Source organism: Rhodothermales bacterium, assembly GCA_039944855.1.
GTDB lineage: Bacteria > Bacteroidota > Rhodothermia > Rhodothermales > JANQRZ01 > JBBSMX01.
Genome location: JBDUXZ010000023.1, coordinates 1 through 115,343, shown reverse-complemented (window position 1 = coordinate 115,343; position 115,343 = coordinate 1). Strand labels below are relative to the sequence as shown.

Genomic DNA, 115,343 nt, shown 5'->3' with positions numbered 1-115,343 from the left:
GCGATAAGTACGGCGTGATCCCCGGCGAGAGCGACTACGACGTGGCTGAAACGCTCTTTAAGGAGGGCCGCGCCGCGAGCATCATCAACGGTCCGTGGGCATGGGCCGGATACGGCGACTCCGGCATCGACTACGGCATCGCGCCGATCCCGCGCGTGAGCGAGACCGGGCAGTGGTCCGGCCCGATGGTCGCCGCGAAGGGCTACTCCGTCAACGTCAACGTGCCCGACGACAAGCTGCCCGCCGTCCGCGCCGTGCTGATGGCGCTTACCGGCGCCGCCATCCAGCGCCAGATGGCCGCCGACCTCGCCACGATCCCCACGATGCGCACCGTCCGCGAGTCCGACGCCGTCCGAGACAACGCCGAGTTGCAAGCCTCGCTCGCGACCGTCGAGAAGGGCCGGATGATGCCGATCGCGCCGCAGATGCGGCAGGTGTGGGACGGGATGCGCGGCCCCTACCAGCTCATCATGAACGGCGCCGTCACGCCCGAAGAAGGCGCCCGCCTCATGCAGGAGAACGTCGAGAAGCTCATCGCCGACACGTTTTTATGACGAGTGATGCGTGATGCGTGACCGTGCCCACGGCAGAGCGACGGGGCAGGGCACCCTCACGCATCACCCATTACGCATCACACACCCCATGCTCGAAGCGAAAGACACCGTGGCGGGGCTCGAAGCCCGCGAGCGCTCGAAGGAAAAGATGGCCCGGCAGACGGACCCCGTCGCCCCCGCCTCCCGCCTGAGCGAGACGTGGCGGCACCGGATCTTCCTCTGGTCCCTCCTAGGGCCGACCGTCCTCATCGTGCTCTCCGTCGTGGCGTACCCGTTCTTCTACAACGTGGTGCTCTCGCTCTCGAACATGAACATCTACCACATCCGCGACTGGGATGTGATCGGGCTTCAGCAGTACGCCGCCGTCTTCACCGAGGCCGCATTCTGGAGCGTGTTTTTCAAGACCATCGTGTGGACGGTGGTCAACATCGTCTTCCACGTCGGGCTCGGCGTGTTCCTCGCCGTGATCCTGAACAAGACGTTCATCGTCGGGAAGCCGGCCTGGCGGGTGCTGCTGATCCTGCCGTGGGCGCTCCCGCAGTACATCACCGCGCTGACGTGGCGGGGCATGTTCAACTACGAGTACGGCGCCATCAACCTGTTCCTCTCGGGTGCCTTCGGGATGGACCCGATCGCGTGGCTGACGAGCCCGTTCGAGGCGTTCGTCGCCGTCATCCTCACGAACATCTGGCTCGGCTTCCCCTTCATGATGGTCGTCGCGCTCGGCGGCCTGCAGTCGATCCCCGGCGAGCTGTACGAGGCGGCGGACGTGGACGGCGCGAGCGAGTGGCGGAAGTTCTGGAGCATCACCGTGCCGCTCCTCAAGCCGGTGATGATCCCGGCCATCACACTCGGCGTGGTGTGGACGTTCAACAACATCAACGTCGTCTGGCTCGTCTCGAACGGCGGCGAGCCCAACGACCAGACGCACATCCTCGTGAGCTACGTCTACGAGGCGGCCTTCCAGATGTACCGCTTCGGTTGGGCCGCCGCGCTCTCGATGGTGATCTTCGCCGTGCTCTTCGTCTTCACCCAGGTCCTGCTCAAGCGGACGAACGCCACGGAGGCAGCGTATTAGTGTTGGAGGTTGGAAGTACGAGGCGGGAGGTCGAGAATCCTCCCGCTCAAAACCCCGGACCCCGAACTTGAAACACATGGCCCGACTCGACTCGAAATCCCTGCTCGGACGCATTGGCCCGTACGCCGTGCTCACGCTCTTCGCGTTCATCGCGGTCTACCCGATCACGCGGATCATCACCGTCAGCCTCCGCCCCGGCGACCAGCTCCTCTCGACCTCGCTCGCGTTCATCCCCGACGGCGCGACGCTCGACAACTACCGCGTGCTCCTCTTCGAGACGCCGTTCCTGCGGTGGATGATGAACTCGCTCATCGTCTCGTTCGTCGTCACCGTGACCGGCGTCGCGCTCGCCTCGACGGCGGGCTACGCCATCAGCCGGTACAAATTCATGGGCCGCGGCTCGATGCTCAGCGGCCTGCTCATCACGCAGATGTTTCCGGCGACGATGTTGCTGCTGCCGCTCTACGTCGTGCTCATCAACCTCCAGTTGCTGAACTCGTACCTCGGCATCATCGTGATCTATTCGGCGACGGCCCTGCCGTTCTGCGTGTGGCAGATGAAGGGGTACTACGACACGATCCCGATCGCGCTCGAAGAGGCGGCGCGCATCGACGGGTGCACGCCGTGGCAGGCGTTCCGCCGCGTGATCTTCCCGCTCGCCGCGCCCGCCCTCGTCATCACCGCGCTCTTCTCGTTCATGACGGCGTGGAATGAGTACGTCGTCGCGAACGTCGTCTTGCAAGACACGGACATGTTCACGCTCCCGCTCGGGCTCAAGATGTTTCAGGGCGACATGACGACGCAGTGGGGGCTCTACGCCGCCGGCGCGCTCCTCGTCTCGATCCCCGTCGTCGGCCTCTTCCTCGCGCTCAGCCGCTACCTTATCTCCGGCCTCACGCTCGGCGCCGTCAAGGGATGATGCTACGCACCGAGCAACGTGCCACCCGTACAGACGCAGCATGCTGCGTCTCTACTTTCTGATCAACCACCCCTGTCGAATCATGGCCCGCGTCGAACTCGAGCACGTTCGCAAAGTCTACCCCAACGGCTACGAGGCCGTCCACGGCGCTTCGTTCTCCGTCGAGGACGGGGAGTTCGTCGTGTTCGTCGGCCCCTCCGGCTGCGGGAAATCGACGCTGCTGCGGATGATCGCGGGGCTCGAAGAGATCACGAGCGGGGCGCTCACGATCGGCGACCGCGTCGTCGCCGACGGCGCGACCTCCCTCGCGCCGAAGGACCGCGACGTCGCGATGGTCTTCCAGAACTACGCGCTCTACCCCCACCTCACCGTCCGCGACAACATGGCGTTCGGGCTGAAGATCCGCAAGTTTCCCAAGGCCGAGATCGAAGAGCGCGTGGCCGAGGCCGCCCGCATCCTCGGGCTCGAAGCTGTGCTCGACCGGAAGCCGGGGCTCCTCTCGGGCGGGCAGCGGCAGCGCGTCGCCGTCGGCCGCGCCATCGTGCGGAAGCCCGCCGTCTTCCTCTTCGACGAGCCGCTCTCCAACCTCGACGCCAAACTCCGCGTCCAGATGCGGACGGAGATCTCGAAGCTCCACAGCGCCCTCGCGGCGACGATGATCTACGTCACGCACGACCAGGTCGAGGCGATGACGATGGGCGACCGGATCGTCGTGCTGAAGGACGGCGAGGTCCAGCAGATCGACACCCCGCTCGCGCTCTACGCCCACCCCGTGAACCGCTTCGTCGCCGGGTTCATCGGGAGCCCGGCGATGAACTTCATCGAGGGCCGGATCACGAGCGACGGCGGCGCGCTCGCCTTCGTCGCCGAGGCCGACGCGCTGCGGCTCCCGCTCACAGATCGCTACGTCGCCCGGCTCGCGGGCTATGCCGGACGCCCGGTCACGCTCGGCGTCCGACCCGAAGACGTGGATGTTGCTGCAGCCGACAGCGCTGCCGCGAGCCGGTGGACCGTCGATGTGCTGGAGCCGATGGGGAACGAGGTCGTGGTCTACGCCCACGCCGGGCCGCACACCGTCGTCGCGCGCGTGGCGCCGCAGGTGCTACCGGAACCGGGGAAGGCGCTCGACCTCGCGCTCGACGCGGGCAAGCTGCACTTCTTCGACGCCGAGACCGAGCAGGCGCTGACTGAGAGTACCGAAACGCAGGCCGTCTAGCGTTCGAGCGCGGCGCGGTCCCAGTCGGCGAGGTCGGCAGCGGCTTCGTACGTGCTCTGCAGAAACGCCAGCAACGCGGCGTCGGGGTCAGGCGCCGTCCGCACGGCCTCGTACGGCAGGACGAACTCGCCGAGGTCGGGGTAGAAGTACGCGGCGTCGGGCTCGACGGCGCGGTCGGCAAACCCGTCGGGCGTGGGGTATGCGTAGGCGTAGAACGCGGCCTCGCCGAGTCCCGACCCCGGCCAGAAGCCGGCACTCGCCACTTCGTGCGAATACGCCTCGTGCATCACCCGGTCGGCGATGTTGGGGTAGCCGCCGGGGTGCTGCGGCGCCGTCCGCCCCGAGAACCGTGTCACGGCGAGATCGAATGCGCCCCAGAAAAAGTGCGACGGGCTCGACTTGCCGACGAACCGCGCGCGGAAGTCGGTGAATACGCGGTCCGCTTGCACGAGCGCGCGCCAGAAAACGTGGACGGCATCGGCGTCGTAGCTCGCGTGCTCGGTGTCGTCTTCGAACGGGATCACCTCCGGCAGTTCGACGGGCACGGGCCAGATCTGGACCTCGACGCCGACCTCGCGGAGCGCGTCCATCGTCCGGCGATAGAACGCCGCCACCGACATCGGTTCGAGCGCGAACGACGCTCGCTTGCCCTCCGACGTCTCGACGCGAAGCGCGTGATCGACGAAGTCGAAGTCGATCTGCACGCTGCCCGTCGCGAACGGCATCGCCGAGGTCGTCAGCCCGCGCGGAGTGACGTAGAGCGCGACGCCCCAGCAGTGATTCAGGTCGGCCCCGAGTGCGAGCCGGACTTTGCCGACAACCTGCGTCCAGAGGTGGAGCGTCGAGCAGGTGTCCTGCCAGTCGGCGAGCGGCGGGAGCGTGGGCCACGGCGACGTGTTCATCTCGGGCGGGGTTTGGTGGATAGCGACGCACTTGAGGCCGGGACTACGCGGCCTCTTGCACACGAGCGAGGAGGCCGCGGACGAACCGGATCTCGTCGTCGTTGACGGTGTGGCCCATGCCGGGGTAGATCCGCAGCGTCACGTCGGCGCCCATCTTCTCCAGCGCCTCGGCGGAGTGCTCGACGCGGACGAGCGGGATGTGGGCGTCCACGTCGCTGCACCCGAGGAAAACGGGCGTGCCGGCGAGATCGCCCTCGTAATCCAGCACCTTGTCGGCGGGCGGGTCGACAGCTTGCAGCTGCTCGTTCCCGATCAGCCCGCCGCTGAGCGCGACGACCCCGCCGTAGCGCCGGGGATTCCGCGCCGCGAACTCGCTCGCGAGGCAGGCCCCCTGCGAGAAGCCCATCAGCACGGTCCGCTCCGGCGGGATGCCCGCCGCTTCGACCTCCTCCACCATCCGCCCGACGACCCGGAGCGCAGACGAGAGGTACGGCTCGTTGCGGGAGAGCGGCGCGAGGAACGAGTACGGATACCACTGCTGGTCCGCCGCCTGTGGCGCGACGTACGCCACGTCCGGCTGCGCGAACTCCTCGGCGAGCCCGAGAATCCCGTCGGCCGAGTCGCCGCGCCCGTGGAGGATGATCACGGCGGCGCGGGCGCGCTCGAACGGGGCTCCGACGGTGCGAACGAGGGGGTCGGCGTGCGGGTCGTTGGGGCTCATCGGGAAGTCGGAAGGGTGAGAGGGGGGAGCCGCTGCGCGATGGCGTCGCGGCGGGATTCGAGCCACGGCGGCAGCTTCAGCGCGGTGCCGAGGTCGGCGGCCGCCTCGTCGGTGGTGAAGCCTGGCCCGTCGGTGGCGATCTCGAAGAGGACGCCGCCGGGCTCGCGGCAATAGATGGAGCGAAAATACTGGCGGTCCTTCACCTCGGTCGGGTGCAGCCCGGCGGTGCGGAGTGCGTCGCGCCACGCGCGCTGCTCGTCGTCGTCGCGGGCGCGGAAGGCGACGTGGTGGACGGTCCCGGCGCCGGGCCGCCCGCGCTCATCCGTCTGCACGAGGTCGACGACGCTCGCCGGGCCGCCGTCGGGTGCGCGGAAGCGGAGCCGTCCGCCCTCCTCGCCCCCGTCGTCCCACCCGAATACGTCGGTCAGTACGCGTGCTGTCGGCGTCGGGTCGGCGAGCGCGAGCGTGACGCTGTGGAAGCCGCGGATCGCGTGCGCGTCCGGGATCGCATCGGGCGCCGCGTCGTGGGCGACGAGTTCGAGCGGCAACCCGTCGGGGTCGGCGAACGCGAGCACGGCCTCGCCGAAGCGCTCCGTCGGCGCGTCGAAGTCGAGCGCGCGGTCGGCGAAGCGACCCATCCAGAAATCGAGCGCATCGGCGGGGACGGAGAACGCCGTCGCGGCCGTCATCCCCGCGCCAGCGCGGCCGGGCACAGCGTTCGGCCACGGGAACGTCGTCATCGCCGTGCCGGGGCGACCGGTCGCATCGCCGTAGTAGAGGTGATACGCGCTGGGATCGTCGAAATTGACCGTCCGCTTGACGAGGCAGAGGCCGAGCACGCCGACGTAGAAATCGACGTTGGACTGCGGCGGGCCGGCGATCGCGCTGACGTGGTGAAGACCGGAGATGGGGAGAGGCATGGCATTGATGTTCGTTACAACAAACAACTACCTTCCGTGCGGTCGGTTTCCGACCACCCTGCACGCCACGCCGCCTTCCCTCCCCGCATGAGCGACCCCCGCACGACTCCCACGCAGATCGCCGTCGATCACGCCGACCAATCCCTCACAATCACGTGGGCTGACGGTCACACCTCCGTGTATTCGTACGAGGGTCTGCGCCGCGCGTGCCCGTGCGTGGAATGCCGCGGCGGCCACGGCAAGATGGCCGACCCCGTCGACCCCGTCGTGTGGGACCTCCCGAGCCTCCAGACCTACGAACTCAAGAGGGTCGTGCCAGCAGGCAACTACGCCGTGCAATTCGAGTGGGGCGACGGGCACGTCCACGGTATCTGGTCGTGGACGTACCTCCGCTCGCTCCGGTAAGTCGCCGGGGCGTCACGCGGACTACTCCGGCCGGCCGGTGTTGACGGCTACGTCGGTCACGACGATCTCCATCGCGAAGCCTTCGCCGCCGAGCATCTGCTCAAGCTTTTCGAGCTGGTCGCCCATCATCCGCTCCATCATCTGGCGCTGCGCGGGCGGCATCTGACCCATCTGCTGCCGTGCCTCTTCGAGCTGCCGCCGCGCGTCCTCGCGCTCCGCGTCCGACATCTGTCCTTCCACTCCCTGCATCGTCATGTCGGTGCGGAACGGGGTCGTGAAGCCGTCGACGGTGCGGAAGTCCGAGAACACCGTCTCGAACCGGACCGGCGACGTGCGGCCGTCGTTCGTCATCGTCCCCTCCATCGTCATCTTGCGGAGGCGGTAGTCGTCGGTGCCGAGGTAGAACGTGGCCTCGTCGATGTCGAACTCGCCGTCGGCCTGCGGGGGGATGGCGCCGGCTTCCCGGGCGATGTCGCCGAAGTCGTCCACGGCGAGGACGTGCGACCGGACCCCACCCACGTCCTCGGTGCCGACGTAGCGGGCCTCGTCCGCCACCCGGTCGAGCATGAGGAACGGATTGTTGGCGGCGGCGCGCTCCTCGCCCTCGCCGACGTCATAGAGGCCGCCGGGGGTCACGACGTAGTACGTGTACGCGAGCGGGCCGCCCCCCTCCGTCCGCTCGGCGTAGGTCGTGACCTCGTTCCCGATGACCTCTTGCGTGAGGGTGTAGTCGCGGATGCCGGCCATCTCGGATTCGTAGCGGGCGAGGGCCTCGCGCATCACCTCCTCGGCGGACTGTGCGAGCGCGGCGGGAACGAGGGCGAGGAGCAGCGGGAGCAGCAACAGGCGGCGCATGGGGTCGAAGCGTTGACGTGAATGGGACGGGGTTATAAGACGACGAGTTCGACGCGGCGGTTCGTCTGCCGGCCCTCCGGCGTGGCGTTGTCGGCGGCGGGCGCGGTCTGGCCGAGCCCGGCCGATTCGAGCCGGCTCGCGTCGATGCCTTCGCGCTGCACGAGGTAGTCGCGGACGGCGGCGGCGCGGCGCTCGGAGAGCTGCCGGTTGGCGTCGGCCGAGCCAGCATTGTCGGTGTGGCCCTCGATGCGGAGGCGGAGGTCGCCGTATTGCCGGAGCGTCTCGGCGATGTCGTCGAGCGTCGGGGTGGACTCCGGCTTGATCCGGTCGCTACCGGTGTCGAAGAGCACGCCGTGCGTCGCCACGCGGCCGTCGGCGATGAGCCGGTCGTAGAGGATCTCGCGGCCCCCGGCGGCGACGCGGAGGTTGCTGAAGTAGATGGGCTCCTCGCGCACGTCGGTGAGCGCGAACCGGATCCGGTCGCTGCGGCCGAGGTCGGCGTTGGGGATGTTCGCAACGCGCTCCTCGCCGACGTACACCTTCACGTACGACCCGTCGGCCGCGACGCGGATCGGGAGCATCTGTGTGTCGAGCCGCCGATCCTCCTGCACCGACGAGACCCCGCCGCGCTCGAACGACTCGATGCCGACGCCGCCGTAGGGGTCCACCTGCACGTAGTTGCGACCGAGCGGCTCGCCCGCGCCGTCCACGATCTGGATCTGGAAGTCGTTCGTGAAGTCGGAGGCGACGTAGTCGAACTCGAGTGTGAACCGCTCGGGCAGCGTCTCGGACAGGACGACATCGAAGGCGCCCGTCGTCTTGGCCCGGAGCGCGCGGCCGTTCTCCCACTCGACGACCTCCATCGACCCGTTGCGGAACTCCAGCCGGCGCGGAAAATCGCCGACGCGGTCGCGGGCGAAGTCGTCGTAGAAGAGGGTGCGGTCGCCGGGGACGAAGTCGTAGTTGGCCCACACGCCGTCGCCGGGTGCAGCAGCAGGACTCGCGGCAGGACTCGCGGCAGGTGCGGGCGAAGCGGGAGCGGCGGCGGGCTGCGCATCGGCCGGGAGCGGCTCGCCGTCACGGTCCACGACGACGACCTCGCGCCCCTCCTCCTGCGCCTGCCGGACGCAGGCGTCGTCGCCGACCACGCAGGCGACGGCGTCGTCGCCGGCTTCGAACACGTTCGTCACGGCGCGGTCCGCGCGCTCGGCGGTCTCGCGTTCGGCGGCGCGTTCGGCCCCGCGCTTGGCGGCGTCTTTGACTTTGTCCCAGAACTGCGCCTGCGCCGGCGAGGCACAGAGCAGCAGCGCGAGGGCGGCGAGGAGGAACGGAGAGAAGCGGATACGCATGGCGGTAAGCTCGTGAACGACAGAGAATAGCGGGGGCGATGTGCTCGCCCTCCTTCTCTGTCACGAGATGCGGAGCCCGCGTGGGTCAGCTTTTTCCAACGCCCCCGCTCATTTCAGCACGGCGCTCGCCGCCGCCGTTACGAGGCTGTAGGCGAGGGAGCCGAGGAGCGCCGCCACGGCCCCCTCGACGGCGAACCCGTCGACGAACGCTGCCACGGCCCAGAACAGCGCGGCGTTGATCACGAGCGAGAACAGCCCGAGCGTGAGGCACGTCAGCGGCAGCGTGAGCAGCTTCACGAGCGGGCGGATGAACGCATTGACGAGCCCGAGCACGAGGGCCGCCACGACGGCTGCCGGGAAGAAGTTCGCCACGGCGATGCCGGGCAGGAGGTAGGCGACGAGCAGGAGCGCGAGCGCGCCGACGAGCCAGCGGAGCAGCAGATTCATGACGACGGGGTGGGATCGAAGAGGGAGGACGGCGATTAAAGGGTTACGCGCGCGGAAAGTGCCCGCCTCCCCTCTCCCCTCCCCCTCCTGCATGAAGGCCCGCCTCATCCTCAACCCCAACGCGGGGAGCGCCGACGCCGCCGACGCCCTCCGCCTCGCCATCCACGCCGAATCCGACGTCGAGCTGTGCGACTGCGAGGCACCAGGCCACGGGCGCGAACTCGCCGCTGACGCCGTCGAGCAGGGCTACGACCTCGTCATCGCGGCCGGCGGTGACGGGACGGTGAACGAAGTCATCAACGGCCTAGCCCGCGACTTCGGCGCGGCTGCGTTCGGCGTCGTCCCGCTCGGGACGGGGAACGACCTCGCCCGCACGCTCGCCCTCCCCAACGATCCCGTCCTCGCGTTCCACCTCGCGCTCCGCGGCGAGCGCCGCGCCCTCGACCTCATCCGCGTCGAGAGCGGGGACGAGACGGTGTACGCCGCGAACGTCTGCGCCGGCGGCTTCACCGGCGACCTCGACGCGGCGATGACGGACGAACTGAAGGCGACGTGGGGCCCGCTCTCGTACCTCATCGGCACCGTGAAAGCCCTCCCCGACCTCTCCGAGTACGAAACGCTCGTCGCGTGGGACGGCACTGATCTGGAGGAGGTGGACGCCTTCAACGTCGTCGTCGCGAACGGGCGGACGGCGGGGGGCGGTCGGCCGGCCGCGCCGCGCGCGAATCCCGAGGACGGCCTGCTCGACGTGGTGATCGTGAAGGAGTGCACGGCGGTCGAGCTCGCGGGCCTCGCCGCCCGCGCCCTCGCCGGCGACTACCTCGACAGCGAGCACGTCGTCTACCGCCGCGCCCGCCGCCTCCGCGTCGAGTCCACGCCCGGCATGTGGTTCAACCTCGACGGCGAGATGCACACGAACGAGCCGATCACGTTCGAGGTCGTCCCCGGCGCGCTCCGTGTGGCGGTGGGGCCGAGCTATTCGCCGGAGCCGGAGGGCTAGGCTCGGTCAACTCCGTTGCGATTCGTTCGTACGATGAGACCTCGCCCGCTCTCCTGCCCTCCCTGCCATGACTGAGTCCGAAGCCAAAAAGCAAGTTCGCGACGAAAAGGAGTTCTACGGGCACCTCGCGTCGTACCTCGTCTTCAACACGCTCTTTATCGGGATGAGCCTGTTCTCGGGCGGCTACTGGTTCATCTTCCCCCTGCTCGGCTGGGGCATCGGGCTCGTCAGCCACGCCGCGCGCGTGTTCGGCCTGCCGGGGAAAGGCGGCGACTGGGAGCGGCGGCGCCTGCAGGAACTGCTCGGGCAGGAGGAGACGCAAGCGAGCCTCGACGCGCTCCGCACCCAACTGCGCGCGCTCGAACGCGGCGAGCAGGTCGGCACCACGGAGACGCCCGACGTCGCCCGGCTCCTCCGCCGGATCGAGAACCTCGAAGCCATCGTCACGAGCCGCGACTGGGATCTGCTCGACGACGAATACCGCGCCCCGAGCCTCAGCCTCGACGAACCCGCTGCGCTCGATGAGCCGGCGGACGGCGCGGCGCACACCGAGCGCATCGCCCGCCGCGTGCGCTAGCCCGCGGCTACGGCGCCAGCCGGCGGATCGTCCAGCCGTCGGGGCCGGGCGTGTATTCGAGCCGGTCGTGGAGCCGGCTCGCGCGGCCCTGCCAGAACTCGAAGAGCGTCGGTGTCAGCCGATAGCCGCCCCAGTGCGGCGGGCGCGGGACGGCATCGCCGGGGTACGCCGCTTCGACCTCGGCCAGCTTCTCCTCCAGCACCGCGCGGTCGGCGATGGGCCGGCTCTGGTCCGAAGCCCACGCCCCGAGCCGGCTGCCGCGCGGCCGGCTCGCGAAGTACGCGTCGGACTCCGCCGCGTCCACTCTTCCGACAGTCCCCTCGATGCGGACCTGCCGTTCCAGCGCTTCCCACCAGAACACGAGCGCGGCGCGGGGGTGCGCCTCCAGCTCGCGCGCCTTCCGGCTCTCGTAGTTGGTGTAGAACACGAACCCCTCCGCGTCCACCCCTTTGAGCAGGACGATCCGCGCCGCCGGCTGCCCATCCGCGCCGAGCGTCGCGAGCGTCATCGCGTTCGGCTCGCGGACCTCGGCGCTGACCGCCTCGTCGAACCACCGCTCGAAAAAGCGGAGCGGGTCGGCGTCGGCGCCCTGTTCGGAGAGGTCGGCGAGGGTGTAGGTGCGGCGGAGGTCGGCGACGTTGGCGGTGGGCATGGCGTGATTATCCCAGGTGTGATTGGATGTGGTCGGCGGCGGTGAGGCCGCTCTCGAGGGCGAGGTGGACGCGGCCCTGCCCGGCCGTGAAATCACCGGCGAAGAAGAGCCCGGCGTCGGTGCCGAGCGCGAGGGCGTCGGCGTCGGCCGCCGCGTCGGGGAGGGCGTAGCGCCACCGCTGGCTGCCGACCCACGCCGGCGGGCCGAGCGGGGTGTCAAGGAGATCGGCGAGGAGGAGGCGGACGGCGGCGGCGAGGACCTCGCGGTCGTCGAAATAGTGATCCCGCGTCCAGTCTGCGGCCATCTGCGCGATGAGCAGGCTGCCGCGCGGCACGTGGCCCGCCTTCTCCTCTTCGAACGCCAGCCACGACACCGGGTGCCCGCCGTCCGTGTTGACGAGCGCGTAGCAATCGCCGGGGCGCGGGACCGGCGTGTCGTAGGCGAGGACGACCGAGAAGATCTTCCGATACGTCGCCTTCCGCAGCCCGTCCACGAGGAGCGCCCGCAGGTCGGCGTCGAACGCGCTCGCGTGCAGGAGGTCGGCGGACTGCGGGGCCGGGGCCGTCAGCAGAACGGCGTCGAACGGGCCGAAGGCGCCGGCGTCGGCGTGCAGCTCCCACCCCGCCTCCGCCCGTTCGAGGCGATGGATGAGGGTCTCCGTCCGCACCGCCGCACCCGACGCCTCCGCGAGCAACTTGCCGAGTTGGCTGATGCCCGAGCGGTACGTCCATTTCCCGTCGGCGTTGTGCCCCGGGTCGCCCGGCGCCACCCGCCCGCCCGCGTCGAACGTCCACACGTCGCCGTCGATGGCAACGAGGTCATCGGTCGGTAGCGCCTCGCGGAGCAGGCCAAAGGCCGCGTGCCCCTCCGGGGTTTTGACGTATTGCGCGCCGTGGTCGTAGGTCCACGTCCCGCCCGCCCCCTCATGGCGGCGCGTGGCCGCGCGCCCGCCGAAGCCCCGGCTTTTCTCGAACACGGTGACGGCGAGCGGGGCGTCGCGGAGCGCCCACGCAGCGGCGAGGCCGGCGGCCCCAGCCCCGACGATGGCGAGGGTGGGGCGGGAGATGAGAGTCATGGTGGAGGCGTGGGTAAACGGCAGGCGGTGGTACAACCCTCCGCCCGAACGGTTCGGCCCGACCCCGCTTCTCGCCGCGCGCTCCGCCCGATCAGCCGCCGACCGCCGAACGCGCCGTGATCCCGTTCGGCGAAGCCGGGGCCGCGGCCCGCTCCGGCGCGTCGGTCCCGAGCGCCTTGCCGAGCGTAGCGAAGAGCTGCTGCCGCGTGAACGGCTTCCCGAGATAGTCGTCGAACCCGGCGCTGAGGAACCGCTCACGGTCGCCCGGCAGGGCGAACGCGGTGAACGCGACGATGGGAGTGTGCCGGTACGCGGGCAGGCTGCGGAACCGCTCCATGAGATCCACGCCCGACGACTCGTCCGAGAGGTGGATGTCCATCAAGACGAGGTCGTACCGGATCACGTGGGCCCGCTCGATCGCCTCCTCCACGCCGCCCACGACGTCGGCCTCGAAGGCATCGCGGAGCATCCGGGTCAGCAGAAACCGCGCGCCTTCGTTGTCGTCGACGACGAGGATGCGGGGGCAGCCCTGCGCCTTCGGTGTGGGCTCCTCCTGCGGGGGTTCGGGGGCCTTCGGTGTCGTCGCGTCGGCGCGGGGGAACGTGACGATGAACGTGCTCCCCTTCCCCTTCGCGCTCTCCACTTCGAGCGTGCCGTGCATGAGGTCGACGAGCCGCCGCGTGATCGTCAGGCCGAGCCCGCTGCCCTCGTGGCTGCGGCCCATGCCCGTGGACTCCTGCTTGAACTCCTCGAACAGGTGGGGCAGGAACGTCTCGTCGATCCCGACGCCGGTGTCCTCCACCCGGATCACGACGTGCTCGTCCGAGGCGCTGACGCGGGCCGTCACGCCGCCCGTCGCCGTGAACTTGATGGCGTTGCCGACGAGGTTGTTAAGGATCCGGTTGAGGCACCCGCTGTCGAGCGGGGCCTGAACGCCGGGGGCCTCGACGACGGTCTCGAGGTCGAGCCCCTTCTCTGACGCGAGGGGGACGAGGAGGCGTACGACCTCGTCGACGTGCTCGCCCACGTCGAGGCGGTCTACCTCGACCTCCATCTGGTCGGCTTCGAGCCGGGCGAGGTCGAGCACGGAGTTGAGCGTCTCCAGCAGGCGGCGCCCGCTCCGCTCGATGAGGTGGACGAACTCGCGGTGGTCCTCGTCGACCTCCTCGGCGAGCACGCCGGAGAAGCCGAGGATGCCGGTGAGCGGGGTGCGGATCTCGTGGCTCATATTCGCGAGGAACGCGCTCTTCATCCGCGCCACCTCCTCGGCCTGCTCCTTCGCCTGCACGAGCGCGATCTCGGCCCGCTTCCGCTCGGTCACGTCGCGCGAGTTGAGGACGATGCCGTTGACCCACGGGTTGCCCAGCATGTTCGACCCGACGGCCTCGACGTAGACGTAGTGGCCGTCGGCGTGGCAGCAGCGGAACTCGATGGCGCCGAACTCAGCGGGGTGCTCGAGGACCTGATCGAACAGTTTGGCGGCGCGCTCGCGGTCGTCGGGGTGGACGAGGTCGAGCATGTCCATCCCGAGCGTCTCCTCGGGGGTGTAGCCGAAGCTCTGGGTCACCGATGGGCTCTGGTACGTGATCACGCCGTCGGTATCGATCACCGTGATGACGTCGGTGGAGTGCTGGACGAGAGCGCGGAACCGCTCTTCGCTCGCGTGCAGGGCTTCCTTCGCCCGCCAGTGCTCGGTGACGTCCTCCACGGTTCCCTCGTAGAAGACCACGTCGCCGGCCTCGTCGAAGGTGGCGCGGGCGTTCTCGCGTACGTGAATCAAGCGGCCGTCGCGCCGCACGAGCACGTTCTCGAACTGGTTGACGACCCCCTCGCGGGCCACCTTCTCGTGGAAGCGGGCGCGGCCGTTCGGGTCCGGGTATACGTCCTCGAGATTCGCCGAGGCGAACTCCTCGCGGGAGGTGAAGCCGAGCATCGAGATCAGCGCGTGGTTCGTCATCAGCACCTGCCCGGTCGGCGTGCTGCGGTAGACCCCGACGGGGATGTTCTGGAAGAGCGTGCGGTAGCGGGCTTCGCTCTCTTCGAGCGCCCCCTGCAATCCCTTCAGCCGCGCGTTCATCCGACGCAGCCGCTTGAGCGTGTACCCCTCGTAGATCCAGCTCAGTGAGGCCGCGAGGAGCACGGAGAACACGAGGGCCAGCATCGTGAACCAGACCCGGTCGGCGACCGTCGAGAAGCGGGGGAACGGGTACCCGCTGGCCTCCAACGTGTAGAGCACGCCGATCTCCACCAATATCAGCCCCGCGCAGGCGACGGCGACGCGCGGCCCCACCATAAACGCCGCCATCAGCGGGATCAGCGGCATCCAGTACATCGAGGAGTCCGACAGCCCGGCATCGGTGACGGCGAGGAAGAACTGGAGCCCGATGAGGATGACGCAGAAGAGCGTCCCCGCCGGAACGTGCGAGCGGGAGACCTTCAGGAGGAACGGCAGCAGCAGCAGGAGCCCCGACGCAATCGTGACGGCTAGGCCTTGCGCGGCGAAGGGGCCGCCCGCCGCGAAGAGCTCGACGGCCGCGACCGAGAAGAACGGGACGACGAGCCCGATGCAGATGACGAGCAGCCGCGTGCGCCGCAGCGTGTCGGCGTCTTCCCTGACGACGGCCGGGATGAACCAGTCCACGATGGGCCACGACCGCGAAGTCGCCTCCACCGGCTCACTCGCGAGGGGCGGAATGATCGCGCTCGGCGGCGATGCAGGTGAATCGGGATGCTGGACTTCCACGGCGATGCCAGAGGGTGCGAAATACGTGTGCAGACTTTACTACCGGCGGCGTTTCACAACGAAACACGCCGCCAGACCGTAGCATGCGGGGAGGGTCTTAGGGGAGGCTGCGCGACCTGTTTGCAGATTCTGTTCCTTATTCGGACGTGCGCCGCTCAATCTCTGCCTTCCCGTTTCCCAATATGGGGAAAGAGATGGCCCGTCTGCTGTGTGGAGAATGTCAAGATACTACCGCTGCCGGAGAACCTAAGCCGAGCATCCTGTCGTTGACACGCCGCTTTCCCCAGCCTCCCTCCCGCCCCGCATGGCCGACGCCTCCCGCCACCTCCGTACCCGCCTCGCGCAGGCCGGATGCCACCCCGATCCGCAGACCGGCGCGCTCACCCCGCCGATCCACCTCGCCACGACGTTCGAGCGGCCCCCCAGTGGCGATTACGGCGACGGCTACGTGTACGCCCGATGGGGCAACCCCACCCGCGACCTCTTCGAAACCACGCTCGCCGACCTCGAAGCTGACGGCACCGAAGACGGCGCCGAGGCCGCCGCGTTCGCCTCGGGCATGGCCGCCGTCATGGTCGTCCTCCAGAGCCTCCGCCCCGGCGACCACGTACTCCTCCCCGACGATGTCTACCACGGCGTCCGCTCCCTCTTCCGCTCGACGTTCACGGACTGGGGCCTGATCTACTCCGAAGTCGACCAGACCGACCTCGACGCCGTCCGCGCGGCCCTCCGCCCCGAGACAAAGCTGGTCTGGGCCGAGACGCCGTCGAACCCACTCCTCAAAATCGTCGACCTCGAAGCGCTCGCCGGGATCGCGCACGACGCCGGGGCGCTCCTGCTCGTGGACGGGACGTGGACGACGCCGCTCCTCCAGCGCCCGCTCGCCGTCGGCGCCGACCTCGTGCTGCACTCGGCCACGAAGTACCTCGGCGGCCACTCCGACGTCCTCCTCGGCGCGCTCGTCGCACGGCGCGGGCTGGACTTCTTCGAGCGCGTCCGCGCCTTGCAAAAGGGAGCCGGGCCCGTCGCCGACCCGTTCGGGAGTTGGCTGGTGCTGCGCGGGATGCGGTCGCTCGGCGCGCGGATGTCGCTGCACGGGGCAAACGCGCAGCGGCTGGCCGAGGCGCTGCAGGCGCACCCCGCCGTCGAAGCCGTCCACTACCCCGGCCTGCCGGACCACCCCGGTCACGCCGTAGCGAAGCGGCAGATGGACGGATTCGGCGGGATGCTCTCGTTCCAGGTGCGCGGCGATGCCGACGCGGCGCTCGGCGTGGCGGCGCGGACGCGGCTCTTCAAGCGCGCCACGTCGCTCGGCGGGACCGAGAGCCTCATCGAGCACCGCGCCTCGATCGAGAGCCAGCCCACGCCGACGCCGCAGAACCTCCTCCGCGTCTCCGTTGGACTCGAACACGCCGACGACCTCGTCGCCGACCTCACCGATGCCCTCGACGGTTTGCCGGCGGCGCGCTAGATTGGGCACCGTCGTGTGCCCTCCTCCCCACGCCCCCTCTCCCACTCCATGAAGCTCCCGTTCTTCCTCGCCCGCCGGTTTGTCGCAGGCGAAACGCTCGCCGATGCGCTCCCCGCCGTCCGCGCCCTCCGCGCCGATGGCCTCCTCGTCACCCTCGACCTCCTCGGCGAGGACGTCAAAGACCGGAAGCGGGCCGAGCGGTACGCGCTCGAATACATCGACATCCTCCGCACGCTCGACCGCGAGGACAGCGAGCTGCCGCCTAACATCTCGATCAAGCTCTCGATGATCGGGCAGCGGATCGACCGCGACTTCTGCCTCGCGAACCTCCGCCGCGTGCTCGACGTGGCGCGCGAGCTCGGCGCGTTCGTCCGGCTCGACATGGAGGGCTCCGACCTCACGGCTTCGACGCTCGGCTTCTTCGAGGAGGTCTATCCCGACTACCCCGACAACGTCGGCGTCGTGCTCCAGGCCTACCTCCGACGGACCGAGGCCGATGTGGACCGGATGGCTGAACTCAACGCCCGCGTTCGCCTTTGCAAAGGCGCCTACAAAGAGCCGCCCGAGGTCGCTTACCAGGACATGCCGACGATCCGGGAGAACTTCGAGCGCCAGATGCAGCGGCTCATCACCGACGCCCGCTACCCCGGCATCGCCACGCACGACGACACGCTGATCGCGGCGACGAAGGCGTTCGTCGGGGCGCATGGCATTTCCCACGACGCGTTCGAATTCCAGATGCTCTACGGCATCCGCCCGGACACACAGCGGGAGATCGCGCGCGAGGGCTACAACCTCCGCATCTATGTGCCCTACGGCACGCAGTGGGGGCCGTACTTCACGCGCCGCCTCCGCGAGCGGAAGGAGAACGTGTGGTTCATCCTCAAAAACATGTTCCGACGCTAATGGACCTCCACCCCTCGGCCTTCGGGCGCGTGCTCGCGCTCGTCGCGCTCGGCCTCCTCGCCCTCGCCACGCTTGTGCGGACGGACGTCGCTGCACCCCGCGCCGGCGCGCAGCTCGCCGGCGCTGCCCACCGGGCCGTCATCGTACCGTCGGTCCCAATCCGCCGCGCGTCCGTACCGACGACGGCGCCCACCGACGAGCCCGCAGAGATCGTGCTGAAGGTGAAGCCCCTCGCCACGCCCGCCTCGCCGACGGCTACCCTGCCCCCGCTCGCACCGCCGCCCTACCCACTCATCATCCCCGTCGTAGGCATCGAGCCGGGCGATCTCGTCGACACGTTCGGCGACCCGCGCGACAGCACGCGCGTCCACCGCGCCATCGACATCCTCGCGCCGACGGGGACGCCGGTCGTGGCCGTCGCCGATGGGCACATCATCCGCAAGCACACGAGCGGGCTCGGCGGGCTCACGGTGTACCAGGTCGGCCCGGACAGCGCATGGGTGTTCTACTACGCCCACCTCGACCGCTACGCCGACGGGCTCCGCGCCGGGCAGGCCGTGGCGCAGGGCGACACCCTCGGCTACGTCGGCGAGACGGGGAACGCGCCGATCCCGCACCTCCACTTCGCCGTGTGGAAAGCGCGCCCCGGCAGCCAGCGGCTCTGGGGCGGCCGGGCCATCAATCCGTACACACTCCTCGCGCGCTAGCCAACTTAGCCGAACATCATCACGGCGACGATGAGCAGCACGGCGACGAGGGCGAGGGCGTAGACGAGGGCGGTGCCGGCCGGGGTCGTATTCGAAACGGGCCGTCGCCGGCGGACGGGCGGCGCGTCCGCTGGAGGCTCGGACGCCGAGGGCGGCTGGTTCCGCCGCTGCGTGAGGGCGAACACGGTCTCGCTGATGGCGAGGATGAACCGGCGCGACACCTCCGTCGGCTCTGCGAGTCGGGCAAAGGCGAACGGCGCTGCCGTGCCTCCGAACACGTCGCCCGCCGCCTCGTCGCCCCACGCCGATCCGTCCGGGCCGTCGTAGCCCGCCTCGTGCCGCTCCAGCACCACGCGCGCGAGCGGCGGCAGCCCGACGAAGGCGAACCCGGCAATCGACGTCCCGCGCGCCGCGAGCCGCAGCACCACGTCGTATTCCTCCTGCCAGCCTGCGCCCCCGACGCAGAGCACGACCGCGCACTCGTCGCCGCGTCGGAGGTGGTCGAGCCCGGCGTCCTCCAGCACAGGCAGCGTCAGGCTCATGCCCGCCGCCGAGAACTCCAGCGCGTCGTGCCGTACGTCGCCGGCGAGGATGCCGGCATAGAGCGGATAACGGAGAGGGGGCACGACGAGCGAGGCGGCGGGGGGAGGGGCGTCCGCCGCGCACGCCAGCGCTTTGACGCCGGTGCACGGGGCGGACTCAATGGCTACGCCATACCAAACGGCGTTCCGTTCCACCGCACGCCGCCTTTACCTCGCGATGGCGCCGCGCTCATTTTACGCGGAGCCGCTGTCCAATGCGGATCGTCGAGCCGCGCAGCCCGTTGAGCCGCTGCACCTCCCGGATCGAGACGCCGTAGCGCCGTGCGATCGCCCCAACGGTGTCGCCGCTTTTGACCGTGTGGAAGACCTTCTCGGGCTCGGGCTCCGGTTGCGCCTCGGCCGCCGCTCTCTCCGCCGCCGTGGGCGGGGGCGCCGGGGGCAAATCCGTCAGATCCGGCCCCGACGCATTCGCCACACGGACGGTGTTGACGACGGAGCGGACGCCCTCGATGCCTCTCACCAGCTCGCCCGCCCGCTCCTTCTGCGCCTGCGTCTCGACGGTCCCGGCGAGCGTCAGCACGTCGCCGCTCACGCTCGGCTGAAAGGTGAAGGACCGCAGCGCCGCGTCCTCCGCGAGCACGATCCGCGCCCGCGCCACGGTCCGCGCATGCTCCAGCTTGTCCTCCAGCGACTGCGCCCGCGTGGGGGCGGCGAACACGAGGAGGAGGAGCGCGCAGAGGATCGCTTTCATAACGGATGCGGAGGGTGAGACGGACCGAGGCGCGGCGTCGACATCGCGCGGGCACAACCTTGTCACAGAAACTAGAACGCGGGGAGGCTAGAGTTTCGCCTGCACCGCCTCGCCGTCGCTGCTGTCCTCGGCGGCGGCGGCGTGGTACTCGGTCTCGGTGCGGACGCCGGAGATCTCGCCCTGCTCGGCGAGCCAGCGCTCGGCGTCGATCGCGGCCATGCAGCCGGTGCCGGCGGCGGTGATGGCCTGCCGGTAGACGTGGTCCTGCGCATCGCCGCAGGCGAAGACGCCCTCGACGTTCGTATACGTCGAGTCGGGGAGGGTCTGGATGTAGCCCGTCTCGTCCATGTCAAGCCAGCCCTCGAAGAGGGCCGTGTTCGGCTGGTGGCCAATCGCGACGAAGAAGCCGGTGACGTCGAGCGTCCGCTCCTCGTCCGTCTCCGTGTCCTTCAGGCGGAGCCCCTCGACCGCATTCTCGCCGAGCACGTCGACGACGGCGGTGTTCCACATAAACTCGATCTTGTCGTTCGCGAAGGCCCGCTCCTGCATGATCTGCGAGGCGCGAAGCTCGTCGCGGCGGTGGACGACGGTGACCTTCTTGGCGAACCGCGTGAGGAAGAGGGCCTCCTCCATCGCCGTGTCGCCGCCTCCGACGATCGCGAGGTGCTCGTCGCGGAAGAACGCGCCGTCGCACGTCGCGCAGGCGGAGACCCCGCGCCCGAGCAGGCGCTTCTCGTTGTCGAGCCCGAGGTACTTCGCGCTCGCACCCGTCGAAATGATGACGGTGTCGGCGAGCACCGGCGTCTCCTCGTCCACGACGAGGCGGAACGGGCGCTCGGAGAAGTCGACGGCGGTGACGGAGCCGTGGCGGAGGTCGGCGCCGAAGCGGGCGGCCTGCTTCTCGAAGTCCGCCATCATCTCCGGCCCCAGGACGCCGTCGGGATAGCCGGGGTAGTTCTCGACGTCGGTCGTGGTGACGAGTTGGCCGCCGGGCTGGAGGCCCTGGAACACGAGCGGTTCGAGGTTCGCGCGGGCGGCGTAGAGCGCCGCCGTGAGCCCCGCCGGCCCGGTACCGATGATGACGACGGCGCGGCGCTCGGCAGCGTCAAAGTCGAAAGCGGAGAGGTCGGAGGTTCCGTTCGGGGAGGTCATGGCGATGGGTAAGACGAGAGCGAGGGAGCGTGAAACATAAAACGTAAGGGTACGTCGCGGCCATGTCGCTGCGAGCACCCTTACGTTTTAGGACCTATGTCGAGCGGCTACGCCGTTTCGGTAGCCAGCGTGTCCAGCTTCTCAGCGATGGCGCGCTTCGGGAGGACGCCGACGGCCTGGTCGACGACGCGGCCGCCCTTGAAGAACATCAGCGTGGGGATGCTGCGGATGCCGAACTGCATGGCGACCTGCGGGTTGTTGTCCACGTCGAGTTTAGCCACTTTCGCTTTGCCTTCGTACTCGGCAGCGAGTTCCTCGATCGTCGGCGCGATCGTGCGGCAAGGGCCGCACCACGTCGCCCAGAAGTCCACGAGGACGGGCTGGTCGCTGTTGAGGACTTCGTCCTGGAAGTTGGCGTCGGTCACGGTGACGTACTTGGCGTTGTCGGCCATGGGGGAATGCCTCTTGATGATTGCTGTCAGTTCGGGTGCAAGACTTCGATTTCGAGCGAGCGAAGATTGAACGGAACCGGCAGGCGGCTGTTTCCGCCGGGCAGGTTTTCCCCGGGGTTCAACGGACCCTCCTCCGAACCTCCACACGGCGTCATGCCGTCGCCGGGGCTGCTGACTTCAGCGGCTGCGGCTCGGGCCGGCCGAACACCTGCTCCCAGTCAAGCCGCCCCGTGAGCTGCATCGACCCGAAGAGCGTCGCGATGCAGAGCACCGTCACCATCAGCCCCGTCGCGCCGTCGAGGAAGAACGTGTACGCAAACCCGACGAGGTAGACGAGTTGCGCCCCGCCGACCTCGACGAGCGCGAACCGCGCCCCCGTCACGAGCCGCATGTACGACACGACGAGCCCAACCGAGACGACCGAACAGATCGCCACAGCGATGTGCACCGAGAGGTGATCCACGAGGTAGGCGAGGAGGAGGTGGAACGCGAAGAACGACGCGCCGAGGAAGAAGTAATGCATGGGGTGAAGGCGGACGCCGCGCATGAGGCTGAGCAGGAGGAGCATGAAGAAGAACAGGAAGAGGGAGACCGGCGCGAAGAACGTCACCCGGCTCACCCACGGGCCGGGGTTCAGCTTCTCGGGGAGGGCGAGGCCGAGCCCGGCGTCGGCGACGAGGTTCGTGTAGCGCCACGTGAGCGCCCACCCGTCGCCGCGGCGCACCTTCTCGGTTGCGGCGAGCGTGCCCGCCGGGAAGTCGATCTTGTCGAAGTCGGTCGCGAGCACGAGCCGGAAGTCGCGGACCTGCTGCGTGTGCTCGCCGAAGGCGTAGCGCCACGTCTCGACGCCCTGCGACCGGTACGCGACGCGGAACCCGACCGTCTCCCCCGGCCCGACTTCCACCTCCCGCATCGCCCCCCCGTCGCCCATCGCCGCATCGCCCGCCGGCTCGCCGTCAACGACGAAGTCGAACCCGTCGAGGACGGGCGCGCCTTCGGGGAAGCGGTAGCGGATTCGGTAGCGCGCGGCGGTGTCGCCGGAGTTATGGATCGCGTAGCGGCCGGCGAAATCGGCCTCGTACGTCGGATACCACAGGAGCCCTTTCTTGCGGTGTTCGAGCGCGAGCCCGACGCGGAGGTCGCTCGCCGCGAGCGGGTGCGGCTCGGTGCGGACGCGCTCGACGGTCTCCGTCGTGACCTGCCCGTCGACCACCTTTTGCACGGTCTCCTCGTACGGAACGAGCTGTTCGACGAGGGGTGCGCGCTGGACCTGCCGCCCACCCCAGAGTTGGCCGACGGCGCTGCGGAGCGAAGTGTCTTGTTCGTGGGTGCGGACGGTGACGGCGCCGCCGAGGACGAACCACGCGACCGACGTGCAGCCGAAGATGAAAGCGATAGCGATGATGCGTTTGAGCATGGCTTCGAAAAGGGTTAAAGGGTGAGAAGTACAGACGCAGCATGCTGCGTCTGTACAGGATGGCGAGCTATCGGGGAGCGCGGCGGAATCCGCCTCAGCCTGCGCCCACGGCATCCGTAGGGGCGCAACGTGCTGCGCCCGCGTGAGGCACCGCACCCCGTTCGGAAGCACCGCCGAGCCCGCCGAAGCGCCGCGTCCGGCGGCGGAAGTCGGCGACGGCGGCGGCGAGGTCGGCGGCGGTGAAGTCGGGCCAGAGCGTCGGGACGAACAGGAGTTCGGCGTAGGCGCACTCCCACAGCAGGAAGTCGCTCAGCCGCTGCTCGCCGCCGGTGCGAACGAGGAGGTCCACGTCGGGCGCGCTCGGGCTATGCATCGCCGCAGCGAGGGCGTCGGTGAAGTCGGCCCGCGTGGTGGCGTCGCCCACCGACGCGGCGGCCCGGCAGAGGGCGTCCCGCGCCGAGTAGTCCACGGCGATGCGGAGGTGCAGCCCGCTCCCGCGCCGCGTCTCCCACTCCGCCCGTGCGATCGCTGCCCGCACCGACGACGGCAGTCGGTCGCGCCGGCCGATCACGCTCAGCCGTACGTCGCCGCGTTTGAGCCGGGCGATCTCGGCCGTGAGGAACCGGCGGAGCAGCCCCATCAGCGCCGCCACTTCCACCGCCGGCCGCTTCCAGTTGTCCGACGAGAACGCGTAGAGCGAGAGCGTCCCCAGCCCGAGCCCCGGCGCGGCCTCGACGATGCGCCGCACGGTCTCGACGCCGGCGCGGTGGCCGTCGGTGCGGGGGCCGCCGCGCGCCTGCGCCCAGCGGCCGTTGCCGTCCATGATGAGGGCGACGTGGAGTTCGCTATGTGTATTCATAAATTACTTTGTGTTATAAAGTACAGAGAGTCAGAGAAAGCGAGAGGCTGTGCCGCCCCCCGCTTCGGCTACGGCGCTTCGGTCACCGCCGCGCTGTCTGGATGATCGCTTCCATCTGGTCGAGGTACGCCTCGAGCGCCGTCCGCCCCGCCGCCGTCAGCTCGTACTCCGTCCGCGGCGTGCGGTCGTCGAACGACTTGTGGCAGGCGATGTAGCCGGCGTCTTCGAGCTTGCGGGCGTGGACGCTGAGGTTGCCGTCGCTCGTGTCGAGCACGGACTTGAGATCGGTGAACGCCATCCGCCCGCCCGCCGCGAGCGCGCTCACGATCCCGAGCCGCATCCGCTCGTGGATCAGCTTGTCGAGTTGGGGCGCGGGCGTCGTCGCCGCTTTCCGTTTGGCCCGAGTGATCTTTGCCATGTCAGGGTGTGTCCGGTGATGCAGAACGAAGCCGAGCACGCCTTGCGGCGGGGGGCGTTGGGAACCGTGCGTAGGCCGTGATTGAGTTATCGGACACAGCCTATCCTCCGTGTCGGTAGGCGATGAGGAGCCCGAAGGCGAGGTGCAGCCCGCCGAACCCGGCCGCCATCCAGGCATCGCCCCACGCGGCGGGCGAGAGGAGCGCGAGCGTGCCGACGAGCATGAGCGCCGCTCCCAAGAGCGGGATGAGGCGGATCGAGAACATCCCCGCCGAGACGACGCCCGCGCCGTAGAGCAGTAGCCACAGCCCCGGCAGCAGCCGCAGGCTCAGCGACGGCTCCGCACCTGCGACGACGGCGTCGTACCGCGCCGCGTCGAGGTCGAAGCCGTAGACGGCGAGCGTGAGCACGAGGCCGGTGAAGATGGCGGGCGCGAGGCCGAGGAGGAACTTCCGCCCCTGCCCGCTGAGGAGCGGCGCGCCGTGCTGCTGCGCCTTCCGCGCCGTCGTCCACGCCCCGATCGCGAAGCCGACGAGCGCTTCGGCCGCCCACACCCGAAGCCAGCCGGAGACGTCGGGTTGCTGGGCCGCGAGCGCGGCGGCCCCGAGCGCCGTCACGCCCATCGCGACGCCGCCCCACCCGGAGACGGCGGTGAACTCGGCCGTCCGCGACATCGTGTCGCGGATGAACCGGAGGTGGGCTTCGGCGCGGTGGTCGGGCGGGAGCGCGGGCTCGTCGCGGCGGAGGGCGGGTCGGTCGTTCGGCATCATCAACTCGCAGTGAAGAACTTTATGATACAAAGTAACTATCCTGCCACGTCTGCGCAACCCCTCATAGAAAAAGAGCCGTGGCCTACCCCACGCGGGCGAAGCCGAGGCTCTTCGGCGCGGTGCGGGCGAAGTGCCGGCGCGTGTCGGTGTGCTCGGCCTGGCGGAGGTGGGCATCGCGGCCGGCGAGTTCGAAGGCGGCCTCGCGGGCGAGCTCGAGGAGGTCGGCGTCTTTGACGATGTCGGCGATTTTGAAGGCGGGGAGGCCGGACTGCCGCGTGCCGAAGAAGTCGCCCGCGCCGCGAAGCTTCAAGTCGATCTCGGAGATCTTGAACCCGTCGTCGGTGTCGAGCATCGCTTTGAGCCGCTCCTCGGATTCGGCGGAGCGCTTGTAGTCGGCCATCAGCATGCAATAGCTCTGGTCGGCGCCGCGGCCGACGCGGCCCCGGAGCTGGTGGAGCTGGCTCAGCCCGAACCGCTCGGCGTGTTCGATCACCATCACCGTCGCGTTCGGCACGTCGACGCCGACTTCGATCACGGTCGTGGCGACGAGGATGTCGGTCTCGCCAGCCTTGAACCGCTGCATCGCCTCGTCTTTCTCGTACGAGAAGAGCTGGCCGTGGACGAGATCGACGCGGTACGGGCGGAACAGCTCAGTGAGCTGCTCGAAGCCGGACTCGGCGTCTTTGATGTCGGCCAGGGTCTCGCTCTCGGACTCCCCGACGAGCGGGTAGACGACGTACGCCTGCCGCCCGGACCGGAGCTGCTCTTTGATGAATGCGTACGCCTCCTCGCGCCGCTTCTCGGTGTAGAGCCGCGTGTCGATGGGCTTCCGCCCGGCCGGCCGCTCGTTCATAATCGACACGTCGAGGTCGCCGTAGACCGTCATCGCGAGGGAGCGCGGGATCGGCGTCGCGGTCATCAGCAGCATGTGCGGCTTCGGGCCTTTGCGGAACATCCGCGCCCGCTGCATCACCCCGAACCGGTGCTGCTCGTCGACGATCGCGAGGCCGAGGTTCTGGAACTCCACGTTGTCCTCGATGAGCGCGTGCGTCCCGACGGCGACGGCAGCGCGACCCTCTTTCAGATCCGCCAGAATCTCTTCGCGCAGCAGCTTCCGCTGCCCGCCGATCAGCAACCGGACCTCGACGCCGAGCGGCTCGAAGTACTTCTGGAGGTTGGAAAAATGCTGCTCGGCGAGGATCTCGGTCGGCGCCATGAACGCGCTCTGGAAGCCGGAGTCGAGCGCCTGCATCATCGCCGCGACGGCGACGACGGTCTTGCCGCTGCCGACGTCGCCCTGGATGAGCCGGTTCATCTGCCGCCCCGTCATCGTGTCGTTCGCCACGTCCTCGATGGAACGGAGCTGTGCGCCCGTGAGCGTAAACGGGAGCACGTCGTTCACGAAGCGCCGGGCGTAGTCGCCGGGCGGGCCGAACGGCGGGCCGGCCACGTCCTGCCGCTTCTGGTGCGTGAGCGCGAGCAGGAGCTGGAGGAAGAACAGCTCTTCGAACTTCAGCCGCCGCCGCGCCCGCCCGAGCTCGCCCGCGTCTTTCGGGAAGTGGATAGCACGGAGGGCGACATTGCCGGGGATGAGGTCGTACCGCTCCCGCACCCAATCGGGCAGCACTTCGGGGATTTCGAGCCCGTGCTCCTTGATGAGCCCGTAGATCAGCCGCCGGAACGACCGGCTGGTGAGGCCGACTTTGTCGAGCGCCGCGCCGCCGGGGTAGAGCGGGATGATCCGGCCCGTGTCGAGCGCGGCGCTCTCGGCGTCGAGCTTGTCGAAGTCGGGGTGGGCCATCGAGAACGTGCGGCCGTACTGCTCGGCCTTGCCGTGGAAGGCTACGCGCTCCTCGGTCTCGAACAGGCGGTGGATGTAGTTCGCGCCGCGGAACCACACGCACTTCAGCGTGCCGCCGCTCTCGTCCTGCACGAGGAGCTCGAACCGCTTCTTCCCGCCGCGCCCCGGCACGAGGTTCTTCGCCTTCACGAAGCCGACAACGGTGACGGCCTCGCTGCCCGCCGCGAGCTGGCGGATCGGCGTCACCGTCGAGCGGTCGAGGTAGCGGCGGGGGTAGGTGCGGAGGAGGTCGCGGAACGTCTTCACGCCCGCCTTCCGCAGCGGCTCGGCCCGACGCTTCCCCACGCCGGGGAGCTCTTCGATGTCGTTGTCGAGTACGCTCACAGAATGGGGATGGAGAAACGGGTCAGCGCAGGACGCCCTGGGCGCGCTGGGCGCGCGCGTAGAAGTAAAGCCCAATCGCGACGAGCCAGATGGCGAGCGTGAATAGCCATTGGCCGAGCCCGCCGCCCATCACCTTGACGCCTTCGGAGAGCCCGAACGTGTAGAGACTGGAGACGAGCATGCTCAGCAGCGATACGGCGAAAAGCCCGACGGCCCAGCGCCGCCGCAGGAGGAGGGCGACGGAGCCGAAGACCGCGCTCCACACCGCCAGCGCCCACGCCGAGATGGCCCAGACGGGAAAGCTGTAGAAGTAGGCGCGCTGGGCCTCGGTGAAGCTGCTCATGTAGGCCTCGTTCTCGGTGACCGTCATGAGGTAGTCGACGGCGCCGAAGGCGTTCCAGAGAAGCGCCACGATGCCAATCACCCAGAGATGGGTCGGCGTGGTGCTCGCGCGTGAGGTGACAGCAGATAGCGTAGCCATGGCTGTGGGGGCTCGGATGAAGGTGGAATACGCATCCCAGTACGGGACCTATTCCCAATAAACACAGCGGCCATGTCATCCGCATGGCACAGTCTGTGCATTGCCCTCGCACGGCGCTAATGCCACTACGCATCCACATCAGAGACAAAAGCGAAGGAATCACAGAGGACGGTGCTGCCAGCAGGCGGGAATATAAAATCGGCCGACGTCATCGGGGGTGCCGCCTGCTACGCAGCTCTGCCCAGCGACCCCGTCTTCATCGCGCTGCGCTACCGGCTGAATCCGCTCATCGACTGGCTGCTCGCCCCCCACGCCGAGCCATCGCCACGCATGATGTCGACGTACGAGCCCGAAGCAGACCTGGCCTCAGACCCATCGCCCGAGGCAGGCCCTACTCCGCTACGGAGAACGGAACCGTAAAGGCGTCGTTGCCCCAGACGAGCCGGAGCGCGCCGCCGTCCGCCGTCTCCGCAACTTCTATCGTGAACGGCTCGACGGACTCGGCGCGTTCGGAGCGCGTCATCGGGACGCGGCCGAGGTCCCGGCTCGGGTCGTACGAGTTGCCGTTCTGCCCGGTCTCGCGGTTGACGATGAGCACGCCGCCATCGGGCTCGGGGATCGTGAAGAGGGTGTACTGCCCCGCGGGGACGGCGAGACCGCCGAGGACGAGATCCCGGTCCGTCGTGAGGTGGGTGGCGCGGTTGGCGCCGGTGCGCCAGAGCTCGCCCCACGGCACGAGCGCGCCGAAGAGATCACGGCCGCGCCGGGCAGGCTGCCCGTAGTCCACCGAGATCGTTGCGCCGCCGACCTGCGCGGTCGTCTCGCCACGGCCGGAGAGCGGGCCGAACGGCTGCCCGGCGGCATCGCGTGCGGCGAACCGATCGGTGAGCGCGTCGAGGTCTACGCCGTCCGTGCGCGTAACCGTGAGGGCGCGCGTGGTCGCGCCCGCGTCGAGCGATTGGAGACGGCCCTCGGCATCGGTCTCGACCGTCATCGTGCCGCGGAACGGGTGCGTCACCGTCCGCCGCCCGGCCGCGTCGGTGCCGACCTCGAAATCGAGCGTGCCGCGCTCGGTGAAGAGCGGCTGCGCGATGTCCCGCCCGGCCGCACGCGTGAGCATCAGCTCGAACGGCCAGTGGACCATGTCGATGAACGGCAGCGCGCCGGCGACGCGGACGACGCGGCGTGTGCCCATCTCCGCGCCCTCCGTGACGCGGACCACAAGGCTGTCGCCCTCGGGCTCGGCGACGACGCGGCGCGTCGGCTCGTCCTCGCCGGGCGTGCGCGTGACGGCCTCGTAGCGGGCGACATCGCCATCGGCGTCGAGGGTAAGTCGGTACTGCGTACGGGTGGTGCGCGGCGTGCGGAGGACGACGTCCGCCTCCACCCCGTCCTCCGTCTGCCAGAAGCGCTCGACGGCGAGCGTGTCCGCGCCGAGCGTGGTAACGAAGGCGGCGCGGTCCTGAGCCATGGCAGGACCGAAGAGCGGGAGGGCGAGGATCAGCAGGAGCAGGCGGCGCATGCGAAGGGAGGCTGACAGGGGAAGACAGACGAGGAGGAGAATATAGAATCGATCGGGCGTGCGGCCGTTCTCGGCCGGTCCAGCGAAGCCGCTTAACTCCACGTTTCGAGCGGCCGAGACTCAAGGCTCTGCCTCCCACGCCGTTCCACCCCGCTTCCGTCCGCCCCGATGAAAGACCACGCCAAGCACGACCCAACCTCGGCCGAGCCCAACGCGGGCGACGGCGCGCTCGTCGAGAGCAGCCTCGGCAAGATCGACGCGTCCGTCGTTCCGTTCGAGAACCTCGACGAGGTCCAAGAAGGCTTCTCGATGCTCGACCTCGAGGACCGCGTCGTCATCTCGCTCCTCTTCAACGAACTGATCGGCACCGACCACGTCGAGGCCGCGTGGTACCGGGCGCGAGACCAGCAGAAAATCGCCGAGCGAGGCGAGCCGGTGAAGCTGTGGCGCGCCCTCGCCGAGGACGCGACGCTGGACCGCGCCGTCATCTACAAGGAGGCGGCGAAGGTCTTCGCCTTCAAGGAGACGAAGGTCACCAAGTTCAGCGCGCTCGCCTGCCTCCGGCAAGCCCGCGACCTCTTCCCCGCGCCGCAGTGGGACCGGATGCGCGACCTCCACCTCATCCCCATCGCGATGGCGGACACGGGGGACGGGACCGCTCGCAAAGGCGCTAAGAAAGGCAAAGGGCACCGCGAGACGCAGGCCCCGGCCCGCCGGTGGGTCTTCGTCTCGCACGACCCGACGAACCGCGAGATCCAGCAGTTCCTCAAAACGCTCGCCCTCCCCTACTACGACCTCCAGTTCGCCCCCGAGGCCTTCATCGACGAGCTCATCTCCGAGACCACGAAGATGGTGCGGAACGAGTACCTCGAGCGGGTGCAGGAGACCGAAGGCGCGTTCGACCTCGGCGTCGACATCGAGCACGACGGGGACGACCTCCTCGAGGAGGAGGAGCTCGAAGCGGAGATCAACCGGAGCGCGCTCATCAACCTCTTCGAGGCCGCGCTCTTCGAGGCCGTCCGGCTCGGCGCGTCCGACATCCACATCTGCCCCGACGAGCACGGCAACATCAGCATCAACTTCCGCATCGACGGCGAGCTGACGTGCTGGTACGTCGAGGAGAAGGCGCCGCCGGAGGCGTTCCTCGCCGTCGCCAAAGACCGGACGCGCAACGTGGACCGCTTCGAGCGCGAGCGCGGGCAGGACGGCTACCTCCAGCGGACCATCGACGGCCTGCTCATCCGCTTCCGCGTTTCCATCCTCCCCATCACCCACTCGAACCAGCAGGCGCGCTACGAGAGCATCGTCATCCGCGTGCTCGACGACCGCAAGGTCATCGCCGACCTCTCGGTGCTCGGCCTGCCGGAGCGCGAGCTGCGGCTGTTCGAAGAGGCGATCCGGCAGCCGCAGGGCATGGTGATCCTCACCGGCCCGACGGGCTCGGGGAAGTCCACGACGCTCTACGCCGCGCTCCACCAGGTCCGCTCGGCCACGCGCAACATCCTCACCGCCGAGGACCCGGTGGAGTACGTGCTGCCCGGCGTCCGCCAGGTCAAGATCAGCCACAAGCTGCCGGTGAAAGAGGCCCTCCGCTTCATCCTCCGCCACGACCCCGACATCGTGATGGTCGGCGAGATGCGCGACCGCGACACGGCCGAGCTCGGCATCCAGCTCGCGAATACGGGCCACCTCACGTTCTCCACGCTCCACACGAACGACGCGCCGAGCGCGGTCTCGCGCCTGTACAAAATGGGGCTGGAGCCGTTCCTCATCGCCCACTCCGTCACGATCGTCGCGGCGCAGCGGCTGATCCGCACGCTCTGCCCCTCGTGCAAGGAGGTCGAGGAGGCGCCGGATCGGGACACGCTCGAGCGCGTCGGCTTCACCGCCGAGGAGATCGAAGCGGCGACGTTGTACCGCGTCGGCGCGAACCCGAACTGCAAGACCTGCAAGGGCAACGGCTACAAAGGCCGCCGCGCGATTGTCGAGGTCATGCCGATGTCGAAGGACCTCCGGCGGATGATCGTCACGGCCGAGGGCAACCTCGACGAAGACGCCCTCCGCGATCAGGCCGTGCTCGAGGGGATGACGCCGCTCACCGGGGCCGCCCGCGCCCTCGCCGCGGCCGGCGAGACCAGCGTCGAGGAGATGGTGCGCGTCGTCGGCGTGCTGCGCTGACCGCGACGCTCGGGCCAAAGCAACACGGGGGCGCGTCGGCATGACCGACGCGCCCCCGCACTGTTAATCAAGCTCGTCGAGCACGCGGACTACCAGCCGCAGGTCCGGCCCTCGTTCTGCTCGTCGAGCCAGGTCTGGAGCGGGGCGAAGTAGTCGAGGATCGCGGTGGCGTCCATCTCCGGGCTGCCGGTGAGGGCTTCGAGCGCCTCGGGCCACGGCCGGCCCGCGCCCATCTGCATCATCGCGTCGAGCCGGTCGCCGGCGGCCTCATTGCCGAAGATCGAGCAGCGGTTGAGCGGGCCTTCGTAGCCGGCGGCCTCGCAGAGCGAGCGGTGGAACTGGAACTGGAGGATGCGCGCGAGGAAGTAGCGCGTGTACGGGACGTTCGCCGGGACGTGGTACTTCGCGCCGGGGTCGAAGTCGGCCTCGGTGCGCGCCACCGGAGCCTGGATGCCCTGGTACTGCTCGCGGAGGTCCCACCACGCGGCGTTGTACGCATCCGGGCCGATCTCGCCGGAGAACACCTTCCACCGGTACTGGTCCACCAAGAGGCCGAACGGGAGGAACGCGATCTTGTCGAGGGCGTCGCGGAGGAGGAGCCCGAGGTCCTTGTCGGCGCTCGGCTCGGCGTCGAGGAGCCCGATGTCGACGAGGTAGGCGGGCGTGATCGAGAGCGCGACGGCGTCGCCGAGGGCTTCGTGGAACCCGTCGTTCGCGCTGTTGCGGTAGAGGTAGGGGAGTTGGTTGTAGGCCCGCTGGTAGTAGTTGTGGCCGAGCTCGTGGTGGACCGTGTTGAAGTCCTCGGCGTTGACCTCGATGCACATCTTGATGCGGAGGTCGTCGACCTCGTCCACGTCCCACGCGCTCGCGTGGCAGACCACGTCGCGGTCGGCGGGCTTGGTGAAGAGCGAGCGCTCCCAGAACGTGTCCGGGAGGGGGTCGAGCCCGAGCGAGGAGAAGAACTGCTCGCCGGTGCGGACCATCTTGAGGGCGTCGTAGCCGTCTTGCTGGAGGAGCGCCGTGAGGTCGTAGCCCGGATCGGCGTCGCCGGGGGCGACGAGGTCGTAGACGTTCCCCCACTCCTGCGCCCACATGTTGCCGAGGAGGTGCGCCGGGATCGGCTCATCGAGCGGCACGACGTCGTCCCCGTACTGCGCGTTGAGCTCGGCGCGGACGTAGCAGTGGAGGTCCTCGTAGAGCGGGCGGACCTGGTCCCACAGCCGGTCGAGCTCGGCGGCGAAGGCGTCGGGCGGCATGTCGTAGTTCGAACGCCACAGCGCACCGACGTCGGCGTAGCCGAGCTCGCGCGCGCCCTCGTTCATCAGCTCGACGAAGCGCTCGTAGTCGGCGCGCATCGCCGGAGAGATCGTGCGCCACCCGGCCCACGCCTCTTCGAGCGCCTCGGGGTCGCGGGAGTTGTCGATGACTTCCTCGAAGTCGCCGAGGTTCTGGCATTCGCCGTCGGCGGGGCAGTACTCGCCGCTCCCGTACGTGCTCTCCATCCGCGCGGCGATCTGCGTCAGTTCCCTAGTCTTGGCCGGGTCACTCGGCGCGGGCATCGTCATGCTCGTGCGGAGCATGTTCAGCTTGCGCGCGACGTCGTACGGGAGGTCGAGGCCGTTGAAGCGGGCGGCCTCGCCAGCGAGCGCCACGCGGGCAGCGACATAGTTCTCGTTCGCCTCGGCGGCGATGATCTCGGTGTCGTGCGTGATGAAGTTGGCCTGGACCCACGCCGCGCGGCCCGCCTTCACGCCGAGGTCGTAGAGCACGGCCTCGGCCGAGTCGGCGAAGGCTACGGCGTCGCCGACCGTGGGCTCGGCCATCGGGCCGGACTGCGCGGCGGCGGGCGGCGCGAGCAGCAGCGCCACGCCGAAGAGGAGCGCGAACGGTTTCCTGAGATCGGGCATAACGAGGGTGCGTAGCATGAGTGCGTGGCTGTTGAGGGAGAAAAGTGGGCCCGGCAGGACTTGAACCTGCGACCGTCGGATTATGAGTCCGCTGCTCTAACCACTGAGCTACGGGCCCGCGCCCCGAAAATACGCCGAGCCCGCCTGGCAACGCAGGACGACAGATCCACCCTTTCACACGACGACGGGCACCTGCGCAGCCGACTCGGCGGTGCGCGTCCTGCCCGCCGCCTCCGAGCTTGCTTCGTCGCGGAGGTCGGGTTGCTCGGCGACCCAGGCGCGGAGGAGGTCGATGGACTGCTCGTAGCCGTCCTCCGCAATTCGGCGGAAGGGCTCGAAATTAAGCATGCTCCCGCGGATGTCGAGCGGGATCACCAGGTCGGCGAGTCGGGTGTTCTGCTCGCTCAGCGGCGCGCTGCCCACGAACAGCGTCTGCGTCAGGACGCGGCTGAGGACGGGGAGCCGCGGCGAGCGGGCGAACGGGTTGAGCCGCTGCCACAGCGCCCGCCACCCGGACACCCCGGTCTCCATGTCGTAGGTGTAGGCCTTCCCGCTCACCGTCCTGATCGCCGCGCCGATGATGCGGTCGCTGCCGCTCTCGGCCTTCATCACGTCCACGGGGAAGTTGTTGAGCACACCGCCGTCCACCATCAGCATCCCGTCCTCCACCACGGGCGCGAACACGCCCGGAACGGAGATGGAAGTCCGAATCGCCCGCCAGAGCAGCCCCCGGCGGAGCACGACGGTTTCGCCCCGCGTGAGGTTGACCGCCATAGCGAAGAACGGGAGCCAGAGGTCCTCGATCCGCTGCTCCCCGTAGAGGTTCTGGCAGAAGGCGGTCAGGTGGTGCGAGGCGTTCATCGCGACGATGGGAAACGTCCGGTCGAACAGGACATCGTTGCGCGCATACTTCTCGCTCGCCTTCGTGAGGACGTCGGACGGGGCTTCCGACGCGCGGCTGGCGCCGAGCAGCGCGCCAAAGCTGGAGCCGCCGATGTAGTCCACCGGGATCGCCAGCTCCTCCAGCGCGCGGAAGACGCCGAGGTGGGCCCAGCCGCGCGCGCCACCCCCGGCGAGCACGAGCCCGACGGCGACGCCGGCGAGGTGACGGGCGAGCCGCGACGTGTGGGCCGCGTCCTCGCGCCGGACGTGGAAGTGACGGTAGCCCGGGCGGAGGTCCAGCCAGCGCGCCGTGCCCGAGGGGTGCTCGGTCTCCGGCGGGTGCCAGAGCACGAGGTCGCGGTCGCAGCGCGCCTCGGAATCGGCGAGCCGGCGCTCCGTTTCTCCGAGCGCGGCGTCATCACCAGACTCGGCGACGAAGACCACGCGGTCGGCCCGGCTGACGCACCGGCGCGTCCACGGCGTCCACTCGGCATCGGCGATAAACACGAGGATGTCGGCCTCGGCCTCCTGCTCGTTGAGCCACTGCATCAGGACCGCGTGGAGCGAGGCGTGTTCGCTCGTCCCCGCCGTTCCCGCGCCGAGCGCCTCGTCGGCGCGCTCCGCGCTGATCAGCCGCACCGAGCCCAGCCGGCCGAGCTCCGCCACGAGGACTTCGGCGAGCGGCCGGATGGACAGCGCGGGACTGACCGGCGCGAGCGTGATCGTGAGCGTGGACGGCGCCAGGGACGCGAGGCCGTGCGCGTTCAGCCGCTGCTGCCGCTCGGCCATCTGCCGGGTGAGCGCGTAAAGCACGCCCGGATGAGCCGCGACGAGTTCGGAGAAGAGGGCGCGGTCGATCTCCACATACGTGGTCTCCCGCGCGGCGATGACCGATGCCGAGCGCGGCGCCCCCGTCAGCAGGGAGAACTCGCCCACCGCCTCGCCCGCGCCCGCCTCGCCGACGACGAAGACCGTCCCATCGGCGCGCTCCACCTCGAAGACCACGCGCCCGCTGACGATCAGGTACACCGAGTCCCCTTCGTCCCCCTGCCGGCAGATCGCTTCGTTGCTCGAGAGGGTGTGCCATGCCACACGCGCCTGCAGGCCGTGCTGCGTGACCAGGTCCACGTCGTCTCCGAACACGTTCTCGACGGCTTTCGCGAGAAGCACGCGCTGCCAACGGGGGACCGCCTGCTCGGCCACGGCGCGTCCGAGCGAGGGGAGCGTGCGCCGCAGCCGCTCGAACGCCTCGCGCGGGAGCCGGAGCAGCCGCGTCGGCTCCGCCGCCACGACGGTCGCCATCCTCGGCTGCCCCACCAGCAAGCCCATCTCCCCGACGAGCGCGCCCTCCCCGAGCCGGGCCACGGCGTCCGTCGTTTCCGGCTCCCCGGTGTAGACATAGACCGCGCCCACCTCCACGACGTAGAGAGCATCCGGCGCATCGCCTCGGTCGAAGAGGTGCGCGCCGGCTACGAGCGTGACCGGCGTAAAGGCATCCCCGTGCTCGGCAATGACGTCGCGGAGCCAGGGGGGAAGAGAATCGGACATAGGCACGAGGAGAAAACGGTGAGCGGCTCGGTCAGACGAAGTGAGGAAATCCCGCAAGGCTTCAACCTGCGGCCACCGGAATAAACGTTTGCAACTTAATTACGAAGCTACAGGCCGCGTCGGACTAATTACGACAGCCGACGCGGCACGGCCGACCGGGCACGACATGTCGAGGGCTGCGCGTTACCTATCAACCCGGCGATCCGGGGAACCGCGCTCGCCCCCCCGCTCGTCCTCCCTATCCTGTGCCCATGCATCACGTCCGAACCCTGCTCCTGCTCGCCCTGTGGGTGCCCGGCGTGACCCATGCACAGATCCGCGCCCTCGCCCACGCGGACACGACCGCAGGCAACCACTTCGGCGCCGCCGTCGCCCTCGACCGCGACGGCAGCCGGGTGCTCGTCGGCGCCACGGGCGAAGCGGCGTGCGGAGCCAACGCGGGCGCAGCGTACGTCTTCGAGCGCGACACGAGCGACGTATTCGTCGAAGCGGCGCGTCTGGCACCGATGGACTGCGAGCCGGGCGACTTCTTCGGCCGGGCCGTGGCGCTCAGCGGAGACCGCGCGCTCGTCGCGGCGGGCGGCGAGGTCGTCGATCCCCGGCGGCCGAATGCGGCGTACGTCTTCGAGCGCGACAGCACGGGCACGTGGCGCGAAGCGGCAAAACTCATCGCCGAGCCCGATCAGACCGAAGGGGTCTTCGCCCGTTCGATCGCCCTCGACGGCGACCGCGCCCTCGTCACGACGGGCGGCGACCCGGCGCGGCAGGCCTACGGCGGCGCGGCGTACCTCTTCGAGCGCGACGCCGCCGGCCGCTGGCAGCGCATCGCCCGACTCGAAGGCAGCGGCGGCACGGCCGCCGGCATCTTCGGCAGCGCGGCGGACCTCGACGGCGACCGCGCCCTCGTCACAGCCTCGCCCTACGACCCGAAGGGCACGGGCACGGTCTACGTCTTCGAGCGCGACAGCGCGGGCGTGTGGGCCGAGGCAGCACGAATCGGCGGCGTCGAGAGCTTCGACGTCCACGCCGACCTCGACGGCGACCGCCTTCTCGTCGGTCACAGTCGCTCCGGGCCGAACCGCTCCGGCACCGCCGTTTTCTACCACCGGAGCGGGAGCGGGGCCTGGCGGCGGATCGCGACGCTCGTGCCGAGCGTGCCCTACCGCGACGGCTCGTTCGGGACGGCCGTCACGCTCGACGGCGACCGCGCGCTCGTCGTTGGCTACAGCGAGCAGATCGGGCTGACGTTCAACATCGACCGCGTCGTCTACGCGTTCGCATATCTGCCCGAGGCAGGGTGGGTGCAGCAGCAGGTGATGGACGTCGGCGAGTGGGCGTTCGGGAGCGCCGTCGATCAGGCCGGGCGCGCCGCCGTCATCGGCAGCGCCGCCGAGGGCCGGCCGGGCGCGGCCTACCTCGTCGAGCTGTTCTGAGGCGCGGGGCGCGGTGACACGACCCCGCCGGAGGGTGCGGTTATATTCCTGCCGCCCCGCTGTCTTTTGACACGCGGACCGACGTGAATGAGCACTCAACCTGGCGGGAATGAACTACCGGTGGACCCTGCGCCCGGCGGCCGACGAAGTGGCCATCGCCGAGATCGCGCGCCAACTCAACGACCTCCCCGAAGCGCTCGCCCGCGCCCTCGTCCTCCGTGGCGTGGACTCGTTCGACGTGGCACGCAGCTTTTTCCGCCCCTCGCTCGACGCCGTCCACGACCCGTTCCTCATGCGGGACATGGACCGCGCCGCCGACCGCGTCGCCGAGGCGATCACCCAGCGGGAGCGCGTGATGGTCTACGGCGACTACGACGTGGACGGCACGACCTCGGCCGCGATGATGACGTTGTTCCTGCGCGAGCACGGCGTCGAGGCCACGTACTTCGTCCCGAACCGGTTCGAGCACGGCTACGGGCTGTGCACGGCGGGGCTCGACGAGGCCGTCGAGCGCGGCGCGAGCCTCGTCATCGCGATCGACTGCGGGATCACGGCGCACGAGGAAGCGAAGTACGCCAAAGACGTGCTCGGGCTCGACCTCATCATCTGCGACCACCACACCGCGCTCGACACCGTCCCCGACGCCGTCGCCGTGCTCGACCCGAAGCGGCCGGACTGCGCGTACCCCTTCACCGGGCTCTCGGGCTGCGGCGTCGGCTACAAGCTGATGCAGGGCACGCTCCAGCGGCTCGGCCTCGGGCCGGAGCGCGCGCATCCCTACCTCGACCTCCTCGCCGTCTCGATCGCCGCCGACATCGTCCCGATCGTCGACGAGAACCGGCTGCTGATGCACGCGGGGCTGGCTCGGCTCGCCTCGGCGCCTCGCCTCGGCCTCCGCGCGCTCGCCGAAGTCGCGGGCGTCGACCTCGGCGACTGCTCGACCTCGCGCGTCGTCTTCACGCTCGGCCCGCGCATCAACGCCGCCGGGCGGATGGGCGACGCCGGCCGCGCCGTGGACCTCCTGATGGCCGACGATCCGGCCGTAGCCAAGCAGCTCGCCGCCGACCTCGACGCCGTCAACCGCGAGCGGCAGGAGCTCGACCGCCACACGCTCGCCGAAGCGCTCATCGAGGCCGATGCGCAGGTCGCCGCGAGCGATCCGTTCGCGCTCGTGCTCCACCAGCCGCACTGGCACAGTGGCGTCATCGGCATCGTCGCCAGCCGCATCGTCGAGCGGTTCTACCGGCCGACGGTGATGCTCACGGGGGACAACGGCGTCGCGCGCGGCAGCGCCCGCTCGATCGACGGCGTCTCGATCTACGACGCCCTCCGGCAGTGCAGCGACCTGCTCATCGGCTTCGGCGGCCACGCGGCAGCTGCGGGCGTCTCGCTCCCACTCGAGAACCTCGCCGCCTTCCGCGAAGCCCTCAGCGCCGCCGTCGGCGAGCGCGTCGAGCCGTCCGACCTCGAACCCGAGATCGCGCTCGACGCCCACCTCGACCTCGCCCACATCGCCGACGGCGTCGGCGGGCGGTTCTGGCAAGTCCTCCGTCAGTTCGGCCCGTTCGGCCCGGACAACCCGAAGCCGGTGTTCTGGGGCCGCGACCTCCGCCTCGTCGGCGAGCCAAAGGCGGTGGGGAAGGACCAGACCCACCTTCGCCTGCGCGTCGCTCAGCGGAGCGGCCACGGCGTCTACTCTGTGATCGGGTTCGGCCTCGCCGAGCGGCTCCCGGTGCTCCGCGAAAGTGTTCGCACCGGCACGCCCGTCGAGCTCGCGTTCTGCGTCGAGGAGAACACGTGGAACGGGCGGACGGAGCTCCAGCTCAAAGCGAAGGACGTGCGCCCGAGCACCGGCGCGTGACGCCATGCGCGAGCTCCTCTCCGTCGCCGAAGCCCGCCGGACCGTGCTCGCAGCGGTGACGTGGGTGCAGCCGGTCGAGCACGTCCCGCTCGCCGACGCCCTCGGGCGGACGCTCGCTGAACCCGTCGTGAGCCGCGACGCGATCCCGCCGTTCGACAACTCAGCGATGGACGGGTTTGCGGTTCGGACAGCCGACTTCGACGGTGGGACGGCAACGCTGCGCGTCATCGGCGAAGCCGCGGCCGGGCGGATGCCGGACGTCGTCGTCGAGCCGGGCACGTGCGTACGGATTATGACCGGCGCGCCGATCCCCGCCGGGGCCGACGCCGTCGCGCCCGTCGAGTGGACCGAGCCGGACGGCGACCGCGTCCTCATCGGCCGCGCGCCGACGGCGGGGCAGTACGTCCGCCCCGCCGGGCAGGACGTGCAGCCGGGCGACACGATGGCCAAGACCGGCACCGTCGTCACGCCGCCCGTCGTCGGGATGGCGGCGACGCTCGGGTTCGCGGAGCTAGCCGTGCGCGTCCCGCCGCGCGTCGCCGTCGTGGCGACGGGAGATGAGCTCGTGCCGGCAGGAGCGGCGCTGCGGGCCGGCCACGTCCGCGACGCGAACGGGCCGGCGCTCGCCGCGCAGGTCGTCGCGGCGGGCGGCACCGTCGTCGGCCCGCTCCACGCCCGCGACGACGCGGACGACGCCCGCCGCGTGCTCGGCGTAGCGCTCGACGCCGATGTCGTCGTCGTCTCCGGCGGCGTTTCGATGGGGGAGTATGACGTGGTCCGCGACGTGCTCGACGCGCTCGGCGTGACGTGGGCCTTCTGGCGGGTCCGGCAGCGGCCGGGCAAACCGCTCGCATTCGGGACGCGCCCTCGTGGACGGGGCGGCGATACGCTCGTCTTCGGGTTACCGGGCAACCCCGTCTCGTCGGCCGTGTGCTTCGAGCAGTACGTCCGCCCGGCCCTCGCCGCGCTCCTCGGCCGGTCTGCGACGGTGCGCACGGTGCCTGCCGTGCTGGCCGAGGACGTGGCGAAGCAGGCGGGGCTGCACCACTTCGTCCGTGGCCTCGCCGAGCACGACGCCGACGGGCGGCTGCGCGTGCGGCCCACCGGCGCGCAGGCCTCGAACCTCTACTCCTCCGTCCTCCGCGCCGACGTGCTGATCCACTTGCCCGAAGCAATCGAGGACCCGGCGGTCGGGACGCCGGTCGAGGTCGAGTGGCTGCGGTGGTGACGGGGCGGGGCCATCGAACCAAATAGCGCGACCCGACGTTCAGGCGGGCGCACCCACCCACCCCCGCCTATGTCCTTGCAAGACCGTCTTCGTGCGGCCCGGCACGCCCTCTTCGTCGGTCGCGAAGAGGAACGCGCCGTCTTCGAACACGCGCTCGGCTCGGACTCCCTGCCGTTCCACGTGCTCTACCTCCACGGACCCGGCGGGGTGGGGAAGACGTCGCTCCTCCGCGAGTTCGAGCACCTCGCGCGGCAGTCCGGAATCCCGGCCGCGTACCTCGACGCGCGGGACCTCGACGCCGCGCCCGACGCGCTGCGGCAGGCTCTTTCGGGCGCCGGGCTCCCCGCCGCGCGCGCCGTCCTCCTCCTCGACACGTACGAGGCGCTCCACCCCCTCGACGACTGGCTGCGCGACGAGCTGCTGCCGACCGTGTCCGAGGAGTGGATCGTCGTGCTCGCGGGCCGCTACGCGCCGAGCGCGGGGTGGCGCGGCGACCTCGGCTGGCAGGAGATCACGCGCGTCCTCCCCCTCCGCAACCTCACGCCCGACGAGGGCCGCGCGCTCCTCGAAGAGCAGGGCGTCCCGACGGCCGAGCACGACGCCGTCCTCCGGTTCACGCACGGCCACCCCCTCGCCCTCTCCCTCGTCGCCGACCACTGCCGGCGGAAGCCGGGCCTGCCGTTTCAGGTGGACGAATCGCCCGACGTCGTCGGCACGCTCCTCACACGGTTCATGCAGGAGATCGACGACGAGGCCGAGCACGCGGCGCTCGAAGCGGCGGCGACCGTCCGCGTCGTCACCGAGGGGTTACTAGCCGACCTGCTGGAGCGCGACGACACTCACGCCGCGTTCGAGTGGCTCCGTGGCCTCTCGTTCGTCGAGGCCAGCGAGAACGGGCTCATCCTCCACGACCTCGCCCGCGAGACGCTCGGCGCTGACCTTCGCTGGCGCCGCCCCGAACGCTTCGCCGCGCTCAACCACCGCGCCCGCGCCGCCTACACCCGCCGCCTCCTCCACACCGGCTCCGAGCGCGAGCAGGTCGCCACGCTTGCCGACTACACCTTTCTCCACCGCCACAATCCGATTGTGCAGCCGCTCTTCGCTCAACTCCGCGGGCAGTGGCAGAAGGCGCGGCCTCAGACCTCCGGCCAGCCGCGCGACGACGAGTGGGACGCGCTGCGAGCCCTCGTGAGCGGCCACGAGGGCGAGGCGGCAGCGGAGATCGCCGCGCACTGGTTCCGGCTTCAGCCCGAGCGCGTGCAGGTGTTCCGCGACGAGGACGGCCACGCGACCGGCTTCCTCTTCTGCCTCGCCCTCGACGCGACGACGGCCGAGGAGCGCGCGGCCGACCCCTGCGCCGAAGCCGCCTGGGCTCACCTCGAAGCCCACGCCCCGCTCCGGCCGGGCGAGCGGGCGACGGTCTTCCGGTTCTGGATGGACCGCGAGGACTATCAGGACGTGTCGGCCGTGCAGAGCCTCATCTTCGTCGCCACCGTCCGCCATTACCTCGGCACCGAGGGGCTCGCGTACACGTTCCTCCCGTGCGCCGACCCCGATTTCTGGGCGATGATCTTCACCTTCGTCGGCCTGCAGCGGCTGCCCGACGCGGGTTTCGAGGTCGGCGGCCGAGCGTTCGGGGTGTACGGGCACGACTGGCGCGCCGTCCCGCCCGGCGTGTGGCTCGAAGGCCTCGCCGAGCGCGGGCTGCCCTCCTCGCCGGGTGCCGAGCCGGAGCGGCCGGACCGCCTCGTCGTCCTCAGCGAGCCCGACTTCGGCGAGGCCGTCCGCGACGCGCTCCGCGACTACGCCCGCCCCCACGACCTCGCCGACAGCCCGCTCCTGCGCTCCCGCCTCGTCCTCGAAAAAGCGGCCGGCGGCGACCGGGTGGAGGCGCTGCGCGCCCTGCTCAACGAGGCCGCCGAGGAGCTCAACGCGACGCCGCGCGAGGCCCCGTACTACCTCGCCCTCGACGCGACCTACCTCGACCCGGCGCGCACGCAGGCCGAGGCCGCCGAGCAGCTCGACATGCCGTTCAGCAGCTTCCGCCGCTACCTCAAGCGTGGGATCGAGCACGTCGTCGCCGCCCTGTGGCAGCGGGAACTCGCCGCCTGAGTCGGGAACGGGGTGTGCTGCCTATTCGCCCTCGGGGGATGGAGTGAGCACGGATTGAGCATCGATTGAGCGCAATGCGGGGGATCTGGGGCGAACAAGCCCCCCTGCGCCCTGTTGGACAGAACGCCGCTTCGACCCGCCTTGCTGCGCGACGAGTCGGCCCCCTCTGTCCACCCACTCTCCGTTCGATGCTCATGTCTGATCTAGCCTCTCCCTTCGCGTCGCCGGCCGATCCCCGAGCCAGCCGCCGCTCCTTCCTCAAGCTCGCCGGCCTCGGCGGCGCCGTCCTCGTCGCCGCGGGCTGCGATTCCGACGACCCCGACGATATGCAAGACGGGGTCGTCACGCTCGACTTCTCGAACGACTTCGGCGTGCTCAACTACGCCTACGCGCTCGAACAGCTCGAAGCGGCCTTCTACGCGACCGTCGTGATGAATGCGGCGTTCTCGTCCACGTTCGACGCCGACGAGCAGGCCATCCTCCGCGACCTCGCCGCGCACGAAGGCATCCACCGCGACTTCCTCAAGGCGGCCATCGCGATGAACGGCGGGACGCCGATCCCGAACCTCACGCCCAACTTCACCAGCATCGACTTCGCCAGCCGGTCCAGCGTGCTCGGCACGGCGCAGGTGTTCGAGGACCTCGGCGTCGCCGCCTACAACGGCGCCGGGCAGTACCTCTCCGACGGCACGTTCCTCACGATCGCAGGCAAGATCGTCTCCGTCGAAGCGCGGCATGCGTCGGTGATCTCCAGCTTGCTTTCCGCCAATTCGATCGCCGGCAGCGGCGTGATCGATGCCAACGGGCTCGACCGCGCCCTCGCCCCGAGCGCCGTGCTCACGGCCGCGAGCGACTTCATCATCGACGATATCCGGGCCATCAACGCGTGATCCCCGCTCCGCCCGCCCGTCCACTCTCTCTGTGCTCCTCTAGCTCGTACTCCTCATGACGACCGATCTCTTTAGCAACCTCGACGACGCCCTCGGCAACGTGCCGACCTCCCGCCGCGACGCCCTCCGCACCGCCGGCCGGTACAGCGCAGGCGCGGCCCTCGTCGCCCTCCCGTTCTTCGGCATGGCGAAGAAAGTGATGGCCTCGAACTACGGGTTCGACCCCGCCACCGACGTCGACATCCTCAACTACGCCCTCACGCTCGAATACCTCGAGAGCGCCTTCTACCGCCTCGGGCTCGACGCCGGCGTGATCGAGTCCGCCGACCGCCCGCTCTTCGAGCGGATCAGCGCCGACGAGGACGCGCACGTCGCGTTCCTCGCCAGCGCCATCACCGCGGCCGGCGGCGAGCCCGTCTCGTTCGATGACGACGCCTTCGACTTCACCGGCGGCGACGGCTCCGGCAGCGGCCCGTTCGATCCGTTCGGCGACTACGCCACGTTCCTCACGCTCTCGCAGGCGTTCGAAGACACCGGCGTCCGGGCCTACAAGGGCCAGGCCGCGAACATCACGACGCCGGCCTACCTCACCGCCGCGCTCCAGATCCACTCCGTCGAGGCGCGCCACGCGGCCGCCGTCCGCCGGATCCGCGGCAATCAGGGATGGATTCCCAACGCCCAGCCCGGCGCGATCGCGGCGATCCAGCCGGTGTACGCCGGGGAAGACAACGTCACGCAGGGCGGGGTCAACCTCGTCAACGCCCTCTCCGGCTACACGGTGGAAGAGATCACGGAGGCGTTCGACGAGACGCTCTCGATGGACGACGTGCTCGCGATTGCCGGCCCGTTCATCGACGGCTGATCCGCGCGGCACAACCCGGCCCTCTCCGGGCCGTGACCCTTCGAGGTCTTGCGTGGGATGGGCGCCCGTGGGTGCGTCCGCTCAATCCCGGTCCAAGCGTAGCACCTCGAACCGACGGGGGGTGGCGAATGCCACCCCTCGTCGCACGTTTGTAGCGGCGGCTCGGAGGCCGCGATACGCCGTCCCCCTCGGCGGCGCCCGAACCCACCGACGTTCGCCTATGGCGCGCTCCACTAGCCCCATATCGGAGGCGGAGGCGGGGCTCAGACCGGAACCCGCGATGGGTCTGGTTTTCGTGCCCTATCGAACTAAGTAGCACACAGTGCGTTTGTTCACCTTATTTTGACTCCGAAAGTCGGCCACCCCTACTCCTCACGGCCGCCTGCACAGCCTCTCCCCTCTGGGCCGGCGCCGTCCGCCGCGTGAGACGAGACGGCACCTCTACCACATTCCACCAGCCACCATTCCTCGGACCTATGTCTGACTTGATTCGCTCCCACACCGAGCCCCAGCTTGACGCGGCCTCGCCCCAGCTTGACTCGCGAGCCAGCCGACGCTCCTTCCTGAAGCTCGCCGGCATCGGCGGAGTCGTCCTCGTCGCCGCCGGCTGTGACTCCGATACGCCCGACCCCATCGTCCCCGGCGACTTCGGCACCATCACCGGGACCGTCACCGACTCGGAGACCGGCGAGGGCATCGCCGACGTCCTGATCTCCTTCGACGACGACGGCATCCCCCGCACCGTGATGACGCAGGAGGACGGGTCCTTCACGATTGAGGAGTTCCCGGTGGGGACGTTTACCCTCGTCGCGTCCACGAACGGCTTCGTCACGGACATGACGGAGGTCACGGTGACCGACGGTGGGACCGCAACGACGGCCTTCGTCCTTGCGCCCGGCGGCCCGCTCGAACTCAGCTTCGCGGGGCGTACCGGCGTGCTCAACTACGCCTACGCGCTCGAACAACTCGAAGCCGCCTTCTACGCCGCCGTCGTCGCGGACCCCGCGTTCGGCACCATCTTCAACGCCGACGAGCAGAACGTCCTCAACGACCTCCTCGCACACGAGGTCGCCCACCGCGAGTTCTTCCAGGCGAAGATCCTCGAGCAGGGCGGGACGCCCATCCGCGGGCTCCGGACGGACTTCTCCGCCGTCAACTTCGGCGACCGGACGAGCGTGCTCGAGACGGCGCGGACCTTCGAGGACCTCGGCGTCGCGGCTTATAACGGAGCCGGCGTCCTCATCAACCAGGTGGACCCCCTCGTGAACGCCGGCGAGATCGTGTCCGTTGAGGCGCGCCACGCCGCGGCCATCCGCGACATCATCGACCCGAACAACTTCGCGTTCGACGAGCTGTTCGCCGGCGGCGACGACCTCGGAGGGTTTTCCATCGAGCGGTCGTTGTCCCCCACTCAAGTGCTCACAGCAGCCGCGCCGTTCATCCAAAACGAAATCACGCCCACCGGCCTGTAAGTCCCGCGCTCGCGCATGCTCAGCCGCATGCCCCACACGGACTGTACACCCGAAGAGGACCTGACTATGAATCCCATCAAGACCGATACCCCCACGGCGACCGCCTCCGACCTGCTCTCCGACGTGCTGACGGAGGAGGCCTCCCTGGAGAACACCCGCCGCGCCGCCCTCCGCAGCCTCGGCAAAGTCGGCCTCGGGCTCGCGTTCGCGTCTGCCCCGGCCACGCTGTTCGCCTCCGCCGCCCGTGCCCAGTCGAACCCGCGCACCGTCTCCGACGTGCTCCTGTTCGCCCTCACGCTCGAGTACCTCGAGCGGAACTTCTATAACACGGCGCTCGATTCGAAGACGCTCTCCATGCCAGATGACGTTCGGGCCTTTTACGAGATCGTCGCGGATCACGAGTCCGATCACGTCGATTTCCTCATCGCTCAGATCGCGGGCGATCAGAATCCCGCGCCCCCGGATCCTCCCGTCCCGGATTTCGACTTCACGGCCGGGGGCACGCTGGACCCGTTCAACGACTACCCGACGTTCCTGCTCCTCTCGCAGGCGTTCGAGGACACCGGCGTCCGGGCGTACAAGGGGCAGGTCCCCTTCCTTATCGATGCCAGCGCGGTGCTGACGGCCGCGCTCGGCATCCACTCCGTCGAGGCGCGCCACGCCTCGAAGGTGCGCCGCCTCCGCGGCTCGCAGGGGTGGATCCCGTTCGACGAGTCGCCGGCTCCGGCCGTCGCGGCGGTCTACGCCGGGATGAACCAGACGGTGAAGTACAACATCGACGTGCCGGCCGTCTCCGGCATCGGGGCCGAGCAGGTCACCGAGGCGTGGGACGAGCCGCTCACCACCGAGGAAGTGCTCAACATCGTCGCCCCGTTCATCGTAGGAGACAACCCGCTGACCGGCCGCAACCGCCGCTAATGCGGCGCGAGGAGGGTGGGGCGGCTTCGGCCCCTCCCGCTTTCTGACGAAGTAAAAAGCGCCCGGCTTCCATCGCGGAGGCCGGGCGCTCGTTTGTAAATCCGCGGGGGTGGGTCACATCCCCGTCAACTCGGCGATGATGGTGCCGCCGCCCGCCTGCGCGGGTAGCGTCGACATCGACTTCACGACCACCCCGCTCTCGGCGTCGAGGTAGAGCGTCGTGTCCTCGGTGGAGTCGGCCTTGTCCATCTCGACGACGTACGCCGTGTACGTCCCGGCCGGGACCGTGACCTCCTCCATCCCGGTGACGTCGAGGGTGTACGTCGCGAGGCCTTGTTGGCCGGGGATCGGGTTGTACGTGGCGAACGACGCCGTGTAGCCCTCCGCCAGCGGCATCGTGCCGAGCGCGACTTCGAGCGCGTTGTTGTCGGCGACGATCGGGAGGTCGAGCGCGCTCGTGAACGGCATCGACTGCCCGCCCTGCGACATCGTGCCCTGCACCTCGCTGTCCGAGTACGTGAGCACGATCGTGCCCGGCCCCTGCTGGAGCTTCCGGTAGAGCGGCGCGAAATCAGCACGGGCGACGACGAACGAGTCCGCCATCGCCATCCCGCCCATCGCCGGCGGGAGCGTCGCGCGGTCCACGATCGCGAGCGCGGGCTGCCCGTCGTACTCGACGGCTGCGACAGTCCGCGTCGGGTTGTCGAGCGCGATCTCCTGCCCCTGCACGTTCATCGTGATGTTGTACGTCATCGCCATCGGCTGGACGGCGGCCCCGTCGAACGTCATCGCGCTCATGTCCGCCGCCCCCATCGGGTCGGTCACGACGACCGTCGCGGGGTCCACGGTGATGGCTTCGAGCTTCGCCTCGATCTCGGGCGCGGCGCCTTCCTGCGCGCGGCCCTGGAGGTGCTCGGCGAGGAAGGTCTCGATGGACACCATCATCGCCATGCGGTTCTCTTCCCCGCGGAAGCCGTGGCCCTCGTCGGGCGCGACGAGGTACTGCACGGGGTAGTCGCGGTCGCGGAGGGCGACGACGATCTGGTCGGCCTCGCGCTGCTTCACGCGGGGGTCGTTGGCCCCCTGGATCACGAGGAGCGGCGTCGTGATGCGGTCGGCGAAGTTCAGCGGGCTCTGCGCTTCGAGCTGGGCGCGGCCCTCGTCCGTGTTCGGGTCGCCCATCCGCGTGTGGAAGATCACGCGGCCGGCTTCCCAGTACGGTGGGATCGATTCGAGGAGCGTGATGAGGTTGCTCGGGCCGACGATGTCGACGGCGGCGGCGTAGAGGTCCGGGGTGAACGTCACGCCCGCGAGCGTGGCGTAGCCGCCGTACGAGCCGCCCATGATCCCGACGCGCCCAGCGTCGGCGATGCCCTCGTCGATGAGGTACTGCACGCCGTCGGTGAGGTCGTGCTGCATCGCCCCCGTGCCCCACTCCTTGTTGCCCGCGTTGAGGAACGCCTTGCCGTAGCCCGTCGAGCCGCGGAAGTTGGGCTGGAGCACGGCGTAGCCACGGTTGGCGAGGAACTGCGCGAAGGAGTCGTAGCCGTAGGTGTCGCGCGCCCACGGCCCGCCGTGCGGGAAGATGATCGTCGGGAGGTTCGTCGGCTCGACGCCTTTCGGGAGCGTGAGGTAGGCCGGAATCTCCATGCCGTCGCGGGCGGTGTAGCGGATGGCCTGCATGTTCGCCATGTGCTCGACGGGGAGGTCGGGCCGCGAGGTGTAGAGCTTCTCGACGGTCTGCGCCTCACGGTTGAAGAGGTAGACCGAGCCGGGGTCGACGTCGCGCGTGACGCGGACCGTCATCAGCCGGTCGTCGTTCGTGAGGCTGCCGAGGCCGAGCTCGCCGTCGGGGAGGTTCGCGCGGAGGAAGTCGAGATCGGCGGCGAGGGCGTCGGTCTTGGGGTAGAGCCGCGTCCGGTCGCCGGTGTAATAGGTCAAGATCAGCTCGTCGGTGGCGTTCGAGAAGAGCGCGCCACCGAAGTCCACCTGCCCCTCGGGATCGCGCTCGACGAAGGCCTCCTCGCCCGTCGCCGGGTCGAAGAGGACGAGCTCGGTGAGGTCGCGATCGCCCTTGTTCGTGATCATGTACACGCGGCGGCCGTCCTCGTGGTAGCGCACGGGCCCGCAGGACTCCTCGACGGAGCAGGTGTAGACCGGCTCCGGCTCGATGGAGAGGTCGTTGCCGACGCGGAGTACCTCGGTCGTCCCCTTCGGGTCGATGCGGAGGCCGAGGCGGACGTTCCCGTTGAGGTCCGTCTGCCAGCCCGCAATCCGCTCTGTGTTCTCCACGACGAGCTCGCGCTCGCCCGTTTCGAGGTTGAGGCGGTAGACGTCGTGCCACGCCGCGTCGCGGTCGTTGAGGCCGACGACGATCTCGTTCGGGCTGTTCTGGGGCGTCGCGAGGATCTGCGCGCGGACGTCGTCGAGCGGGGTGAGGTCGCGCGCCGGGGGAACGCCCGTCGCCGGATCGGCCTCGGCAGAGGGGTTGACGGCGTAGATGTGGTAGTTCTCGTTGCCGCCTTTGTCCTGCACGTAGAGGACGTAGCGGCCGTCTTCGCTCCAAAAGTAGCCGGGGACGGGGCGGTCGTCGGCCGTGAGCGGGCGCGCCGCATCGAACGACTCATCGATCCCCTTCACCCAGACGTTCATCACGTCGTCGTAGGGCTTGAGGAACGAGAGGTACTGCCCGTCGGGCGAGAGCTGGCCCCCGGCGATCTCGGGGTCGCCGAAGAACACCTCGCGGTCGACGAGCGGGGGGAGTTGGGCGGCGGCGGGCAAAGCGGTCGCCGCGAGCACGAGCAGAAGCGTACAGCGGTAGAGCAGCGTCATGGCAGGAGAGGTTGGCGGTAAACAGCGGAGAGGCGCGCACAGTATAGGAACGCCGTACGCGAGGATGCGCTCGCCGGTTACGCCGAGCCGACGATCACGCCGCGCTCAACTCACTCTCCGACTTCAGCACGCGGTCACCGTCGTCCTGCTCGATGAGGTACGCGGGGTTGTCGACGTCGGCGTCGCGCGTGACCTCGGTGCCTTTGATGGTGCGCGTGACGCGCTCGGTAAAGGATTCTTGGACGGTGCCCGTGGCGGTGCCGGAGCCCCAGTTCCACGTGACGGTGTCGCCGTTGTTGAAGCGTGACATAGGCTGAGAATGAGGAGAGAGGAGAATAGAGAGGCCGGTTTCGTACGAGCCCTCGCGGGCGCGGGGTCTCAACGCCGGCCCCAACAGAGGGCAATCTCAGCGCCCGCCGTCCGTTCTTCTGACGAGCCGCCCCGGCGGATCAACCCGGCCCGCCGTCGGGTTGCAGCCCCTCCCCCTTCCAACCCCGCACCCGTCCATGGCAGACTCCCGCCGCATCCTCTGGGCCGACGACGAGATCGACCTCCTCCGGCCCCACATCCTCTTCCTCGAAGCCAAAGGGTTCGACGTGACGAGCGTCACGAACGGCGCCGACGCCGTGGACAAGGTGCGCGAGCAGCGCTTCGACGTCGTCTTCCTCGACGAGCAGATGCCGGGGATGGGCGGGCTCGACGCCCTCGGCGAGATCAAAGACGTGTCGCCCGAGACGCCCGTCGTGATGATCACGAAGAGCGAGGAGGAGCACATCATGGAGGACGCGATCGGGCAGCAGATCGCCGACTACCTCATCAAGCCGGTCAACCCGAAGCAGATCCTCCTCACCTGCAAGCGGCTCCTCGAAGGCGGCCGGCTGCGCGAAGAGAAAGCGTCGCAGAACTATCTCCAGTCGTTCGGCCAGCTCTCGGCCGAGATTAACAGCGGGCTCGACTGGAAAGGCTGGACCGAGGTCTACAGCGAACTCGTCCGCTACGGGCTCGAGCTCGACGCCGACGACGCCGCTCGCCAGATCCTCGACGACCAGTACCGAGACGCCAACCGCGAGTTCGGCCGGTTCATTGAAGAGGTGTATCCTGGATGGATCGGGCAGGCGAAGGACGGCGACACGACCGACCGGCCGCCGCTCTCGCACGAGGTCCTCCCGAAGTGGGTGCTCCCCCACCTCGACGGCGGCAAGCCCGTGCTCTTCTTCCTCATCGACTGCATGCGCTTCGACCAGTGGCTGGAGTTCGAGCGCCTGCTCTACCCCCTCTTCAACGTCGAGAAGGACTGGCACTGCTCGCTCCTCCCGACGGCCACGCCGTACTCCCGCAACGCCATCTTCGGCGGACTCCTCCCCATCGACCTCGCCACACGCTACCCGCAGTTCTGGCAGCACGACAACGGCGACGAGCACTCGCTCAACCAGTTCGAGGCCGAGTTCCTCGGCGAGCTCCTCAAGCGGAAGCATAAGCGCGACGCCCGCGTCCGCTACGAGAAGATCACGAACGCCGAGACCGGCATCGCCCTCGCCGACAGCATCACCGACCTCGCCCAGCACGACCTCGCCGCCGTCGTCGTCAACTTCGTCGATATCCTCGCCCACAGCCGCTCCGACTCGAACGTGCTCAAGGAGATCGCCCCGGACGAGCGCGCCTACCGTGCCCTCACGCGGACGTGGTTCGAGCACAGTTGGCTCTACCGGGCTTTCGAAGAGCTGGCCCAGCAGGACGTCACGATCGTCATCACGACGGACCACGGCGCGATCCGTAGCCTCCACGCCACCAAAGTCATTGGCGACCGCGAGACCTCAACGAGCCTCCGCTACAAGCACGGCCGCAACCTCAAGTGCGACGAGCGCCACGCCATCTTCGTCCGGGAGCCGGAGACGTACGGCCTCCCGCGCACCGGCCTGAACGAGAACTACATCTTCGCGAAGGAGGACTACTACTTCGTCTACCCGACGAACTACCACCGCTACCTCAACCACTACAAAGACACGTTCCAGCATGGCGGGGCCTCGCTCGAAGAGATGATCCTTCCCGTCGTCACGCTGCGTCCGCGCTAGCTCCGCCCGATCGATGACCGCTGCCCTCACCGACCTCCTGCCTGCCGAGTCCGCCTCGCCTGATGAGACCGTCGCGCTCGGGCAGCGGCTCGCCGGCGTGCTGCAGCCCGGCGACGTGCTCGCGCTCTACGGAGACCTCGGCGCAGGCAAGACGCACCTCGTCAAAGGGCTTTGCGCCGGCCTCGGCATTCCCGCCGCGTCCGTCAGCTCGCCGACGTTCACGCTCGTTAACGAGTACGACGGCGCGCTCCCGGTCTACCACATCGACGCGTACCGGATCGAACGGACGGAGGAGTTCTTCGAGCTGGGCTACGAGACCTACTTCTTCGGCGACGGCGTCTGCCTCGTCGAGTGGCCGGAGCGGGTGGAGCCGCTCGTCCCGGACCACGCGCTCCGCCTACGGCTGACGCACCTCGGCGGGGACCGGCGGCGGATCGAGGTGGCGCGATGACCTGGCCCGAGGCCGAAGCCCTCCTGCTCGATCTCCCGCGCTTTGCCGACCAAGGCAGTGCGGCGTTCAAGCCGGGGCTGGAGCGGATGCACGCCCTCCTCGACGCGGCCGGCAATCCGCACGAGCGGTTCCGCAGCGTCCATGTCGCCGGCACGAACGGGAAGGGCTCGACGGCGTCCCTCGTCGCGTCGATCGCGACGGCGGCCGGGCTCCGCGTCGGGCTCCACACCTCGCCCCACCTCCACGACCTCGCCGAGCGCCTCCGCCTCGACGGTGTCCCCGCCCCGCACGGCTGGATCGCCGACGCCGTCGCCCGCCTCGGCTCCGCGTTCGTCGCCACGGAGCCGAGCTTTTTCGAAGCCACCGTAGCGCTCAGCTTCCTCTACTTTGCCGAGATGGACGTGGACCTCGCCGTCATCGAAGTCGGCCTCGGCGGGCGGCTCGACGCGACGAACGTGCTCCGGCCTGACCTCGCGCTCATCACCCACATCGGGCTCGACCACGCTGACCTGCTCGGCGACACGCTCGAAGCCGTGGCGCGGGAGAAGGCGGGCATCGCGAAGCCGGGCGTTCCGCTGCTGACGGCGGCCGAGGGCGACGGCGTCGCGGCGGCGATCCGCGAGACGGCCGAGGCGCGCGGCGCGACGTTCGTGCGCGTGCAGGACGAAGTCGACGTGGGCCGCGTGGACGTGCAGCCGGACCGGCTCGTCATGGACTTGACCACGCCGATGCGGACGTACGCGGAGTTAGAGATCGGGCTGCCGGGGCGGCACCAGGTGTGGAACGCCGCGCTCGCCGTACGTGCGGCGGAACACGTCGTGGCCGCAGCAGCGCATGACGCGGCACCGATTTACGAAGGGCTCTTGAAGGTGAGGAAACATAGCGGATTAACCGGCCGTTGTGAATTACTCTGCGCAACTCCTCTCATCTTGAGCGATGTGGCCCATAACGCAGATGGGCTGCGGGCCTCGCTCGCTTTCGCAGGGGGGCTCCGGCGTGGGCAACTCCACGTGCTCTTCGGCACGATGCGCGACAAAGACCTCCATGCGATGACCGACGGGATGGTCGAAGGAGACGTAATCGTCCTCCCGGTGCCCCTCCCTTCGTCCCGTGCCGTACCTTTACGTCTATTGCGGGAGGCGCTCCTCCTCCGCGGGCTACGCGTCGTCGACGTCGGCGGCGTCCGAGAAGGGATCGACTGGTTCGTTCGGCACGCGGGGGCGGCCGACAGCTTGCTCGTTACCGGATCTCACCTGACCGTCGCCGCGGCCCGCACCGCGCTCGGAACGCGCTCGACTTCCTAGCCTGCCTTTCGGCTCCGGGCGCTCGCCCTCTCCTCGTCCCCTCTCTGATTCCCCCCGGCCGTGCGTAACCGGCCCCTCTCATGAACATCACCTCCCTTCAGCGCAAAAAGGTCGCCGAGCTGCAACGGATCGCCCGCGACCTCGACATCCCGGACTACTCGCACCTCCGCAAAGAGGACCTGATCTACCAGATCCTCGAGGCCAACGCCGTCGCCGACGCCGACCGCGATGAAGACGTGGCTGAGCGGCGCCCTTCGGCGCGCGGCCTCCGCCGCAGCCGGCCCGAGGCCAGCCGCCCCGAAGCCGGCCAGTCCGAGTCCGCCGCGCCGAAGGGCGCCGAGCGCGCGCCGAGGCCGAGCGAGCCGCGTGCCGAGCCAGCACCACCGCCCCAGGCCCGCGAGCAGCGCCCACGCCGGACCGAGCGCCGCGGGCGCGACCGGGGTCGGCAGCCTATCTCGGACGCGTACCCGGCCTACATGCGCGACTTCGACCCCTCGAAGACGCCGCTCGAAGGGATGCTCCGCAAAGTCGGCGTGCTCGAAATCCTCCCCGACGGTTACGGCTTCCTCCGCTCCGCCGAGTTCAACTACCTCCCCTCCGCCGACGACATCTACGTCTCGCCGTCGCAGATCAAGCGGTTCAGCCTCCAGAAAGGCGACACCGTCGACGGCGAGATCCGACCGCCGAAAGAGGGCCAGCGCTTCTTCGCGCTCATCCGCGTCAATTCCATCAACGACCGCGAGCCCGACGCCGTCGTCGAGCGCGTGGACTTCGACCACCTCACGCCGCTCTTCGCCGAGGAGCCGCTGCGGCTGGAGACGACGGCAGACGAGTACTCGACGCGGATCATGGACCTCTTCTGCCCCATCGGGAAGGGCCAGCGCGGGCTCATCGTGGCGCAGCCGAAGACGGGCAAGACGATCCTCCTCCAGAAGATCGCGAATGCGATCACGACGAACTACCCCAACGTCCACCTCCTCATCCTGCTCGTCGACGAGCGGCCCGAGGAAGTGACCGACTTCGAGCGCAACGTCGAGGGCGAGGTCATCGCCTCGACCTTCGACGAGGAGGCGGCGCGGCACGTCGAGGTGGCGGACGTGGTGCTGGAGAAGGCGAAGCGGCTCGTCGAGAGCGGGCGCGACGTCGTCGTCCTGCTCGACTCGATCACGCGGCTCGCGCGGGCGCACAACGCCGTGTTCACCGGGCAGGGCCGGACGATGTCGGGCGGGCTCGAGGCCGGCGCGCTCCGCGGGCCGAAACGGTTCTTCGGCAGCGCCCGCGCCGTCGAGGAAGGCGGCTCGCTGACGATCATCGGGACGGCGCTCGTGGACACCGGCAGCCGGATGGACGACGTGATCTTCGAGGAGTTCAAGGGCACCGGCAACATGGAGCTCGTGCTCAGCCGCGAGCTCGCGAATCGCCGGATCTACCCCGCCATCGACATCCTCAAAAGCGGGACGCGGCGCGAGGAGCTCCTCGTTCCCGAAGAGAAGCTGCAGCGGATCCACATCCTCCGCCGCTTCCTCGCCGACATGAACCCGACCGAGGCCATGACCTTCCTCCTCGACCGGATGCGCGGCACGAAGAGCAACGTCGAGTTCCTCGCCACGATGAACTCGTAGTGCGTTGAGGGTCAGGAGTCGGGGGTCAGGAGTCGGAAAGAGCCTGATGGACCGACACCCGCCGACCCTCGACACCGGACCCCCGACTCATGCGTTTCCTCTTCGACATGGACGGCGTGCTCGTCGACGTCTCCGGCTCGTTCCGCCGCGCCGTGATCGAGACGACGGCCGCCCTCTCCGGCCGCACGGTGACACCCGCCGACGTGCAGGCGTACAAAGACCGCGGCGGCTACAACAACGACTGGGTGCTCACGCACACGCTCGTCCGCGAGGCCGGCGTGGAAATGCCGTACGCCGAAGTCGTGGACGCCTTTAACCTCCGCTACCGGGGCGCGGACTGGGACGGACTGATCGCTGAGGAGCCGCCGCTGATGCAGACGGCGACGCTGGAACGGCTGGCTAGCGTGGGCGACCTCGCGCTCGTGACCGGGCGGCAGGAGCGCGAAGCGCGGTGGACGCTGGACCGCTTCGGCTGGGCGCGGTTCTTCCCCGTCGTCGTGGGGATGGAGACGCAGGCGGGGCGCGAGAAGCCGGACCCGTACCCGCTCGAAGTCGCCCTCGAACGACTCGGCGAGCGCGGCGGGAGCGTGATCGCCCCGGCCGACGCCGTCTACGTCGGCGACACCGTCGATGACATGAGAGCAGCGCGGGCGGCTGGGCTCCGCGCAGTGGGCGTCGTCCCGCCGTACCTCCCCGCCGACGCCCACCGGCAGACGCTCCTCGCCGCCGGCGCCGAAGTCGTCATCCACGACGTGAACGACGTCGAGCGCGCGGTCCGGGACCTGTAACGCGGTCACACCTCGGCGATCTCCGTCACGACCGTGGCCTGCGCGGCGACGGCGTCGGGGCTGTCCGGCTCGGGGAGGAAGCGCCACACGAGCCACGCCATCACGAGGATCGTCGCCGTCGAGAGGAGGGTCGTCGAACGGTAGCCGTAGCCGCCGTACGCCAGCCCCGCGATGCTCGCACCGATGCCGGTGCCGACCTGCCCGAAGGCGATCGCGAGCGACATCAGCGTGCCCCGCAGCCGGTCCGGCACGAGCGCCGTCAGGAGCGCCTGCAGCGGCGACATCCGCATCGAGAACAGGCCCATGATGGCGATATAGAGCGGGTAGGCCACCCACCGCTCCGTCACGGCGAACGTCAGCCCCGCCGTCACCACGGCTAACCCGAAGCACGACGCCAGAATCAACGGCTTCCGCCCGATCCGGTCCGAGAGCGTGCCCGCCGCCGGCCCCGTCAGCACACTCGCCGTCCCACCGACGAGGAACAGCGTCGCGATGAAGTCGATGTCAGCGCCCGCGATCTGCAGCGGCCGGCCGAACAGTTCGATGCCGAGGGCGAAGTTCGCCGTGAGCCACTGCGGGAGGTAGACGATGAGCAGGCTCAGGCTGAGGTACATCAGGAAGAACGTCAGTGACGCCACGCGCACCGACGGCACCTTCAGCAGGTCGCGGTAGCGGCGCAGCGAGCCCATGACCGTCACGCGGTTCGGGTCGAGTTCGACGTCGGGCTGTGGGACGACGCGCCAGATCAGCACGAACGCGGCGGCCATGAGGGCGGAGAACGCGAGAAACGGCATGCGGAAGCTCGACGCCGCGGCGAGCACACGCCCGAGCGGGATGCCGATGACGAGGCCGAACGCGACGCCGCTCATCACCCAGCCCGTCGCCCACCCGCGCCGCTCGTACGGGAAGTAGTCGCCGACGTAGGAGACGGCGGCGCCGCTGAGCATCCCGCCCGCCGCGCCCGCGAGCGCGCGGACGAAGAGGAGCCCCGTGAACGTCTGCACGAGGCCGTGGAGGAGCAGCATCACCGCGAGCGTGCCCGAGCCGATGAGGAGCACCTGCCGCCGCCCGATCCGGTCCGAGATCGGCCCCATCACCACGGCCGCGACGGCGAGGGCGAGGGAGTACACCGTCACGAGGAGCCCGAGCAGCGCCTCCGCCACGCCGAGTTCGTCGCCGATGAGCGGGAGGATCGGGGTGACGATGATCGTCTGACTGGCGGCGGTGAACACCATCAGCCAGAGCGAGAGGAGGATGCCGTAGGTGCGGAGGGAGGGGGTGGCCAAGGGAAATCTGTTGGAACGAGGGTTCGGAAAGCCCGGCCCCGCGAAAAGTTGCACCGGGCCTCAACATCCCACGATACGCCGGACCAAGCGGACGTGAACGGCCGGTGAAGACGGAGCGGGTAACACTACGGTAACGGCGTGCTAACAGCGTCGTAATGCCGGGCGGCTAGGTTGCGGCCGAGCGATGGGAGAGGGGCTCCCACTGCGCTCCCTCCCACTGAACAACCCTCCCCCATGGCCCTCCCTACCGCGTCACCCGTGCGTTTGTTACGCACCGTCCGCCCGCCGATCCGGCTCGGGCTCCTCCTCTTCCTCGCCGCCGCGGCTCCGGCCGCCCTCGCCCAGACCGGCACGGTCGCCGGCGTCGTCGTGGACGGCGAGACGGGCGAGACGCTCATCGGCGTCAACGTGCTCGTCGACGGAACGGGCTTCGGCGGCGCCACCGGGCTCGACGGCGACTACCGCATCGCGCGTGTGCCCGCCGGCACCTACGACCTCGTCTTCTCCTACCTCGGCTACGACACGCAGCGCGTCACCGGCGTCACCGTCACGAGCGGCGCGACGACGACGATCGACCTCGCGCTCTCCGAGCAGGCGCTCGAACTCGAAGGCGGGGAGGTCGTCGTCGAGGCCGAGGCGATCCGCAACAACGAGGCGGCCCTCCTCAAAGACCGCCAGAAGTCCGCCGCCGTCAGCGACGCGATCTCGGCCGAGACGATCTCGAAGAGCGGCTCCTCCGACGCCGCCGACGCCATGGAGCGCGTCACCGGCGCGTCCGTGCAGGGCGGGCAGTACGTGTTCGTCCGCGGCCTCGGCGACCGCTACGCCAACACCCAACTCAACGGCGCCGTCCTCCCGACGGCCGACCCCGACCGCCGCGCCGTACAGTTCGACCTCTTCCCGTCGAGCTTCCTCGAGAACATCGTCACGCTGAAGACCTTCACGCCGGACAAGCCCGGCAGCTTCTCCGGCGGCCTCGTCGACATCTCGACGAAGTCGTTCCCCGGCGCGTTCTCCGCTTCGTTCTCCGCCTCGACCGGCTTCACGTCCCAGGCCCTTCCGGGCGATGCGTACCTCGTCGATCCCGTGCAGGGCGCGAGCCCGTTCCGCTTCGGCGCAGGCGCCCTCGCCATGCCGGACCTTCTCTCGAACACAGGGCGCGAGGATTTCCTCGCCCCGACTTCCCTCGTTGAGGGGCCCGACGGAGCGCAGGTGCTCGTGCGCGACAACGCCGCCGCCTCGCAGCGCCTCAACGACCTCTCGAACGCGCTCCCGGCGCAGATCGCCCCGGTCGAGGGGACCCTCCCGCTGAACGGGAGCTTCGGGCTGACGGTGGGCAACCAGATCCCGCTCGGCCGCAACCTCCTCGGCTTTGTCGTCAGCGCGACGGCCGACCAGGGCGTGAGCTATTACGACGAGGGCACGCTCGGCCGCATCGAAGTTCAGGGCCTCAGCGACGACGCGGGCAACCCGACGGGCGCGTTCTCGGTCGATACGACGACGGTGCGCACGGACCGGCGCTCGACGCGCGAGGCGAAGCTCGGCGGGCTCGCGAACGTCGCCTTCCGCCTCGGGGCCTACAACGAGTTCAACCTCAACACGCTCTTCTCCCACACCACGGAGTCGGAGGCGCGCGTGCTCGACGGCGTCGACAACATCCTCTCGAACGGCGCCCGCGTCGTGGACCAGGTGGCGGGGTACGAGGAGCGGACGCTGGCCTCGGCGCAGCTTCGGGGCCGCCATAACATCCCCCGCCTCGGCGGGGCCGAGGTGGCGTGGCGCGGGAACTACTCGAACACGCGGCTCGACCAGCCCGACCTCCGCTTCTTCGCCGTCCGCACGCAGGAGCGCACCGACGAGGACGGCAACGTGTCGGAGGTGTTCACCGCGAGCGGGACGCCGCCCGGACCCCAGCGCTACTTCCGCGACCTCGACGAGACCCTCGGCAGCGGGGCCGTCGACGTGACGGTGCCCTTCCGCTTCCTCGGCCGCGGCGCCGAAGTCAAAGTGGGCGGCCTCGTGGAGCAAACGGACCGCGCATACAACGAGCGGTTCTTCTTCTACCAGCTCAACAACCGGACGGCCCAGCTCGGCGGGGTCAGCGGCGACTCGATCGCGGCGTACCTCGCGCCGGGCAACGTCGGCATCGTGAGCACGCGGGATCAGGACGGCGACGGCGTGCCGGACCGCTACGAGTTCGGCCACTTCCTCATCGACGCCACGCGCGACCAGAACAGCTACAGCGGCGCCTTCGACGTGGGGGCCGGGTACGCCATGATCGAGGTCCCGCTCGGCCGGCTCCGCGCGATCGTCGGTGCGCGCTACGAGGGGTCGAGCCTCATGGTCGCCACCGGCGCTCTCGCGCAGGACGACACGCCGGCCGACTCCGTCGTGACGATCGACGGGCAGTACTTCCTCGGCACCGACCGCACGTACAACGACCTGCTCCCGGCGCTGAACCTCGTCTACGCGCTCTCCGACGACATGAACCTCCGGGCCGCCGCCACGCGGACGCTCGCGCGGCCGACGTTCCGCGAGGTCGCCCCCGTCGCCACGTTCGACTTCGCCTCCGACGGCGCGCTCATCGGGAACCCCGCCCTCGAGCGGACGCTGATCACGAACCTCGACCTCCGCTGGGAGTGGTTCAACGGCCCCGGCCGCGTCCTCGCCGTGAGCGGGTATTACAAGGACCTCGCGAACCCCATCGAGCGCGTGATCATCGACCCCGAGAACGGCTCGACGTCGTTCGCGAACGTGGAGCAGGCACAGGTGCTCGGAGCCGAGTTCGAGCTCCGTCAGCCGCTCCGTTCGTTCGGGCTCGGCGGCGTCCTCGGCGAGCGGCTCTCTCTCGGGGCGAACCTCTCCGTTGCGCAGTCCAGCATCACGATCACCGAGCGCGAACTCGCCGCACGCCGCGCCGTCGACCCCGGCGCCGACGACACGCGCGACCTCCAGGGCCAGTCGCCCTACCTCTTCAACGCCAACCTTTCGTACGAGGACTTCGCGCGGGGCACGACGGCGAGCGTCTTTTTCAACGTCGCCGGCCGCCGGCTCTCGCGCGTCGGCAACCCGCTCCCCGACGTGTACGAGGCGTCCGCGCCCCAGCTCGACTTCGTCGTCTCGCAGGAGTTCTTCGACCGGTTCGTCGTCAAGGCGACGGCGAAGAACGTCCTCAACTCGTCGTACCGCGAGGTTTACGACATCGACCAGGACGTCGTCCCCTTCCTCGAATACAACCCGGGCACCAGCTTCTCGATCGGCATCACGTTCTCGCCCGGCTTCGGCATCTCTGGCCCCGCCGCTCCGGCCGTGCCCGCCCCGTCGATCCACGGCTCCGTTTCGGGCCCCTGACCCCTTCCCGCTCTCCTCCCTTCACCCGCTACCTCCAGCCGACCACCATGCGACTCTCTACCGCCCCCCTCCTCGCGCTGCTGAGCCTCCTCATGCTCGCCCCGCGCGCCTCCGCGCAAGCGCCCACCGTCACCGTCACGAACGACGTCGCGGCCAACACGACTTGGACCGCCGACAACGTCTACCTCCTCGACGGCCTCATCTACGTCCGCCCGAACGTCACGCTCACGATCCAGCCCGGCACCATCATCAAAGGCCGGGCCGTGCCCTCCCCCGCGACGGGTGACCTCGCCTCGGGCCTCGTCGTGATGGTCGACGCCGACCTCATCGCCGACGGCCGGTCTGACGCCCCGATCATCATGACGGCCGAGGCCGACAACGTCTCCATCGCCACGGACCTCGACGAGTTCGACCGCGCGCTCTGGGGCGGCCTCATCCTCCTCGGCCGCGCCACGACGAACGCCACGCCGGGCGTCACCAACATCGAAGGCATCCCGCCCTCCGACGACACCCGCTTCGGCTGCGACGGCTCGCCCGGCTTCGTCTGCGACGACGAGGACAGCTCGGGCATCCTCCGCTACGTCTCCGTCCGCCACGGCGGCTTCGGGTTCGAGACCGACAGCGAGATCAACGGCATCACCTTCGGCGCCGTCGGCCGTGGGACGACGGTCGAGTACGTCGAGGTCTTCGCCAACTCCGACGACAATTTCGAGTTCTTCGGCGGGACCGTGAGCGCGAAGTACCTCGTCGGCGCCTTCTCGGGCGACGACACGTTCGACACCGACCGCGGCTTCCGGGGCCGCTTCCAGTTCGGCCTCTCGCTCAACACCCCCGGCGCCGACGCCGGCCGCTGCTTCGAGAACGACGGCGGCGTCTCCAGCCTCGGCGGCGAGGATGCGACGCCGTTCTCGATCCCGATCTACTCCAACATCACCTGCATCGGGGCCGGCGAGGACGCCGACATCACGCAGCTCGGCGAGGAGGGCAACTCCGCCGCGCTCCAGCTCCGCGACAACACCGGCGGCAAGATCTACAACTCGATCCTCGTCGACTTCCCCCAGTCCGCGCTCGACCTCGAGGCCCTCTCCAGCGGCGAGGACACGGAGAACCGGTTCGGCCAGAACACCGAGGCCGACGACCTCACGATCCGGAACAACTACTTCTTCGGCTTCGGCGACGGCACCACGTTCGCCGCGATCGTCAACGACGACAGCGACAACACGCCCGCGCGCCAGTCGGAAATCGAGACCCTGATCGGGGCCTCGAACCTCTTCTCCGATCCGCAGCTCGTCAACCTCTCCGGCCGCGCCCGCGGCTCCGACCTCGACCCCCGCCCGACGGCGAGCAGCCCGGTCGTCAACGCCGCCAGCTTCGGCTTCGACGCGCTCGACGATGACGGCGCCGACGACTTCTTCACGGCGGTCGACTACCTCGGCGCCTTCGCGCCGGGCGAGGCCACGTGGCTGGCCGGCTGGTCCGTCCTCGCGACGAACGGGTACCTCAGCGGCCCGGCCGTCCCGAACGAGAGCAACGCTGCGCCGACGGGCTTCGGCCTGGCGTCGGTCTATCCGAACCCGCTCGCGGAGTCCGCCACGGTGACGTTCGAGCTCGGCCGCGCCGAGACGGCCACGCTCGCCGTCTACGACATGCTCGGCCGCGAAGTCGCCGTGCTCGCCGCCGGCCCGCAGGCAGCCGGCACCACGACGGTCCGCTTCGACGCCGCGTCGCTGCCGACGGGGGTCTACTTCGTCCGCCTCACCACCGACACGGCGACGGCAACGCAGAAGGTGGCGGTCGTCCGCTAACTGTCTGCACCATACCTGCGCTGTACCTCCCGGTATAGCCAGACAGGACGCCGGTCTCTTCGTGGGAGGGAGGCCGGCGTCCGCCTTTGTGTATAGGCGAGGGGAGCGTGGGGGTGGAGGGGGCCTCGCAACGCGAGCGGAAGAGACACTTCCATACCTCCATACTCCCACACCCTTTCGTATCGGGGGGCGGGGCTCCCGGCGCTGCCGGGAATGGTCCGCCGTTTGCACGGCGTAACAATGACAGCACATCAGCCGTTTTGGCTGCGTGTAGATGCCCGCTCGCGGGTATCGCACCCAACAGTCCGTGAGAGCGCCAGGTGACGCTGGTGATGGATAGAGGTCGAGCGGGCTGTGACTGGGGAGCGCCGGGCCGTGACGGGTCCGGCGCTCCTTTTTTGCGCGGGGCCGAGAAGAAGTGCCCGCCCCGGCGCATGGCACGCCACCGTTCCATTCGTGACATGGGCTCGGGGGGCGGTCGCACCACGCGGGAGCGGATTGCCTATGTTGGCCCTCCCCTTCATCTCGCGAGGTGCCCATGAAACACCGCTACGTCTTCGTCCCGCTCCTCTTCGCCCTGTTGCTGCCGGTCGCGCAGGCCCAGACGACCTTCCAGGTCGCCGTGGTTTCGAACACCAACCACCCCAACCCCAGCGCCCGCTTCGAGGTGTACGCCCTCGACGGCGTGCAAGGGCAAGAGCTGACGCTGACGCGCGGGCAGACCTACGTCTTCCAGATGAACAGCGTCTCCGCCATCCACCCGTTCTACCTCTCGACGAGCGCGAGCGGCGGCGGCGCGGGCGAGTTCACCGACGGCGTGACGAACAGCGGCGCTACGGGCAACGAGCAGCTCGTCTTCACCGTCCCGATGACGGCGCCGGGCCTGCTCTACTACCAGTGCGCCATCCACCAACAGATGGGGTGGCGGATGAACATCGTGAACGCGACCGCCAACGAAGAGGACACGCAGCCGGCGGCGCTCGCGCTCGACGCCGCGTTCCCCAACCCCTTCGCCGACGCGACCACGCTGACGCTCACGCTCGCGAGCCCGCAGGACGTAGCCATTGAGGTGTTCAGCACGAACGGCCGCCGCGTGGCGACGCTGCATCGCGGAATCCTGCCGAGCGGCCGCGCGCACCCGTTCACGCTCGACGCCGCCGGCCTCGCCGACGGGACGTACGTGGTCCGCGCGACGGCGGGCGAGCGCACCGTCGAGCGCCGCGTGACGCTCGTGCGCTGATTCTCCCCGGCACCGGCGATGCGCCGTATTTTTCTGCACCGCCCTCGGTAGGGGCGACCGGCCGGTCGCCCCTACGTCATTCCACCACGCCCCACCATGTCCGACGCCGCTACCCTCCACGAACCCGACGTCACGATCGAACTCGCCCGCGAGCACGGGCTCACCGACGAGGAGTACCAGTGGGTGCTCGACGCGCTCGGGCGCACGCCCACCTTCGTCGAGCTTGGGATCTACTCGGTGATGTGGAGCGAGCACTGCTCGTACAAGAACTCCATCGCCCTGCTGAAGACGCTACCGCGCGAGGGCGAGCAGCTCCTCGTCGAAGCGGGCGAAGAGAACGCCGGCCTCGTCGACATCGGCGACGGGCTCGCCGTCGCGTTCAAGATCGAGAGCCACAACCACCCCTCCGCCGTCGAGCCGTACCAGGGTGCGGCGACGGGCGTCGGCGGGATCCAGCGGGACATCTTCACGATGGGTGCCCGCCCAATCGCGAGCCTCAACTCTCTCCGCTTCGGCTCGCTCGACAACCCCCGCGTGCGCTACCTCTTCGACGGCGTCGTGCGCGGCATCGGCGACTACGGCAACTCGTTCGGCGTCCCGACCGTCGGCGGCGAGGTCTACTTCGACCCGTCGTACGAGGGCAACCCGCTCGTCAACGCGATGAGTGTCGGCGTCGTGAAAGTCGGCGAGACGGCGAGCGCCATCGCGACGGGCGTCGGCAATCCCGTCTACATCGTCGGGAGCGCGACGGGCCGCGACGGCATCCACGGCGCGACGTTCGCATCAGAAGAGATCTCCGAAGCCAGCGAGGCCAAGCGGCCGAGCGTGCAGGTCGGCGACCCGTTCACGGAGAAGCTCCTGCTCGAAGCGACGCTCGAAGCGCTCGCCACGGGCGCGGTCGTCGGGATTCAGGACATGGGCGCGGCGGGGATCACGTGCTCGTCGTGCGAGATGAGCGCGAAGGGCGAGGCGGGCATGGTGCTCCACCTCGAGCGCGTGCCGGCGCGCGAGTCGGGCATGACGCCGTACGAGCTGATGCTCTCCGAGAGCCAGGAGCGGATGCTGCTCGTCGTCGAGAAAGGACGCGAGGCGGAGGTCGAGCGCGTGTTCGAGAAGTGGGACCTCCACGTGGAGAACATCGGCGAGGTCACCGATGACGGCCGGGTGAAGGTCCACTGGCACGGCGACCTCGTCGCCGACGTGCCCGCCGAGCACCTCGTCCTCGGCGGCGGCGCGCCGGTCTACCACCGCGAGACGCGGCGGCCGGCCTACCTCGACGCCGCCCACGCCTTCGACCCGAACTCCGTGCCCGACGTGAGCGCCGACGATGCGGGCGACGTGTTGCAGCAGCTCCTCGCCTCGCCGAACATCGCGTCGAAACGGTGGGTGTTCGAGCAGTACGACACGACGGTCCGCACGAACACCGTCGTCGGCCCCGGCCCGAGCGACGCCGCCGTCGTACGCATCAAAGACACGAACAAGGGCCTCGCCGTCAAGACCGACTGCAACGGGCGCTACGTCTACCTCAACCCGCGCAAAGGCGGGCAGATCGCCGTGGCCGAGGCGGCGCGGAACGTCGTCTGCGCCGGCGGCAAGCCGCTCGCGATCACCAACTGCCTCAACTTCGGCAACCCGTACAAGCCCGAAGTCTACTGGCAGTTCACCGAAGCCGTCGGCGGGATGGGCGACGCCTGCCGCGCGTTCGGCACGCCCGTCACCGGCGGCAACGTCAGCTTCTACAACGAGAACCCCGAGAGCGCCGTCTTCCCCACGCCGACGATCGGGATGCTCGGGCTCGTCGAGGACGTGGAGCGCGACGCGACGACGATCCCGTTCCGCGACGAGGGCGACGTCGTCTTCCTCCTCTCGCCCGACGGCTGGCAGTTCAAAGATGAGATCGGCGGGACCGAGTACCTCGCCGCCGTGCGCGGCCGGACGACCGGCGACGCGCCCCACCTCGACCTCGCGGAAGAAGCCGCCGTGCAAGGAGCGATGCTGGACCTGATCCGCAGCGGCCTCGTCAAGAGCGCACACGACGTCTCCGACGGCGGCCTCGCCGTCTGCCTCGCCGAATGCACGCTCGACGGCCTCGGCGCGGAGATCTCGCTCGACGCCTCCGGGCTCCGGCTCGACGCCGCGCTCTTCGGCGAAGCGCAGAGCCGGATCGTCTTCACCACGGCGTACGACGACGGCGAGATGGTGCAGGACACGATCGTCGGGACGGGTGCACAGGCCCTCCCCATCGGCCGCGTCGGCGGCGACCGGCTGCGGATCGAAGTCGGCGGCACCGTCGTCGTGGACGAGACGGCGAACGTTCTCGCCGAGCGGCACGAAGCAACGATTCCGGCTGCGATGAGCCGATAGGCGACCGCTGCGAGCGCCCCCCCACATCGGTCCCGTTAATTATATTCCAGCGCTTTATAGCCTCTCCCTACGCTACCGGGTGGACCTCGACAGCGTGGGCGACCTCACCCCACACCACCCATTTGCTACTCCGTTTATGAGCGTTTCGCAGAAGGTCATCATCGTCACCACGGGAGCCAACGGCACGCAAGGGCTCACCTCGGTCAACAAGGACCTCCGCGAGGGGTGGCGCGTCGTGCAGATCGCCCCGATGGGTGGAGCAGGGAGCAGTGAGGGCAGCCGGTTCGCGGCGATGGTCGTGCTCGAACAGAGCGAGCGCGAGGCCACGCGCCGGATGGAAGAGCTCGAAGAGCAGGCCGAGGTCGACATCGAGGGGCAGATCGAGCAGGCGCTTGAGGGCGGCTACGTCGTGGAATCGGAAATCGAGAATGGCGGCTGGAAGAATCCCGAACTCGAGTGATACCGGTAGGCCGCGCAGGAGGCTGGACCGTTTCTCCAAGGCGCCGCCGCCGAAGAGGCATGGCGCGATGTGGGCAGTAGGGAAGCGCCTACGCTCTGCATCCGCGAGTTAGATCGCGGACAATTCGGAATATCTTAATCCGCCCTTTATAGAGGCGAAACCGTGCCCTATATTCGGGGCCGTGGTGTGGCTCAGGCAAGGGGTAAGACGTGCACGATTTAGAGCCGCTTCGCTCGGTGTCCGTGCGTTCCGACGTGCGATGCGCGCCCTCTTCACGTTCTCACCCTAGACTCCTGTTCTATGAACCGCTTGCTCCTGCTCCTCGTTGGGCTCCTCCTCCCCTCGGTCGCCTGGGCCCAGAGCGCCCAGATCGAGACGGCCCGCCAGTACCTCCAGCAGCACGCCGATCAGTTCGGCATCACGGGCACCGCTCTCGATGAGGCCGTCGTCACCGATGCGTACACGAGCAAGCGAAGTGGTGTCACCCACGTCTACTTCCAGCAGCATCGGGGCGGCATCGAGGTCGCCGACGCGCGGATCACGGTCAACGTGAAGCGCGACGGCAGCATGCTCCTCGCCGGGGGCGCGTTCAACCCCACACTCGGGACCACGCAGCGGTCGGCCTCCCCCTCGCTTTCGGCGGAGAGCGCGGTGGCGACGGCTGTGGGCCACCTCGGCCTCACGTTCACCGAGCCCCTCGCGGTGCAGAGCCGCGCGACCGGCGCCGCCCGCGCCACGACGTTCTCCGGCGGCGGCGTTTCGCTCGCGCCGATCCCGGCCAAGCTCGTCTACCACCCCGTCGAAGTGAAAGACGCCGTCCTCGCGTGGGACGTCGAGATCGAACAGAAGGAGCATGTCTGGACCGTCCGCGTCGACGCAGCCACCGGCGAGGTGCTGCTGCAGTGGGACCAGGTGGTCCACGATCACTGGGGCATGCCCGATGGCGCTGCCGCCAGCGCGGTCGTTGACCTCGCGCCGCTCGCCTCGACGGACGCCTACGGGCCCCTCGCCACGGCAGAGAACGTCCGCTCCGGCCGGCTCGGCGGCGGCGGCAGCTACCGCGTCTTCGACAGCCCGTTCGAGAGCCCGAGCTTCGGAGGCCGCACGCTCGTCACCGACCCCGCCGACCCCATCGCCTCCCCGCTGGGCTGGCACGACACCGGCGACACGCAGTACACCAAGACGCGCGGCAACAACACGTGGGCCTACGTCGACGCCAGCGGCAACGGCGGCCCCAACGGCACGAATGCCGAGCCCGACGGCGGTGAGGCCCTCGAGTTCGACTTCGAGCTCGACTTCATGATGCAGCCCAGCGCCTACCGCCCGGCCGCCGTCACGAACCTGTTCTACTGGAACAACCTCATCCACGACGTGATGTACCAGTACGGGTTCGACGAGGCCGCGGGCAACTTCCAGGAAAACAACTTCGAGAATGGCGGCCTGGGTGGCGACGCCCTCCGCGCAGAAGGGCAGGACGGCAGCGACCTCAACAACGCCCGCTACTTCCGCTCGCCCGACGGGGGCATCTCCCGCATCGAGATGTACCTCTGGAACACCTCGAACCCCCAGCGCGACGGCGACTTCGACAACGGCATCATCGCGCACGAGGTCGGCCACGGCATCTCCATCCGCATCACCGGCGGCCCCAGCACCGACAACTGCCTCACGAACAGCGAGCAGATGGGCGAGGGCTGGAGCGACTGGTACGGCCTCATCATGTCGATCCAGGAAGGCGACGTCGCGGAGACCGGCCGTGGCATCGGGACCTACGCGCTGAACCAGCCCATCACGGGCCCCGGCATCCGCCCCGCCCGCTACTCCACCGACATGGGCGTCAACGCCTTCACGTACGGTGACATCGGCGGGCTCGCCGTGCCCCACGGCGTCGGCTTCATGTGGGCCACGGCGGTGTGGGAGATGACGTGGAATCTCATCGACATCCACGGCTTCGACCCCGACCTCATCGCGGGCACGGGCGGCAACAACGTCGCCCTCGCCCTCATCACCGAGGCGCTCAAGATGCAGCCGTGCTCGCCCGGCTTCGTCACCGGCCGCGACGCGATCCTCGCCGCCGACGAAGCGCTCTACGACGGGGCCAACAATGTGGCGATCTGGGAGGCCTTCGCCAAGCGCGGCATCGGCTTCGGCGCCAGCCAGGGCAGCCCCAACTCCACCGGCGACGAAGTCGAGAGCTTCGACCTCCCGCCGGGCCTCGGCCGCTTCGTCTTCCTCGAAGCCACGCCGGACCCCGTCAACAACTTCGAGTTCATCGACTACACCCTCACCTTCAGCAATGGGACGGCGCGCGACGAGGTCTCGAACGTGGTGATGTCCGCCCCCGTCCCCGACGACGCCATCTACGTCGGCGGCTCGGCCAGCGACGGCGGCACCTTCGCCGACGGCGTCGTGTCGTTCCCCGCCTTCGACGCCGCGACGGGCTCGGAGACGGTGCGCACGTTCCGCCTCCTCGCGAACGCCGACGCCACGGCGCAGATCTTCTTCGACGACGACATGGAGGAAGGCTCGGATAACTGGACCGTCGAGCGCGGCGCAGGCACCATCGACTGGACGCTCGGCGACGGCAACGGCGAGGGCGGCTCGGCCGGTTGGTTCGCCGACGACATCGCCTCCGTCACCGACCAGTACCTCTTCTTCGCCGAAGCCCTCGCGCTCGACGACGACGCGGAGCTCCGCTTCACGCACCGTTACGACTCCGAGACCAACTTCGACGGCGGTGTCGTCGAGATCTCGACGGACGACGGCGCGACGTGGGAGGACCTCGGCGACGCGATGACCGAAAACGGCTACAACAGCACGATCAGCACGAGCTTCAGCAGCCCGATCGGCGGCCGCATGGCCTTCTCCGGCGCCAGCTCCGGCTTCATCACGACGATCGCTGACCTCGGCGATTACGTGGGCCAAGACGTGCTCATCCGCTTCCGCTTCGCCACCGACGTCAGCGTCAGCGACGACGGGTGGTACGTGGATGACGTCGTGATCGGCACGGCCCCCGTCGCGGTCGACGTCGAGGTCTGCGCGCCGGGCACCGAGACGGACTGCGTCGAGAGCAGCATCCTCGTGATCGACCCCCTCGCGCCGGCCCCGGCGATCGACGTCTCCGACGACGACGTGGCGGTCGCCCTCGAGCCGGGCGGGACCGACACCGTCGAGATCACGATCACGAACGACGGCGAGCGCGCCCTCGACTGGCAGATCGGCTCGCAGCTCGAAGCCCCGGCCTCGTGGCTGAGCGCGGACCCCGCCTCGGGCACGATCGAAGTCGGCGAGGAGCAGGTCGTCACGCTCACGTTCGACGCGACGGACATCACGGAGGAGATCTCCGAAGAGCTGCTCGGGGTCTACTCCAACGACCCCGAGAACCTCGTGTCGGATATCGCCGTGACGCTGACCGTCGCCGGCGTCGCGAATGAGGACGGCTCGGCGCTACCGGGTCCGTACGCGCTCGGCGAGCTGTTCCCGAACCCGTTCGCGGAGCGGGCGCAGTTCACGCTCGAGGTCGCTGAGGCGCAGGCCGTCACCGTCGCCGTCTACGACGTGATGGGCCGAACCGTCGCCACGCTCCACGACGGCGCCCTCGCCGCGGGCACGCGCCACGGCTTCGAGGTCGACGGGCGCGCGCTGGCGTCGGGCGTCTACCTCGTCCGCGTCACCGGCGAGCAGTTCGCCGAGACGCGGCGCATCACCTTGCTCAAGTAGTCAGACCGAGACGAGGCCGGCGCTCGCCACGGAGCGCCGGCCTCGGCATTCGCCATTCCCACCAACACAACTCACACCACGGGATCATGCACAAATATTTACTCCTACTTGTAGCGCTCGCGATGAGCGCGCCGCTGGCCCAGGCCCAGAGCCAGAGCCGCGCCGTCACGACGGCGCTCGACCACCTCCGCGCCAGCCGCGCCGCCCTCGGCCTCGCCGCCGGCGACCTCGGCGACGTCGCCGTCACCGACGAGTACGTCAGCCGCGTCAACGGCGTGACCCACGTCTACCTCCGCCAGAAGGTCAACGGCGTCGAGGTGTACAACGGCCAGCTCAACGCCCACGTCACGACCGACAACCGCGTCGTCGGCGTGAAGAGCCGGTTCGTGCCGAACGCGAGCCGCGTGGCGAACGCGCCCGCACCGTCGATCACGGCCGAGGCCGCCGTCGAGGCCGCCGCGCGCCACCTCGGCCTCGCGCTCACGAGCGCGCCGAGCGTGCTGCGGGCCGCCAACGAGCGCCACCAGCTCCTGCTCAGCGACGCCGGCGTATCGCTCGAAGCGATCCCCGTCCAGCTCGTCTACTTCGTGCAGGAGGACGGCACGCTCCGCCTCGCGTGGGACCTCTCGATCGAGCAGCTCGACGCGCGCCACTGGTGGAGCCTCCGGGTCGACGCCGAGACCGGCGCCGTCCTCGACCAGATCGACTGGACCGTCCACGACGAGTGGATCGCCGAGGACGCCGCGCCCGCCGACTACCGCCCGATCGCCGCGAGCCCGTTCGTCGGCGCCCGCAGCGGCGGCGCGTCCTACAACGTGTGGGCCTACCCCGTCGAGTCCCCGAGCCACGGCGACCGCTCGCTCGCCGTCTCGCCCGAAGACCCGACGGCCTCGCCGCTGGGCTGGCACGACGACTCCGACGCTCAGTACACGACCACGCGCGGCAACAACGTCCACGCCTACGAGGACCGCGCCGGCACGAACGTCGCCGGCTACAGCCCGGACGGCGGCGAAGACCTCGCCTTCGATTTCGAGGTCGATCTCGAAAACCAGACGCCTGTGGACTACGAGGACGCCGCGATCACGAACCTCTTCTACTGGAACAACATTGTCCACGACGTCCTCGTCGCCGCCGGCTTCGACGAAGCGGCGGGCAACTTCCAGGCGGAGAACTTCACCGCTGCAGGGGTCGGCAACGACTACGTCCGCGCCGAGGCGCAGGACGGCAGCGGCACGAACAACGCGAACTTCTCCACGCCGCCGGACGGCTCCCGCCCGCGGATGCAGATGTTCCAGTGGACCGGTAGCGGCGGCCTCACGATTGTAGCGCCCGGCGGCATCGCCGGCGTGTACGCGGTCGGCACCGCCCAATTCGGCCAGCCCTTCCCCGTGGACTTCCCCGCGACCGAGATCATCGTGGCCGAGACCGGCGACGGCGGCGACTACCCCGGCGGCGAACCCGACCTCGACCTGGCGGACCGCGCCTGCGAGGAGTTCTTCAATCCCGATGAGGTTGAAGGCAAGATCGCCCTCGTCGAGCGCGGCGACTGCCCCTTCGCACTGAAGGCGTGGAACGCGCAGGAGGCCGGCGCGATCGCTGTCATCATCCACAACAACTCCCGCAACGGAGCCGGTGAAACGGGGTCGCCTGAGGACATCCTCAACATGAGCGCGAACCAGGCGGACCTGCCGTTCGACCTCAACGACCTCGTCATCCCCTCCGCCTTCGTGGCGCAGAGCACGGGCCAGCTCCTGTTCGACAACGAGCCCGCCGAGGGCTACGTCCGCAGCGCGCTCAACCGTGACAGCGACCTCGATGCGGGCGTGATCGTACACGAGTACGGCCACGGCATCTCCAACCGCCTCACGGGCGGCCCCTCTTCGGCTGGCTGCCTCACGGGCGACGAGCAGATGGGCGAGGGCTGGAGCGACTACTACGGCCTCGCGCTCACGATGAACGAAGGGGACGAAGGCGAGACCGGCCGCGGCATCGGGACCTACCTCCAGTACGAAGGCATCGACGGGGGAGGCATCCGGACCTTCCGTTACAGCACGGACATGGGCCTCAACCCGCACACCTACAACGACATCCAGGGCGAAGCCATCCCGCACGGCGTCGGCTCGGTCTGGGCCGCCATGCTGTGGGAGATGACGTGGGGCCTCATCGATGAGGAGGGCTTCGACGCCGACCTCATCAACGGCACCGCCGGTAACAACATCGCCCTCACGCTCGTCACCGAGGGGATGAAGATGCAGCCCTGCGGCCCCGGCTTCGTCGACGGCCGCGACGCCATCCTGATGGCTGACACGCTCACCTACGACGGCGCGTACTCGGACATCATCTGGCGCGCCTTCGCCAAGCGCGGGCTCGGCTTCAGCGCCGACCAGGGCACGTCCGCCAGCCGTTCCGACGGCACCGAGGCGTTCGACCTCCCGCCGGGCGTCTTCCCGGTGGCGAGCGAGAGCGACGTGCTCCCGAACGGCTACGCCCTCTCGTCGGCGTTCCCGAACCCGTTCGCGGATCGGGCGCAGTTCACGCTCGAAGTCGCCGAGGCGCAGGCCGTCACCGTCGCCGTCTACGACGTGATGGGCCGGACCGTCGCCACGCTCCACGACGGCGTCCTCGCCGGCGGCACGCGCCACACCTTCGAGGTCGACGGGCGCGCGCTGGCGTCGGGCGTCTACCTCGTCCGCGTCGCGGGCGAGCAGTTCGCCGAGACGCGGCGGATGACGCTGCTGCGCTAGCGGCACCGCTCTCCTGAGCACAAAGCGGCGGGCTCCCGAGCGGGGGTCCGCCGCTTTTTTTCCGTTTGGTCTCGGTACGATGGACTGCTCCCGAGGCTTTCTGATTCCAGGCCCCTGTATATTCCCGCCGTTATTCTGTCTCTGGACACCCTCATTCATCAACCCGAACGGCCCATGCGCTTCCTTCCGCTCTGTCTTCTCCTCTTCGCCGCGCCGCTCCACGCACAGCAAGCCCGTGCAGGGACGCAGTGGGGTATTGGCGTACGCGTCAACGATCTGCTGAGCAACCTCGCTTCCGCGACGTTTCTGGAGAACGGCGCCCTCTCTTCAGGCGCTACGCTCCTCGTGCCGATCAACGTCGGCACCTCCTTCCGCATCGAGCCGGAGATCGGATTCGGCCGCGCTTCATCGGGTGGAGGCGACGGCGATTTCAGCCAGACGTCGACCCAATTCCGCACCGGCGTGGGGCTCATGAAGCTGCTCTCCGACGGCTCCTTCGTGTTCTATGCAGGGGGGCGACTCCAATACACCCGGTCCACGGAGAAGGACGAGTCCCCCTTCGGCGATGACGAGTTCTCGCGCTCGGTGCTTGGCATCGGGCCTGTTGTCGGAGGCGAGCACTACTTCTCGTCGCGGTTCAGCTTGGGAGGCGAAGCGGGCTTCCTCTACCAATCGTACGGTCTGGAGTCCGATGGCGAGGACCTCGACCTGGACCTCTCCTCCATCAACACCATCGGCTCCGTCTTCGTCCGCTTCTATTTCAATTGAGCGCGACTTCGACCTCGTCGGCAGGTAGCGGGCTCCCAAACGGGGGCCCGCCGCTTTTTTATGCCGCGCTCACCGACGTTCGGGCAGCGTGCTCTCGTGCTTGACGAGCTTGGCGACGAAGAAGGCCTCCATCGTCTCCGTCGGCAGCAGGCGGCGCGCCTCACCCGCGCGCTCCAACGGCTTCCCCTTCCACTCGGCGAGCGCGGGCTGCACTCGGCCACTCGGCGGGAGGACAACCGGGACGGCCTCCACGCGGCCGTCGAACTTCCGCAGCATCCGTTCCAGCGCGACCTCGTTCTCCTCGGGCGCGAACGTGCACGTCGAGTAGACGAGCGTCCCGCCCGGCCGCAGCGACTGGATCGCAGAGAACAGCAGCTTCTTCTGCTTCCGCGCCATTTCCTTCACCTTCCGCTCGCTCCAGTATGCGAACGTCTCCGGCTCATCCGTGCGGAAGCGGCCCTCCGTGGAGCACGGCGCGTCGAGGAGGACGCGGTCGAAGTGCTCGGGGCGGTGGTGCCAGACGGTCGCGCCGTCGCGGTGGAAGGTGCGGACGATCGTCGTCCCCTGCGCCTCGAGGTTCGCGCGCAGCTTGAAGAACCGGCCACGCACGGATTCCACGGCCGCGATCTCGCCCTCGTCGTGCATCAGACAGGCAAGCTGCCGCGTCTTGCTCCCCGGCGCGGCGCAAAGGTCGAGCACGCGCTCGCCCGGCTGCGGGTCGAGGACGACGGGCGGGAGCTGGCTGGCAAGGTTCTGTACATAGATCCGATCCTCGGCGTACGCCGCCGACGCGAGGAGCGCGGCGCGCTGCTCCGCCGGTACCCAGTAGCCGTCCGGCAGACCGTCCACGGCGTGGGGGTGCACGCCCTCTGCTTCGAGCGACGCGATCACATCGGCGGACTCGGCGCGCAGCGTGTTGACGCGGAAGCCCGTCGCCTGCGGAGCCGAGAAGCTCGCCAGCGTCGCGTCGAGGTGCTCCGGCGGAACGACGGTGCGGAGGCGGTCGAGAAATGCGTCGGGGAAGACAGGCATGCGGCGGCTGGAACGTGGGCGGTGCGCCTTTCTCGCGCGTTCGCTCGATCAGTTCCCCGAGCCCCGCTTACGCCGATGCCTTGCGCTCTTCGAGCACGGGCGGCGCCGTGCCCCACGCCATCTCCGCCGTGACCCGACACGACCCGACCGAGCGCAGGTCGGGCAACTCGAACATGATGTCGAGCATCGTCTGCTCCATCACGCTGCGGAGGCCGCGCGCACCGGTCCCGAGCGCAAGGGCGCGGGCCACGAACGCGTCGAGCGCCTCGTCGTCGAAGATGAGGTCCACGCCGTCCATCGCGAGGAGCTTCTGGTACTGCTTGACGAGGGCGTTCTTCGGGTCCGTGAGGATCCGCTTCATCGCCTCCGGCGTCAGCGGGTCGAGCGCGGCGAGCACGGGGAGCCGGCCGACGAGCTCCGGGATGAGGCCGAACTTAAGGAGGTCGTCGGGCTCGGCGTGGCGGAAGATCGACGTGTCGTTCTTGTCGATGCGGCGGGCCGCGTCGGCGGTGAAGCCGATCTGCGAGGCGCTCAGCCGCCGGGCGATCACGTCCTGCAGCCCGTCGAACGCTCCGCCGACGATGAAGAGCACGTTCGAGGTATCGAACGAGATCAGGCTCTGCTCGGGGTGCTTCCGCCCGCCCTTCGGCGGGACGCCGGCGACGGTCCCCTCGAGCATCTTGAGGAGCGCCTGCTGCACGCCCTCGCCCGAGACGTCGCGCGTGATGCTCGCGTTGTCGGACTTCCGCGCGATCTTGTCGATCTCGTCGATGTAGACGATGCCGCGCTGCGCCCGCTCGACGTTGTAGTCGGCCGCTTGCAAGAGGTGAGAGAGGATGGACTCGACGTCCTCGCCGACGTAGCCGGCCTCGGTCAACGCCGTCGCGTCGGAGATCGAGAACGGGACGTCGAGGACGCGCGCGAGCGTGCGGGCGAGGAGCGTCTTGCCCGTGCCCGTCGGCCCGATGAGGAGGATGTTCGACTTCTCGAGCTCCACGTCGTCATGGTCGTGGAGGTACTCGAACGCCTCGATCCGCTTGAAGTGGTTGTAGACGGCGACGGAGAGGGCGCGCTTGGCGCGCTCCTGCCCGATGACGTAGGCGTCGAGCGACGACTTCAGTTCGCCGGGCGTAAGACGGTGGGGCCGCGAAACGGCCGGCCGCGTCGGCGGCGGGCTCAGCACGAGGTCGCCGCGGACGATGCCGGAGGCGTCGTGGATGCAGCGGTCGCAGATGTACACCTCGGGCCCGGCGACCATGGAGGTGACCTCCTGCGCCGTGCGGTTGCAGAAGGAGCAGCGAATGATGTCGTCTTCGCCGGGGTGCATGCGTTCGGGGGACGTCGGATCGAGGGGTCAGGGTAAATACTGACATCGGCCGTCGAAATGCAACCGTTAAATCCCCGGCGCGCAGGAGAGAGCCCACATGACCGCTCGCCGTGCTGTCCCCGTAGGCGCAGAAGCGGCCCGACGCGCCCTCTGGGTCCTCCTGAGCCCGAACGCCGGGCGCGCGTTCTATATTAGAATACTGTGTCCGGCCCCCATTTCCCCGAATCCTCTCCGATGCCCGCTGCCGTCCCCCCCGTCGTGCGCTCGACCGTGGGCGCCGTGAGGTATTACCTCGCGGGGATCTGGAAGCGCGCCAACGAGGTGCCCGTATTCATCTGGGCGCAGGCCATCGCCTTCAAAGTCCTCGTCACGATCCTCCCGCTCATCCTCATCGCGACGGGCATCTTCGGGCTCGTGTTGCGGCAGGAGAACCCGTTCGACACGGTCGCCGGCTACCTCCGGACGTTCCTGCCGGCGGGGCAGAACGAGAGCCTCGTCACGCTGCTCTACCAGCTGCAGGAGGCGAGTTCGACGATCACGATCTTCGGCGGCGTGTTCCTCTTCCTCACCGTGATCACGCTGTTCTCCGCCCTCCGCTACATCATCGCGACGGCCGTCGGCGACCGGCATACGTACCGCTCCATCCTCGGCGGCTACGCCTTCGACCTCCGGATGGTGGTGCAGGTGGGACTCCTGTTCCTCCTCTCGTTCGCGCTCACGTTCGCCATCAACTACGTCAGCACGGAGAGCACGGCCGTCCTCGCCCGCATCGGGTTCGACCCGGACATGCTGAAGCGGGGGTGGCGGATCGTCCTCCGCGTCGTGTCGATCCTCGTGCCGTACGGGATCTCCCTCCTGATGTTCGTGCAGCTCTTCTACTTCATCCCCCGGCCGTCGCCGCCGTCGCGGAGCGCGTTCTTCGGCGCCACCGTGTCGGCCGTGCTGTTCGAGATCGCGAAGAACGGGTTCACCCTCTACGCCACCTACACCGGCATCTTCAACCGCTACGCGAGCGGCGAGACCGACGCCGCGCTCGGCGGGCTCGGCGGCATCTTCGGGCTCCTCCTGGCGTTCGTTTTCTGGGTCTATTTCTCCGGCCTCGTCCTTATCATCGGAGCGATCATGACGGGGCTGCACGAGCACCGCCACCAGCCTCCGCGCAGCCGGCTCGGCCACTTCTTCCGCTCGCTGTGGGCGAAGCAACGCCCCGCCCCCGACGCCCCGGCCGAAGACGCGCTCGACGTTGCGGAACCGACCGCCGCGCCCCGCGATGAACGAGCCGCCTCGCCTGCCGGTGACGGGGCCGCCACGCCCGCCACGCCCGCGCCGGAATCCCAGCCCACGTCCGACCGCTAGCGTCCTCCCTTCTCATCCCGCGCTGCTGCCCCGGCCCATGCGCCGCCGCTCTCCCCTCCACCTCTTCACTGCGCTCCTCCTCGCTGCTGCCCTGTGGGCCGGGGCCGCCGCCGCGCAGACCCCGCTCTACCTCGTCAACGACCGGACGGAGGTCCGCGCGATCGAGTTCAAGTTCTCCGGGAGCCAGACGTTCGAGCCCGCCCTTCTGGAGGAGCAGATCGCCCTCACGGATATGGGAGCCCTCGTCGGCTTCCGTCGGCGGTTCTCGTTTATCCCGTTCGTCCCCCCGGTCGGGACCCACCTGTTCTCGCCCATCGAGATGCAGAAGGACGTCGTTCGGCTGGAGCGGTTCTACAACCGGAACGGGTTCCTCTTCCCCGAGGTCGACTGGCTCGTCCGGTTGGACTCCGCGAAGAACACGGTCCGCCTCGTCTACACGGTCGAGGAGGGGCCGCCGCTGCTCCTCGACGGCCTCGTCTTCGTCGGGTCGGACGACGAGCCCGCCATCGGCCTCTTCCCGCCGGCGCTGCGCGATGACTGGCGGGGCTTCCGCGACGAGATCGCGCTCCAGCAGGGCACGCGGCTCGACGACTTCACCCTGCTCCAGCTCGAGAGCCGGACGCTCGGCTGGGTCCGCGACCAGGGCTACGCCTTCGCCGACGTCATCGCCGTCTCCCAGGTCGACTCCCTCCGCAACCGGGCCGACGTCGTGATCGGGGTCCGGCCGGGCCCGCGCGGCCGGGTCAGCGAGATCCAGATCGAGGGGGCCGAGTCCGTCAGCTCCACCGTCGTGCGCCGCGAGCTCCCGTTCCGCGTCGGCGACCGGTTCTCGGCGAGCAAGCTGATCGAGGGGCAGCGCGAGGTGTTCGGGCTGAACCTCTTCCAGATCGCCCTCGCCGACGTGCCCGAGGAGCAGCCCGAGGACTCGACGGTCGTCGTCCGCCTCCGCGTGCGCGAGGGCGACCCGCGCATCATCACGGCGCAGGCCGGCTACCTCTCCGAGGCCGGCCTCACGGGGCAGGCGCAGTGGACCCACCGCAACTTCTTCGGCGGCGCGCGGACGTTCACGGCCTCGACGCTCGCCAACACCGGCTTCGGCTCGTTCGTGACGCAGCCGTCCGTGCTCTACCGCGCCTCCGTCTCGCTTCGCCAGCCGTACTTCCTCAACCGCCGCCTCGCCCTCCTCGGCTCCCCCTTCGCCGAGTACCGCGACGACGAGTTCGACAAGTCCACGTCGTTCGGCGGGAACGCGACGCTCCTCTACGAGCTCGAGCAGCTCAAGACGGCCTCGCTCCAGTTCGGGTTCGAGTCGCGGGACGTGCAGGACTACCGGTTCGGCACCTCGGACGACACGCAGACCGGCTTCATCGAGTCGCTGCAGGAGGACGCCGTCGAGCTCGGCGTGATCAACCGGAACACGCTCGGGCTCACGGCGACGTACGGCAACGTGGACAACGACCTCGACCCGCAGCTCGGCTACATCTTCCGACCCAGCGTCGAGGTCGCCGGGCCGCCGGCGCTCAGCTCGGTGGAGTACGGCCGTGCCAGCCTCACCGCGACGGGCTTCTACCCGCTCACCGACCGCATCGGGCTGCTCGCGCGTGTGACCGGCGGGCGGCTCTTCCCCTTCGGCCAGAGCCTCCCCGACGAGGGCGAGGCGTTCAGCGAGTTGCTCCGCCTGCGCAGCTCGCTCTTCCTCGGCGGCGGCACGGGCGACGTGCGCGGCTGGGGCAACGGCCTCCTCGGCCCCAAAGTGCTCGACCTCGTCGAGGAGCAGGTCATCGAGGACGATGTCGTCGTAGACACGACGTACACCGCCGAACGCTACTTCGCGCTCGGCGGGCTCACCAAGCTCGTCGGCACCGTCGAGGCCCGGCTGCCGTTCCCCGGCCTCGGGCCCACGTGGGGCACCTTCGCGTTCTTCGACATCGGCAGCGTCTCGACGCAGAACGAGCGGTTCGACCTCTCCGGCTCCCCCGGCGCCTTCCTCCTCGAAGACACCTACGGCGACCCCGAGCGGCTGTTCTACGCCGTCGGCGGCGGGTTCTCGTTCGCCACGCCCGTCGGTGCTCTCCGCTTCGCCGTCGGGTACAAGCTGAACCCGTCGTTCTTCGACCTCCGCTCGCCGCAGGACATCGCCGACGCGATTGGGAAGACGATTCAAGACTTCGGCGCCGACGTGACGCGCGAGCAGCTCGAAGCGGCCGTCCGCGACACCCCCACGAACTCGTTCTGGGGCATCCCCGAGTCCAACCGCATCCACCTCCACCTCACGATCGGTCAGACCTTCTGACCGGGGCGCCCCGATGGCCGACGTCTACACCCGAGACAGCCCGATGCCGGAGCCCGATCCGGAGCCGCAGCGCGAGCGCGAGCGGGCCCGGTGGCAGCGCGTGCTGCGGGGCATCGGGCGCGGCCTGCTCATCGCGCTCGCCGTCGTGCTCGGGCTCGTCCTCCTCGTCGTGCTCCTGCTGCAGACGGAATTCGGGCGGCAGAAGGTGGAGAACATCGCCGTCGACCAGATCCGCGGCCTCCTCTCCGACAGCGCCACGGTCTCCGTCGAGCGCATCGACGGCAACTTCCTCACGGGTGCGTACCTGATCGGGCTCGAAATCAGCGAGCGCGGCGAGACGGTGATCACGCTCGACACGGTCGAGATCGACTACAACCTCACGACGCTCCTCGACAAGCGGCTCTCGGTCGGCGAGGTGTACGCCGCCGGCCTCGCCGTCTACGCCCGGCAGGACGCGGACTCGACGTGGAACGTCGCCCGCCTCCTCGCCCCGGCCGACGCCGCCGACACCACGGCCACGTCACCCGGCTTCACCGTTTTCATCGACGAGGCCCGCATCGCGCGCGCCGCCGCCGAGGTCCGGTTCTACTCGCCCCGCCGCGATTCCGTCCTCACCGTCGACGGCCTCCACGCCCGCATCCTCGACTTCACCACGGGCGGGGCCGACGGGCTCGAAGGCACGCTCGATACGCTGTGGGCGACGGCGACGCCGCCCGCGCCGACGACGGGCGAGGCCGGGCCCGTCCGCCTCGCCGGGGCCGGGGCCTTCACCGCCGCGCAGACGCGCGTCGACGCCTTCCTCCTCAACTCCGCCGACAGCGACGTCCGCGCGAGCGGCGCCCTCGACTACGGCGATCCCGACCGCCCGCTCACCTTCGACGTCGACGTGCAGGCCAGCCCGCTCGCCTTCAGCGACGTCCGCGCCTTTGCCCCCGTCGAGGTCTACGGCACGCTCGACCTCCGGCTCCAGGCGCAGGGCACGCCCGACGACATCCTCGCCCGCGTCGACGCCGAGTTCCGCGAGGGCGGCGCGCTCGACCTCAACGGCGTCTTCTCGGCCGGCGCCGACGGCCCCGTCCGCTACGCCGCCGAGGGCACCGTCCGCAACCTCGACCCCGGCCGCATCCTCGGCGACCCCGCGCTCGCGGGCGACCTCACGGGCGACCTCGACGTGGACCTCAGCGGCCCGTCGCTGCAGGAGATCGACGGCCGTGTGGACCTCGAAATGAGCGCCTCGTCCTTCGGCGAGCAGCAGATCCAGCGGCTCGACTTCGTCGGCACCTTCGACGACGGGCTCGCCGACTTCACGCTCGGCGGCGCCGTGCCGGGCGGCAAGCTGATCGCGCGCGGCACTGCCCGTCCCTTCGCCGAGACGCCGACCTACGACCTCCGCGGCGAACTCAACGACATCGACCTCGCCCGCCTCCTCAGCGACCCGAGCCAGTCCGGCCGCTTCAGCGGGACGTTCGCCGTCGAGGGCCGGGGGATCGACCCGGAGGAGATGATCGCGACGGCGTCGCTCAACCTCGGCCGCACGCAATACGGCGAGATCGACCTCGACCGCGCCGCCGTCACCGCCGCGCTCACGCGGGGCGAGGTCCGCTACAACGCCGACCTCGACTTCAGCGACGGCGACGGCTCCGTCACCGCGCAGGGCACCGTCCGCCCCTTCGCCGACGTGCTCGCCTACACCGTGGACGAGGGCCGGCTGCAGAACTTCGACATCGCCGCCGTCACCGGCGACACGACGCACACCGACCTCACCGGGCCCTTCGCCCTCTCCGGCAGCGGCACCGACCCGCAGACGCTCGCGCTCGACCTCGCCCTCGGCCTCCGCGATTCCCGCTACGACACCTACGCCATCAGCGCCGCCGACGTGTCCGCCACGCTTCGCGGCGGCAATCTGACCTTCGACGCCGAGGCCGACTTCGCCGAGATCGGCCGGGTCGACGCCGTGGGTTCGGCGCGGCCCTTCGCTGAGCCCCTCACGTATCAGGCCCGCGGCAACGTCCGCAACCTCGACCTCGCCGCGCTCACCGGCGACCCTGGCCAGTCCAGCGACCTCACCGGCGCGTTCGACGTGACGGGCACGGGGACGGACCCGCAGACGCTCGCGCTCGACCTCCGCCTCGACCTCCGCGACTCCCGCTACCGCCAGCAGCAACTCACCGCCGGCACCGTCACAGGCACGCTCCGCAGCGGCGCGCTCGACCTCACCGTGGACGCGACGACGCCCGAGGGCGCGCTCACGTTCGCCGTCGCCGGGCGGCCGTTCGACGAGGTCCCCACGCTCCGGCTCAGCGAGGGCACGTTCCGCGGCGTCAACCTCGCGCTCGTGCTCGACAACCCCGCCCTCCAGACCGACCTCAACGGCCGGCTCGAGCTCGACGCTGACGGCTTCGACCCGCAGCTGTCGGACATCACGGGCCGCGTCATCCTCCTCCCGTCGCGCATCAACGGCGCGCGCCTCGACGCCGGGACGGTCGAGTTCGACCTCGCGCGGGGCTACGCCGAGGCCTCGGCCGACCTCGACTTCGAGCAGGGCGCGGCGGCGTTCACGTTCTCCGGCCGCCCCTTCGACGAGCGCCCGACCTACAACACGGCCGGCACGCTCGACAGCCTCGACGTGGCCGCGCTCTTCGGCGACGACCAGGCCGAGGCGACCTCCGTCAACCTCGCCTTCGACGTGAAGGGCGAGGGGTTCGACCCTGCGACGATGACGCTTTCGGGCTCGCTCCGCGGCGGCGACAGCCAGCTCGTCGGCGCGACCGTGGACACGCTCCGCACCGAGTTCGCCCTCGCCGAGTCCGTGCTGCGCCTCGACGGGCTCGAACTCCGCTCGTCGTTCGCCGACGCCACGGGCGAGGGGCAGATCGCCCTCTTCGACGCGCAGCAGACGCAGCGGACCCAGCTCACGTTCGACGCCACGGTGAAAGACACGGCCCCGCTGAACCCCTTCCTCGCGCAGCCGCTCACGCTCGAAGAGGGCCGGCTCGTCGGAAGCGTCAGCGGCGAGCCCGGCCGGCCGCTCCGCCTCGACGTGCAGGCCTCGGCGCAGCAGTTCGCCTACGGCGACGTCCGCATCTCCACGCTCGACGCCCGCCTCAACGGTGAGTACGTCGGCGGCCTCGCCGACGCCACGCCGGTCGCCGTCGGGGTGGATTCGACGGCGGCCGACTCGACGGCGTTCGGCCTCGGCTTCATCGGCACGGCCCGCGTCGAGTTCGGCTTCCTCGCCCTGCCGTCGATCCGGATCGACGGCGGCGACATCGACCTCACCTACGACGGCGAGAACCTCGCCGCCTCGGGCGAGATCGGCGTGGACCAGCGGCGCGACCTCAACTTCCGCCTCCGCACCGACCTCAACCCCGAGCAGCAGACGGTCACACTCGAAGCGCTCTCCTTCCGCGTGGACGGCGAGCGGTGGGAGCTGCTGCAGGAGTCGACGATCTCGTACGGCCAGCAGTACCGTTTCCGCAACCTCCTCCTCTACTCCGGCGACCAGCAGATCGCCGTCGACGGCGTCGTCGACCTCGACGGCGAGCAGAACCTCGTGCTCACCGTCGAGCAGTTCGAGATTGATGTCGTCACCGACCTCGTCGGCTACGACGGCGTCGGCGGCGTGCTCTCGACGACGCTCGTGCTGAGTGGCCCTGCCGCCTCGCCCGTGATCGACGGAACGCTCCGCGTGGACAGCCTCGTCGCCGGCGGCGAGACCGTCGGCGCGCTCGACCTCGACCTCGACTACGCCAACTTCCGGCTCACGCTCGACGCCCTGCTCACGCACGTCTCTGGCCGCGAGCTCCGCGCCGAGGGCTTCCTCCCCCTCGACTTCTCCCTCGGCGGGCCCGTCAGCGAGGCCGCGCCCTCGGCCGACGTCGACTTCGTCGTCCGCGCGGACTCGTTCCCCGTCGCGTGGGCCGAGCCGTTCCTCCCGCCGGAGACGTTCACCGAGGTCGGCGGCGCGCTCGACATCGACCTCGCCATCACCGGCACGCAGTCCGACCCCCAGCTCAGCGGCGACGCCCTCCTCGCCGACGGCCGCCTCGGCGTCCTCACGCTCGGCCGGACGATCCAGGACGTCAGGATCCCCCTCACGTTCGAGGGCAACACCGTCCGCATCCGCGAGGCGAGCGCGGGCACCGGCGGCAACGGCCGCCTCTTCGCCGAAGGCACGATCACCCTCCCGAAGCTCTCCCTCGGCGAGCTCGCGATCGCGCTCGAGATGGACGACTTCAACGTCATCGAGACGCCGACCTACCAGGAGCTCCGGCTGACCACGCGCGAGGGCCCGCTCCTCTTCACGGGCACCACGGAGTTCCCCCGCCTCGTCGGCGCGCTCACGCTCGACTCCGGCGACATCTACCTCACCGAAGAGCTCACCGGACCCGACATCGCCGAGGTGGAGCTGACGGACGCGCAGATCCAGCGGATCGAGGCCACGTTCGGCACCCGCATCACCGAGGCCGACACGGCGCGCTCCGTCTTCGTGCAGAACCTCGCGCTCGACCTCGACATCAACATCAACCGGAACGTGTGGCTGCGGAGCCGGACGAATCCGGTCTTCGACATCGAGTTCGTCGGGACGCTCCTCGTCGAGAAGGCGCCCGGCGGCGAGAACCAGCTCTTCCGCTCCATCGAAGTCGTCCGCGGGAAAGTCGAGCTCTACGGCCGCAACTTCGACATCACGCGCGGCCTGCTCACCTTCAACGGGCCGGTCTCCGAGACGATGATCGACATCGAGGCGGCGTTCCGCGTCCCGGCGCGCCAGGGGCCAGAAGATGAGGCCACAATCTTCCTCACCTTCGCCGGCCGGCTTGGAGCCGAGGGCGAGCAGGCCGAGGACGGCCTCGAACTCACGCTCTCGGCGGACCCGGCGATGGAGAACACCGACATCATCTCGTACATCGCCACCGGACGTCCCGCCGGGACAGCGTTTCAGGGCGGGGCCGGGGCCTCGAACCTCGCCGTCAGCCAGCTCGCCTCGATCGTCGAGGGCCTCGCGGCGAACTCCCTCGGGCTCGACGTCGTCGAGGTGACGCAGCGGCCGGACGAGGCCATCGTCGTCACGTTCGGCAGCTACGTCACGAGCCGGACGTTCGCCTCCGTGAGCCAGGTCGTCGTCGAGGGCCGGGGCCGCCGGGAGGAGCAGGACGGGCGGATTCCCGAGGTGACGATCGAGTACCAGCTCCTGAACTGGCTGCTGCTCCGGCTGGAGCGCCGCAACACCGGCGGCACGGGCGGCGCGGCGCAGATCGAGCTCTCGTACTGACGTACCCCCAGCCTTGCTCGTCCCTCCGGGCACTTCGCAAAGCTGTCCCCCTCGACGAGGGGGACAGCCGCGCGAAGCCGGGAACGAGCCTTGCGGGTGACCGCGAGAGCGGCAGGGGGTCCGCCGCAGGCCAGCTCAGAAGGCCGCGAGCCCTTCGACCGTCGGGCCGGGGAGCCCGCCGACCGTGGCACCCGGGATCGCCGTCAGGCTCCCGTCGTCCCCGACGCGGAACCCGTTGACCGCGCCGCCGCCCGCCGCGAGGACGTACATGTACTCCCCGGCGAAGGCCATGTCGAGCGGGAAGCTCATCGCACCGAGTTGCGCCGTCACCCCGTCCGCCGGGTCGAGCGCGGTGAGCGTGCCGTCGGCGCCGAGCCGGAATCCGGTGATGGTGTCGGAGAGCGTGTTCGTCGTGTAGACGTAGCGGTTGTCGTCGGAGACCTCGATCCAGCACGCGGCGGTGCCGAGCGTTGGCGCGGCAGCGGTGACGGCGCTAAGGGTGCCGTCGGCGGCGATGGAGTACGACGTGACAGAGGAGCCGCCGGGGACGGGCATGAGCGGGTTCATCGCGTTCGCCTCAGAGACGATGAAGAACCCGCCGCTGTCGAACTCGCCGCCGAAGGGCGTCGGCCCGGCCGACGCCTGGACGATGGGCGCGCTCGGCGTGCCGTCGCTCCCCACCACGTACACGTCGATGAGGTCGGTCGCCTTCTCCGTCACGACGAGGTGCCGGCCGTCCGGGCTGAAGGAGAGGTTGCCGGGCGCCACGAAGCCGTTGAGGGGGGGCGGCGTGGGCGTGCCGCTGAGCGGGCGCGTCGAGTTGGGGAGCGGGGTCAGCGCGCCGTCGGCGGCGACGCGGAAGCCGCTGATGTTCCCCTGCCCGGCGACGTTGAGGACGTAGAGGAGGTCGCCGTTCGCGGCGAGGCTCACGGGGAAGCCGCCCCCGGACGGTACGGTCCCGATGAGCACGACCGAACCGTCGTCCTGCACCCGGAACGAAGCGACCGTATCACTCCCCGCGTTGACGGCGAAGAGGAACTGGTTGTCCGCGCTCAGGATCAGCGCGTCCTGCGATTCGAGTGGATCCACCGGCAGCATGGTCGGCAGGTCGCCGCCGAGCCCGCCCGCTGAGACGGCGCCGATGCGGGTTAGCCCGCCGTCTAGCGCCCGCCGAAAGGCGACCACCTCGTTGCCGGCCGCCGCGTTCGTCATCGTGAACACGGCCCCGAGCGGCTCGTCCTCGGGGTCGTCCGAGTCGCAGCCGGGCAGGGCGATGAACGTCGTAACCAAGAGGAGGAGGAGACCAAAACGTCCGATGAAGTGTGCCATTATCGTTGCCCTCGCGGGGAGCTATGTTGGAGGAGAGGAGGTCGCCCAACCAGGAGGCGCCCTCCCAAACTTATAAAAATGAGCATTGTAAGCGACAAATAAATAGACACCCGGCTTCGATTTCATGCCGCGAAGTCGCTTCAGGGCCTGTCGGAACCGGCCGCGCCCCGTTCTTTTCACCCCCGTCCGCGCCTACCTTACGGGACCGCCGTCTGACCCGCCGCCCGTCTTCCTCGCCGCCGCCCGCATGGAGCCCTCCCGCGTTACCGATCCAGAGTCCCGGTCCGCCCCGGACACCTCGTTCGCCGAGCGGACGCGGCAGGCGCGGAAGGCGCGCGCGAACGAGAAGATCCTCCGCGAGAAGAGCTTCACCGAGCGGACGATCGAGCGCATCCGCCACTCGCAGAGCGTGCTCTACGGCTTCCTCGACGAGGCCGGCCGGCTCTTCACCTTCATCGGCCAGTTCTTCAAGCGGTTCTGGCGGCGCCCGTTCGAGTTCAAGGAGCTGCTGAACCAGATGGACGAGGTGGGGAGCAAGAGCTTCCTGCTCGTCAGCGTCTGCGGCCTCGCGATCGGCATCGTGCTCGCGATGCAGAGCCGAGGCACGCTCGCGCGCTTCGGCGCCGAGGCGTTCCTGCCGAGCATGCTCGCGCTCAGCGTGTTCAAAGAGATCGGCCCCGTCATCACGGGCCTCGTGCTCGCCGGCCGGCTCGGGGCCGGCTTCGCCGCCGAGATCGGCTCGATGAAGGTCACCGAGCAGATCGACGCGATGGAGGCCGCCGCGCTCAAGCCGTTCCACTACCTCGTCGTGACGCGCGTGCTCGCCTGCGTCATCATGTTCCCGCTCATGACGATCCTCGTGGACGTGATCGCGCTCTCGGGCGGGTTCCTCGAGTCCAACCTCGCCTCGGGCATGGACTGGCGCGTGTTCATCGACACGGCGTTCTCGTCGATGCGCTTCGTGGACGTGATCGTGGACACGATGAAGACGAGCATCTTCGGGTTCATCGTCGGCATCGTGGCGTGCTACCTCGGCTACACCGTGCGCGGCGGCACACGCGAGGTGGGGCAGGCGGCGATGCAGGCCGTCGTGCTCTCGTCTCTCCTCATCCTCATCGCCGACGTCGTCGTCGTGCGGATCTCGCTCTTCGTCTTCGGCGACGTGTCCGGCGGGTAGCGACCCTCGGCCCCGCGCCATCCCGTAGAGACGCCCCGGCGCGGCGTCTCTACCTCCGATTCCCCGACGTCCCAGTCCCCCATGTTCGACGCCTTTAAGACCTCCGGCCCCGACGCGATGCCCGAGACCGCCCCGGTCGACGGCTCCGACGCCGCGCCCGTCACCGGGGGCTCGCCGCCGCCGCCGGACGACGTCATCGTGCAGATGCGGAACGTCCACAAAACGTTCGGCGAGAACCACGTGCTGCGCGGCGTCTCGCTCTCGGTGAAGAAGGGGACGAGCGCCGTCGTGCTCGGCGGCTCGGGCTCGGGCAAGAGCGTGCTCATCCGCCACATCGTCGGCCTCCTCAGTCCGGACCAGGGCGAGGTGTGGGTGAAGGGCCAGCGCGTGGACCTCCTCGACGGCAACGCGCTCGACCGCGTCCGCCTCTCGATCGGCTACCTCTTCCAGGGCGGCGCCCTCTTCGACTCGATGACGGTGGAGGAGAACATGCGGTTCTACCTCGACCGCCACACGACGCTCTCGAAGGGCGAGAAGCAGGACCGCATCGAGCGGGCCGTGGAGGACGTGAACCTCTCGCAGACGCTGAAGCAGTTCCCGGCCGAGCTCTCCGGCGGGCAGAAGAAGCGGATCGGCCTCGCCCGCGCCGTCATCCTCGAGCCCGAGATCATCCTCTACGACGAGCCCACGACCGGGCTCGACCCCGTCAGCGTCCGCGTCGTCTCCGACCTCATCGTGCGGCTGCGCGACGAGCGCGGGATCTCGTCCGTCGCCATCACGCACGACCTCCTCGCCGCGAGCATCATCACCGACGAGGCCCACTTCCTCTACCAGGGCCGCTTCATCGCGAGCGGCTCGCTCGACGAGATCCGCGAGACGAAAGACCCCATCCTCGAGGAGTTCTTCTACGGCACCGAGGAATACGGCACGTGACGCGAGCGACGAGTTTCGACCGACGAGTGACGAGTTTTCGACGAGTACCCATTCGTCGTTCGTAGCTCGAAACTCGTCGTTCCGGCTCGCCGGATACTACCGACTCACCGCCGTAGTTAGCTATACTCCCTCAGCCCCACGCAACCGGTATCCCCCATGTCCCGTCAAGCCCGGCTCGGCCTCATCGTCCTCGGCGGCGTCGTCGCGTTCATGCTGGCGCTCTTCGTCCTCGCCAACCGCACGTTCCTCCTCTCCGACACGTTCCGCGTGAAGGCGGAGTTCTACGACGCCGGCGGCCTCCTGCCCGGCGCCCCCGTGCAGTATCAGGGCATCGGCGTCGGCCGCGTCGAGTACATCGCGCTGCCCGAGGTGCCCGGCGCGCCGATCACCGTCGGCATGGCGATCCGGGAGGAGGCGCGGAAGCTCGTCCGCCAAGACAGCCGCGCGCTGATCCAGACGCAGGGCCTCGTCGGCAACATGATGGTGGTGCTGGCCGGGGGGAGCGACACGGAGCCCATCGTCGCCGAGGGCGGGACGATCAGCGGCGTGGACCCCTTCAACTTCACCGAAGTGACGGACCGGATGTTTGAGTCCGTCGCGCGCTTCGACTCGGTAACCGTTGCGTTCACCGGCATCATGGGCGACATCCGCAGCGGCGAGGGCACGCTCGGTGCGTTCCTCTACGACGACCGGCTCTACGAGGAGACCGTGCTGACGACGCAGGAGACCCGCGTCGCCCTCCGCAGCCTCACGCAGCAGGCCGACGCCCTCGTCGGCATCGCGGCCGACGCGTCGGGAGGGATCAACGAGATGATCCAGAAGATCAACACCGGCGATGGCTCCCTCGCCCGCATCCTCAACGACGACGACCTCTACCAGAACGCGCTCGACGCGACGGCCGCCTTCAGCGCCGCCGCTGACGACGTGGAGACGGTGACGGACCGGATGGAAGACGCGGCCAACTGGGGCACGCTCGCCATGTTCAGGCTCGCCGAGAACATGGAGGCGCTCAAGGAGAACTGGTTCTTCAAGGGGTACTACGAGCGGCGCGGCTACCGCGAGAAGGCCCCGTTCGAGATCCGCGAGCAAGCGCTCCAAGAGACGTACCAGGCCCTCGAACAGCGCGAGCGCGAGCTCTACGAGTGGCAGCAGCGCCTCGCCGAAGAGGAAGGCGTCGTCGTCCCCGCCGACGCGCCCGTGCCCGACGTGAATCTCGACGCGGACGCGGACGACGAGGCCGGCACGTTGGGCCTCCGTGACCCGGCTCCCTCCGGCGACCAGTAGCGGCCGCTGACTGCCGGGCGCGGGCCACGTCCCCCGCACCCCTCCCGCCCCATGTCCTCTCCCCTTCCCCCTGCCGACGAGGAGCAGCGCGAGCGGTTCTCGCTCTCGCGGGTGGTCGTCTTCCAGGGCCTGCTTGTGCTGGGCGGGCTCGTCGCCCTCTTCCTCCTCGCCGTCGAGCTGCGCGCGGTGCTGAGCCCACTCCTGCTCGCGGCGGCGGGCGGCGTCCTCGTGTGGCCGCTGCGCGAGCACCGCGTCGTGCAGTCGATGCTTCTCGCGGGCGGACTGCTGCTGCTCGTGTGGCTCGTTTCGGTGATGGGTAGCGTGCTCCTCCCGTTCGCCGTGGTGTACCTGCTGGCGTACCTCCTCGACCCGGCCGTGAGCGCGGCGAAGCGCCGCTGGAACGTCCCGCGCTGGGCGCCATCGCTGGCGCTGACGCTCGTCGCCGTCGGCGCGCTCGTCGCGGCCGCCGTCATCCTCGTGCCGAACGTGATCGGGAAGGTGGAGGTGCTGGCCGCGGGGCTGCTCTCGAACCTCTCGAACGTGGTGAACTGGATCCTCGACAGCTCGCTCGTGGCGTACCTCGAGACGTCGGGGCTCGTCGAGCGGGCCGAGCTCGAAGCGAAGCTCACGTCGATCCTGCCGGAGCAGGTCGGCGGTCTCGTGGCCCAGATCCCGGTGATGCTCCAGACCCTCACGCAGAGCGTCTCCTCCATCATTGCCCTCGTCACAACCGTGACGCTCGTCCCCGTCCTCCTCTTCTACACGCTCCGCGACTTCCCGACGATCGAACGCAACCTGATCGGGCTCTTCCCGAAGGTGCGCGGCGACCGGGACTACCTCACGCGGATCGGCCACATCGTCGGCTCGTACCTCCGCGGGCAGTTCGTGATCTCGGCGATCGCGGCGTTCAACGTGTCGCTCTTCCTCGCCCTCTTCGGCGCCCCGTTCCCGCTCCTCATCGGGCTCGTCGCCGGCCTGTTGAATATGATCCCGAACGTGGGGATCATCCTGACGAACGTGCTCGGCGTCGTCGTGGCCCTCATCTTCGGGACGCCGATCGACGCCCTCGTCGTGGTCCTCGTCCTCTTCGGGCAGCAGATCCTAGAGGCGACGATCCTCTCGCCGAACATCCTGAGCCACCAGGTCGGGCTCCACCCCGTCCTCGTGATCCTCTCGCTCCTCGTCTTCGGCGCGACGATGGGGTTCTTCGGCCTCCTCATCGCGGTACCGCTTACGGCGCTGCTCGTGACGTTTTACACGACGTACCGGGAGGAAATGACGCTGAAGTTGATGGAAGATGCGGGGACGCGAACGGCGCCGCTGATCGTCGCGCCGGAGTCGCCGAACGGCGGCTCGGACGGGCGTACACGGCCCGCCGGCTGACGCGTGGCCCTTTTGAGATATCCACCTTATTTTCAGCGCTCACGCACCCCGCAGCCTGTGCCCCTTCGCTTCGTCACGCCGCCGTCGTTCTATCCCCCCGCCTCGCTCCTCGGCCGGCTGGCGGGGCGTTGGGCGCAGGACCGCCGGCAGGCGGAGAGCTTTTACTTCGTCGCCGCCGCGCTCGTGCTGTGCGTGGGGTCGCTGCTGAGCCAGTGGGGCTGGGTGGCGTTCGGGGCGATCGGGCCGGGCGGGACGCCGGAGCCGTGGTACTTCGCCGTGCAGATCGTCGGCGGATTACTGCTCGGCGGTGTTTGTCTCCTCGGCTGGAAGCCCGCCGTCACGGTCGAGGCACACGAGGGTGGGCTCGACGTCCGGCAGGGGACGGAGGCGCTGTCGCTTCCCTACGCCCGCATCCACGCCGCCGAGCGGATCTCGGCCGACGCCTACCACCGACACTGGCGACGCTACGCCGCGACGCGCGCGTTCGTCAACCGCCTCCCCGCCGAGCTGCTGCTGCTCCGCACCGCGAGCGGCCCGCTCGTCCTCGGCCTCGCCCCGGAAGATCTCGACCGGCTGGAAGCCCACCTCGCCGTGCGGACGGAGGTTCAGACCTCGGCCCCGCTCGTGCGCGCGGCGTAAACGGCGGTTACATACACTCCGCAGCCCCGATCTGTATGCGCCTCATCACGGTCGCCACCTTCACCTTTCCGGCTCAAGCGCACCTCATGAAAGCGCTGCTGGAGAGCGAAGACATCTTCTGTCGCCTAGCCAACGAGCACATGGTCAACGCTGATGGGCTCAGCTCTGTAGCGCTGGGCGGCGTCCAGCTTCAAGTGCCTGAGGACGCCGCGGAAGCAGCACAGGAGATCCTCGCTGATGTTGAGCCGCCGGAGGATGAAGAGGACCACTCCCAACTCGTCGCCGTCGCTGCCTTCGACAATCCTCTCGATGCCCACGCCGCCGCGGCGTCTCTCAATGACGCTGGTCTCCCCCACAGCATCATGGGTGAAGGAGCGTTCGGGGCAGGCGGACGTGTATCGGTCCTCGTACCGGAGCCCGTCGCCGAGGAAGCGTTGGGAGTTCTTCGCCACCGATGAACAGTGCTGCCCGCTCGCCGGGGCCTGGCAGCCGATTCGCCCGCATTGCGTCATGACGCCCGACACGGTGCTCCGCCTCGTCAAGCTGGTTCACACGGTCGTCTGGGCCGTCTTCGCGGGCAGCATCGTCGTCATCCCGATTGCTGCGTGGCGGGGGCACTTCGCGCTCGCCCTCGTGCTCATCGGCCTCGTGCTCGTCGAGGTGCTGGTGCTCCTCGCCAACCGCTGGCGCTGCCCGCTGACGGACGTGGCGGCGCGCTATACCGACGACCGGCCCGACAACTTCGACATCTACCTCCCGCTCTGGCTGGCGCGCTACAACAAGCAGATCTTCGGGACGCTGTTCGTCGTCGGACTGCTCGTGACGGGGCTCGCATGGCTGCTGCACGGGTGACCGACCCAGCTACTCGCACACATCAACGCCGGGGGATCACTTCGTAGCGGCCCGTCATCCCCGCGTCGAGGTGGTCGTCGACGTGGCAGTGGTACATCCAGATGCCGGGGCTGTCGGGGACCATGTCGGCCGTGAGCATGACGGCGGGCATGAGGGGGAGGACGTCGGTCCGGTGGCCGTTCCAGAGCACGGTGTTGCCGTGCCAGTGCGGCGTGTGGATGTCGATCTCCGTCCCGAGCCCGACGAGGTACCACCGGACGCGCTCGCCCTCGGTCATCTGCAGCAGCGGGAGGTTGCCGAAGACGAACCCGTTCATGGCGTGCATCAGGTTGCCCTCGACGAACACCTCGTCTTCCGTGAGCGCCTCGAGGTCCGCGTCGGGGATCGTGCGGCGGGCGTTCTCGGCGAGGTACCAGCTCCGGTTCTCGTCGAAGACGTTGAAGAGCGTGACGAACTCGCGGTCCACGTCCGCCGGGCGGCCCTCGGCGTCGGCCGCGCCCCGTCGGGTGACGAGGAGGACGCCGACGAGGCCGGTGTTGATGTCGGCGGTCGGGTCGATGTGGGAGTGGTAGAGCCAGACGATCGAGGACGGGTCGGCGGGGCCGGGGCCGGCGCGCTCGGGCACGAACCAGCGGTAGGTGTACGTGCCACCGGGCGGGACGAGGTCGTCGGCGCGGTCGGCGCCCGTCGTGCCGTCGGCGGTCATCGCGCCCTCGTGGGCCTTCGAGTACGCGACGCCGTGGGGGTGGACGGAGTACGGACGGCGCGCGTTGTTGCGGAAGACGACGTGGATCGAGTCGCCGACCTCGGCGCGGATGACGGGGCCGAGGACGCCTTTGTGCGCCCACGCCGGCGGGACAGGCTTCGGTGTGGTGAACGTGCTGTCGGTGTACTCGACGTAGCGGGCCTTGAGGTAGGTGCTTCCGATGCGGTCGCGGCCACTCGCGACGAAGACGCTGTCGTCTGGGGTAAAGGGGCGACCCATCATCTGCTCGGTGCCGGAGGGGGCGTAGTCCCACAGCGCTTCCTCGGCGGCGACGTAGTACGTCCGCGTCATGCCGCCGGGATCGGGCTGCGCCTGCGCGGTGGGCGAACAGAGGAGGAGGACGGCGGCGAGGATCGGTAGCAGAGCGCGCATGAGGCTGGGCGGGGAGTCGTATTTAGATCGATTCCAAATTAACCACCCTCGCGCCGTCTGCCCTATCCTCCCCCTGTTAATCCCTGGAGAAACCTCCGCTTCGCCCCGCTCCCCCTTCTCGCCGACGCCATGCCCCAGCTCCCCGATACCGTCCAGCTCGTCCTCTTCGGCGCGGCCGGCGACCTCGCGCACCGCAAGCTCCTCCCCGCCCTCTACGACCTCTACCGCGAGGGCTACCTCCCCGAGCACCTCGCCATCGTCGGTGTGGACCGGCGGGAGATGGACGACGACGCGTTCCGCGCCTTCGCCACCGACGCCGCCGAGACCCTCGGCCGCTTCTTCCCCAAGAGCGCCGACGCCGAGAGCTGGTCCGCGTTCGCCGAGCGCCTCGCCTACGTGCAGGGCGACGTGACGGTGCCGGAGACGTACGACGCGCTCACGCAGCGGCTCGACGCCCTCGCGGGGGGCAACGGGCAGGAGCCGGAGCGCGTGTTCTACCTCGCTGTCGCCCCGTTCCTCGTCGAGCCCATCGCCGAGGGGCTCGCCCACGCCCGGCTCCTCCGCGACGAGAAGCGGACGCGGCTCGTGGTCGAGAAGCCGTTCGGACACGACCTCGCCAGCGCCCGCGCGCTCGACAAGACCCTGCTCAAGGCCGCCGACGAGTGCCAGATCTACCGGATCGACCACTACCTCGGGAAGGAGACGGTGCAGAACCTCCTCGCCTTCCGCTTCGCGAACGCGCTCTTCGAGCCGATCTGGGACCGCCGCTACATCGACCACGTGCAGATCACCGTCGCCGAGACGGTCGGCGTCGAGCACCGGGGCGGGTACTACGAGCGGGCCGGCGCCCTCCGCGACATGATGCAGAACCACCTCCTCCAGCTCCTCTGCCTCGTCGCGATGGAGCCGCCCGTCGCGTTCCGGGCCGACGAGGTGCGCGACAAGAAGGTGGACGTGCTGCGGGCCGTCCGTCCGATCCCCGCCGAGCACGTCCACGACGTCGCCGTGCGCGGGCAGTACGGGCGCGGCTACATCGAAGGGGAGGAGGTCCCGGCGTACCGCACCGAGCCCGGCGTGGACCCGCACTCCATCACCGAGACCTACGCCGCGCTCAAGCTCGACGTCGACAACTGGCGCTGGCACGGGGTGCCGTTCTACCTCCGGACGGGGAAGCGGATGCCGCGGCGCGTGAGCGAGATCTCGGTCCAGTTCCGCCCCGTCCCGCACCGCGCCTTCCCCGCCGGCGCCGACGAGGCGTGGCAGCCCAACCGACTCATCCTCCGCATCCAGCCCGACGAGGGCATCGTCCTCCGCTTCCAGGCCAAGCGGCCCGGCCCGTCGATGCTGCTCCGCCCCGTCTCGATGCGGTTCGACTACGACGAGACCTTCGGCGCCGCCCCGCCCGACGCCTACGAGACGCTCCTGCTCGACGCCGTCCGCGGCGACGCGACCCTCTTCATGCGCTCCGATCAGGTGGAGACGGCGTGGGCCGTCGTCGCCCCCGTGCTCGAAGCGTGGAAGGGGGCGCCGAGCGAGTTCCCGAACTACATGTCCGGCACGTGGGGCCCCGCCGCCGCCGACCGCCTCCTCGCGCACGAAGGCCGCGCGTGGATCGAGCCCCTCGTCGACACGCCGGCCCCCGTTCCCGGCGCGATTATCTGACGAAGCGGGCGGATACGCAGAACGATTCTCCGCACTACATTGGATAGGTTTGTCCTATCGTCGGAGATTATCCAATGGAACGCAGAGCCTTCTTCAAGCAGGCGGGTCTGGCCCTCGGAGCCGCCGGAACCCTCCCCGTCCTCGGTGCCGCCGCCCCGGCCGCACTCGCCCCGGTCGTCCCCCGTCCCTTCGACCCGATGGCTTGGGATTCCGTGCGCGATCAGTTCGCGCTGACGCGGGCCCACGTCCATATGGCGACGTTCCTCCTCGCCAGCCACCCCCGGCCCGTCGCCGATGCCATCGAGCGCCACCGACGCGGGTTCGACGAAGACCCCGTGACGTACTGGGAGGAGCGTTTCATGACGGCCGAGCCCGAAGTGGAGGCCGCCGCCGCCGACTACCTCGGCGTCGCCCCCGCCCTCGTCGCCCTCACCGACAGCACGACGATGGGGCTCGGCCTCATCTACGGCGGGCTCCGCCTTCAGCCCGGCGACGAGATCCTCACGACGCCGCACGACCACTACGCCACGATCGAGTCCCTCCGCCTCCGCGCCGAGCGGACGGGCGCGACCGTCCGCCGCGTGGCGCTCTACGACGACCCCGCCGCGACGTCAGTGGACGAGGTCGCCGGGCGGATGCGGGCGGCGGTCACAGACCGGACGCGCGTGCTCGCCGTCACGTGGGTCCACTCCTCGACGGGCGTGAAGCTGCCCATCGCCGCGATGGCCGAGGCGCTCCGCGACCTCAACGCCGGCCGCGGCGCGGCCGACCGCGTGCTCCTCTGCGTGGATGGCGTCCACGGCATCGGCATCGAGGACGTGACGATGGACGGCCTCGGCGCCGACTTCTTCATCGCGGGGACGCACAAGTGGCTCTTCGGCCCGCGCGGGACGGGGATCGTCTACGGCCGGCCCGAGGCGTGGGAGCGGCTCGACCTCGTCATCCCGAGCTTCGGCCCGGCGGTGGGCGTGTGGCTCGGCGCGCTCCCGCCGGACACGCCGTACGTGACGCCGGGCAACCGGTTCAGCCCCGGCGGCTTCCACTCGTTCGAGCACCGGTGGGCGCTCGGCGAGGCGTTCCGATTCCATCAGCAGATCGGGAAAGCGCGCGTGCAGGAGCGGATCTACGGGCTCAACACGCGGGCGAAGGAGGCGCTCGCCGCCCTCCCGCACGTCCGGCTCTACACCCCGATGAGCCCCGCCCTCTCCGCCGGCATCATCTGCTTCGACGTCGACGGACACACGCCGGACGAGGTCGTGGCGCACTTGCACGAACGGGGGATCGTCGGCAGCACGAGCCCCTATCCCGTCTCGTACGCCCGCATCGCCCCGAGCCTGCTCAACGACGAAGCCGAGGTGGACCGCACGGTCGCCGCGATTGCCGAATTGGGGTAGCGCAACTTCGCGTGAACGGACGGCGCGGCCGAGGGCAGGCGCGTAGCTTCGGACCCCGCCGTCCTACCCGCCCGCTCGCCCCGTGACGTTCACCCTCCTCCACGAAGACGCCGAGACCGACGCCCGCCTCGGCCGCATCGAGACCGACCACGGCGCGATCGAGACGCCCGTCTTCATGCCCGTCGGCACCGTCGGCAGCGTGAAGGCGGTGCAGCCGCGCGAGTTGATGGACGACGTCCAGGCCGAGATCATCCTCGGCAACACGTACCACCTCTACCTCCGCCCCGGCACGGATGTGCTCGAAGCGGCCGGCGGGCTCCACGAGTTCATCCGCTGGCCCCGCCCGCTCCTCACCGACTCCGGCGGCTTCCAAGTCTTCTCCCTCTCCGACCGGCGGAAGATCACCGAAGAGGGCGTCCGCTTTCAGAGCCACCTCGACGGCTCGTACCATCTCTTCACGCCGGAGTCCGTCGTCGATACGCAGCGCTCGATCGGCTCGGACATCATGATGGTGCTCGACGAGTGCCCGGCCGCCGACGTCAGCGAGACCTACGCGCGCCGCTCGAACGAACTGACGATCCGCTGGGCGAAGCGGTGTCAGGACCGGCTACGCGCGACCGCCCCGCTCTACGGCCACCACCAGGCCCTCTTCGCGATCGTGCAGGGCGTGACCTACCCCGAGATCCGGCGCGAGTCGGCGCGGCGGCTCGTGGAGCTAGACTTCGAGGGCTACGCGATCGGCGGGCTCTCCGTCGGCGAGGCGGCGCCGGTGATGTACGAGATGGTCGAGGTCGTCGCGCCGCTGCTGCCGAAGGCTAAGCCGCGCTACCTCATGGGCGTCGGGACCCCGGAGAACCTGCTCGAGAACATCGCGCGCGGCATCGACATGTTCGACTGCGTGATGCCGACGCGCAACGGCCGCAACGGCACGCTCTTCACGACCGAGGGCACGGTCAACATCAAGAACGCGAAGTGGAAGACGCACTTCGAGCCCATCGACCCGGGCCTCGACGCGTACGCGAGCCGGCACTTCACGAAGGCGTACCTCCGCCACCTCCTCGTCGCGAACGAGATCCTCGGCCTCCAGCTCGCCTCGATGCAGAACCTCGCGTTCTACACGTGGCTCATGCGCGAGGCCCGCGCCGCGATTCGCGACGGCCGCTTCGCCGCGTGGAAGGCGGAGATCCTGCCCCGCATCAGCCGCCGGATTTGACGTTCCAGCTTGCCGCTGCCTCTCCTCTGTCATCCTGAGCGAAGCGCAGCGGAGCCGAAGGATCTCTCTTGAACAAGCCGGTTCAGCACGGGAGATCCTTCGACAAGCTCAGGATGACAGGGAGCAAGGAGGACGGCAGATCCCGGAAAATGCTCAGGAATTGCACTGCCACCGGGCATTAAGTGCGAGGTCGGGCCGGGCTACGGCCTCGCCCGACCTCGCGGTCTGGGATCGATCTGTGCGTTTAGCGAACGACGGTCATCCGGCCCGTCTCGGTGCGCGTCTCCGCCGGCATCTCGGCCGTGAGGCGGTAGACGTACGTCCCCGACGGGAGCGCCGCGTCGAGCGTGACCGTGCGGCCGGACCCGGCGGACACGGCCTCGGGCGCGACCTCGGCCACGCGGCGGCCGAGCACGTCGTACACCTCGACGCTCACGAGCGCGTCGGCCGGGAGGTCGTAGCGCAGCGTCGTCGTCGTGACGAACGGGTTCGGGTAGGTACCGTCGACAGCGAAGGCGGTCGGGACGGTCGTTCCGTCTTCGGTGCCCGGCGTGATCCTCGGGGCGGCAAAGAACTCCGAGCCATCGGCCAACACGACGAGGAGGCCGAAGCTCGGCGCATCGCCCGGCTCGTTGCCCGGCGTGAGGAAGCCCGACGCGAGGATCGTCCCGTACTCGTCCTCACGGTCCGTGAGGTCCACGTCGAACACTGCCACAGTCGTGGCCCCATCAGCCGTGCTCACCTCTAGAACTTGAGCGGTTGGGGCAATGGATTGGTACCCCGTGATGCCGCCGTAAACCACATCGTTGAAGAGGATGATGTCCTGCGTCACGCCCGTGCGCACGTCGATGGTCGGCGCGTCCGGCGTGCCGTGGACGAAGTTGAGATCTACGTTGGAGTCGGGGGTGAACTTGGTGAGTACATCTGGATTGACGAGGAGGGTGAAGGCGATGTCCTCGCCTTCGGGGTTCGGCTCGAAGTCTCCCTCGCCAACGCCGGACGCGATGAGCTGGTAGGCCGCGTCCTCGGAAGCGAGGGTGTACGTCGCCGTGAAAATCGCGTCGTCCGCACTGTCAGAGTCGCCCGGCGCCACGGCGACCTCCACCTCCACGTCCGCTGGCACGCCGACAAACGGCGTCGCGGTGCGGAACGCGAAGTCGTCGAGGAGGAGTTGCCCATCGACGTAGACATCCACTTCAGCGAGGGCCGGGTCGGGCGCGTTATGGATGATCTGGACGGGCGCCGTCACGACCTCCTGCGCCTCGACGTCGTCCTCCTGCACCGGGAGGAGCTGGTAGCCCGCGTCCGGGTCGGCGCTGTCGAACTGGCCGAGGACGCCGGTGAACGTGAAGAACCCATCGGGTATCGGCGTGCCGTCAATGGCTGTGTCGTCCGCGCTCGGGACGCGGAGCGTGACGGGGAATTGGACGTCGAACTCCGCAATCTCGTAGGTCGTGGCCGCCTGAAACGTTTCATCGCCGGTCAGCGCGACGAGCGTCGATACCTGGATCAGCTCGCTCTCGTACGCCTCGCCGTTGTTCGCGATCTCCTCGAGGCTCACGAGCTGGGGCTCCGGTACGCCCGTTGTGCCGAAGACCGTGTAATCCTGGAGGTCGCTCCCGTTGATCTGCTTGAGTTGGTTGAACTCGCTCGTGAAACCGATGAGCCCGACCTCCGTGCCGGGCGCGATCGTGCCGTCGGCCACGTCGTCGAAGAAGGCGCCGTTGGTCTGGCGGATCGTGATGCCGCCGGTCGCGTCCTGCATCCGCGTGAACGCGCCCATCGCCCGCGTGACGACGCCTTCGATCAGCACAAGACTCCCGTTGGGGAGCGCCCGCGCCTCGGCGATGTCCACGTCGTAAAACCGTGTCAGCAGGAAGGACGTGCCGTCTGGCCGTACGGCTACTATGCCGAGGCCCGGCCCGCCCTGATCGTTCTCCGGCGTGAGGAAGCCGGAGAGGAGGAGCGTCAGCGCCTCGCCGTTCGCGCCGTTGAAGTCGGCGACGAAGAGGCCAAGGATTCCGCTCCCATCCGTCGCGGAGACCGCGAGGAGGATCTGGTCGTCATCGAACCCCGAGTAACCAGAAAGCTCACCGTAGACGATGTCGTCTACGAGCACGGCACCGTTCCCCGCGTTGAGCACGTCGAACTCCGGGGCATCGGTGACCCCGTGGACGACGTTGACGTGAACCGCGTCCGGTGAGGTCGAGGTTTCCTGCGCGTTCGCCTCGACGATGAGCGTGGCGGCGATGGGCTGCCCGCTCGGGTTCGGCTCGAACTGGCTCGGGTCGGCGACGCCGCTCGCGATGAGCTGGTAGGCCTCGCCGGACACGACGGTCACCGTCTCGTCGATGATGACGACGGCGAGATCCTCCTCGTCGGTGACGAGCACGTTGTAGGTGCCGGGGGCGAGGTCGAAGAACGGCGTAGCGCCGCGGAACGGCACGTCCTGGAACGTGGCCCCGTCGCCGCCTGCGCCGACGTCCACGATCGAGATGTCCACGAACTCGGCAAGCGGGTCGGGCGCGTTGTGGATCACCTGCACGCGGGCGGGCTCGGGGGCGTCGCCGTCCTCAATGGTGAGGGTGAACGTGGCGGGCGTCCCGAGCTCAGCGATGCCGCCCGCGACGAAGAGGTCGAAAACGGCCGTCTCGTCGCCCTCGATAGCCTCGTCCGGCACCGCGCTCACGATGACGGACTGCTCCTCGTTGTCGGCGGTACCGTCGAAGGTGACCTGCACCGGCGTCGGGCCGGAGAAGTCGCTCGCGCTGGCCGTGCTCGCGTCCTCGTCGAACGTGACGGTGACGGTGACGGGGTTGCCGTCGGGCGTGTCGTTCGGGAAGTCGAGCGCGACGGTGAGCGTGGCGTCGTCGCCCTCGGCCACGCTGCCACCGGCTGCCGTGAACGTGACGACCGGCGTACCGCTGGCCGCCGCCGTCTGGCCGTCGTTGATGCTGCCGAACGAGGACGCGACCGGGCCGGCCCACGTGAAGTCGGCGTAGGCACTACCGGTGCCGATAAGTTGGAGCGACTGACCGAGGGGCGTATCGCTCGGCTCCATCACGCCGATGTCGGTGGAGGTTACTCCATCGGCCGGGCCGCCCACGCCGTCGAACGCGCCCTCATACGAGAGGAACTGGCCGGAGACGAGCACGCCGTTTTCCGTCAGCGCGAGGCCATCCGGCCCGTTCTGGATGCCGGCGATGGCGGCAGAGTAGACCGTGAACCCCGTCTCCGATGCTCCGGCAGTGAAGGTGGCGAGGTTGATCGGGCCGTCGTACACGGCACCGCCGTTCCCGTTGTAGAGGTAGAGGTCAAAGTCAGCGGGGTCAGCAGAGCTTGGGAGGACGATCTCGATGGCTTCTCCCTCGTCCGTGCTCGCGTTGTCGTAGTGGAATTCGTTGATCCACTGCGCCTGTGCGGTGCCGGTGGCGAAGAGGGCGAGGAGGAGGGCGAGGCTCAGCGCGTACGCGAGGCGGCCCGGCGTGGTCGCAAGAGACATGAGGAGAACGGTTAGATCGGAGAAAAGAGAGGAGCAGGGCCAGAGCCCTCAGCGCGGAACCTACGCGGGGGCAGAGGGAGCCCGGAGAGCCGGGCGCTCGATGGCTATGGTTCCGTAACGCTGTCGTGGAGCGTTCCGGCGTCAGGCTAGCATGGGAGGTAGATAGGCGGCGGGCGCGGCCGAGGTTCCGTCCCCCGTCACGCACGATTCACGAACCGGGCACCGACTCCCACGTATCACCGCCGCCCAGCCCTCGGAGCCCCTCATGCGCCAGTTCGACGTCCCCACGTTTTACCAGAGCCCGATCATCTCCGTCGTCAAAGAGGCGCGGCGCACGGCCGACCCACGCAAGCGCGATCTCGCCCCGAGCGTGCTCGACTTCGGCCCCGTCCGGTTCAAGATCGCCCGCCACTTCGGGTTCTGCTACGGCGTCGAGAACGCCATCGACATCGCCTACCGCGCGCTCGACGAGCACCCGGACAAGGCCGCCGCCGGGCGGATCTTCCTCCTCTCGGAGATGATCCACAACCCCCACGTCAACGACGACCTCCAGGCGCGCGGCATCCGCTTCCTCCGCACGACGTCCGGCGAGCAGCTCATCCCCTTCGACTCGCTCGACGCCGACGACCTCGTCATCATCCCCGCCTTCGGCACGACGCGCGAGATCGAGGCCGAGCTGAAGGCGCGCGGCGTCTCGACGGAGGCGTACAACACGACGTGCCCGTTCGTCGAGAAGGTGTGGAAGCGGAGCGCGCAGATCGGGAAGAAGGACTACACGATCGTCGTCCACGGCAAGCGCTACCACGAGGAGACGCGCGCGACGATCTCCCATGCCAAGGCCGACGCCAAGGCCGTCATCGTCGTCCGCGACATGGACGAGGCCGAGGACCTCGCCGCCGTCATCCGGGGCGAGCGCGACGCGGCGTTCTTCTTCGAGCGCTTCCCCGACCGCCACACCGCCGGCTTCGACCCCGAGCGCGACCTCCGGCGGATCGGCGTCGTGAACCAGACGACGATGCTGGCCACCGAGACGCAGGCCATCGCCGACCTGTTGCGCGAAGCGATCATCGCGCGCTACGGCGAGGCCGACATCCGCGAGCACTTCGCCGACACCTCGGACACGCTCTGCTACGCGACGAAGGAGAACCAGGACGCGACGTACGCCCTCATCGAAGACGGCGCCGACCTCGCCATCGTCGTCGGCGGGTTCAACTCGTCGAACACGAGCCACCTCGTCGAGCTCTGCGAGGAGCACATGCCGACGTACTTCGTCTCCGACGCCGACGCGCTCGCCCGCGACACGATCCGCCACTTCGACCTCCACGCCCGCGCGCTCGCTGAAACGGCCGGCTGGTTCCCGTGGGACGCCGCGGCCAAGCGCCCCGTGGATATCGTGCTGACGGCCGGCGCGTCGTGCCCCGACGCCCTGCTCGACGGCGTCGTCCGCCGCGTGCTCGATTGGTTCGACGCCACGCGGCCCGTCGACGATGCCCTCCTCCCATTTGCTGATTTGGCGAATGGCTGATTGGGTGATTCCCGCTCCTCCATCACCCAACCACTCCATCAACAAATCGCCCCATGGCCGTGCCCTGGTACGAAGACTGGTTCGACTCCGAGGCGTACGAACTCGTCTACGACCAGCGCGACCTCTCCGAAGCCCGCCGCCTCGCCGACCTCATCGAGCGGACGGTGTCGCCCGCGCCCGGCTCGGCGGTCCTCGACGTGGGCTGCGGTCGGGGGCGGCACTCGCGCATCCTCGCCGCGCGCGGCTACGCCGTCACCGGCGTGGACCTCTCCGAGACCGCCCTCCGCACCGCGCGCCAACGTGCCGACCGCGAGGGACTGACGGTCACGTTCCGGCAGGCCGACATGCGGCACCTCCCGTTCGAGGCCGCCTTCGACGGCGCCGTCAACCTCTTCACCACGTTCGGCTACTTCGAGGACGATGCCGAGCACCAGGAGGTGATCGACGGGATCGCCCGGTCGCTCCGGCCCGGCGGCTGGTTCGTGCAGGACTTCCTCAACGCGCCCTACGCCGTCTCCCACCTCATCCCCGACGACGAGCGCACGGTCGACGGCGTCCGCATCGCGCAGCGCCGCTGGGTGGAGGACGGCGCGGCCGGTCGCCGCATTAACAAAGAGATCACGCTCCACCGCAACGGAGATCGGCAGAGCGACCCACCCACCTTTACCGAGTCCGTCCGCCTCCTCACGCTCGGCGACTTCGAGCGGATGTACGCCGCCGCCGGGCTCGCCCTCCGCGCCACCTTCGGCGACTACGGCGGCGGCCCGCACACCCCCACCTCGCCCCGGCTTATTTTGTGCGCCCGCAAGCGGGCGGGTTAGTGGTCCGCAGTTCGTGGTCCGTTGCCCCCGAATGACCACGCAGCCACTAACAACTGACCACTAACCACGGACGACCCCTCATGCAAGACGCCATCCAGTACGCCCAGTCCCACGCCGACGCGTTCGTCGACCAGCTCACCGACTGGCTCCGCATCCCCTCCATCTCCACCGACGCCGACTACGACGCCGACACGCGCCGCGCCGCCGAGTGGCTCGCCGCCGACCTCCGCCGCATCGGCGTGCAGACCGTGGACATTATGGAGACCGGGGGGCACCCCATCGTCTACGCCGAGCACCACGTCGCCGACGACGCCCCGACCGTCCTCGTCTACGGCCACTACGACGTACAGCCGCCCGACCCGCTCGACCTGTGGGAGAGCCCGCCGTTCGAGCCCGTCATCAAAAACGGCGACATCGTGGCGCGCGGCTCGGCCGACGACAAAGGGCAGGCGTTCATGCACGTGAAGTCCGTCGAGGCGTACCTCCAGAGCGGGACCGCGCTGCCGGTCAACCTCAAGATGATGATCGAGGGTGAGGAGGAGAGCGGGAGCGTCCACCTCGCGCCGTTCATCGAGAAGCACAAGGACCTCCTCGCCGCTGACGTCGTGCTCGTGAGCGACACGTCGCTCTTCGCGCCCGGCGTGCCGAGCATCGCGTACGGCCTGCGCGGGCTGGCCTACGTCGAGGTCGAACTGAAGGGCCCGAGCAAGGACCTCCACTCCGGCGTCTACGGCGGCGGCGTCGAGAACCCGGTCAACGCGCTCGCCAAGATGATCGCCGACCTCCACGACGCCGACCACCGCGTCACCGTCGAGGGGTTCTACGACAACGTCCGCGATCTGAGCGACGAGGAGCGCGAGGCCTACAAGGCCCTCCCCTTCGACCTCGATGCGTGGATGGAAGAGGCTGGCGTCAAGACCACGAAGACCGAGAAAGGGTATAGCGCGCTCGAAGGCACGAGTGGGCGGCCCACGCTCGACGTGAACGGCATCTGGGGCGGTTACACGGGCAAGGGCGCGAAGACCGTCCTTCCCTCGAAGGCTACGGCGAAGATCTCCTGCCGCCTCGTCCCGGACCAGGGGCCGGAGGAGATTACGAAGAAGCTCCGCCGCCACTTCGAGGCCCACGTCCCCGACACGATGACGCTCGACTTCCGCGACCTCCACGGCGGCCACGGCGCGATCGTCGACACGTCCGCCCCTGCGATGCAGGCCGCCGCCGACGCACTCGAAGGCGTCTTCGGCCAGCGCCCGCACTTCACGCGCGAGGGCGGCTCGATTCCCGTCGTCGCCGACTTCAAAAAGATCCTCGGGCTCGACACCGTGCTGATGGGCTTCGGGCTGGACTCGGACTCGATCCACAGTCCGAACGAGCGCTTCGGCCTCGACCGCTTCCACCAGGGCATCGAGGCGTCGATCCGGTTCATGGACGCCTACGCGAAGCAGGAGCGGTGAGAGCGGCGCTCCTCGCCCTCGTTCTGCTCGGCGCGGGGTGCGCGTCCCGCCCGCCATGGCCGCCCGACGCGGACGCTGCGCTCGCCGCCATCGAGGCGCGGATGCTCGCCGCACCCACGGCCCGCGTCGACTACCGCGTCACGGCCGACGGTGCATTCGCGGCCGAGTTCGAGGGAACGCTCGGGCTCGGCGTGCGCGGCCGGACGCTGCTCGTCGGCAACGGCTCGTTCGGCGGCGTGCCGCAGCGGCTGCTCCTCACGGCCGAGGACGACACGATGCGCGGGCTGCTCGCCGACTCGGTCGCGTTCGGAACGTCCACGCCGCCCGCGCTCCGCGAGGCACTCCTGCTCGGACTCACGCGGATGGGGCTGCTCCACAACCTCGCCCGTCTGACCGCAGGCCGCTCCCCGGACCACGCCGAGGCCGGGGTCGAGGGCTGGATCGAAGCCTTCGATGCGGCGTGGGGACCGACCGAGGAGATCGCGGGACGGAAGGCGAAAGCGCTCACCTTCACGCTCCGCGTCGCCGGCACCGACGCCGCCGACGTCACGCTCTGGCTCGACGCCGCGACGGGCTGGCCCGCCGGCCGCGACCAGACCGTCGCGTTCCCCGGCGGCACGATGACCGTGACCGAGCGCTACGGCGTGTGGTCGCTGCGCGAAGCACCCTTCCCCAACTGAAGCGATGTCGCCCGCTCGCGGAGCGCAGCACGGCTGACTTTCATCTCGCCGTCGGCGTCGCCCGGCCACGGGTGGAAGGCGACGGGGATCTTGAAGCGGGCGACCGTCTCGCCGAGCCCGTCGCGCCACGCCTCCGGCTCCCACGCCTCGGCATCGACGAACACCACCGGGCGCTGCCCGAACTCGGCGTCGGCGACGGGCACGACGATGGCGCGGTGTACGCCTGCGAGTCGGCCGAGCGCGGCCTCGACCTCTTCGGGCTGCACATTCTCGCCGCCCGAGATGAACAGGTGGTCCTTCCGCCCGACGACGCGGAGCATCCGCATGCCCTCCACCCCCGCCCACGCGCCGAGGTCGCCGGTAGGAAACCAGCCGTCGGCATCGGGCCGCTCGACGGCCTCGCCTTCGGCGTAGCCCGCGAAGAGCGTCGCGCCGCGGACGAGGATTTCGCCATCACCGGCCAGCTTCAGTTCGCGGTGCGGGAGCACGACGCCTGACGTGCCGAGCGCGTCGAGCGACGCGCCGGGCGACGTGGCGGCGACGGTCGAGGCCATCTCCGAGAGGCCGTACGAGGTCGAGATCGGGAGGCCGAGCGCGTGGGCGTCTGCGACGAGGCCGGGCGGGATTGCGCTGCCGCCGAGCAGGATCGCTTTCATCCCCACGAGCGCGTCTGCCCCGCCCGACTGGACGATGCGGAGGAGCTGCGTCGCGACGAACGAGGCGTGCGTCACTCCGTGCGCCGCTACCGTCTCCTCGACCGGAACGCCGCGAGTGGGGAGCACGACGGCGGCTCCGGCGAGGACGCAGCGGACGAGCACCGCGAGCCCGCCGACGTGGTAGAGCGGGAGATCGAGCAACCAGCGATCGCCCGGCCCGAATCCGAAGAACGCGACGGAGCCGCGCGCGCTCATGACGTGGTTGCCGAGCGTGTGGAGCGCCGCCTTCGGCGTGCCCGTGCTGCCCGACGTGAAGACGAGCGTCGCGGGCGCATCGAGCCGCCAGTCGGAGGGTTCGTGTAGAGACGCCCCGCCGGGGCGTCTGTACGACGTGAGGTATTCGGCCTCGATCACGTCGAATCCGCCCCACGCCGGATCCGGTTCGGCGACGAGCGTGCGGCAAGCGATCCGTTCGAGTAGCGCGGGCACGGCGGCGACGGGCTGCCGGGTGTTGAGCGGACAGACGACGATCCCGGCTCGGAAGGCAGCGAGGAGCAAAACGAGATAATCCACATCCGCCGAACGATACACGGTGAGCCGGTCGCCTCGGCTCAATCCGTGCGCGTGCAGCGCGGCGGCTATTCCGTCGACGCGGCGGTCGAGGTCGGCGTAGCTCAGCGTTTCGCCCGGTGCGATGACGGCGGGCGCATCGGGGCGCTCGCGTGCGGCGATGCGGACGGGATCGGGGATCGCGGTCACCACGGCTCGGGGATTTCGACGGCGCGCTCGGTGCGGAAGAACGCCGGCACGTCGACGGTCGGGCGGTCGAGCGGGAGGCGGGGCGTGAGCACATCGGCGGCGAGGCGGCGGTACGGGTCGAGCCCGGCTGGGGCCGCGCCCGTCGCGGCGGCGAGGGCGACGTGGCCGCGCATCGCGACGCCGCTCTCGAACGCCCCGCTGAGCACAGGCCGAATGCCGAGCGACTTCGCCTGCGCCGCGAACCGGAGCGTCCGCACGACGCCACCCAGGAGCGTCGGTTTGAGCACGGCCGCCGTCGCCCAGCCCTTCCCCTGCAACGCATCGGGCTCGGTGCCGACGAGTGACTCGTCGAGCGCGACGGGAAGCTGCGTGTCGAACCACAGCACGGGCAGGTCGGCCGGCTCGCGCAGCGGTTCTTCGACATAGTCGAGCCCGACCCCGGCGACGCCTTCGGCGAAGCGGACCGCCTCGTCCATCGTCCACGCCTGATTCGCGTCGAGCCGAAGCGCGATGTCGGGAAGCCGTTCGCGGAGCGTGCGGACGAGCGCAATCTCGTCGTCCAACCCGGCGCGTCCGACTTTCAGCTTCAGCGTCCGATAGCCCGCCGTTGCGAGCCGCTCAGCCTCGGCGGGCACGTCGCCCTCGCCCGTGAGGAGTGCGTTTACCGGCACCGTCACTTCGGGATCGGGGTGCATCGCTTGGGCGAGCGTCCGGCCCGATGCCTGCGCCGCGAGGTCGAACACGGCGAGGTCGAGCCCGAACCGCGCCGACGGGACAAGCCCGAGCGCATCGAGCGCGCGGTGGATCTCGGCGTTCGGATCGGCCCACTCCGGCCCCGGCGTCCGTCCGGCAAACACGTCCGTGGCCCGACGGATATCGGCGAGGGCTTCCGTCAGTGTCTCCGCGCTGAAACCGGGCAGCGGCGCGACATCGCCCCAGCCCGTGTGCGCGTCGTCGTCGAGCCGGACGAGCGCGCCCTCACGTGCGGTGTGCTCGGTGCCCTTCAGCGTGAGCGGCGCGGTAAGCGGAAGGGTGTAGCGACGGAGCGAGAGGTTCATCGGCGTAGTGGCGATGCAAAGGTAGAGACGCCCCGGCGGGGCGTCTTCGAGACACGGCGAAACGCCGATTTGACCGTAGAGACGCAGCATGCTGCGTCTACGGGATGGCACGGTGCCCCGTCAGAGCAGCCAACCGACGGAAAACAGCGCGCTGTAGACAAGCAGCAGCCGCGCCGTCGCCCCGAGGAGCGGGTTGAGGTTCCGCGCGTCGCGCTCGTCGCGGAGGGTGCGGACGGTCGGCAGCGCAAGCGGAAGGATGAGCACGGCCAGCATCGACAGCGCGTGCGCGCCCGTCCACAGCCACAGCGCGACGGGGACGAGCGCGGCGGCGGCGACGCACAGTGCCCACAGCCGGACGCCGAACGGCCGCCCGAGCCGGACGATGAGCGTCCGTTTGTTCGCCGCCCGGTCCTCGTCCACGTCGCGGATGTTGTTGACGAGCAGGATCGCCGTCGCCAGCAGCCCTGGGCCGAGCCCGGCGACGATCACGACGGGCAGCAGCGCGAGCGCCCCAGTGTCGCCGACGGCCTGCACGTAATACGTTCCCGCGACGGCGACCGGTCCGAAGAACGCGAGCACGAAGAGGTCGGCGATGCCGAGGTACGCGAGCGAGTAGCGCCCCGCCGTGTAGAGCCAGCCGCAGAGGAGCGACGCCACGCCGATCGCGACGATCGGCCAGCCGCCACGGATCATGAGGTACGTCCCCGCCGCGACGGCAAGTGCGAAGGCGATGATTGCCGCCCTCCGCGTCGCGACGGGCGAGACGAGGCCCGCCTGCGTCACGCGCATCGGTCCTTTCCGGTCGGCCGTGTCTGCGCCTTGCGCGAAGTCGTGGTAGTCGTTCGCGTAGTTCGTGCCGATCTGAATGAAGATAGCCCCGAGGAGGGCACACGCCGCGGCGAGCGCGTGGAACGCCCCCGCCTCCACCGCGAGGGCGATCCCGACGACGACCGGCGCGACGGCCGCCGGCAGCGTCTTCGGCCGCGCCGCCAGAAGCCAGATGCGGGCGGGCGGAAGGGAGAGTGGGGGAGACGCGGTCACGTCTCGGTCGGTCGCCACAGGTGCAGTTGGTCGAGGATCGCCTCGACGGCTCCCCGATCCGCCCGCTTGATCCGGAGGCAGAGCGCCCCATCGGCAGCGCCGGGGAGACTCGTGATACGGTCGAGGGGCCGGGTGCGGATCGTGAGCCGGTCGCTCAACAGGCCCTTTTTGTAGCGGACCTCGTCGAGGTCAGTCAAGTCGAGACGGTAGATTTTAGCGGGCAAACGGAGGAGGCCGACCACGGTCGTCTGCACCTCGAAGGTGAGGTCCTCCCCCTCCACGCGGAGCACACCCTGCGACTTCGCGAAGCCGTGGCCGACGTTCTCGATCTCGAAGGGCACACTGGGCATCGGGTTACGGCTTATAGCCGTCCTTGTCGAACTCGGGGGCGCGGCGGTCAAGGTACGCGTTACGGCCCTCCTGCCCCTCTTCCGTCATGTAGAACAGCATCGTCGCGTGACCGGCCAGTTCCTGCAGCCCGGCCCCCCCGTCCTCGTCGGCGTTCGCGGCGGCCTTGATCATGCGGATCGCGATGTTCGAGTTGGCGAGTATCTCTCTGCTCCACTGCACGTATTCCTGCTCCAGTTCGGCGAGCGGGACGACGGTGTTGACGAGGCCCATCTCGCGCGCCTCCTCGGCCGAGTACGGGCGGCAGAGGAACCAGATCTCGCGCGCCTTCTTCTGCCCGACGATCCGCGCGAGGTGCGCCGTCCCGTAGCCCGCATCGAACGAGCCGACCTTCGGGCCGGTCTGCATGAACCGAGCGTTGTCGCTCGCGATCGTGAGGTCGCAGACGACGTGGAGCACGTGACCACCGCCGACGGCCCACCCGTTGACGGCGGCGATGACGGGCTTCGGCATCCGCCGGATCCGTGTCTGGAAGTCGAGCACGTTGAGCCGCTGCGTGCCCGTCCCCTCCTCTTTGTAGCCGTGCTCGCCGCGGATCCGCTGATCGCCGCCGGAGCAGAACGCCTGATCGCCCGCACCCGTGATCACAAACACACCGACCGAAGGGTCGTCGCGCGCGTCGTCGATCGCGCGGATCATCTCGGTCACCGTCTGCGGGCGGAACGCGTTACGCACCTCGGGCCGGTTGATCGTGATCCGGGCGATGCCGGCGGTGTCGGTCTCCGCCGTGCCTTTTTCGTAGACGATGTCAGTGTAGCCGTCGGCGGCCTCCCACGTGAAGGGGCCGGAGACGGAGGGGCGGTCGGTGTTGTGGTGCGGCTTGGCCATCAGGTCAGGGCGGGTTGTGGATGGGGAACAGGGTCGCGGATGAAGTCGCGAACGAGCGCGGCGAAGAGCGCGGGCTGCTCGGCGTGGACGGTGTGGCCCGTCCGCACGACGAGGGGCATCACGGGCGGCCCGGCGACAGCCATCTCGAAGGCGAGGTCGGCGTACTTGCGGTCGCGGCTGCCGGCGACGGCGAGCGTCGGGATGGCGAGCCGGGGGAGGTCTTCCCACAGCGAGGGTTGCTGTCCCGTTCCGAAGCCTCGGAGGGAACGCGCGATCTCGTCCGGCCGGTTCCGCCGCCGCCGCTCGATGATCGCCGCGCGCACGTCGGGGTGATCCTTCAGCGAGGCGAACAGCGGCATTCGGTACCACGTGTCGAGAAAGCGAAGGAAGTCCCGCTCGATGGCGACGGCGCGGTCCTCGTCGAGCGCCCGGCGCTCGGCCCGCTCGGCCTCCCTCCGCAGCCCCGGCGACGCCGATTCGAGCACGAGCCGCGCGCAGCGCTCGGGATGCCGTAGCGCGAGGTACAGCGCGAGCCGTCCGCCCATCGAGTAACCCACGACGTGGCACCGCTCCACGCCGAGTGCGTCGAGCGTCGCCATGAGCGTCGCTGTCGTGCCCTCGGCCGTGTATGCCTCGTCCGGCAGGTCGACGGCCTCGCCGTGGCCGGGGAGATCGACTGCGATGCAGCGGAATGCGTCGGAGAGGTCGGCGGCGACGGCGTGCCAGTCATCGGCGGCGCCTATGAACCCGTGGAGCAGCAGCACGGCGGGTGCCTCGGCCGGGCCGGTGATCGTGTGAGGCAGCGTCGTCATGGCGTCGGAGCCGCGGAAGAGAGGGTGTCGGTGACGGCCGCCGCCGCGCGGGCGAGCAGGTCGGCGTGGAGGGCGCGGTTCGCAGTGCGGTCGGTGGGGACTTCGATGAGAGAAGAGGCGCCGCTGCGTTGCGTTCCGGCGAGCGCTTCCGCCAGCGCGGTGGGCGTCTCGGGCCGGGCGTACGGCAGCCCGAACATCCGGGCGGCGTGCTCGAAGCCGAGCCCGTGCGGCGTCCCGAAATACGGCTCAAAGAGCCGTTCGTTCTGCGCGATCGGCAGGAAATGGAAAATTCCGCCGCCGTCGTTGTTGACGACGACGACCGTCACGGGCGGCTGCGCCGGGTCGCGGAGAAGCGCGAGCGAGTTGAGGTCGTGCAGGAGGGCGAGGTCGCCGATCAGCAGGGTGACCGGCGTGCCGAGCCCGCGCGCCACCCCCGCCGCCGTCGCCACGGTCCCGTCGATCCCGCTCGCCCCCCGGTTCGAGACGACGAGCGGCGGGTCGTCGTCGTAGGGACTCGCGAAACTGTCGGCGTCGCGGACGGGCATGCTCGCGGCGAGGACGAGCCCGTGCCCGGCGTGTGCTGCGTGGCCGGCAGCGAGCCGCGCCGTGGCAGGCTCTGTAAGAACGGAGGAAGCCTCAATCCGTTGTGCAATCGCACCGAGTGCGGCATCGGACGCGGTACGCCACGCGTCGAGCCACGCCGGATCCGCTGCACTGGAATCGTCCTCAAACGCTTTGCAGAACGCCGTCACATCGGCCACCACGCGGTCAGTAACGAGGTGATGGGGGTCGAACCGGAAGGGATCGTCGCGGACGACAACAAACGTAGCCGGCCGGTGCCGTGCGAGGTACTGCCCGAGCCGCTTCGACGTGCTCCGGCCGCCGAGGTAAACGACCGCATCGGGGGCGTGCGCTGCGGCGAAGCCCTCGCTGCCGAGCGCGTGATCGAACCCGGCGCACGCCCCCATCGAGATCGTACCGAGCCGGACCTGGGAGGCGATATCCGGCAGGAGCGGCCAGTCGAGCGCCTCCGCGAGCATAGTGGCCCATGCTCCCTCCGCCCGCGTCCGCAGCCGCCCGGCCACGACGAGCCCGCGCTCGGCCGCGCGCAGTCGCCCGATCAGCCCCTCGATCTCGGTCGCTTCGACGGCCGACGGGGCGGTGTAGCGGGTATACGGCTCGACGCTGTCGGCCCATCGCTGCAATGCTTCGGGGATAGGCAGCGCCTTGTTCACTTCTGGCGCCAGCGGCTCGCGGAACATGCAATTGAGGTGCACCGGCCCCGCCGGGCGGCCCGTGGCGCGGTAGACGGCCTGGTCTGCCGTCGTCAGCACGAATGCCGGATCGATGGCCTCGGTCGGCACGGGTAGGTCGAACCGCCAGCGGACGTAGTCTCCAAAGATGGAAGGCTGCGGGATCGTCTGATTCGCGCCGGTGTCGCGTAGCTCCGGTGGCCGGTCGGCCGTGAGGAGGAGGAGTGGCACGCCGTCCACTGACGCCTCGACGACGGCGGGCAACCCATTCGCCACGGCCGTGCCGCTCGTCGTGATCCACGCGGCCGGCCGACCCGTCGCGCGGGCATAGCCGAGCGCACAGAACGCCGTTCCCCGCTCGTCGAAGTGGACGACGTGCTGGGCCTTCGGGTTCGCCGCCACAGCGGCTGTGAGCGGGGTCGAGCGCGAGCCCGGCGCGAGGCAGAACAGCCCGACACCTGCCCGCACGAGCTCTTCGACGAGGAGATCGGCCCAGCGTTGATTCGGGGACGGGGCAGCGGACTCGGACATCGCGGACGCGGGGTTCAGGCGTCGAGGCCGAGGACGCGGGCGAAGTCGCTGATCTTGTGCTCGATCTCGGCCCACTCCGCCCCAGCCTCGGAGCCGCGCACGATCCCGGCGCCGGAATAGAGCGCGAGCGAAGGCGTCGCCCCCTCCTGCACGAGCCCGGACCGGATGCCGACGGCGAACTCCGCCGCATCCTTCCCCACCCAGCCGACCGGCCCGGCGTACCAGCCCCGGTCGAACGGCTCGGCTGTCCGGATCATCGCGCGGGCCGCGTCGGTCGGCGTGCCGCCCACGGCGGGGGTCGGGTGGAGCGCGCGGAGGAGGTCGAGGCTGCGCACGTCGGACTTGAGTGTGGCCGTGATGCCGGAATAGAGGTGGCGCCCGCGCGCGAGCACCATGTCCGACGCCTCGCTCTCCACGTCAAGCGTCTCGCTGAAGGGGGTGAGCACGTTGCGGATCTGCTCGCGGACGAACCCGTGCTCGCGCTGATCCTTGTCGCTCATCCGAAGCTCGTCGCGGAGTTGCGCGTCGGCCGCGTCGGACTGCCCTCGTGGCCGGGTGCCCGCTACGGCTTCGCTGCGCAGCGCCGTCCCGTCGCGCCGGAACAGCCGCTCCGGCGAGGCCCCGACGAACGCGACGCCGGGCACGGGCTGGACCAGGAAGTGAAAGCACGCCGGCGTCGCCGCTTCAAGCCGCCGCGTGAGGGCGAACGGGTCAAGCGGCTCGTCGAACTCGTACCGCGCCCGCCGAGCAAGGACGACCTTCTGAAGGTCCGTCGATTCGAACGCATGCAGCGCCGCTTTAATGCTCTGCCGCCACCCTTCGGGACCGGGCGCATCGGTGCGGGCGACGGGGAGCGGAAGCGCCGCGCTGCGCGTTGCATCCGGCCACCGGATCCCTTCGATCTCGGCCACCACCCGCTCGACCTCGCGGGCATCGCGCGGGAGCACGAGGTTAGCGGCCAGGCGTGCCCGCCCGCCCGCTCGTCTCAACTCCACGCGGGGTAGCACGAACCGGGCTGCCCCGAACGCTTCCCATTCCGGATTTGCCGGCTGCAGTGACTCAAACCGAAGCCCACCAACGTACCGCACCCGCGACGAGGTCAGACGGTCTAACCTGCCCTGCACTTGATCCAGGGCCGCCGCTCCGGTTCCAGCGATCAGGTCGGCCACGCCTGTCCCAGCCAGTACCTCCTCCTCCCCACGCCCGTGCCAGTACAGCTTCGCGGGCGAGGTCTGTGCAGCCAGCCACGTCAACGGCTCGCACACCTCGGCCTCGACCTCAATGCATTCGACCCGCCATGTACCGGAGGCAGGTCCACGCTCAAGACGGCGGCGAACCCCGGCCGCGAGGCGGCGCACGGCATCAGTGCGCAGGGGGGTAGCAACGGGACAGGAGGGGTGGGGGCGAGCCATGCAGAACCAGAAGACGATGCAGCGGCGCGGGAGCGGTATGGTCTAAACGGGAGACGCAACAGACGGTTTCAGTAATTTATGAAAGCCGCAAGGATGCGAACACGCAAGGTACAACGCCCCTTCTCACCGAGGCGCACGGCATGGGGAGTCCTCACCGTATCCGCACCTCGGCGGATTTATATTGGAGTAGCCTGCCCGGGTGGCGGAACGGTAGACGCGACGGACTCAAACTCCGTTGGCCGCAAGGTCGTGTGGGTTCGATTCCCACCCCGGGTACAGAGGGAGTTGCACTTACTAACTGCATGCCGCGGATATGAAGAAATGAGGCCCGAGCACCGTACTAGTGCTCGGGCCTCGGCGATGAAAAGTCAACTGCGCTTACGGGAACGGGTTTTCCCCGGAGCCACAGTTGCCCCCAGTACTGCAGTCAAACGTCAGTCTCGCAAGCTTCTCGTGCTGGTCGAGTCGGGGCGCGACGAACGCCTTCTTCGGAGTGGATGCTTTGATTTTGATCTGGGTGGAGGGAGATTTCATGAGCACCTCGTGTTGGATGAGTTGAGAATAACTCCCGCAGTGGCTACCCTTCGGAAGTTGGACCAGCCGGTCGCTCGAGAGGACCGGCTGGCCTTATTGTGTAGAGTTTAGTTGAGCACCACCATCCGCCGAGCAACCGACAGTTCCGGCGTGACGATGCGGTAGATGTAGGTCCCGCTCGGCAGATCACGCGCCTCGAAGCTGAACGTATGCGACCCGGCCCCGTAAAGGTCATTCGCCACAACAGCGATGCGCTGCCCCAGCAGGTTATATACCTCGAGTAGCAACTCCGTTGACTCAGGCAACTCGACCGCGATGCTAGTTGAGGCCCGGAACGGATTCGGGTAGTTCTGGCCGACAGCGAAGGTACCGGGCAAGGTCGCCTCCGCACCTCGCGAGGCAGCGTCGCCCTCTCTCGTCAACGCGTCGAGCATACTGCCGCTCCCCACTTCGGTCGAGGCCATCCCGATATCCCCCCGAGCGCCGGTCCCCGAGTAGTCGAGGTCGGGGTCGATCACGGTCGCGTTGCAAGCGGAGGCGGCGATGAGCCCGTAGGTCCCCGTCTGCGTATTGTCGAGCCGCGTGATCGTGAAGTCGGCGCGGGGGGCGCCCGGCACGAACGTGTTCTCCGTCACCTCGACGTTG

The 115,343-nt window shown here is 69.4% G+C and carries 88 protein-coding genes and 2 tRNA genes (1 of these 90 running past the window's edge); 50 read left to right on the top strand and 40 right to left on the bottom strand.

The window, feature by feature from the left end; translation table 11 throughout:
• The 4 genes from ABJF88_12710 to ugpC form a co-directional block, all read left to right on the top strand.
• Positions 1-554 carry the end of an extracellular solute-binding protein gene (locus tag ABJF88_12710; GenBank protein ID MEP0547787.1) on the top strand. 658 nt of this gene lie to the left of the window's left edge, so 554 of the gene's 1,212 nt are visible here — the last part of the coding sequence; its start codon lies beyond the left edge, outside the window; the stop codon is at positions 552-554.
• An 88-nt stretch (positions 555-642) separates the two neighbouring features.
• Positions 643-1,632 (top strand): sugar ABC transporter permease, encoded by a 990-nt coding sequence (locus tag ABJF88_12705; protein ID MEP0547786.1) that lies wholly within the window; start codon positions 643-645, stop codon positions 1,630-1,632.
• Positions 1,633-1,708: 76 nt separating this feature from the next.
• Positions 1,709-2,551 carry a carbohydrate ABC transporter permease gene (locus ABJF88_12700; GenBank protein MEP0547785.1) on the top strand — a complete coding sequence of 281 codons (843 nt, stop codon included), beginning with the start codon at positions 1,709-1,711 and terminating at the stop codon, positions 2,549-2,551.
• 82 nt (positions 2,552-2,633) lie between these two features.
• Positions 2,634-3,767, top strand: coding sequence for a sn-glycerol-3-phosphate ABC transporter ATP-binding protein UgpC (gene ugpC / locus ABJF88_12695; GenBank protein ID MEP0547784.1), 1,134 nt, complete (start codon positions 2,634-2,636; stop codon positions 3,765-3,767).
• On the opposite strand, the gene ABJF88_12690 is transcribed toward ugpC, so the two are convergent.
• Genes ABJF88_12690 through ABJF88_12680 form a run of 3 tightly spaced genes read right to left on the bottom strand, consistent with a single transcriptional unit; the run spans position 3,764 to position 6,310 of the window.
• On the bottom strand, positions 3,764-4,669 hold the full coding sequence (locus ABJF88_12690; protein MEP0547783.1) for a DUF5996 family protein: 906 nt from the start codon (positions 4,667-4,669) through the stop codon (positions 3,764-3,766). The genes ugpC and ABJF88_12690 overlap by 4 nt on opposite strands.
• A 43-nt stretch (positions 4,670-4,712) precedes the next feature.
• Positions 4,713-5,390 (bottom strand): dienelactone hydrolase family protein, encoded by a 678-nt coding sequence (locus tag ABJF88_12685; protein ID MEP0547782.1) that lies wholly within the window; start codon positions 5,388-5,390, stop codon positions 4,713-4,715.
• Positions 5,387-6,310: a ring-cleaving dioxygenase gene (locus ABJF88_12680; GenBank protein MEP0547781.1), complete on the bottom strand. Its 924-nt coding sequence runs from the start codon at positions 6,308-6,310 to the stop codon at positions 5,387-5,389. Before ABJF88_12680 ends, ABJF88_12685 begins: the two co-directional genes overlap by 4 nt.
• Positions 6,311-6,397: 87 nt before the next feature.
• On the opposite strand from ABJF88_12680, the gene ABJF88_12675 reads away from it, so the two are divergent.
• Positions 6,398-6,715 carry a DUF971 domain-containing protein gene (locus ABJF88_12675; GenBank protein ID MEP0547780.1) on the top strand — a complete coding sequence of 106 codons (318 nt, stop codon included), beginning with the start codon at positions 6,398-6,400 and terminating at the stop codon, positions 6,713-6,715.
• A 21-nt stretch (positions 6,716-6,736) separates the two neighbouring features.
• Here the strand turns inward: ABJF88_12675 and ABJF88_12670 are convergent, their stop codons facing one another.
• The 3 genes from ABJF88_12670 to ABJF88_12660 form a co-directional block, all read right to left on the bottom strand.
• Entirely contained in the window at positions 6,737-7,570 is an 834-nt protein-coding gene (locus ABJF88_12670) for a hypothetical protein (protein MEP0547779.1), read from the bottom strand.
• 32 nt (positions 7,571-7,602) lie between these two features.
• On the bottom strand, positions 7,603-8,919 hold the full coding sequence (locus tag ABJF88_12665; protein ID MEP0547778.1) for an OmpA family protein: 1,317 nt from the start codon (positions 8,917-8,919) through the stop codon (positions 7,603-7,605).
• Between the two features lie 108 nt (positions 8,920-9,027).
• The gene (locus tag ABJF88_12660) at positions 9,028-9,366 is read right to left on the bottom strand and encodes a phage holin family protein (protein MEP0547777.1); all 339 of its coding nucleotides are present in this window, start codon (positions 9,364-9,366) and stop codon (positions 9,028-9,030) included.
• Between the two features lie 91 nt (positions 9,367-9,457).
• Here ABJF88_12660 and ABJF88_12655 point away from each other — a divergent pair, with 91 nt between their 5' ends.
• The gene (locus ABJF88_12655; GenBank protein ID MEP0547776.1) at positions 9,458-10,366 is read left to right on the top strand and encodes a diacylglycerol kinase family protein; all 909 of its coding nucleotides are present in this window, start codon (positions 9,458-9,460) and stop codon (positions 10,364-10,366) included.
• Positions 10,367-10,433: 67 nt separating this feature from the next.
• Entirely contained in the window at positions 10,434-10,943 is a 510-nt protein-coding gene (locus ABJF88_12650; GenBank protein MEP0547775.1) for a 2TM domain-containing protein, read from the top strand.
• 7 nt (positions 10,944-10,950) lie between these two features.
• On the opposite strand, the gene pdxH is transcribed toward ABJF88_12650, so the two are convergent.
• From pdxH to ABJF88_12635, 3 genes are all read right to left on the bottom strand, one after another.
• Positions 10,951-11,595, bottom strand: coding sequence for a pyridoxamine 5'-phosphate oxidase (pdxH, locus tag ABJF88_12645; protein MEP0547774.1), 645 nt, complete (start codon positions 11,593-11,595; stop codon positions 10,951-10,953).
• Positions 11,596-11,602: 7 nt separating this feature from the next.
• Positions 11,603-12,670 carry an FAD-dependent oxidoreductase gene (locus tag ABJF88_12640; protein ID MEP0547773.1) on the bottom strand — a complete coding sequence of 356 codons (1,068 nt, stop codon included), beginning with the start codon at positions 12,668-12,670 and terminating at the stop codon, positions 11,603-11,605.
• Positions 12,671-12,761: 91 nt separating this feature from the next.
• Entirely contained in the window at positions 12,762-15,413 is a 2,652-nt protein-coding gene (locus tag ABJF88_12635; GenBank protein ID MEP0547772.1) for a PAS domain S-box protein, read from the bottom strand.
• 304 nt (positions 15,414-15,717) lie between these two features.
• Between ABJF88_12635 and ABJF88_12630 the strand changes: the two genes are divergently transcribed.
• Genes ABJF88_12630 through ABJF88_12620 form a run of 3 tightly spaced genes read left to right on the top strand, consistent with a single transcriptional unit; the run spans position 15,718 to position 18,497 of the window.
• The gene (locus tag ABJF88_12630) at positions 15,718-16,884 is read left to right on the top strand and encodes an aminotransferase class I/II-fold pyridoxal phosphate-dependent enzyme (protein MEP0547771.1); all 1,167 of its coding nucleotides are present in this window, start codon (positions 15,718-15,720) and stop codon (positions 16,882-16,884) included.
• A 48-nt stretch (positions 16,885-16,932) separates the two neighbouring features.
• Positions 16,933-17,790 (top strand): proline dehydrogenase family protein, encoded by an 858-nt coding sequence (locus ABJF88_12625; GenBank protein ID MEP0547770.1) that lies wholly within the window; start codon positions 16,933-16,935, stop codon positions 17,788-17,790.
• Positions 17,790-18,497: a M23 family metallopeptidase gene (locus ABJF88_12620; GenBank protein ID MEP0547769.1), complete on the top strand. Its 708-nt coding sequence runs from the start codon at positions 17,790-17,792 to the stop codon at positions 18,495-18,497. The genes ABJF88_12625 and ABJF88_12620 overlap by 1 nt, the downstream gene beginning before the upstream one ends.
• Positions 18,498-18,502: 5 nt before the next feature.
• Here ABJF88_12620 and ABJF88_12615 read toward each other — a convergent pair whose 3' ends face one another.
• The 11 genes from ABJF88_12615 to ABJF88_12565 all read right to left on the bottom strand — a co-directional run bounded on the left by ABJF88_12615 (position 18,503) and on the right by ABJF88_12565 (position 29,045).
• Complete coding sequence (locus ABJF88_12615; protein ID MEP0547768.1) at positions 18,503-19,123, bottom strand: hypothetical protein; 621 nt, start codon at positions 19,121-19,123, stop codon at positions 18,503-18,505.
• A 145-nt stretch (positions 19,124-19,268) separates the two neighbouring features.
• A complete protein-coding gene (locus ABJF88_12610) occupies positions 19,269-19,790 on the bottom strand; it encodes a LysM peptidoglycan-binding domain-containing protein (protein ID MEP0547767.1) in 522 nt (173 codons plus the stop codon).
• An 87-nt stretch (positions 19,791-19,877) separates the two neighbouring features.
• On the bottom strand, positions 19,878-20,942 hold the full coding sequence (gene trxB, locus ABJF88_12605; GenBank protein ID MEP0547766.1) for a thioredoxin-disulfide reductase: 1,065 nt from the start codon (positions 20,940-20,942) through the stop codon (positions 19,878-19,880).
• Between the two features lie 107 nt (positions 20,943-21,049).
• Positions 21,050-21,394 carry a thioredoxin gene (trxA, locus tag ABJF88_12600; protein MEP0547765.1) on the bottom strand — a complete coding sequence of 115 codons (345 nt, stop codon included), beginning with the start codon at positions 21,392-21,394 and terminating at the stop codon, positions 21,050-21,052.
• A gap of 151 nt (positions 21,395-21,545) precedes the next feature.
• Positions 21,546-22,811 (bottom strand): inner membrane CreD family protein, encoded by a 1,266-nt coding sequence (locus tag ABJF88_12595; protein MEP0547764.1) that lies wholly within the window; start codon positions 22,809-22,811, stop codon positions 21,546-21,548.
• Positions 22,812-22,905: 94 nt separating this feature from the next.
• A complete protein-coding gene (locus ABJF88_12590) occupies positions 22,906-23,670 on the bottom strand; it encodes a di-trans,poly-cis-decaprenylcistransferase (protein MEP0547763.1) in 765 nt (254 codons plus the stop codon).
• A gap of 82 nt (positions 23,671-23,752) precedes the next feature.
• Complete coding sequence (locus ABJF88_12585) at positions 23,753-24,088, bottom strand: transcriptional regulator (protein ID MEP0547762.1); 336 nt, start codon at positions 24,086-24,088, stop codon at positions 23,753-23,755.
• Positions 24,089-24,188: 100 nt separating this feature from the next.
• A complete protein-coding gene (locus ABJF88_12580) occupies positions 24,189-24,854 on the bottom strand; it encodes a hypothetical protein (GenBank protein ID MEP0547761.1) in 666 nt (221 codons plus the stop codon).
• 85 nt (positions 24,855-24,939) lie between these two features.
• Complete coding sequence (recG, locus tag ABJF88_12575; protein ID MEP0547760.1) at positions 24,940-27,042, bottom strand: ATP-dependent DNA helicase RecG; 2,103 nt, start codon at positions 27,040-27,042, stop codon at positions 24,940-24,942.
• Positions 27,043-27,064: 22 nt separating this feature from the next.
• Entirely contained in the window at positions 27,065-27,523 is a 459-nt protein-coding gene (locus tag ABJF88_12570) for a hypothetical protein (GenBank protein ID MEP0547759.1), read from the bottom strand.
• Between the two features lie 391 nt (positions 27,524-27,914).
• Positions 27,915-29,045, bottom strand: coding sequence for a DUF2911 domain-containing protein (locus ABJF88_12565; GenBank protein MEP0547758.1), 1,131 nt, complete (start codon positions 29,043-29,045; stop codon positions 27,915-27,917).
• 168 nt (positions 29,046-29,213) lie between these two features.
• Between ABJF88_12565 and ABJF88_12560 the strand changes: the two genes are divergently transcribed.
• Entirely contained in the window at positions 29,214-31,223 is a 2,010-nt protein-coding gene (locus tag ABJF88_12560) for a GspE/PulE family protein (protein MEP0547757.1), read from the top strand.
• 89 nt (positions 31,224-31,312) lie between these two features.
• Here ABJF88_12560 and ABJF88_12555 read toward each other — a convergent pair whose 3' ends face one another.
• The 3 genes from ABJF88_12555 to ABJF88_12545 form a co-directional block, all read right to left on the bottom strand.
• On the bottom strand, positions 31,313-33,130 hold the full coding sequence (locus ABJF88_12555) for a M2 family metallopeptidase (GenBank protein MEP0547756.1): 1,818 nt from the start codon (positions 33,128-33,130) through the stop codon (positions 31,313-31,315).
• Positions 33,131-33,175: 45 nt separating this feature from the next.
• Positions 33,176-33,248 (bottom strand) — tRNA-Ile (locus ABJF88_12550).
• A 56-nt stretch (positions 33,249-33,304) separates the two neighbouring features.
• Positions 33,305-35,560: a cyclic nucleotide-binding domain-containing protein gene (locus ABJF88_12545; protein ID MEP0547755.1), complete on the bottom strand. Its 2,256-nt coding sequence runs from the start codon at positions 35,558-35,560 to the stop codon at positions 33,305-33,307.
• A 251-nt stretch (positions 35,561-35,811) separates the two neighbouring features.
• Between ABJF88_12545 and ABJF88_12540 the strand changes: the two genes are divergently transcribed.
• From ABJF88_12540 to ABJF88_12505, 8 genes are all read left to right on the top strand, one after another.
• Positions 35,812-36,993: a hypothetical protein gene (locus ABJF88_12540; GenBank protein MEP0547754.1), complete on the top strand. Its 1,182-nt coding sequence runs from the start codon at positions 35,812-35,814 to the stop codon at positions 36,991-36,993.
• Between the two features lie 109 nt (positions 36,994-37,102).
• Positions 37,103-38,854, top strand: coding sequence for a single-stranded-DNA-specific exonuclease RecJ (gene recJ, locus ABJF88_12535; GenBank protein ID MEP0547753.1), 1,752 nt, complete (start codon positions 37,103-37,105; stop codon positions 38,852-38,854).
• 4 nt (positions 38,855-38,858) lie between these two features.
• Complete coding sequence (glp, locus tag ABJF88_12530) at positions 38,859-40,082, top strand: gephyrin-like molybdotransferase Glp (protein MEP0547752.1); 1,224 nt, start codon at positions 38,859-38,861, stop codon at positions 40,080-40,082.
• 69 nt (positions 40,083-40,151) lie between these two features.
• The gene (locus ABJF88_12525) at positions 40,152-42,194 is read left to right on the top strand and encodes an ATP-binding protein (protein MEP0547751.1); all 2,043 of its coding nucleotides are present in this window, start codon (positions 40,152-40,154) and stop codon (positions 42,192-42,194) included.
• 194 nt (positions 42,195-42,388) lie between these two features.
• Complete coding sequence (locus ABJF88_12520; protein ID MEP0547750.1) at positions 42,389-43,084, top strand: ferritin-like domain-containing protein; 696 nt, start codon at positions 42,389-42,391, stop codon at positions 43,082-43,084.
• Between the two features lie 55 nt (positions 43,085-43,139).
• Positions 43,140-43,946, top strand: coding sequence for a ferritin-like domain-containing protein (locus ABJF88_12515; protein ID MEP0547749.1), 807 nt, complete (start codon positions 43,140-43,142; stop codon positions 43,944-43,946).
• A gap of 476 nt (positions 43,947-44,422) precedes the next feature.
• Positions 44,423-45,418, top strand: a complete 996-nt coding sequence (locus tag ABJF88_12510) for a ferritin-like domain-containing protein (GenBank protein MEP0547748.1) — start codon at positions 44,423-44,425, stop codon at positions 45,416-45,418.
• Positions 45,419-45,484: 66 nt separating this feature from the next.
• A complete protein-coding gene (locus tag ABJF88_12505; protein ID MEP0547747.1) occupies positions 45,485-46,336 on the top strand; it encodes a ferritin-like domain-containing protein in 852 nt (283 codons plus the stop codon).
• Positions 46,337-46,450: 114 nt separating this feature from the next.
• Here ABJF88_12505 and ABJF88_12500 read toward each other — a convergent pair whose 3' ends face one another.
• On the bottom strand, positions 46,451-49,168 hold the full coding sequence (locus ABJF88_12500; GenBank protein ID MEP0547746.1) for an alpha/beta fold hydrolase: 2,718 nt from the start codon (positions 49,166-49,168) through the stop codon (positions 46,451-46,453).
• Between the two features lie 94 nt (positions 49,169-49,262).
• A complete protein-coding gene (locus ABJF88_12495; protein ID MEP0547745.1) occupies positions 49,263-49,478 on the bottom strand; it encodes a DUF2945 domain-containing protein in 216 nt (71 codons plus the stop codon).
• A gap of 196 nt (positions 49,479-49,674) precedes the next feature.
• Here ABJF88_12495 and ABJF88_12490 point away from each other — a divergent pair, with 196 nt between their 5' ends.
• The 5 genes from ABJF88_12490 to ABJF88_12470 all read left to right on the top strand — a co-directional run bounded on the left by ABJF88_12490 (position 49,675) and on the right by ABJF88_12470 (position 55,405).
• Positions 49,675-51,240, top strand: coding sequence for a response regulator (locus ABJF88_12490; protein MEP0547744.1), 1,566 nt, complete (start codon positions 49,675-49,677; stop codon positions 51,238-51,240).
• Between the two features lie 13 nt (positions 51,241-51,253).
• Positions 51,254-51,691 carry a tRNA (adenosine(37)-N6)-threonylcarbamoyltransferase complex ATPase subunit type 1 TsaE gene (gene tsaE, locus ABJF88_12485; protein ID MEP0547743.1) on the top strand — a complete coding sequence of 146 codons (438 nt, stop codon included), beginning with the start codon at positions 51,254-51,256 and terminating at the stop codon, positions 51,689-51,691.
• Positions 51,688-52,995, top strand: a complete 1,308-nt coding sequence (locus ABJF88_12480; protein ID MEP0547742.1) for a Mur ligase family protein — start codon at positions 51,688-51,690, stop codon at positions 52,993-52,995. Before tsaE ends, ABJF88_12480 begins: the two co-directional genes overlap by 4 nt.
• An 80-nt stretch (positions 52,996-53,075) precedes the next feature.
• Positions 53,076-54,617 (top strand): transcription termination factor Rho, encoded by a 1,542-nt coding sequence (gene rho, locus ABJF88_12475; GenBank protein MEP0547741.1) that lies wholly within the window; start codon positions 53,076-53,078, stop codon positions 54,615-54,617.
• An 89-nt stretch (positions 54,618-54,706) separates the two neighbouring features.
• Complete coding sequence (locus ABJF88_12470; GenBank protein ID MEP0547740.1) at positions 54,707-55,405, top strand: HAD family hydrolase; 699 nt, start codon at positions 54,707-54,709, stop codon at positions 55,403-55,405.
• A gap of 5 nt (positions 55,406-55,410) precedes the next feature.
• Here the strand turns inward: ABJF88_12470 and ABJF88_12465 are convergent, their stop codons facing one another.
• On the bottom strand, positions 55,411-56,691 hold the full coding sequence (locus ABJF88_12465; protein MEP0547739.1) for an MFS transporter: 1,281 nt from the start codon (positions 56,689-56,691) through the stop codon (positions 55,411-55,413).
• Positions 56,692-56,949: 258 nt separating this feature from the next.
• On the opposite strand from ABJF88_12465, the gene ABJF88_12460 reads away from it, so the two are divergent.
• From ABJF88_12460 to ABJF88_12425, 8 genes are all read left to right on the top strand, one after another.
• Positions 56,950-60,042: a TonB-dependent receptor gene (locus ABJF88_12460; protein ID MEP0547738.1), complete on the top strand. Its 3,093-nt coding sequence runs from the start codon at positions 56,950-56,952 to the stop codon at positions 60,040-60,042.
• A 47-nt stretch (positions 60,043-60,089) separates the two neighbouring features.
• Complete coding sequence (locus ABJF88_12455; protein ID MEP0547737.1) at positions 60,090-61,847, top strand: T9SS type A sorting domain-containing protein; 1,758 nt, start codon at positions 60,090-60,092, stop codon at positions 61,845-61,847.
• 538 nt (positions 61,848-62,385) lie between these two features.
• Positions 62,386-63,087, top strand: a complete 702-nt coding sequence (locus tag ABJF88_12450) for a T9SS type A sorting domain-containing protein (GenBank protein ID MEP0547736.1) — start codon at positions 62,386-62,388, stop codon at positions 63,085-63,087.
• Positions 63,088-63,183: 96 nt separating this feature from the next.
• Entirely contained in the window at positions 63,184-65,451 is a 2,268-nt protein-coding gene (purL, locus tag ABJF88_12445; GenBank protein MEP0547735.1) for a phosphoribosylformylglycinamidine synthase subunit PurL, read from the top strand.
• Positions 65,452-65,587: 136 nt separating this feature from the next.
• The gene (locus ABJF88_12440) at positions 65,588-65,911 is read left to right on the top strand and encodes a hypothetical protein (GenBank protein ID MEP0547734.1); all 324 of its coding nucleotides are present in this window, start codon (positions 65,588-65,590) and stop codon (positions 65,909-65,911) included.
• A 300-nt stretch (positions 65,912-66,211) separates the two neighbouring features.
• Positions 66,212-69,628: a M36 family metallopeptidase gene (locus ABJF88_12435; protein MEP0547733.1), complete on the top strand. Its 3,417-nt coding sequence runs from the start codon at positions 66,212-66,214 to the stop codon at positions 69,626-69,628.
• A gap of 86 nt (positions 69,629-69,714) precedes the next feature.
• Positions 69,715-72,372: a T9SS-dependent M36 family metallopeptidase gene (locus ABJF88_12430; protein ID MEP0547732.1), complete on the top strand. Its 2,658-nt coding sequence runs from the start codon at positions 69,715-69,717 to the stop codon at positions 72,370-72,372.
• 174 nt (positions 72,373-72,546) lie between these two features.
• The gene (locus tag ABJF88_12425; GenBank protein MEP0547731.1) at positions 72,547-73,140 is read left to right on the top strand and encodes an outer membrane beta-barrel protein; all 594 of its coding nucleotides are present in this window, start codon (positions 72,547-72,549) and stop codon (positions 73,138-73,140) included.
• Between the two features lie 69 nt (positions 73,141-73,209).
• On the opposite strand, the gene ABJF88_12420 is transcribed toward ABJF88_12425, so the two are convergent.
• Together ABJF88_12420 and clpX are read right to left on the bottom strand one after the other, a co-directional pair.
• Positions 73,210-74,172 (bottom strand): RsmB/NOP family class I SAM-dependent RNA methyltransferase, encoded by a 963-nt coding sequence (locus tag ABJF88_12420; protein MEP0547730.1) that lies wholly within the window; start codon positions 74,170-74,172, stop codon positions 73,210-73,212.
• Positions 74,173-74,239: 67 nt separating this feature from the next.
• Positions 74,240-75,499 (bottom strand): ATP-dependent Clp protease ATP-binding subunit ClpX, encoded by a 1,260-nt coding sequence (gene clpX, locus ABJF88_12415; GenBank protein MEP0547729.1) that lies wholly within the window; start codon positions 75,497-75,499, stop codon positions 74,240-74,242.
• A gap of 234 nt (positions 75,500-75,733) precedes the next feature.
• Here clpX and ABJF88_12410 point away from each other — a divergent pair, with 234 nt between their 5' ends.
• The 3 genes from ABJF88_12410 to ABJF88_12400 are packed head-to-tail and all read left to right on the top strand — an operon-like array spanning position 75,734 to position 84,420.
• On the top strand, positions 75,734-76,855 hold the full coding sequence (locus ABJF88_12410) for a YhjD/YihY/BrkB family envelope integrity protein (protein ID MEP0547728.1): 1,122 nt from the start codon (positions 75,734-75,736) through the stop codon (positions 76,853-76,855).
• Between the two features lie 37 nt (positions 76,856-76,892).
• On the top strand, positions 76,893-79,148 hold the full coding sequence (locus ABJF88_12405; GenBank protein ID MEP0547727.1) for a BamA/TamA family outer membrane protein: 2,256 nt from the start codon (positions 76,893-76,895) through the stop codon (positions 79,146-79,148).
• Positions 79,149-79,161: 13 nt separating this feature from the next.
• Positions 79,162-84,420: a translocation/assembly module TamB domain-containing protein gene (locus ABJF88_12400; protein MEP0547726.1), complete on the top strand. Its 5,259-nt coding sequence runs from the start codon at positions 79,162-79,164 to the stop codon at positions 84,418-84,420.
• A 135-nt stretch (positions 84,421-84,555) separates the two neighbouring features.
• Here the strand turns inward: ABJF88_12400 and ABJF88_12395 are convergent, their stop codons facing one another.
• Positions 84,556-85,749 (bottom strand): beta-propeller fold lactonase family protein, encoded by a 1,194-nt coding sequence (locus tag ABJF88_12395; protein ID MEP0547725.1) that lies wholly within the window; start codon positions 85,747-85,749, stop codon positions 84,556-84,558.
• A gap of 247 nt (positions 85,750-85,996) precedes the next feature.
• Here ABJF88_12395 and ABJF88_12390 point away from each other — a divergent pair, with 247 nt between their 5' ends.
• The 7 genes from ABJF88_12390 (at position 85,997) to ABJF88_12360 (ending at position 92,017) form a co-directional block, all read left to right on the top strand.
• Entirely contained in the window at positions 85,997-86,926 is a 930-nt protein-coding gene (locus ABJF88_12390) for an ABC transporter permease (GenBank protein ID MEP0547724.1), read from the top strand.
• Between the two features lie 81 nt (positions 86,927-87,007).
• Positions 87,008-87,859, top strand: coding sequence for an ATP-binding cassette domain-containing protein (locus ABJF88_12385; protein MEP0547723.1), 852 nt, complete (start codon positions 87,008-87,010; stop codon positions 87,857-87,859).
• 156 nt (positions 87,860-88,015) lie between these two features.
• Positions 88,016-89,143 (top strand): MlaD family protein, encoded by a 1,128-nt coding sequence (locus tag ABJF88_12380; protein ID MEP0547722.1) that lies wholly within the window; start codon positions 88,016-88,018, stop codon positions 89,141-89,143.
• 51 nt (positions 89,144-89,194) lie between these two features.
• On the top strand, positions 89,195-90,526 hold the full coding sequence (locus ABJF88_12375; GenBank protein MEP0547721.1) for an AI-2E family transporter: 1,332 nt from the start codon (positions 89,195-89,197) through the stop codon (positions 90,524-90,526).
• A gap of 57 nt (positions 90,527-90,583) precedes the next feature.
• Positions 90,584-91,165: a hypothetical protein gene (locus ABJF88_12370; GenBank protein MEP0547720.1), complete on the top strand. Its 582-nt coding sequence runs from the start codon at positions 90,584-90,586 to the stop codon at positions 91,163-91,165.
• A gap of 35 nt (positions 91,166-91,200) precedes the next feature.
• The gene (locus ABJF88_12365) at positions 91,201-91,623 is read left to right on the top strand and encodes a DUF2007 domain-containing protein (GenBank protein MEP0547719.1); all 423 of its coding nucleotides are present in this window, start codon (positions 91,201-91,203) and stop codon (positions 91,621-91,623) included.
• Between the two features lie 52 nt (positions 91,624-91,675).
• Positions 91,676-92,017: a hypothetical protein gene (locus ABJF88_12360; GenBank protein ID MEP0547718.1), complete on the top strand. Its 342-nt coding sequence runs from the start codon at positions 91,676-91,678 to the stop codon at positions 92,015-92,017.
• 22 nt (positions 92,018-92,039) lie between these two features.
• On the opposite strand, the gene ABJF88_12355 is transcribed toward ABJF88_12360, so the two are convergent.
• A complete protein-coding gene (locus ABJF88_12355; GenBank protein MEP0547717.1) occupies positions 92,040-93,155 on the bottom strand; it encodes a multicopper oxidase domain-containing protein in 1,116 nt (371 codons plus the stop codon).
• Positions 93,156-93,284: 129 nt separating this feature from the next.
• Between ABJF88_12355 and zwf the strand changes: the two genes are divergently transcribed.
• The 3 genes from zwf to tgt all read left to right on the top strand — a co-directional run bounded on the left by zwf (position 93,285) and on the right by tgt (position 97,424).
• Entirely contained in the window at positions 93,285-94,817 is a 1,533-nt protein-coding gene (zwf, locus tag ABJF88_12350; protein MEP0547716.1) for a glucose-6-phosphate dehydrogenase, read from the top strand.
• Positions 94,818-94,891: 74 nt separating this feature from the next.
• Entirely contained in the window at positions 94,892-96,211 is a 1,320-nt protein-coding gene (locus ABJF88_12345) for an aminotransferase class V-fold PLP-dependent enzyme (protein MEP0547715.1), read from the top strand.
• 82 nt (positions 96,212-96,293) lie between these two features.
• Positions 96,294-97,424 carry a tRNA guanosine(34) transglycosylase Tgt gene (tgt, locus tag ABJF88_12340; GenBank protein MEP0547714.1) on the top strand — a complete coding sequence of 377 codons (1,131 nt, stop codon included), beginning with the start codon at positions 96,294-96,296 and terminating at the stop codon, positions 97,422-97,424.
• Between the two features lie 244 nt (positions 97,425-97,668).
• Here tgt and ABJF88_12335 read toward each other — a convergent pair whose 3' ends face one another.
• The gene (locus tag ABJF88_12335; protein MEP0547713.1) at positions 97,669-100,926 is read right to left on the bottom strand and encodes a DUF4397 domain-containing protein; all 3,258 of its coding nucleotides are present in this window, start codon (positions 100,924-100,926) and stop codon (positions 97,669-97,671) included.
• A gap of 265 nt (positions 100,927-101,191) precedes the next feature.
• Between ABJF88_12335 and ABJF88_12330 the strand changes: the two genes are divergently transcribed.
• The 4 genes from ABJF88_12330 (at position 101,192) to ABJF88_12315 (ending at position 105,406) form a co-directional block, all read left to right on the top strand.
• Complete coding sequence (locus tag ABJF88_12330) at positions 101,192-102,451, top strand: 4-hydroxy-3-methylbut-2-enyl diphosphate reductase (GenBank protein ID MEP0547712.1); 1,260 nt, start codon at positions 101,192-101,194, stop codon at positions 102,449-102,451.
• A gap of 59 nt (positions 102,452-102,510) precedes the next feature.
• The gene (locus ABJF88_12325) at positions 102,511-103,272 is read left to right on the top strand and encodes a class I SAM-dependent methyltransferase (GenBank protein ID MEP0547711.1); all 762 of its coding nucleotides are present in this window, start codon (positions 102,511-102,513) and stop codon (positions 103,270-103,272) included.
• An 80-nt stretch (positions 103,273-103,352) separates the two neighbouring features.
• The gene (locus ABJF88_12320) at positions 103,353-104,726 is read left to right on the top strand and encodes a dipeptidase (protein MEP0547710.1); all 1,374 of its coding nucleotides are present in this window, start codon (positions 103,353-103,355) and stop codon (positions 104,724-104,726) included.
• The gene (locus ABJF88_12315; protein MEP0547709.1) at positions 104,723-105,406 is read left to right on the top strand and encodes a hypothetical protein; all 684 of its coding nucleotides are present in this window, start codon (positions 104,723-104,725) and stop codon (positions 105,404-105,406) included. The genes ABJF88_12320 and ABJF88_12315 overlap by 4 nt, the downstream gene beginning before the upstream one ends.
• Here ABJF88_12315 and menE read toward each other — a convergent pair.
• Genes menE through ABJF88_12275 form a run of 8 tightly spaced genes read right to left on the bottom strand, consistent with a single transcriptional unit; the run spans position 105,364 to position 114,164 of the window.
• Positions 105,364-106,821 (bottom strand): o-succinylbenzoate--CoA ligase, encoded by a 1,458-nt coding sequence (menE, locus tag ABJF88_12310; GenBank protein MEP0547708.1) that lies wholly within the window; start codon positions 106,819-106,821, stop codon positions 105,364-105,366. The two genes, ABJF88_12315 and menE, sit on opposite strands and share 43 nt — an antisense overlap.
• Positions 106,818-107,969, bottom strand: a complete 1,152-nt coding sequence (gene menC / locus ABJF88_12305; protein ID MEP0547707.1) for an o-succinylbenzoate synthase — start codon at positions 107,967-107,969, stop codon at positions 106,818-106,820. Before menC ends, menE begins: the two co-directional genes overlap by 4 nt.
• 30 nt (positions 107,970-107,999) lie before the next feature.
• Positions 108,000-108,920 (bottom strand): 1,4-dihydroxy-2-naphthoate polyprenyltransferase, encoded by a 921-nt coding sequence (locus ABJF88_12300; protein MEP0547706.1) that lies wholly within the window; start codon positions 108,918-108,920, stop codon positions 108,000-108,002.
• Entirely contained in the window at positions 108,917-109,270 is a 354-nt protein-coding gene (locus ABJF88_12295) for a hypothetical protein (protein ID MEP0547705.1), read from the bottom strand. The genes ABJF88_12300 and ABJF88_12295 overlap by 4 nt, the downstream gene beginning before the upstream one ends.
• Before the next feature lie 4 nt (positions 109,271-109,274).
• Positions 109,275-110,156, bottom strand: a complete 882-nt coding sequence (menB, locus tag ABJF88_12290) for a 1,4-dihydroxy-2-naphthoyl-CoA synthase (protein ID MEP0547704.1) — start codon at positions 110,154-110,156, stop codon at positions 109,275-109,277.
• Positions 110,156-110,968: a 2-succinyl-6-hydroxy-2,4-cyclohexadiene-1-carboxylate synthase gene (menH, locus tag ABJF88_12285; GenBank protein ID MEP0547703.1), complete on the bottom strand. Its 813-nt coding sequence runs from the start codon at positions 110,966-110,968 to the stop codon at positions 110,156-110,158. The genes menB and menH overlap by 1 nt, the downstream gene beginning before the upstream one ends.
• A complete protein-coding gene (menD, locus tag ABJF88_12280; GenBank protein ID MEP0547702.1) occupies positions 110,965-112,752 on the bottom strand; it encodes a 2-succinyl-5-enolpyruvyl-6-hydroxy-3-cyclohexene-1-carboxylic-acid synthase in 1,788 nt (595 codons plus the stop codon). The genes menH and menD overlap by 4 nt, the downstream gene beginning before the upstream one ends.
• A 14-nt stretch (positions 112,753-112,766) precedes the next feature.
• A complete protein-coding gene (locus tag ABJF88_12275) occupies positions 112,767-114,164 on the bottom strand; it encodes an isochorismate synthase (GenBank protein ID MEP0547701.1) in 1,398 nt (465 codons plus the stop codon).
• Between the two features lie 193 nt (positions 114,165-114,357).
• Between ABJF88_12275 and ABJF88_12270 the strand changes: the two genes are divergently transcribed.
• Positions 114,358-114,440 (top strand) — tRNA-Leu (locus ABJF88_12270).
• 365 nt (positions 114,441-114,805) lie between these two features.
• On the opposite strand, the gene ABJF88_12265 is transcribed toward ABJF88_12270, so the two are convergent.
• On the bottom strand, positions 114,806-115,343 hold a 538-nt coding region (locus ABJF88_12265), incomplete at its 5' end, for a T9SS type A sorting domain-containing protein (protein MEP0547700.1).

What these genes read in the sequence shown, in the direction of transcription:
- ABJF88_12705 (MEP0547786.1), top strand. Translation starts at nt 643, where the DNA reads ATGCTCGAAGCGAAAGACACCGTGGCGGGGCTCGAAGCCCGCGAGCGC.
- ABJF88_12700 (MEP0547785.1), top strand. Translation starts at nt 1,709, where the DNA reads ATGGCCCGACTCGACTCGAAATCCCTGCTCGGACGCATTGGCCCGTAC.
- ugpC (MEP0547784.1), top strand. Translation starts at nt 2,634, where the DNA reads ATGGCCCGCGTCGAACTCGAGCACGTTCGCAAAGTCTACCCCAACGGC.
- ABJF88_12690 (MEP0547783.1), bottom strand. Translation starts at nt 4,669, where the DNA reads ATGAACACGTCGCCGTGGCCCACGCTCCCGCCGCTCGCCGACTGGCAG.
- ABJF88_12685 (MEP0547782.1), bottom strand. Translation starts at nt 5,390, where the DNA reads ATGAGCCCCAACGACCCGCACGCCGACCCCCTCGTTCGCACCGTCGGA.
- ABJF88_12680 (MEP0547781.1), bottom strand. Translation starts at nt 6,310, where the DNA reads ATGCCTCTCCCCATCTCCGGTCTTCACCACGTCAGCGCGATCGCCGGC.
- ABJF88_12675 (MEP0547780.1), top strand. Translation starts at nt 6,398, where the DNA reads ATGAGCGACCCCCGCACGACTCCCACGCAGATCGCCGTCGATCACGCC.
- ABJF88_12670 (MEP0547779.1), bottom strand. Translation starts at nt 7,570, where the DNA reads ATGCGCCGCCTGTTGCTGCTCCCGCTGCTCCTCGCCCTCGTTCCCGCC.
- ABJF88_12665 (MEP0547778.1), bottom strand. Translation starts at nt 8,919, where the DNA reads ATGCGTATCCGCTTCTCTCCGTTCCTCCTCGCCGCCCTCGCGCTGCTG.
- ABJF88_12660 (MEP0547777.1), bottom strand. Translation starts at nt 9,366, where the DNA reads ATGAATCTGCTGCTCCGCTGGCTCGTCGGCGCGCTCGCGCTCCTGCTC.
- ABJF88_12655 (MEP0547776.1), top strand. Translation starts at nt 9,458, where the DNA reads ATGAAGGCCCGCCTCATCCTCAACCCCAACGCGGGGAGCGCCGACGCC.
- ABJF88_12650 (MEP0547775.1), top strand. Translation starts at nt 10,434, where the DNA reads ATGACTGAGTCCGAAGCCAAAAAGCAAGTTCGCGACGAAAAGGAGTTC.
- pdxH (MEP0547774.1), bottom strand. Translation starts at nt 11,595, where the DNA reads ATGCCCACCGCCAACGTCGCCGACCTCCGCCGCACCTACACCCTCGCC.
- ABJF88_12640 (MEP0547773.1), bottom strand. Translation starts at nt 12,670, where the DNA reads ATGACTCTCATCTCCCGCCCCACCCTCGCCATCGTCGGGGCTGGGGCC.
- ABJF88_12630 (MEP0547771.1), top strand. Translation starts at nt 15,718, where the DNA reads ATGGCCGACGCCTCCCGCCACCTCCGTACCCGCCTCGCGCAGGCCGGA.
- ABJF88_12625 (MEP0547770.1), top strand. Translation starts at nt 16,933, where the DNA reads ATGAAGCTCCCGTTCTTCCTCGCCCGCCGGTTTGTCGCAGGCGAAACG.
- ABJF88_12620 (MEP0547769.1), top strand. Translation starts at nt 17,790, where the DNA reads ATGGACCTCCACCCCTCGGCCTTCGGGCGCGTGCTCGCGCTCGTCGCG.
- ABJF88_12610 (MEP0547767.1), bottom strand. Translation starts at nt 19,790, where the DNA reads ATGAAAGCGATCCTCTGCGCGCTCCTCCTCCTCGTGTTCGCCGCCCCC.
- trxB (MEP0547766.1), bottom strand. Translation starts at nt 20,942, where the DNA reads ATGACCTCCCCGAACGGAACCTCCGACCTCTCCGCTTTCGACTTTGAC.
- trxA (MEP0547765.1), bottom strand. Translation starts at nt 21,394, where the DNA reads ATGGCCGACAACGCCAAGTACGTCACCGTGACCGACGCCAACTTCCAG.
- ABJF88_12595 (MEP0547764.1), bottom strand. Translation starts at nt 22,811, where the DNA reads ATGCTCAAACGCATCATCGCTATCGCTTTCATCTTCGGCTGCACGTCG.
- ABJF88_12590 (MEP0547763.1), bottom strand. Translation starts at nt 23,670, where the DNA reads ATGAATACACATAGCGAACTCCACGTCGCCCTCATCATGGACGGCAAC.
- ABJF88_12585 (MEP0547762.1), bottom strand. Translation starts at nt 24,088, where the DNA reads ATGGCAAAGATCACTCGGGCCAAACGGAAAGCGGCGACGACGCCCGCG.
- ABJF88_12580 (MEP0547761.1), bottom strand. Translation starts at nt 24,854, where the DNA reads ATGCCGAACGACCGACCCGCCCTCCGCCGCGACGAGCCCGCGCTCCCG.
- ABJF88_12570 (MEP0547759.1), bottom strand. Translation starts at nt 27,523, where the DNA reads ATGGCTACGCTATCTGCTGTCACCTCACGCGCGAGCACCACGCCGACC.
- ABJF88_12565 (MEP0547758.1), bottom strand. Translation starts at nt 29,045, where the DNA reads ATGCGCCGCCTGCTCCTGCTGATCCTCGCCCTCCCGCTCTTCGGTCCT.
- ABJF88_12560 (MEP0547757.1), top strand. Translation starts at nt 29,214, where the DNA reads ATGAAAGACCACGCCAAGCACGACCCAACCTCGGCCGAGCCCAACGCG.
- ABJF88_12555 (MEP0547756.1), bottom strand. Translation starts at nt 33,130, where the DNA reads ATGCCCGATCTCAGGAAACCGTTCGCGCTCCTCTTCGGCGTGGCGCTG.
- ABJF88_12545 (MEP0547755.1), bottom strand. Translation starts at nt 35,560, where the DNA reads ATGTCCGATTCTCTTCCCCCCTGGCTCCGCGACGTCATTGCCGAGCAC.
- ABJF88_12540 (MEP0547754.1), top strand. Translation starts at nt 35,812, where the DNA reads ATGCATCACGTCCGAACCCTGCTCCTGCTCGCCCTGTGGGTGCCCGGC.
- recJ (MEP0547753.1), top strand. Translation starts at nt 37,103, where the DNA reads ATGAACTACCGGTGGACCCTGCGCCCGGCGGCCGACGAAGTGGCCATC.
- glp (MEP0547752.1), top strand. Translation starts at nt 38,859, where the DNA reads ATGCGCGAGCTCCTCTCCGTCGCCGAAGCCCGCCGGACCGTGCTCGCA.
- ABJF88_12525 (MEP0547751.1), top strand. Translation starts at nt 40,152, where the DNA reads ATGTCCTTGCAAGACCGTCTTCGTGCGGCCCGGCACGCCCTCTTCGTC.
- ABJF88_12520 (MEP0547750.1), top strand. Translation starts at nt 42,389, where the DNA reads ATGTCTGATCTAGCCTCTCCCTTCGCGTCGCCGGCCGATCCCCGAGCC.
- ABJF88_12515 (MEP0547749.1), top strand. Translation starts at nt 43,140, where the DNA reads ATGACGACCGATCTCTTTAGCAACCTCGACGACGCCCTCGGCAACGTG.
- ABJF88_12510 (MEP0547748.1), top strand. Translation starts at nt 44,423, where the DNA reads ATGTCTGACTTGATTCGCTCCCACACCGAGCCCCAGCTTGACGCGGCC.
- ABJF88_12505 (MEP0547747.1), top strand. Translation starts at nt 45,485, where the DNA reads ATGAATCCCATCAAGACCGATACCCCCACGGCGACCGCCTCCGACCTG.
- ABJF88_12500 (MEP0547746.1), bottom strand. Translation starts at nt 49,168, where the DNA reads ATGACGCTGCTCTACCGCTGTACGCTTCTGCTCGTGCTCGCGGCGACC.
- ABJF88_12495 (MEP0547745.1), bottom strand. Translation starts at nt 49,478, where the DNA reads ATGTCACGCTTCAACAACGGCGACACCGTCACGTGGAACTGGGGCTCC.
- ABJF88_12490 (MEP0547744.1), top strand. Translation starts at nt 49,675, where the DNA reads ATGGCAGACTCCCGCCGCATCCTCTGGGCCGACGACGAGATCGACCTC.
- tsaE (MEP0547743.1), top strand. Translation starts at nt 51,254, where the DNA reads ATGACCGCTGCCCTCACCGACCTCCTGCCTGCCGAGTCCGCCTCGCCT.
- ABJF88_12480 (MEP0547742.1), top strand. Translation starts at nt 51,688, where the DNA reads ATGACCTGGCCCGAGGCCGAAGCCCTCCTGCTCGATCTCCCGCGCTTT.
- rho (MEP0547741.1), top strand. Translation starts at nt 53,076, where the DNA reads ATGAACATCACCTCCCTTCAGCGCAAAAAGGTCGCCGAGCTGCAACGG.
- ABJF88_12470 (MEP0547740.1), top strand. Translation starts at nt 54,707, where the DNA reads ATGCGTTTCCTCTTCGACATGGACGGCGTGCTCGTCGACGTCTCCGGC.
- ABJF88_12455 (MEP0547737.1), top strand. Translation starts at nt 60,090, where the DNA reads ATGCGACTCTCTACCGCCCCCCTCCTCGCGCTGCTGAGCCTCCTCATG.
- ABJF88_12450 (MEP0547736.1), top strand. Translation starts at nt 62,386, where the DNA reads ATGAAACACCGCTACGTCTTCGTCCCGCTCCTCTTCGCCCTGTTGCTG.
- purL (MEP0547735.1), top strand. Translation starts at nt 63,184, where the DNA reads ATGTCCGACGCCGCTACCCTCCACGAACCCGACGTCACGATCGAACTC.
- ABJF88_12440 (MEP0547734.1), top strand. Translation starts at nt 65,588, where the DNA reads ATGAGCGTTTCGCAGAAGGTCATCATCGTCACCACGGGAGCCAACGGC.
- ABJF88_12435 (MEP0547733.1), top strand. Translation starts at nt 66,212, where the DNA reads ATGAACCGCTTGCTCCTGCTCCTCGTTGGGCTCCTCCTCCCCTCGGTC.
- ABJF88_12430 (MEP0547732.1), top strand. Translation starts at nt 69,715, where the DNA reads ATGCACAAATATTTACTCCTACTTGTAGCGCTCGCGATGAGCGCGCCG.
- ABJF88_12425 (MEP0547731.1), top strand. Translation starts at nt 72,547, where the DNA reads ATGCGCTTCCTTCCGCTCTGTCTTCTCCTCTTCGCCGCGCCGCTCCAC.
- ABJF88_12420 (MEP0547730.1), bottom strand. Translation starts at nt 74,172, where the DNA reads ATGCCTGTCTTCCCCGACGCATTTCTCGACCGCCTCCGCACCGTCGTT.
- clpX (MEP0547729.1), bottom strand. Translation starts at nt 75,499, where the DNA reads ATGCACCCCGGCGAAGACGACATCATTCGCTGCTCCTTCTGCAACCGC.
- ABJF88_12410 (MEP0547728.1), top strand. Translation starts at nt 75,734, where the DNA reads ATGCCCGCTGCCGTCCCCCCCGTCGTGCGCTCGACCGTGGGCGCCGTG.
- ABJF88_12405 (MEP0547727.1), top strand. Translation starts at nt 76,893, where the DNA reads ATGCGCCGCCGCTCTCCCCTCCACCTCTTCACTGCGCTCCTCCTCGCT.
- ABJF88_12400 (MEP0547726.1), top strand. Translation starts at nt 79,162, where the DNA reads ATGGCCGACGTCTACACCCGAGACAGCCCGATGCCGGAGCCCGATCCG.
- ABJF88_12395 (MEP0547725.1), bottom strand. Translation starts at nt 85,749, where the DNA reads ATGGCACACTTCATCGGACGTTTTGGTCTCCTCCTCCTCTTGGTTACG.
- ABJF88_12390 (MEP0547724.1), top strand. Translation starts at nt 85,997, where the DNA reads ATGGAGCCCTCCCGCGTTACCGATCCAGAGTCCCGGTCCGCCCCGGAC.
- ABJF88_12385 (MEP0547723.1), top strand. Translation starts at nt 87,008, where the DNA reads ATGTTCGACGCCTTTAAGACCTCCGGCCCCGACGCGATGCCCGAGACC.
- ABJF88_12380 (MEP0547722.1), top strand. Translation starts at nt 88,016, where the DNA reads ATGTCCCGTCAAGCCCGGCTCGGCCTCATCGTCCTCGGCGGCGTCGTC.
- ABJF88_12375 (MEP0547721.1), top strand. Translation starts at nt 89,195, where the DNA reads ATGTCCTCTCCCCTTCCCCCTGCCGACGAGGAGCAGCGCGAGCGGTTC.
- ABJF88_12365 (MEP0547719.1), top strand. Translation starts at nt 91,201, where the DNA reads ATGCGCCTCATCACGGTCGCCACCTTCACCTTTCCGGCTCAAGCGCAC.
- ABJF88_12360 (MEP0547718.1), top strand. Translation starts at nt 91,676, where the DNA reads ATGACGCCCGACACGGTGCTCCGCCTCGTCAAGCTGGTTCACACGGTC.
- ABJF88_12355 (MEP0547717.1), bottom strand. Translation starts at nt 93,155, where the DNA reads ATGCGCGCTCTGCTACCGATCCTCGCCGCCGTCCTCCTCCTCTGTTCG.
- zwf (MEP0547716.1), top strand. Translation starts at nt 93,285, where the DNA reads ATGCCCCAGCTCCCCGATACCGTCCAGCTCGTCCTCTTCGGCGCGGCC.
- ABJF88_12345 (MEP0547715.1), top strand. Translation starts at nt 94,892, where the DNA reads ATGGAACGCAGAGCCTTCTTCAAGCAGGCGGGTCTGGCCCTCGGAGCC.
- ABJF88_12335 (MEP0547713.1), bottom strand. Translation starts at nt 100,926, where the DNA reads ATGTCTCTTGCGACCACGCCGGGCCGCCTCGCGTACGCGCTGAGCCTC.
- ABJF88_12330 (MEP0547712.1), top strand. Translation starts at nt 101,192, where the DNA reads ATGCGCCAGTTCGACGTCCCCACGTTTTACCAGAGCCCGATCATCTCC.
- ABJF88_12320 (MEP0547710.1), top strand. Translation starts at nt 103,353, where the DNA reads ATGCAAGACGCCATCCAGTACGCCCAGTCCCACGCCGACGCGTTCGTC.
- menC (MEP0547707.1), bottom strand. Translation starts at nt 107,969, where the DNA reads ATGCTGCGTCTCTACGGTCAAATCGGCGTTTCGCCGTGTCTCGAAGAC.
- ABJF88_12295 (MEP0547705.1), bottom strand. Translation starts at nt 109,270, where the DNA reads ATGCCCAGTGTGCCCTTCGAGATCGAGAACGTCGGCCACGGCTTCGCG.
- menB (MEP0547704.1), bottom strand. Translation starts at nt 110,156, where the DNA reads ATGGCCAAGCCGCACCACAACACCGACCGCCCCTCCGTCTCCGGCCCC.
- menH (MEP0547703.1), bottom strand. Translation starts at nt 110,968, where the DNA reads ATGACGACGCTGCCTCACACGATCACCGGCCCGGCCGAGGCACCCGCC.
- menD (MEP0547702.1), bottom strand. Translation starts at nt 112,752, where the DNA reads ATGTCCGAGTCCGCTGCCCCGTCCCCGAATCAACGCTGGGCCGATCTC.
- ABJF88_12275 (MEP0547701.1), bottom strand. Translation starts at nt 114,164, where the DNA reads ATGGCTCGCCCCCACCCCTCCTGTCCCGTTGCTACCCCCCTGCGCACT.